This is a genomic window from Stenotrophomonas sp. MH181796, assembly GCF_009659995.1.
GTDB classification, from domain to species: Bacteria; Pseudomonadota; Gammaproteobacteria; order Xanthomonadales; family Xanthomonadaceae; genus Stenotrophomonas; species Stenotrophomonas riyadhensis.
This window is the reverse complement of sequence record NZ_RAHU01000002.1, coordinates 557,743-665,203: the sequence shown is the minus strand read 5'-3', so window position 1 is coordinate 665,203 and position 107,461 is coordinate 557,743. Positions and strand designations below refer to the sequence as shown.

Below are 107,461 nucleotides of genomic sequence, written 5' to 3'. Positions count from 1 at the left end.
CGGATCAAAAGCGGCATTGGCGGCGAAGCCTGGTGCGGCAGCGACCTGCGACTGCGCCACGGGCGCGGCCTGCGGGGAACCCGTGCGGAAGAACACCGATGAAGCTGCCGCCGCTTCTGCTTCCTTGCGCAACGCATCGTTGGGGTCGTAGCCGGGCGCGGCATAGGTGGCGGCGACAGGCTGCTGCGAGTTCACGATGGCTGGCCCCAAGTCGCCAGGCAAAGGAGGCCCCAGCTCCGGCACGTCAGGCGGCAACGCTGGCAGCTTGGAATAGTCTGTCGGCAGCGCATCCAGCCCTTCCGACTTGGACACGCGATCCACGTTGTACAGTTCGGTGGATTCGCCTGCACCGCGTTGCTGCGGTTGCAGCGACCAGATCAGCGCGCCCATCACGCCAACCGACAGGCCGCCGGCGAGGATGGCCAGCGTGCGCCGGTTCAGGCGCGTGACCGGGCGCGGTTGGGCGCGCAGCGCCACCGCCTCGGGTGCCACCTTGTCCGCCTGCGGCGTGGCAAGGTCGGGAATGTCGTCCTGGCTCATGCTCAGTTCCTCCCGGCGATGCCATCCGTGCGCTCGATGCGCACCACATCTCCCTTGTCAGCGCCCAGGCGCAGTTCGGCTGCACCGAACAGGCGATCCACGATGTAGTACGGCGAGCGGAAGCGGTAGTTCACCAATTGCCCGTCACCCTGCGCACCGATGACGAACAACGGCGGCAGCTCGCCCTGGGCGATGCCTGCCGGAAACTGGATATAGACCTTCTCGCCATCATCGAAGGCGCGCAGCGGCTTCCACGGCGGATTGCTGCCGCTGATGGCATAGCGAAAGCGGATGTTCTCCAGCGACAAGCCTGCATCGACCGGCGCGGCAGCGCTGGCAGCCTGTGCCTGGCGCTGCAAGGCCAGCATCCGATCCTTGGGGTAGTCCCAGGACACCGACGCCATCCATGCCTTGTCGGTCGAAGTCAGTTCCAGCAGGTACGTCCTGCGGCTGGTGGTGATGACCAGATTGGTCTTCAAGCTGGAACGGATAGGTTTGACCAGCACATTGACGCGAAGATCGGCCCCGCTGCCACTGGAGGTGTCGCCCACGATCCAGCGCACCGTGTCGCCGGCAGCGACCGTCACCAGTTCCTCGCCGGGCTGGAGCGCGATCACCGTCACGCGCCCCACGGACGCATAGACCTGGTACAGCGCGCCATCGGTGAAGGGCCAAACCTGAATCGCATTGACGTAGCCCTCACGGGTCGGTGCGATCCGTGCTTCGGCGTTGGCGCGCGAGACGCGCACCTTCTCATCGGCAGGCTCCGGTGCCATCGGGGCCGCATCAACGTCCGGCAGCGGCTTCAACTGCGCTGGCAATGCCAAAGGCTCGGGCACCGCCACGACTTCGATGGGCTTGGGCAGCTCGGGCAACGGCTGGGCCTGCACCGGCTCATCGAGCGAGATCACCGGCGGCGGTTTGCCCTGCGTGGCGCAGCCCGCAAACAGAACAGTCGATGCCAGCAGGATCAGCGGCAATGCGGTTTTATGGAAATGTGCATTCATGGTTTGGCTCCTTCAGAAGAATCCAGTTCACGGCTCCACGACAAGCCATTGACGTAGATGCCCAGCGGGTTGCGGCGCAGGCGTTCTTCGGTGCGCGGGGTCTGCTGCACGATGGACACCACCGCCGTCCATCGCTCCAGCCCGGCCGCCGCGCCATTGACGTAGCGGCGTTCTGTCCAGCGCACGTTGAACGACGCATCGCTGGCGCGAACCACACTGGTGATCTGCACCGTCACCGACTCCTTGCCGATGCGGGCGAACGGGTCATTCACCCGCGCGTAGTCGTTGAGCAACGCCGCGCCCCGATCGGTGGTGTAGTCGTAGGCATCGAGCCAGTTCTGGCGCACGACGATGGGGTCGATGGACAGCGAGCGCACCAGCGTCACGAAGCGCGCGATGTGGTGCGCCGTCTGCGCATCGGTGGGCCGGTACGGCGTGGCCGCTTCGCCCACGGTGCGCACCTGGCCGGACTGATCGACCTCGATGACATAGGGCGTGACGATGGACTGGGCCGAGCGCCACACCAGGCCACCGGCCATCAGCAGCGCGAGCACCAGGCAGCCGAAGGCCATCAGCCGCCAGTTCTTGGCCTGTACGCGGGCCGAGCCGATGCGCTCGTCCCAGACCTGGGCAGCGGCTTGATACGGGGTGGCAGGCTGTGGCGCATCGGCATAGCGCACCTGCGGTCGTTTGAATCGCATGGAGTTCTCCTTGAAAGTCAGCTATCGGAATCCCGCAGGCTCGGGCCTTGGCCCGAACCGCCGCCGTCGCCACCGCGCAGCGTGTGCGCGGCCGCAGTGGTGGCCTGGGTGAGTCGTTGGCGGCGTTGCAGGTTTTTGGCCCAACCGGGCTGCTCTTGCTTCTGCGCGTTGGCTGTGTTGCCAGCGGCATCGCCTGCGGCGGCTGGCCCCGCAGTGCCACCGCCTGAGCCGCCATCGGCACCAGAGCCTTGCCAGCCTGCTTTGAATGGTGCGGCGGCCTTGGCCGCTGCTGCCTTGATGCCAGCACCAGCGCGCTGGCCAGCGGCCTGTGCACCGCCCTTGGCAACACTGCCCAGCCCGGCCATCGCGCCCTTGGCTCCGCCGCCCGCAGCGGCGGAACCGGCCTGGAAAGCCGACTTCGCGCTGCCAGCCGCCGAGGTCGCGGCCCGCGCACCAGACCCGGCGAGCTTGGCGGCAGCCGGTGCCATGCGCGCACCGGCCATCACAGCACCGCCCACGCCTGTGGCGGCGGCACCTACGGCAACCGCCGCGCCTGCGGCACCAATCGCAGCACCAGCCATTGCCCCGGCACCCAACTGCGGTGCGCCGGAGACCAGCCCGGTGGCGATGCCAGGGCCGAAGATCCCCAACGCCAGCAGCGTGAGCGAGGCCAGCATAATGACCACCGCATGGTCGATGGACGGCTCGGCCGGATGCACCTGGAACTCAGCAAACAGGCCCGAGCCGATGCCGACGATGACCGCCAGCACCAGCACCTTGATGCCCGAAGACACCACGTTGCCCAACACTTTCTCGGCGAGGAAGCTGGTCTTGTTCCACAGCGCGAACGGCACCAGCACGAAGCCCGCCAGTGTGGTCAGCTTGAACTCGATCAGCGTGATGAAAAGCTGGATTGCCAGCACGAAGAAGCACAGGATCACCACCGCCCAGGCCAGGAACATGACCACGATGGGCGTCATGTTCACGAACACCTCTGGGAAGCCCGCCATGTCACTGATCTGCTCAAGGATCGGCGCTGCTGCGTCGATGCCGGTCTTGGCCAGGCGTCCCGGTTGCAGGAACTCGCCCATGCTCATCGTCGAGCCGCTGGCCGTCAGGCCCAGGCCCGCGAACGAGCGAAACACGATGCTGGCCAGCCAGTTGAAGTTGTTGATGATGTAGGCGAACGCACCGACGTAGAGCACCTTGCGCAGCAGCTTGGCGATCACGTCATCGCCCTGGCCGGTGGCGTGGCTCATCGCCCAGTACAGCCCAGCGATGGTCATGTCGATGACGATCAGCGTGGCGGTTAGGAACGCGACTTCGCCCTGCAGCAGCCCAAAGCCCGAGTCGATGTAGCGCGAGAAGGTAGCGAGAAATCGGTCGATCACTGTCACGTCATTCATGGCACGTCCCCCTCGAAAGGCATGGCGTCCTGCTCACTGGCGGGTGTGTCGAAGCTCGGCGGGATCGGCGGCAGATCGGCCAGCGTGCGGAACTCGTCAGGCCCGGTTTCACCGGCGAAGAAGCGCCGCCGGAAGGCTTCAGCCGCTGCCAGGCAAGCGTCTTCGCCTGCCGTAGCCCGGTCGGCTGCACACTGCGCACGCAAAGCCTTGAGCCGCACGGGATCGGCTGCCAGGGCAGCGGCCAGGTCTTCGGTCGGCTGCTGGCTGCAAGCGACCAGCAGCACAGGCAACAGCAAGGAAACGCATCGCATGGTCGTCTCCCGTCAGTTGCCGTAGAAATCCACGCGCTGCGGCGTGTAGGGCGTGCCATCACCCAGGAAGCGGCGCGTCACTTCACGGCCACGTTCGACAGCCGCCGCCTGGCGTGCCAGTTCCAGCGCGGCAGCGCGTTCCTGCGTGATCTGGAGCTGCTGTGCCTGGATGGACTGCTTGGCCTGCAAGGCCAGAAGCTGGTTGGTCGCCTGCATCGCTTGCAGCGCACCAGTGGCGGACTGACTCTGGCTGACCAGATCGGACAACGCGCTTTCGTCTTGCGCCAGGTTCTGCGACACCTGCGCCTGCATCCGCATCGCGGTATGCAGGCCGTTCAGCGTGTTCTTCCAGCGTTCCTGCGCGTCGCGCAGCATCTGGTCGCCGCTGACGGTCGCGGCGTACTGCTCCGGGTACAGCCGAGCGAAGGTGGCATCCATGCTCTGCACGTCGTAGGCCAAGCCGCGCGCCTCGGCGATCAAACGTTCAGTCGTCGCCAGCGTCGAGCGCAGCCGATTGACGATGTTGAAGTCCAGATTCGCCAGATTGCGTGCCTGGTTCATCAGCATCTGGGCTTCGTTCTGAAGCTGGTTGATCTGGTTGTTGATCTGCTCCAGCGTGCGCACGGCGGTCAGCGTGTTCTGCACGAAGTTGGACGGGTCGAACACCGTCAGCGCGGATGCGGGCTGAACGGCCAGCAGCGACACCGACAGCACGGCGGCAAGCGAGACGGACAGCAAACGGGGTTGGGTCTTCATGGTGAAACCTCCAGGGGTTGTGAAGCAAGGAAGGACGCTGCCGCCGGCGTGGACGGCAACAGGTCGGCAGCCCAATCGAGGCCGCGATCCCGCAACCAAGCACCGGCGAAGCCCGGTGTGCCGGCGTCCAGCAGCACGCGATCCATGTCGCGTTGGTCTTGCGGGGTGGAAGCCCCGGCAAAGGCCAGCGTGGCTGGCCCCAGGTCGAGGTCGAACAGGCGATTGCCCAGACGCGATTGGTAGTAGTAGTCACGCTTGGGCTGCGCGGTCGCCACGATCTCGATCTGGCGCGCGTTCAGCCCGAAGCCTTCGTAGATCGTGCGGATCTGCGGCTCGGTGGCCTGCGGGTTCGGCAGAAAAATCCGACTGGCGCAGCTTTCGATCACCGCCGGGGCAATGCTCGAATCCTTGATGTCGGCCAGCGATTGCGTGGCGAAGATGACACTGACGTTCTTCTTGCGCAGCGTCTTGAGCCACTGGCGGATGCGGGCGGCGAACACCGGGTCATCGAGAAACAACCAGGCTTCATCGAGGATCAGCAGCGTGGGCGCGCCGTCGAAGCGTTCATCGAAGCGGGCGAACAGGTAGCCCAGCACGGCCAGCACCGCCGCCTTGCTGTGCATCAGCTCTTCCATCTCGAAGCCCTGCACGCTGCCGGAACCCAGGCGGTCGGCATCGGCGTCCAGCAGCTTTCCGTGGGCACCGCCCAGCACATAGGGCGCAAGTGCCTGGCGCAGTGCGTTGGATTGCAGCAGCACCGACAGGCCCGTCAGCGTGCGTTGCTCCACCGGCGCACCGGCGAGGCTGCCCAGTGCCGACCAGATCACGGCCTTCTCGTCCGGGCCGATGGCGACACCTTCATGCAACAGGCGGCCTTCCACCCATTCGGCGGCCCAGGTGCGATAGCTCTCCTGGTCGATGCGGGCCAATGGCTGGAACGCAATCGCCCCGTCATTGCCCAGGTCGTAATGCTCGCCGCCCAGCCCGAGGATGGTGGCGCGCATGGAGCGGCCCATATCGAAGGCGAAGATGCGCGAGCCGGGATAGCGGCGAAACTGCATCGCCAGTGTGGCGAGTAGCACCGATTTGCCCATGCCGGTCGGCCCGGCGACCAGCGTGTGGCCCACGTCGCCGATATGCGTCACCAGCCGGAACGGCGTTGCGCCATCGGTGCGAGTGACGATCAGCGGTGGGCCATCCAGATGCGCGTTTCTCTCCGGCCCGGCCCACACGGCGGACAGCGGCATCATGTGCGCCAGATTCAGCGTCGAGACGATGGGCTGACGCACGTTGGCATAGGCGTTGCCAGGGATGGACGACAACCAGGCATCCACCGCATTGAGGGTTTCGGGGATGGTGACGAAGCCCCGGCCCTGGATGACGCGCTCCACCATCCGCAGCTTCTCGTCGGCCACGGCCGGGTCGGTGTCGAGCACTGTCACGGTAGCCGTCAGGTAGCCGAAGGCCACCTGATCGCTGCCCAGCTCCTGCAAGGCGGCGTCTGCATCGGCGGCCTTGTTGTTGGCGTCGGTATCGACCAGCGGGCTTTCCTGCTGGAAGATCGTTTCACGCAACAGCGCGACGACATTCTTGCGCTTGGCGAACCACTGGCGGCGCAGGCGGCCCAGTTCTTTTTCCGCCTCGGCTTTGTCCATGCACAGAAAGCGCGTGCTCCAGCGGTAGCCGAAGCCCAGACGGTTGAGGTCGTCCAGAATCCCCGGCCAGGTCGAAGTCGGAAAGCCCCGCACCGACACCACGCGCAGGTGCTGGTCGCCCAGCATGGGTGCGAGGCCACCGACCAGGGCGGAGTCGGCCAACAGTGCGTCTATATGGAACGGCACGTCGGGCACGCCCACGCGGTAGTGCCGCGTGGACACCGTGGCGTGCAGGTAGGTCAGTGTTTGGCTGTCATCGAGCCAGGCAATCTCCGGCATCACGCCATCGAGCAGGTCGAACACGCGATCCGTTTCCGCCACGAAGGCTTCCAGCCGACCCTGCCAGTCCACGCCGTCGCCCGGCGCGTTCTCATAGAGCATCTTGGCGGCGCGGGCGCGGGATTCCTCCGGCGGCAGGTACGCGAGCGTCAGGTGATAGGCGCTCTCGTAGTGGTGGCCGGATTCCTCGAAGGCCGAACGGCGCTCTTCTTCCACCAACCAAGATAGCGGTTCGGGAAACTCGGAACGTGGATAGCCTGCTGCCGGGCGGCGCTCGGCTTCGATGAACAAGGCCCAGCCCGATCCCAGGCGGCGCAGTGCGTTGTTGAGCCGAGCCGACGTGGCGATCAGCTCGCCTTGCGTGGCGCTGTCCAGATCCGGCCCACGAAAACGCGCCGTGCGCTGGAACGAGCCATCCTTGTTCAAGACGACGCCCGGCCCGATCAGCCCGGCCCAGGGCAGCCAGTCGGCCAGCAGCGCGGGCCGCTGGCGGTATTCGGCAAGGTTCAGCATGTCGGCTTCTCCCTATGCGTCCAGCAGCGGCTTGTGCTTGATGTGCCGGGCGAAGACCTGCATGAACTGCGGATCGACGCGCGCACCCCAGACCGCCAGCGAGTGGCCGGTGATCCACAGCACCACGCCGGGAATCCACAGTTGCAGGCCCAGCCCGACGGCGGCAGCCAGCGTGCCGTTGGCAATCGCCACGGTGCGCGGCGCACCGCCCAGCAGGATCGGCTCGGTCAGCGAGCGATGCAGCGGCACTTCAAAGCCCGGAAGATCGGTGGCCGTGCTCATACGACGGCCCCGCCGGAGAAGCTGAAGAACGACAGGAAGAAGCTGGAGGCCGCGAAGGCGATGGACAGGCCGAAGACGATCTGGATCAGCTTGCGGAAACCGCCACTGGTATCGCCGAAGGCCAGCGCCAGGCCCGTCGCAATAATGATGATGACCGCGACGATGCGGGCCACCGGCCCCTGGATGGATTCGAGAATGGATTGCAGCGGGCCTTCCCACGGCATCGAGGAACCGGCGGCCTGCGCCGTGCCCGCCAGCAACAGCATCAACACCGCGAGCAGCAACCCTTGTCCTGCGGGTCGGGCTAGGCGATGCAAACGCGCCAGCATGGTCAGCGGGGAAAGCGGATTTACAGAAAGACGGAAAGCATCAACGTGCGTCATGGCAGTTCTCCAGGTTGTTCAGGGATTGAGGAAGGCGCAGCGGCAGCGGCTGCAAGAGGAACCGGCGGCAGCTCGGGAAGCGGCGCTTCCAGCGCATCCGCCAGGCGGTAGCCCGCGCCGTCGAAACCGACGACGCGGGAAATGGTTTCGACGTGGCGCTTGCGGCCACGGCCTGCGATGTGGATGACGACATTGACCGCCTCGGCGATCAGCGCACGCGGCGGATTCACCGCCACTTCGAGGATCAGTTGTTCCAGGCGCAGCAGTGCCCCCAAGGCGGAGCCGGCATGGATGGTGGCGATGCCGCCGGGATGGCCGGTACCCCACACCTTCACCAAGTCCAGGGCTTCGCCGCCGCGCACTTCGCCGACGATCACGCGATCCGGGCGCAGCCGCATCGTGGCGCGCACCAGCTCCTGCATCGACACGACGCCCGCACGGGTGCGTAGCGGCACATGGTCACGGGCCGCGCATTGCAGCTCGATGGTGTCTTCGAGTACCAGCACGCGGTCGCCGGTCGCGGCGATCTCGGCCAGCAAGGCATTGGCCAGTGTGGTCTTGCCAGTGCTAGTGCCACCAGCGATCAGGATGTTGTGCCGTTCGCGCACGGCATGACGCAGAAAGTCGGCCTGCCCAGCGGTCAGGATGCCGTCGGCCACATAGCGATCCAGGCCGATGATGCTCACGGCACGCTTGCGCAGCGCAAAGGCCGGGCCGGGTGCGGCGGGCGGTAGGATGCCCTCGAAACGTTCGCCGGTTTCCGGCAGTTCGGCGGTCAAGAGTGGTTGGCCGCGATGCACCTCCGCACCGACATGGGCGGCGACCAGACGGATGATGCGTTCGCCATCGGCCTCGGGCAGTTCGACTCCAAGCGGCGTACGGCCAGAGGACAGCCGATCCACCCACAGGGTGCGATCGGGGTTGAGCATCACTTCCACCACGTCCGGGTCTTCCAGCGCAGCAGCTATCACCGGCCCCATCGCCGTGCGCAGCATCTGAATGCGGCGATCCTGGGACGCTGTAGCGGATGAACGCGGCTCGGGTGGGATTTGAGGAGCGGCACTCATGGCGCACGCTCCACAGTGCGCTCATGGGCGGCAGCCATCGCCGCCACCTCATCCATCCGTGCGGTGTCCGGGTGCAGTTCTTCCACCACGTCGCGCACCAGGCTGCGGCCGCGCAGCAGGTGACGGCCCAACTGTTCGACGAACTGCTCGAAACGCGCCTTGCCCTGGGCGCGGGCTGCATCCTGATGGGCCTCCGGCACCGGCGTGCTGACAGTCAGGTAGTAGCGGACGAACAGCGCCAGCGTTTCGATCTGGATGTTCTGGTCACGCTCCAGGCGCTCGGCTTGCCGCGACAGGCGATCCAGACGCTTGGCGATGGCGGCCTCGCGCTGGTCGCCGGCATCAGGCGATAGCCAGGACGCCAAAGCAGCGGCGACGATGCTGGACTTGGAAACGCCTTTCTTGGCGGCCAGCTCGTCCAAACGCTTGGCGTGTTCGTGCTGGATGAACAGGTTCAATCGGTATTGGCTCATAGGTCGATTCCGTCGTTGGGGTCGAGAGAAGCCAGCCGCGCCGTGCGTTGCAGGGCGTGGTCGAGCTGGCCGGGAAGCACCGGGGGCATGTCGTCGTCATCGAGCAGCGACAGGTCGCTGGTCGGGGCATCCATCTCGGGGGCGTAGGCGATGGCTTCGGACAGTTCGGGCTGGCGGCGTGGGCCGCCGTCGTCGGTCGATCCCAAGGTCTCCAGGTCATCGCTGGATGCAGTGGCTGGCGCCGCAGGAACTGCAGGTATTGCCAGGCAGCTCCAGTCGTCAGGTCGTGCAGGCGGCACATCGGCATAGCGGCCAGCCGTCACCGCAGGCGGCGGCAATACCCGTTGCTTGAAATTGGCGTCGGCGAAATAGCGCAGCTTCTTCGCCTTGATCGGTGCGACGCTGGACACCATCACCACCGCTTCATCGGTCGGCAGTTGCATCACTTCGCCCGGCGTCAGCAGTGGCCGCGCCGTTTCCTGCCGCGACACCATCAGGTGCCCCAGCCAGGGTGCGAGCCGGTGGCCTGCGTAGTTGCGCTGCGCGCGCAACTCAGTGGCCGTGCCCAAGGTTTCAGAAATGCGTTTGGCCGTGCGTTCGTCGTTGGTGGCGAAGGTCACGCGCACATGGCAGTTGTCCAGAATCGAATGGTTCTGGCCATACGCCTTGTCGATCTGGTTGAGCGACTGTGCGATCAGGAAGCTGCGGATGCCATAGCCCGCCATGAAGGCCAGCGCCGTCTCGAAGAAGTCAAGGCGGCCCAGCGCCGGGAACTCGTCAAGCATCAATAGCAGTTTGTGGCGGCGCTCGATGCCGTCGGAGCCATCGAGCGATTCGGTGAGCCGTCGCCCGATCTGGTTGAGGATCAGCCGGATCAGCGGCTTGGTGCGCGAGATGTCCGACGGCGGCACCACCAGGTACAGCGAGACGGGATGCTCGGCTGCGATCAGGTCAGCGATGCGCCAGTCGCAGCGCGAAGTGACTTCGGCCACGGTCGGATCACGGTACAGACCGAGGAACGACATGGCGGTGGAGAGCACGCCAGACCGCTCGTTGTCCGACTTGTTGAGCACTTCGCGGGCAGCGGATGCAACGACGGGATGCTGGGCATCGCCCAGGTGCTTGGTCGTCATCATCCGGTGCAAGGTCAGCTCGAACGGGCTGGCCGGATCGGACAGGAAGTTGGCGACGCCACGCAGCGTCTTGTCTTCCCCCGCGTACAGCACATGCAGGATCGCTCCGACCAGTAGCGCGTGACTGGTCTTCTCCCAGTGATTGCGTTTCTCCAGCGCACCTTCGGGATCAACCAGAATGTCGGCAATGTTCTGCACGTCGCGCACTTCATGCGCGCCGCGCCGCACTTCCAGCAGCGGGTTGTAGGCCGCCGAACTGGCATCGGTCGGGTTGAACAGCAAGCAATGCGAGAAGCGCGAACGCCAGCCAGCGGTGATCTGCCAGTTCTCGCCCTTGATGTCGTGGATGACGGCGGACGCGGGCCAGGACAGCAGCGTCGGCACCACCAGGCCCACGCCTTTGCCCGATCGCGTCGGCGCAAAGGTCAGGACATGCTCCGGCCCTTCGTGCCGCAGATAGTGGCCTTCATGCTGACCGAGAAAGACGCCAGCAGGCTGCGTCAGCCCGGCTTTGCGAATGTCGGCAGCATCAGCCCAGCGGGCCGAGCCATAGGTCGTCACCTTGCGCGCCTGGCGCGAGCGCCACACCGACATGGCGATGGCGACCGCCACAGCCAGCAGGCCGCTGCTTGCCGCGATCATGCCGCCGGTGTCGAACACCTGCGGCGCGTAGGCGTCGAAGAAGAACCACCACTCGAACAGCTTCCACGGGTAATAGACCGGCGTGCCGTGGAAGTCGAACCAGGGCGAGCCCAGGCGTAGCTGGTAACCCAAGGCGGCGGCTGTCCATTGCGTGGCACCCCACACACCGGCGATCACGATGCCGAACACGGCGGCGATCTGCCCGAACAACACACCCTGAGCCTGCATACCTTGGCCTCCGATTTCTCCTGCGCTGATTCCCCGTGGAAAACGCGGCACAAAGGCGTGCCGCAGGCGTCAGGATCGGTGCCGGTTCAGTGCCGGTCAAAGACCGTTATCGGCAGCAAGGTGATGCAGAAAACATCGCTCCATGCAGGGACGAAGCCAATAAAAACGCCGCAGGCGTGGGCGCACTGCGGCGTGTCGAGAAAGTAAATCAGGATATGCGGCAAGCCGCCAACGGTCAGAACTTCGGGGGTGTTTCCGATGGCGTGTAAGGCACCTTGCCGTCGCCGAAGAAGCGCTTGTTCGTCGCTTCGGCCACCCGGTTACACAGCACGTCGCCCATTGCCGGACGTTCGGTCTTGCACTGGTGGCGCAGTTCCTTCAAACGCTCGGGATCGGCGGCCAGTTCGTCCACGGTCGGCACATTGATTTCCTGCTTCGGCGGCTCGGACGGGCCGCAGGCTGCCAGCGTAGTAACCAACAGGAACGGGGTAAGCAGTTTCAAGTTCATTGATCACTATCCTCCAAGGTGCCACCCTCACAATGGGGAGACATCATTTCGCTTTTCGACCGGAGTGCTTTCACACGTTCCAAGAAACGCATCAAAACGGCGGATGATTCGCTTTCTCGATGCAGCAGATAGGTCGTTAGCTTTGCTGATCGTCCTGCCAGCGATCTAGCGATCACACCGGGCTCACGGCTGGCCGTGATGTACGGCGCGCTGGCTAAACCCAGGGCGAATCCAGCCGATACCAGTGCCATCATGAGGTCACAAGAGGCCACGCGCTCGGCAATCAGCGGCTCCGTATCTGATCGACGCAGCAGGCGTTCAACCTGGCGCGCATGCCCCTCACACACCTGCGGATCACACAACACCAAGGGATAGCGCAGCGCCTCTTCCAAGGGGATTCTTTTGTATTTGAGCAGTGGGTGCCGGGCAGGCACCGCGACCATGAATACATCCTGCCAGACAGGACTGCTGACGATGCCGTCTCCCACTTCTTCAGACAGTGAGAATCCCACGTCATAGAGGTCTTCGTGCAACCCCTTGATCTGTTGTGACAGTGGCACTTCAAACAATCGAATATCGACTTCTGGCTCTTCCTGGCGACACAAGGCCAACAACGTCGGTAAGCGCGAAGGTGTAATGCCATCGGATAGCGCTATACGCAATTGCCCATCGAAGCCACTTGCAGCAGCCTTTACGCTGTCCCGGGCCTGCTGTACGGCGGTGAAGATTCGCGGGACATGCTCCAAGAATAACTTTCCGGCCCTGGTCAGTCGGGTACTGCGACTGGTACGGACGAACAACTGTTCGCCCAAGTCCTCTTCGAGTTCCTTGATGGTGCGGGATAGCGGGGACTGCTCAATATGCAGCCGTTCTGCAGCTTTGGCGAAATGCAGTTCTTCAGCAACGGCGAGAAAACATCGCAGGTGACGGAATTCCATACATGCCCCTCTATCCCTCGATGGCTAAGCTATGGAACTCGCCCAGCCATTGGTTATTTCATCAACGTCAAGCTCCTGAAACATCCAAGTAGCGCTCTGCATCCAGCGCAGCCATGCAACCGAAGCCTGCCGAGGTGATGGCTTGGCGGTAGTGCTGGTCAGCCACATCGCCTGCGGCGAACACGCCAGCCACTGAGGTCTGCGTTGCGTTGCCGCCCAGGCCAGAATGGATCTCCAGATAGCCGTTGTTCATCGCCAACTGCCCGTCGAACAAGCTGGTGTTCGGCTGGTGGCCAATAGCGACGAAGAAGCCATGCGCCTCTATCTCACGAAGCGCTCCGTCGAGCAGCGATTTCACGCGCACTCCCGTTACACCCGACTCGTTGCCCAGCACCTCATCCACCTGATGGTGCCAGACGGTTTCGATCTTTCCGGCTTCGACCTTGGCGCGCAGCTTGTCCTGCAGGATCTTCTCTGCGCGCAGGGTGTCGCGCCGGTGAACCAGGTAGACCTTGCGTGCAATGTTGGACAGGTAAAGGGCTTCTTCGACGGCGGTGTTGCCACCGCCAACCACCACGACATCCTGATTCCTGTAGAAGAAGCCATCGCAGGTGGCGCAAGCTGACACGCCGCGCCCCTTGTAATGCTCCTCCGATTCGATACCCAGATATTTGGCGGTGGCACCCGTCGCGATAATCAGCGCATCGCAGGTATAGCTATCGCTGTCGCCCGTCAGGCGGAAGGGGCGCTGCGACAGATCCGCCGTGTGGATGTGATCAAAGATGACTTCGGTCTCAAAACGCTCGGCGTGTTCCTGCATGCGCGCCATAAGATCCGGCCCCATCAGACCGTGGGCATCCCCTGGCCAGTTGTCCACCTCTGTGGTCGTCATCAATTGCCCGCCTTGCTGCAGGCCGGTGATGACGGCTGGCTTGAGATTTGCGCGGGCAGCATATACAGCGGCAGTCCAACCTGCAGGGCCAGAGCCGAGAATGATGAGTTGACGATGTGTTGCCATGGTCAGCTCAGATGGTTGTTGATGAAGCGTGCGACGTTGGGTTTGGGTGCCGCGCCGGTCAGGCGGTCAATCACCTTCCCATCCTTGAAAAGCAGTACGGTCGGGATGCTTTGCACACCATAGCGGCCTGCCAGCTCCGGCGCCTGGTCAAGATCGACTTCACCAAACAGCACGGTGCCCTGCATGTCTTGGGCAACATCCTTGAAGATGGGGGACATCGTCCGGCACGGGGAACACCATTCGGCCCAGAAGCGCACCGCGTACAAGCCAGGTGCTTGTTCCAAGGCAGTGTCGAAGTTGTCGTTGTTCAGTTCTTGAAGCATGGAAGAAGACTCCAGAGTTGGGAGAGAAAAGTTGGCCGTGGTTCTGGATGCCTGGTCGGTGACTATTCCGATACGGTATCCGAATGCCGCGACAGGCGATGTGGGACAAGGGATGCGCCAGTGCAATTGGAAACTGGCGAGCTGTAGACCTGCCGAATCATCACGAACGTATTCTGAAAACATGAAGGTCGAATCCTTGGGAGAAGGAAAGTCGATCACTTGGGCGCGAACATCTCTTTGAGTTCTTTGTCGCGCACCTTTTTGGCCATGCCGGTCAACAGCACCTTGAACAGCAATCCGCTGACCAACGTAGAGATCGTCAGGCTGAAGAACGCCGCAACCACCCAATCCACCAACGCGAAACCGCTGTGGGTAATTTCCGGTCGATAGATGGCAATGCCCAGAAACACCACCCAATGGCTGATGCAGAAGAAGCACTGGAACAGATAGCCCGTCATGTGGCCGATCTTTTGTGCCCAGGTGCGAAGGGGGGCAAAGAGTTCGCCTTGAGTGATCGAAATCGAAATGCTACTGGCCGCCAACGCGATGACGAAGCAGACCCACAGCGAATCCCAGACGGCGGGTGACAGTGCAGTGCTCATAGTTCATAGACTCCGAAGTTGCTGATGTAATGGGCTTGGGGCGAAGTAGATCTGTGTCAATCTATCATTCAATTCTTTGCTTGAATGATAGATTGATGTTATGTTGCTGTCAATGAACCCTAATTTCCCTATCGACGCCACCAGTCGCCTTGACCCATTGGCCGAGGTCGCCAAGACCTTGGGGCATCCGCATCGCTTAGCGTTGCTGGAGCAGATCGTGCGTGGAGAAAGGTCGGTCGAGACCTTGGCCGAATTGACCGGGATATCTGTGGCGAACGCTTCGCAGCATCTGCAACACCTCAAGCGTGCAGGCTGCGTACAGGCGCGGCGTGACGGAAAACGCATGCTCTATCGCCTAGGGCCAGGGCCGCTGGCTACCGTAGTCGCTGCCCTGCATGACTATGTGGAGTTCCAACACACCCGCATCCGCCAGGCCATCACAGATAGTCGCCAACGCCCCCAAGAGATGGAGTCTGTCTCGATTGACGGCCTGCTTGACCGTCTGGAGGAAGGCGCCGTGGTGTTGCTGGACATTCGCGGTGACGACGAATTTGCTCAGGGGCATCTGCCCGGCGCGATCAACATCCCGCTGGAGCAACTGGCTGATCGAATCGGCGAGTTGTCACGGGGTGTGGAAGTCGTGGCTTACTGTCGTGGGCCGTACTGCGTGCTGTCGATGCAGGCCGTCTCCATCCTGCAGGCCCACGGGGTACAGGCCATGCCACTGGCTGGCGGAGTGCCGGAGTGGCGTGCAGCCGGTCTTGCGTTACAGGATAACGTGGCCACGTCCTCCTGAGTGCTGGGCGAGGCCAACGACCGTTAGCCTCGATCCATTTCTCCGTTATGGGTTGCTCACCTTATCCACAGATGGCTTCGTAGGACGAGCCAGCGCTAACGCCACCATGGCCAGCACCAGCGGCACGAACGACACCCATAGCACCGTGTTCCAGTCATAGGCAGCCAGCAGCCCGCCCGAGGCGAACGAGCCGACCGCCATCGTGCCGAAGACGATGAAGTCATTGAGCGACTGCACGCGGGTTTTTTCTTCCGGCCGATGGCATTCGAGCACCAGGGCGGAAGCGCCGATGAAGCCGAAGTTCCAGCCCACGCCGAGCAGGATCAGGGTCAGCCAGAAGTGGGCGACATCAATACCCATCAGCCCTACCGCAGCAGACAGGCCCGTCAGCAGCAAACCAACGATCACGACACGCCCAGCACCAAAGCGTGTGATCAAGTGGCCGGTGAAGAAGCTCGGCGCGTACATGGCAATCACATGCCATTGCAGGCCCAGGTTGGAACTCTCCTGCGAATGCCCACACATCTGCATCGCCAGCGGAGCCGCAGTCATGAGGAAGTTCATCAGCATGTACGACACCGCGCCGCAAATCACGGCGGTGATGAACAGCGGCTGGCGCGCAATCAGGCCCAACGGCCTGCCTCCCGCCACTTCCGCCGCGCTGGGCATCGGCAAGCGCACACCCAGCAACACCAGGGCCGACAGCGCAGCCACGATGGCCTGAGCCACAAAGGTGGCAGCGAACATATGCGCCGGCCACAGGTACATGGTATGCGTCACCAATTGCGGCCCGACGACACCGGCAAGTACGCCACCGCCCATGACGAAGGACAAGGCGCGGGCGCGCTTGGTTGGATCGACACCATCCGCCGCCGCAAATCGAAACGACAGCACCACAGCGGCATAGGCACCGCCGAAGAAGGTCGCCAGGCAGAACAGCCAGAACGAACCCAGCATCACCGCGACGGCTGCCAGCAAACCCGTCAGTACGCCGCACACAGTACCCGCCAGGAATGCAGCACGCCGACCGTGGCGTCGGGCAATGGCACCTGCGGGCAGGATGCAGGCGGCCATGCCCACCACGAAGATGGAAATGGGTAGCGTTGCCAGCGTCTTGTTCGGGGCCAGCATGTGGCCGATGATTGCCCCCGTGGCATAGACCACCACAGAGTTCGCTCCCGCCAGCGCTTGCGCCAAAGTGAGGCGAATGATGTTGCCGCGCTGATCGCGTTCCGACAGGGAGGCTGGAGTTTGTGGCAGCGATGCCGTTTCAGTATTTGGCAAGGGAGAACTCTGTTCTTATAAGGTTGGGGCTACCGGGATAGCCATTGAGATGGATGTGACTGTCAGCGCTGCTTGTTCATCGTCAGCACCATGCGAAACTTCACGTCGCCCGAGCGCATGCGCTGATACGCCTCATTGGCGCGCTCCAGCGGTAAGGTCTCGATCAACGGTCTGGCTCCCGTCAGCACGCTGAAATTCAGCGTTTTCTCGTTTTCGTAAGGTGAGCCGGTGATCGAGCCCAGCACGCTGCGCTCGCCACTGACCAGGAAGCCTGCCGACACAGGCAGCGGATCTTTGCCTGCCCCAAGCACCACCAGGCGGCCTTGCGGCGCCAGCCCGGCCAGGGACGCCGTGATCGCTGCCGGATCACTGATCATGGTGATGATCGCCATCGCCCCGCCCAGGCGCTTTAGCGCGCTGGCGGCGTCTTCTTGATGGGTGTCGATATAGATGTGAGCACCCAGCGCCAGCGCATCTTCGGCAATGTCCTGCCCACGTCCGATGGCAACGACCTTGAAGCCCATGCAACGGGCGTACTGCAGCGCCATGTGGCCCAAGCCGCCGATGCCGAGAATGGCAATCAAGTCACCGGCTTGCGCGCCGCATTTCTTGAGTGCATTGAAGGTCGCCAGGCCCGCACACAGGATCGGTGCAGCATCTTCCGCGTTTAGTTCGTCGGGAATGGACACCAGCCCGGTATGGCGCGCGACCATCCGTTCGGCATAGCCGCCATCGCAGGACGCGCCGACGAAGGGCTGATTGCGGCACAGTTGGAACAGTCCCTGACGGCACTGCTCACACTCGTTGCAATGACCGCCCAGCCGACCTACGCCAACCCGCTGGCCAATCGTCCAGCGGGCGGGCACACCTGCGCCCAGCTCGACAATGCGACCGACCACCTCATGACCCGGTACGCGGTGAGGCTGCAGCGCCGGGTCTGCGCCCTCGATGTCGGACGCATCCGCGCCGCAAATGCCGCAGGCCTCGACAGCGATCAGCACTTCGCCTGCGCCCGGTTCGGGAATGGGACGCTCGACCATCTCTAGGGAACCGGGCGTTGTGACCTGCATGGCGCGATAAGTGGCTGGCATTTTCTGATCTCCTGGGAAAATCGGGTGACGGATCAACGCAACAAAGCCATTGCCAACCGGTTCAGCGCGTCATCCACCAAGGCGCGTGGACACGCCAGATTGATGCGCATGAAACCTTCGCCAGCAAGGCCGAACTTGTGGCCAGGATCGAGCCACAGTTGCGCTTGTCGAAGCAGGAAGTCGTGTAGTGCGGCAGCAGGCATGTCGAGTTGGCGGAAATCCAGCCAGGCCAGATACAGCGCATCGGTCGGCGTGACAGAGATCGGCAGTCCGAGTTCGGCAACGCGAGCGGCGAAGTGACGCTGGTTTTCGCCCACATAGGCCAGCATCGCGTTCATCCACGGCTCGCCCTCGCGGTAAGCTGCCTCGCAGGCGGCGGTGCCCATGGTGTTGACCAGGAATACGCCATTACGCTCACACTGCGTCCAGAACGTCTGCCGGTGGCGCGGGTTGGGGATGAAGATGTTGGCGCAGGACAGGCCCGCGATATTGAATGTTTTGCTGGGTGCGGTGCAGACAATGGTGTTCTGCGCGATGGTCTCGTCCAGCATCGCCATCGGCACATGCCGCTGCCCCTCACCAAACACCAGATCCTGATGCACTTCGTCCGACACGATCAAGATCCCGTGGCGCGCGCAGATTTCTGCCATGGAAAGCAGTTCTTCGCGCGTCCAGACATTGCCCGTCGGATTGTGCGGATTACTCAGGATGAACAGCCGGGTGTTCGGCTGGATGGCAGCCTCGAACACCGCTGGGTCAAAACGGTAACGGCCCGCTTCCAGAGTCAGCGGAGCCAGGGCCAGCCGACGACCATTGGCGACTACATCATGCAGGAAGTGGAAATACACGGGCGTCTGCACCAGCACATGGTCACCTGGCTGGGAGAAGACCTGGATGGCCATGTTCAGCGCGCTGATGACGCCTGGCGATTGCACCAGCCATTCGGGCTGCGCCTGCCAACCAAAGTGCCGCGACTGCCATGAGGCAGCCGCCTCGCGGTAGGAGTCCGGTGTACCGCCATAGCCCAGCACCCCCAGCTCGGTCTGCTGACGCAGCGCATCCAAAATGGGCTGCGCGACACGAAAGTCCATGTCCGCCACCCACATCGGCAACGGGTCAGCCGCTCGCTGCTCAGGCGTGAGGAACTGGCGACCATGCTCCCACTTCATGGAGTTTGTATGGCGCCGGTCGATGACCACATCAAAATCGTACATGTCTGCTCTTTGTTTCAAGTCGGTGTTGAACAGGCCAAGCCCGCCTCGGGCGCAGGCAACGCCTGTACGCCCAGGCGTGCCGCCTCGATGGCACCCGCGACGTAGCCCGGAAACTGCGGCGACCACTCACTGGCGATGCCGATCAGCACGTCTTGCCAAGGGCCGGAGGCAACAGTGGCGACCGGCGCATGGGGGTGCTGGCCGCCGCTGTGCTGGTCATCGGCCACGGCGGTGAACGGATCAACTGCCCAGTCCTTGACCGCATCGGCGATCGGCGTGGCCGCCTTCGGCCCGAACAGGCGTGCGAACTGCGCCCGGCAATGCTGGCGCAGCACGTCTTCGGGCACCTGCTGACGCACCGACACCGGCAGACCGAAAAAGCCGAACAGCGCGGCCCGGCCACCCGGCATGGAGGAATCGTGGATTTCACCCAGCGGGCCGATCATGCTGCGTGCCTCGCCGGAGAGGCCTTGCTCGCGCCAGAACGGCTGCTCGTAGACCGCGATGTATTTGGCGTGCGGTGCCATCCAGGTCGCAGTCTCCTGCCATTGGGCCGCGAGCCTTTCAGGCAAGGCAGGCGAGAACGTCATGCCCTGCGTGACCAGACGCGGCGGCAACGCCAGTAGGACGTGCTGAGCGTGCCAGGTGCTGGCGTGGCCGTTGGCATCCTCGCTGTCCAGCTCGATGCCATGCGCCATGCGGCGCAGACGGCACACGCTCTGCCCGGTGACGATGCGCTCAGTCGGCAGTTGTCCGCGTATGGCGTCGATCAGCGCGCCCATGCCGCCCAGCAGGCGCATTGAGGTCGGCACATTGGCATAGCCACGCATGCGCTGAGGTGGTGCGCCTGCCGTGCGCTCGACCACCATATCCCCAGCCTCATGCTGCGCGAAGCGCGCCAAGCCGAGTTCGTGAATCAGTTGATCCAGCTCGCGCTGATAGTCCGGCCAGAACCAGGTCGGCCCCAGATCGAAACGGTCGAGCGATGAGGTGCCAGCGTCGAAGGAGGCGATACGGCCGCCCAATACATCACGCGCTTCCAGAATGACGACATCGTCGATGCCTTGGCGCTGTAACAACCAGGTGGCATACAGGCCGCTCAACCCCGCGCCGACGATGGCAATGCGTGCGTGCTGCATGCTCACACTCCCACCACGTCCAGCAGGTGGCCGGTTTTGAGATAGACCGTGACGCCCTGCGCGCCAGCACCAAGCTGTGACGCCGCGACTGCAGGCAAACGCAACCAGCTTCCAGACGGATAGGTTTTGCCTGCTTCATTCAGGCTGCCTGCGAGTACCAGCAGTTCGGCACCGTCCACCTGACCAGAGAACACCCTCTCGTGCGCCGCCAGGCGCAGCAGGCAAACCTGTTCGGCCTCGCCCGAGAACAGCGGGCACACTGCGCGACCGTTCTGCTGCTGCCAGTTGGCTGGATCGTTGGTATCGATGCGCACGCTGGGCTGCTCGTCGGGCAGCATCTGCCACAGCTTGACGAAGATGAGCGCGCCTTCGCGGCTGGCCGGCGCATGGCTGGAACCGGGCGGGTTGCGCATGTACCAGCCTGCGGGGTAGTCCTGATCGTCTTCGGAGAACGTGCCCGACAGCACCAGGATCTCCTCGCCACCGGGATGCGGATGGCGCGGGAAACACGACTCCGGTGCATAGCGCACCAGGCTGGTGGCACGGGCCTTCTCGGCGCCGATGCGATCGAGCATCACTCGCTCGACCCCTGCCTGGGGCGAAGCCACCCAGTGATAGTCGTCAGGGGTGACCTCGACGCGAAGCGAGAAATCAGCGTTGAGGCGCATGAGGGAAGCCATCCAGAATTCGCATTGAAAAAGGAATGCCGGGCGCAACGCGTGCGCCCGGCATGTGTTGTCAGCCGATCAGGCGACTTGGTAGATGCGAACGTCGGGCGCAGCATCGAGCAGCGGCTTGAGACCGCCAACCACATCGGCAGTGAACAGCTCGCTTTGCAGATAGGCTTCGGCGTTTTCCTTGGTATCGAAACCGTGCAGCACCTGCACGTCTTCATCGCGCACCAGCAGTTCCTTGGACTTGGCACCGGCGATGGTGTCGAGGAACGGCGCCTTGTACTTCTGGTACACGCCCACAGCGGCGGGACGGTTGGCTTCAGCGACCTGGAGGGTGATTTGCAAGTAAACCATTTGCATTTCTCCTTTGTTCAAGCCTTAACCCAGAGATCAATCATTTCAACATTCGCTGCCTTGACCATGCCATACGCCGGGCAACGCCGTTCGACGGCTTGCTTCAGTGCCTGGATTCGATCGTCAGACTCCGTCGTCTGCAAGACGGCCTTTACTTCCACTTTCTCAAAGTAGGTACGAATATTCAAATCGCCCATAACCCCCTGCGGATCCAGTTCTGCCGTAATTTCAAAATCAATACCTTGCAGATCAAATTCCATTTCCTGGGCAATAAGGCGGGCAGTGATATTTTCGCAAGCAGCCAATGCCGATAACACGGTTTCCATTGGATTAGGCCCCATTCCCTTGCCGCCCATCTCAGCGTCGGCATCGATCACAAGTTTGTGTTCACTAGAGGTTGCGGTCGTTACCGTCCCTTCGCATTTGGCACTTACTGCAAATGTCATCTTGTCCATCATGAGTTCCTTCAAAATTAATTCAATATGAATATCTTCAGTTCACGAAGCCGCTCAGAGCCCCAGCGCCTTCGGCATCAGTTGCGACCGGCCATCACACCGCCATCGACGTCCCAGATCGCGCCGGTGACCCAGGCCGCCTTGTCCGACAGCAGGAAGGTGGCAACTTCGGCAACGTCCTGCGCAGTGCCAATGCGACCGATGGGGTGGAGACTGTTGAACCCTTGCAGCGCGCCATGCACTTCGGCCTTCGGGATGAAGCCTTCATAGATCGGCGTCTCCACCACGGCGGGGGACACGGCATTGACGCGGATGTGCTTGGGTGCCAGCTCCATCGCCAGGTGCTGGGTTAGCGAGTGCAGGCCCGCCTTGGCCATTGAGTAGGCAGATGATGGGGTAGCGGCGATGGCCTGTTTGGCCCACATCGAGCCGATGTTGACGATGGCGCCGGGGCGATCCTTGGCGACCAGGTTGGCGGCGACCTTCTGCGTGATGAAGAAGAACGCCTTGTTCAGCTTCATGTACTGGTCGTAGTCAGCGCCCGAGTGCTCCAGAAAAGGCTTGGGAATGAACATGCCGGCGGCGTTGACCAGCAGGTCGATGTCCGCATGCTCCTCATCGATGGCCTGAAGCATCCCGGCCAGTCCTTCGTCGCTGGACAGATCGGCCGTCAGCGCCGCGACGGCCCCCAGGGCCGACAGCTCCTTGCGCGCTGCATCGGTCTTCTCCGGGCGCTTGCCCACGATCACCGCACTGCCGCCCTGGGCCAGCACCATCCGGGCAGTTTGCATGCCCATGCCGCTCGTGCCGCCGACGACCAGCAGCTTCTTGCCCTTGAATTGATTGCTCATCTGAAATTCCCTCATCTGACAATAGACAGAATCTTGACTAAAAAAGCGTGTGAACCACGTCGATACTGGGATAAGCAAATCCACAGGCATCAACTGACAACAAACTGCCCCATCATCCCGTTGTCTTCATGTTCAAGGATATGGCAGTGGTACATGAAAGGTGATGCCACGGCCGTCTGTGTGAACTTCACCAAAAGCTCGACCGGCTCCTGGGCGACAACCGTATCCCTAAGCCCCTGGTCACGAATGCCGGGAGCCGCACCGTTACGACTCAAAACTTCGAAATGGACACCGTGGATATGGAAAGGATGCGCCATCATCTCTCCGGTGACCTCCCAAATTTCTGTGTCGCCAAGGCGGATCTGTTCGTCAACCCTCCCCATGTCGAAAGCGCGGCCATTGATGCTGAGCATCCCCATTCCGCCGCGCATCATGTTTCCCATGCCCATGTTCATGACAAACCGCCGCCGCCGTACCGCCTTCGAAACGTCCGGACGCTCATGAGCAAGCAGTCTTTCCGGCACTTTGGAATCAAGCGCAGCCTTTCCCTGGGGTTCAAACTGAATGACCGCCTCGCGCCCATTCCCGCCAAGCAGGTTTGCCGCCCCCCTCATCATTCCCATCATCATTGAAAGATTGCCATCCGGCCCGGTTTCGAGCGTGGCTGGACGGCCGTCCGAAAAGTCAGCCAGGATTTCCGCTCGTTCTCCCGGTGCAAGCCGCAGGGAGCGAAGCTCGACCGGCTTTTCGAGCAAGCCGCCTTCAGACGCTATCCAGTGAAAGGGGCGATCATCCGCGAACGCGAGATCGTACTCTCTGGCATTGGAGCCATTCACCAAGCGCAGGCGAACCAGCCCGCGTGGAACACGAGCCACCGGATTGACGGTCCCATTGACCATCAGGGTGTCGCCTCGACGCCCGTGCATGGTCGACATCATGCCTTGAGGCAATATGAGGGTGCCGTTCTCGAATTGCCGATCCTGCAAGATCAAGGGCAGGTCATCGACCCCGTACTCCGACGGCAACCCAAGCGCCCGCTCATCGTCATCGCTAACGATCAGAAGGCCTGCCAGTCCGGCATAGACTTGCTCCCCAGTACGACCATGCATATGCGAGTGGTACCAGAGCGTCGCCGCAGGCTGACGAATCGGGAGCACCGGTCGCCATGTGGATCCCGGACGGATGGTTTGGTGGGGGCCGCCATCAAGCTCTCCCGGAATAAGCAGGCCGTGCCAATGGACCGTCGTGTCCTCGCCCAAAGCGTTTCTCACCGCCACTTCGACCTCGTCGCCACGGTGAACACGCAGTGTCGGGCCAAGATAGCTCCCGTTAAACCCTAGCGTCACGCTTTCGCGCCCAGGGAAAAAGGAGGTTTTACCAACCTGTGCAGTAAGCGCTATCGATTGGCCCTGATCACGGGCATCGATCAATTCGGGAATCCGCAGTTGCCTCGCCTCGGCGGCAAAGGATGGCCGCCAAAGGGATGAGGCCGCCCACAGCGAACCGCCCGCCAGCACGGCTCCAGTTAAAAACGAACGACGTGTGAGTGTCATAGGCTACCGCCTCCAAAATTGAGAACACTCCTTATCTACGCCGCTCAGATGCGGGTAGAGCGTAACGACAGATCGGAGCGAGAAGTCTGAATTTACGAGCATCGTGCCGTCAGGACCGCCCGGTTAAGAACCGCACAAACAGGACGGCCAGGGTCACGACGCCGCCAAAAAAGAGAATCATCGCAAGGGGGCCAAACACCATCATCCACCCCATGCCATGCCATATGCCTGACATCGGGTGCATCGTGTCAAACGCTGACTGCATCATGAATGCACGTCCGGGACCGTAGGTATGTAACAGAATCATTATCGCGAAACTTGAGAGCAGCGCGATGGTTGCCGTTGTGGCCAACGTGGATTTCTTCGTCATGACGTTCTCCGATAGGAATGGTGATCGACTCATTGCAGGGCTGCGGGCCGTTCAATCTGACGTCCGGCCATCCGCCGCCATCAACGTCTCGGATCGCACCGGTTCAAGCTGTATTTGAACCTTGATTCTCCTGTCTGGACAACTGAGATAAACTTCGCCTTATTGAAAGAAAAACTTTATCGCCATGAAGTCACCTAATCATCTGAACGCCCTGCGGGCATTTGAGGCCAGCGCCCGCCATCAGAGCTTTTCCGCAGCAGCAGCCGAACTGAACGTGACGCCGGCAGCCGTCGGTCAGCTTGTGCGCACGCTGGAGGACTGGCTGGGTACGCCACTGTTCGTGCGGAGCAACAGCGGAAAGGCACGATTGGTTCCGACCGAGACGGCCGAGCACGCACTACCGGACATTCGTGCCGGCTTCGACCGATTGACGCTGGGAATGGAACGGCTGCAGAAGGGTTCAACCAGCAGGGTACTCACCGTAACGGTCAGCCCTGCGTTTGCCGCCAAATGGCTGTTGCCACGTATCGACCGGTTCCAGACCGCCTGCCCGGACACCGATGTACGCCTGGATACCAACCACAAGTCGGTGGACTTCGTGGCCCAACAAGTGGACATTGGCGTGCGCTATGGCATGGGAAGCTGGCCTGGCTTGAAGGCCGACAAGCTCATGGATGAAGAAGTTTTTCCTGTGTGCTCCCCCGAACTGTCGGGCCAGCACAGGCGCCTGCGAAAGCCACGTGATCTGGTTCGCGAAACCCTGATCCATGACCTGTCGATGGACGGACATGCGGGCTTCCCGACCTGGGACGTCTGGCTGGATAAGGCGGGCGCTTCCGGCGTGACTACCGCACGCGGCATGAGGATCAACAACTCGGCGGCGGTGCTGCAAGCGGCAGCTGAGGGACACGGCATCGCACTCGCGCGCAGCGTCATGGCGCGTGATGATTTGGCGGCGGGCCGCCTGGTGCGGCTATTCCCCGAAATCAGTTTTGCATTGGAAGTGGCCTATTACGTCGTTTACCGGCCCGAATGCTCCAACCTTCCGCGATTGATGGCGTTTCGGGAGTGGCTATTCGCCGAGGTCGAAAAGAGCTTATCACAAGGAAATCTCAAACGGAGGGGCTACGTTGCTTCCCAACCTCCCACGACACACTCCCGCTGCGCACCGTCGCAGCGATCTGCTGCCCCAGCTTCTTCTCAATTACCGGCTTCCACGGCACCAGGCTGAATCCCAGGCCGTCGTCGAGTATGGCGTAGCGCCCGCTGGCGAGCATGACAGAGCGCCGGTAGATGCCGGCCACGCGCAGTCCGTCCGCCCCAGGGCGATGCTCCAGGCCGGTTTCGGCGGCAACGGTCTTCGCGGCCTGCGTCAGTTCCCGATTGCGTAGCGTGCCCAGCAGGTTTCGCGCGAGGATCACACGCTGTCCCTGCCGCTCGGCCAGCCCCTGTTCGGCCAGGAAATCGGCGCGCTGTTGCAGGGTGTTCTTTACCTCGCCGCCAAAGCCCAGGTCGCCCAGCCCTTTGCCGCCGCCGATCAACTGCTGATCCAGCCAGGTGGCCCCAATCACGCGGGCCTGCCGCTCGATGGGCAGGTGCGACTTCAGTTCCACCGCCACGCCGCCCAGCCGTTGCGCGTCGTACTGGCGGCCACGCTCGGCCAGGTCGTCCGGCACCTTCCATAGCCCCTCTGCCACGCGCGCCACGATGCCGGCCCGGCGCAGGGCTTCCAGCCGGCGAACATGGGCCGCGACGACTTCCTGCGGGTCGCGTCCGGGCTTGGCCCGGCCTTGCTCGATGGCAAGGTGGTGGTCAGCGCGGTACAGGCCATCGCTTACCAGCGCGGCGATGTTCTTGTCGGCCGCGCGCACCTCGGCGGAACCGCGTACTTCCACCACCGCGCCGGTGGGATAGTTCGCCAGTTCGTCGCGGGCATTGAGCGCGACGTAGTGGGCCTTGCCGTCCACGCCGTCGATGACCAGATAGCCGCGGTCGTGCAACTCGTCGGCCAGCCCCTTGGCCGCGACGCGGCCTACGATGGTGCGGCCGCGTTCATCGGCGTCCTGGCCCGGCGCGAACACCGCCAGTTCGCGCGGCTGGTCGTTCATGGCCCGCTGCATCGTGCGGATGATGTCGCCGCGCTCGCCCAGGGTGCGCAAGGTCTTCTCGGCATCGGCATGGACGGCCCAGGTGCCGGGCTGCGCCTCGTCGGCCAGGCCCAGACGCTGCAAGCGTTGCAGGCGGCCGATCAGCAGCAGCCGCTGGCGTTGCAGCCGGGGTTCGTTGAAGCGTTCGATCCGCACCCGGCCATCCTCGCCGACCTCGCGCTGCAATGTGCGGTCGAGGCTCGTCCACCGCTCTTGCTCCACCTCGCGCTGCAAGGTCTGCTGGATCTCCAATTCGGTGCGCGGCCCCAGCCACTCCGTCGCCAGTTCGGAAGCGCGATGGCGGAAGCCGTGGGCGATGTAGTCACCGGCGATGATGAGGTCTTTGCCCGTCTCGTCACGCCCGCGCACGATCAGGTGGGTGTGCGGGTTGTCGGTGTTCCAGTGATCGACCGCCACCCAATCCAGCCGCGTCCCCAGGTCGGCTTCCATCCGGTTCACCAGATGCCGAGTGTAGGTGCGCAACTCCTGAAGCTCGGCACCGTCTTCCGGTGAGACGATGAAGCGGAAATGGTGCCGGTCATCGGCGGCCCGCTCCTTGAAAGCATCCAGGTCGGCTTCGTCCGTCTGCGCCCCGTAGGCCCGGCCCGGTTCACCATCGCGGCCGGCTCCGTCGCGCTCGATGTAGCGCAGGTGCTTGGCGAGCGATTGCGGGCTGGCGTTGCGTTGATTGACCAGCAGCGTCTTGATGGTCACACGCCGCGACATGGGCGTCAGCTTCGCACCCGCGAAACGCCCCGCCGTATGGCCGCGCCCCAGGCGCGAACCGGGCCGCTGACCTGCGCGCTTGCCCTGGCCGCCGGACGCGGCGGAATGGCGCATTGAGGACTTGCCGCCGCTGGCCTTACCAGCCTGCTTGAGTACCTTGGAAACGAAGCTCTGTCCCTGGCCCTTGCCCCGGTTCTTCGGGGCGCTGGGGCGCACCCGGAAATCGTCGTCGCGGCGGTCGGTCATGGCTGCGCTCCTCGAAAGTTACGGCGTGTCCTGTCGTGCGAAGCACGCGGACATGCCTGCATTGGCGCAACCCTCACGCCGAACACGGCACGGCGGCGAAGCCGCTCCGTGCCGTGCCACCCCCATGTGCAGACTGGCTTTCGACGCGGCCCGGTGCTGCGTCCTTTTGTCTTGCCTTCCGCCTTTGCCTCTCGCTCCCGCTCCGGGCGTCGTCGGCCCGGCGGCACTGCGCTGCTTGCAGCCAGCCCGCCGGCGAACGCGCAGATGGACAAGCCTGGGCCGCAGGCCGAGCGCGTTCGAGGCAAGACGCCTGCACGTCGGACGGCTGCGCCGAAGGCGGCGCGAAGTGCGGTGCGAATGCACCCGCACTGCGCGCGCGACGACACAGCGAAGACCTGCAGAATGACGCGCCTGATAGCACGACAAGAGGCACGGCAACGTACAGTGAATTGGCGGCCATCATGGGCGTGTCTCCAGCCACACTGGATGCGCAACGCCGATCACGGCGGATGCGCAGACCGGCCCGAAATAGCGGCTGTCGAACGATGCCGGATTGGTCGCGCTCAACAGGAACAGCTCGCCCGGTTGGAGGCGGCGGCAAAGCTGCAAGGATGGCAACGGTCGGCCCAGCCGGTCGGTAGGCAGCGCAGCGGCTACCGGCATGCCGTCGATGCGAACCTGCCCTGCGACGATGCAGACGTGTTGCGGCGCGACCGCGCCCACACGTTTGAGCAGCGGCACGCGGGTCGGCAGGTAGCCGCGCTGCGCAGCCAGCATGGCGGCCCTGTCGGGCAGCGGCACCAGCACGATGCTGCCCACGGACAACGGACGTGGCAGCGAGGCGGTGCGCAGGTCGAACGGTTCGATGCGATACCAGCCGATCGCCACGCTGTCGGACGGGTTGTAGGTCAGGCGCGGCAGCGGCTGCACGAAAGCCGCCCAGGCCAGCGCAGCGAGGCCGACGGCGGCGAAGCCCGCCAGCACGAGGCGAGCGCGCAGGCGCGAGCGAGGAAGCGGCGCGGCTTCGGGCGTGCGTGCGGCGGTGGGATGGGCTGTCATGGCAGCACCTTCCCGGCCAGCCAGGCGGCATGCCGCTCGGCGGTGTATTCGGGCAGCGCGAGGCGAGCCGCCAGACGGTTGCCCAGCGTGCGCCAGTACGCGGGCGACACGTCAATGGCAGCGATGTCCAGCGCCTCGATGCCGTCGATGCGTTCCAGCACGGCGCGCACATTGGCGTCACCTTCGGCATGCAGCAGCAGGCATGCGCCTGGCTGCACGCCGGGGATGCGCTGCACGGCATCAAGCGGTGTAGCAGCCTGCATCACCATGAGCTGCCAGCGGATCGTGCCGTAGTCGTTGGCCTGCCAACGAACGCGGCAGAGCATTGCACCCGGCATGAACATGGCGCAGCGCCGCCAGCGATCGAGCTGGAGCGTGCGTGCCGGTTCGCCGAAACGCAGGTAGAGCTTGAAGCGCGGTTCGATGTAGGCGAGCGATACGCGCGTCAACGGCGCGCTGCTAGGCTGGCTGGAAGAGGCTTCATGGGTAGCCGTGGCCGCGATGGCGACAGGCGCGGCAGCAGACAATGCGGATGCGGTCATGGCGTGTTCTCCCTGCGGTGTTCTGGAAACTCGCGCTCCAGCAAACCGCGCAGCAGGTCGGCCACGGTCACGCCTTGCGTGAAGGCCGACACTTTGATGCGCGCCCGCATGGCGGGCGTGATGTCGAGGGTCAGGCGAGCGGTGTAGAGGTCGCCCTTGTTGAGCGCATCCGCGTCGCCTTGGCGAATCCACGCCTCGGCGTGCGGATTGGCGGGCGGACGCGCGCCGATGCCGACCCGCTTGGCCGGGCGTTTGCTGTTGGGTGGGTTGCTGTTGTCGATCATGACGGCCACCGCAGCAGCTCATCGACCAGCGCGGTGATTTCCTGCGCCGCCGCACTATCGGGGGCTGTCTCCCGCGCCAATCGACCAGCAGCCACGCTGTCGGCGAAGACGATGCGCTGGCGCACCTCGCTGCGCAGCGCTGGCAACGGCTGTTCGGCCAAGGCTTGCCGTGCTTCGCGCCCGATTACCGTGGTGCTGACGCGCCGGTTGATGACGAAGGCCGCGCGTAGCGCAGGCCGGAACACCTGGGCCTCACGGATCAGCGCCACCATCTCTGCGCTGGCCCACAGGTCGTAGGGGCTGGGCTGTACCGGGATCAGCACCCGTTCAGCCGCCAGCAGCGCAGAACGCGCCAAGGCGGCGATCCTGGGTGGCCCGTCAATGATGACGTGATCAGCCCGCCTGGCGAGTTCTGGGGCTTCCTGGTGCAGTGTTTCGCGCGCCAGGCCCACGGCGCTGAACAGCCGGGGCAAGCCCTGCTGGCTTCTGCGCTGTGTCCAGTCCAGTGAGGAACCCTGCGGGTCGGCATCCAGCAGGACGACGTGCAGGCCGCGCAGCGCCAGTTCGCCAGCGATGTGCGTGGCGAGCGTGGTCTTGCCGACGCCGCCTTTTTGGTTGAGCAAGGCGACGATCATGGCGCGGCCCTCCAGCTTGGAAGGCCGGATTGTTTTTGCCGTGCCGAACGGGGTGATTTTTGCAGCTTTTCCTGGCTGGCTTTTCGGCCTGCGGCAGTTGTCCACCGCAATGCTGTTTCTCTATCAATAGTTAGAGAATTTAAGTTAGTAATGTTAGAGGGATCGCAAACCCGCGCCGTTACTGGCTTTCCGGCGTTTTCGTACTCCTGATAGCACGATAGGCGTACTCCTGATAGCACGACACCTCTTACTCCTGATAGCACGACCCCATCCACAGCTTGTCCCGCTGTTATCCCCGTGCCGTCTGCGGCACGGGCCGGAAGGTCAGCAATTCCATGTCGTCCTCGGGAATCCGCACGATGCCCAGCTCGTATCCCGGCAGTGATTGCCGGGCGACCAGCGCCCGCAGGTCGTAGGCGAAATCCGAAAACCGCGTGCTGCTGCCCGACTTGCGGTGCAGATGCCGGAAGTCGAACTGCCAGCCGTATTCCTGCCGGCCGCCATGCTTGCGCACCAGGCGGTACAGCCAGCGCTCGATGCCACCCGTGAGTCGGAAGTACGTCGGGTCGATGGTCAGCACCAGGGCGGCGTCCAGCACGCCCGCATAGAACCAGTCCGGCAGAATCAGCTCGATGCCCAGCGGCGTGCCTCTGGCATCGGCCAGCTCCTTCCACTCGTTGATCCACGAAAAGCGGTGCAAGCGCCTTCCCGTGGTTTCGCGGATGGACGTGGCCACTGTGGTCGATTGCAGCCGGTCGAGCGCGGCCTTGAGACGCTGGTAGTCGCGCAGCGACTTGCCGCGCCCGATGAAGCGCAGGATCTCGTAAGGCGTAGCCTGCATCCGCCGGGACGGCTGGATGCCCGCGTCCTTGGCTTCCACGATCTGGCTGGCCGCCCAGATCAGAATGTCGGCATCCCAGATCGTAGCGATGCCGTGCTCCTGCGTACCTTCCACGCGAATGGTGATGTTGCCGCTGCGGAAGTCGATCGGCGCGGTGCGCCGCGACTTCGCCAGCGAGAAGAACGGATAGGCCATCAAGTCCTGGGCATCGCGCGGTGCCATGTCCTCGCCCGGCAGTGCGCGAAACAGGTCGAGCTGTTCGCGCTGCTGCAAGGCGTGCCCTGGTGGGCGGGACATGGCGATGGCCACCAGCGATGCGCCGATCAGCGCGCACGGCTATCAGCCGAGTGGTGCTCGGCATATTCAGGATCGGACGTGGTCTCGAAGCTGCGCGTTTCCGCCCAGGCATCGAGGTCGGCCACGGCGTACATGACGCGGCGACCGAACTTGCGGAACTTCGGGCCACCACCGATGACGCGCTGTTTCTCCAGCGTGCGCGGTGACAGGCGCAGGTAGTCAGCGGCTTCGTCGTTGGTGAGATAGCGTTGGGGTTGTGCGGGTGTGGCAACGGGAGCGGCGGCAGGCCGCAAGGGAGCGGGTCGCATGGGATGTACCTCCATCAAGCCCGGCCACACAGCGCAGCCGGATGGAGGCAGTCTCAAGAAACTTGAGGCTCTTGCTCAGGGACGTTCTGCTGCGGATGCGAAACGTCCCCCCTCATACGGAGTGACAGCCGGAAGCTGTGCCAGACGGCGATAACCGCCGCGCATCAGCCCATCGCCCCGGCGCACCAGCCGCCGTACGCGGGCGCGCAGAGCGCTGTCGGCGTGCCAGTCGGCGGCAACGGCATCCGCACCAAACAGCCCTTCGGCCACCTCCCGCAAGGACGCACCCGCCAGGGTCGCGTCCAGCGCCTGCAGCGTGTGCATTTCCAGCAATGCGGACAGCGGCGGGCGTGGCCGGACGGTTGCCGCAGGTACGGCACCGGCTGCTACGGCGATCTTGTTCAGTTCGCTCGCCAGGGCCGCATAGCGTTCGCAAGGCGCGGCGCAGGCTCGAATGGCATAGGCGTAAGCCATGCCATCGGCCAAGCCTGGCGCGAGCACGAAACGCAGGCAGCAGCCAGGCCAGCGCGCCACCAGCACCAGGCGCTTGCCGTCATGGATCAGGTGTTTGTGGCCCGGCAGCTTCCAGAACTCAAAGCACAGGGCATCGGGCGGTGGATCGGCATCTGGGTAGAGCTGCACCACGGCATCGTGATCGGGGAACCAGGCCGGGTGCGCGTCTCGCGCATCCAGAGCGGGATCTTCCAGCAGGCGCAGCCCCCAATGCCCGGCAGCATCCGGTTGGCGACGACGGCGGAGCCAGTCGCGCCGGTAGTCGGGATGGCGGCGCAGGTACTCCCAGGCCAGCGCCGGGCTATCCAGATGCAGAACGTAGAGATAGGCCGCCGTGGCATACCACGGCTCGGCACTGCGATCGGCCATGCGGCAACCTCCCTGTGCTGGGGGTGCGTCGCCACGGCGAAACGGCGTGCTACGGGGCCATCGTCAAAACGTCATGGGTGAAGCGTAAACTGGCAGTGTCAAGACCGATGAACTCCGATGCGTTGCTGAAATCGTCCGAGTGCGACGGCGGCAACGCACTCCAATGGCATGCCGCGTCGGTCAGCTTGCCGCAGGCCGCGCCAGGCATCATGACCGTTTCGATCTGGCACGCACCGCTTCGGTGCAACACTGCCGATTCAGACCGAACGGGTCACAAACCAGACCGAAATAGACACAGTGCGCCCCGCTTGGCGGTGGCGCTCAATCGGTGATCGAGCCGTTGTCTTCGGCCAGTCGCAGGTATTCCGACAGCCGCCGCACGGGCTGGAAGTAGCGATCCCGCATCACGGGCTGCTGGCGCGGCCCGACGATGGCGGCCAGGTCGGACAGCTTCACCGTTCCCAGTGCAGGCATGCCAATCCCCAAGTCGATCAGGCCGTGAGCAGCATCGCCATCGGCTGGGTCGAGCGAGGCTAGCAGCCAGGTGGCATGCGCATCTGGCGTGAACAGGCGCACCACGGGCAGGGGGTCGGTGTCCTGCCCGGCAGCGCGGGCCTGGCCGTTGGACAGCAGGCGCGTGCGCTCGTCGGCGGTGATGAGCGGAGTCATGGCTGTACGTCCACGGACTTGCAGAGCAGCAGAGGCGCTTTCACGCCTTCCAACGAAAGCACTAATGCGCAATCCCACGTATCCGCAGAGACGTAGAGGCACGAAGGCACATGCACGGAAGTCAGGAAAGACACGGATCAGGCTCTCCGCTTTTGAAGAAAACCGCCAATGCGGCTTTCAGTAAAAGAACAAATAAACGAAATGAACACTATAGATTGTAGTCCTATAGGGCGCAATGAGTTGTCATTCTGGATTTTGGGGAAAGTCCAGAATGACGACGCTCAAGCCATCGCTGCCCGATGCGTTGCGAAAGATCAGGAAAGCACGTGGCCTGAGCCAAGAGGCGTTCTCGGACGTGTCCAGCCGCACCTATCTAAGTTCGCTGGAGCGCGACCTGAAAAGCCCAACGCTAAACAAGCTGACCGAACTGTGCGAAGTCATGAAGGTTCATCCGCTCACGTTGCTGACGCTGGCGTATGCCGGTGATAGTGAGCAGAAGGCCGATCAATTGCTGGAGCAGGTGCGACAGGAGCTTGAGGCGCTACTAAATCAAAATGGAGATTGAGAGACGATATGGCGTATCGAAACGGGAATTACACAGCCTTTTACGTTGCAGAACCGTTCCATCCCAGTGCGCTGGGTGCCAATGCAACTAAAGATTTTCAGTACTACAACACCCTGAGAATGTGGAAAGGCGCTGATGCAGCGTTCCCCTTCGTGGATTCTCATGCAAAAACTTACAGCGTCCGCGACGGCAGCGATTGGGAGTGCACACTTAAACCCAGACTGCGTGAACGCCTTCGCAGCTCCAAAAACATCATCCTCATACTGAGTTCAATCACGACGAACTCCCGCGCCCTTCGGGAAGAAATCGACTATGGCATCAATGACCAAGGGCTCCCCATCATTGTCGTCTACCCGGAGTACGCCACCAAGGAAAGCCTTCTCGTCAGTGGATCATTGAAGGAGGGGGTCAGAAACCTCTGGGGACGCCTGCCCATTTTCCGGGATTCGATGAGCAAAGTCCCTACGCTTCATGTCCCAATGAACAAGGAACTCATCAAGAAATCTTTGCAGGATGGCGAGTTCATGGTGGGGACTAAGAAGGCCCCGGGTATCTACAGATACAACCCATAATCAATTGACACCTTGGAGCGAACGGTTTTCATCATGGCGAAGGTCAACTTTTTTGATAAGCGGGTCATCAAGAAATTTCTTGAAATCACATCTGTTGTCAGTGGCACGCTGTCAGTCGTAGTTCTTTTTGTTGACATTCCTGCCGAATGGAAACTTAAGGTCGGCTGGGCTTTTTTGGCACTACTGGCCCTCACCTACTTGATGATATGGCTCCGGTCGAACAGTTTGAACAGTATCAACATCAATGTCGAAGGCAGCGATGTTGCGATTAAGACCGGCGACATCTTCCAGCAGCCAGGGTTGAAGGCCATCGCCTTCAATGAGTACTTCGACACCTTGGTGGACAATAAGGTGATTGGTGATACGTCCCTCAATGGCATTTTTATTCAGAAGCATCTTGGCGTACCGACGTCCGAACTGGATCGCTACATCGAGGGATATGCCTTTGACGACAGAGAAGTCATAGATGAGAACGAAGCAAGGAAACAGGGGAAGAAGAAAAGGTATCAGATAGGCACGATCTGCTTGTACAAAGACTACTTGCTGACCGCACTTTCCAAATTTGACGAGAACAACAAAGCGATACTAACAATGCCGGAGTACCTTGAGTTCCTCATCAACTTTTGGGACAAGGTCAACAATGTCTACGCTCAGAAAAGCGTATCAACCACGATCTTCGGCTCAGGAATCACGCGAATCAAAGGGCACAAGAACATTTCTGACGAGGATCTTCTGAAGATAATGCTGTGGACGTTCAGGATCAGTGAGATGAGATTCAAACATCCCGCGAAGCTGACCATCGTGATCCACAAGGACAAGATCGACCAGATCAACCTTCTCGACATCAAATCCGCTAGAAACGGCGTGTAATTCGTCATAACGGCCCTGAGCAATCCAGCAACACCACGCCCCGGCGTAACCGGCGGGGCGTGGTGAGCGGCTGTCAGGCCGCCTTGGGCTTGCTGCGTGACCAGATCAGGTCGTGCGTGCCATCCTCGCCTTCGATCAGCCGGGCATAGACCGTTGCCGGGAACGAAGGATCATCCAGCGTCACGGACACATAGGGGCGTCCGGCCTCGCTGGTCTTCTTCCACGCCGCGCCGATGTCGTGGCCAGCCGCTTGCAGGCGGTAGTCGGGTGCGCTTTCGTTGTCACCCTTGTCGTTGGGAACCAGCTTGACCTTGACGTTGAGCGTCAGGGTGCGAAGCGTGCCGGTGAAGCCGTCTTTCTCTGCGGTGAGGGTGCCGATGTTAGCCATGATGATTTCTCCTTTCGGGTTGAACAAGGTCGCGCCAGTGCGTCCTTGTTGTGATCCGCCCGGCGGGGGATGGGCTGGCCGCACCGCGGAGCGGTCGCAACAACGTGGAGAACCTGGAGGCGAAAAGAATTTGCCCCGCTAGGAATGCGCGCAGCGCAGGGGAAATTGTTTTCGCCGCAAGGTTGTGGTCATAAAGCCCAAGGCGCAGCCGCGCCACCGCCAGGATTCACGACAAGCCAAGGACGCACGGGCCGCCCGCTCCCGAATGGAGACATGGCCGACTCGGCATCCTCGCATGACAACTTCACCGGCTTGTTCCCTGACGCGGCCAGGTCAATGCCCCAGCAACAAGGTACGAACGCTCCTGCCACAACTTGCGGCCACATGCTTGATGCGTGGCGTGGAAGATCCACATCGAGGCCAGGTGGTGTGTCGGTGAACCGTCCTTCATGACGCACAGGCAACGAACCGTCAGCGTCGAGCATGGCACGCTTTCGTGCAACCTGCCGCAGCAAGCCGGGGCGTAGCCCCACAAGCGCCGCCCATTGCGGCGAGGTGCTGTCGGAATGTCGGCGGCGCGTGCGCCGCTGCACTTGCATGGCTTCAATGGCTTTTGCGCACAAGGCGACTTGTGCGCGGCCCCTTTGTCGCCTGACCGAAGGCGGCAAAGGGGCGTTTTGGCTTTGAGCCTTGAAACCGGGCGCGGCCACCGCCGCGCCCGGTTTTTTGGTATTCCCCGCGCCCAAGACGGAACGGCTTGGGCGCGGGGCTGCTCCCTATTCTTTGGTTTCGATGATCCACCACACGGCACGCGGCAAGGCGCGGCCCGTGATGGGGTGTAGGTCGGTCAGGTCGGCGCGGGCTATCCAGCCGCAAGGCGGGCGGTAGCCGCGCACGTCGCCATCGCCATGCCAGCGGCGGGCGCACACCGTGCCGGGGGCGTAGGTCGCGGCCATGCGTGGGCGGTTCGTGGTGTTGTGGCTCATGGGGGAATCCTCGGCATGAAGCGCCCCGGCCGGAACCGGGGCGCTATCTGTGGTGCAAGGTCAGGCGGCCAGTGCCTCGGCCTGCGTCTGCTCATCCGCCACGGCGGCGACTTCCTCCGGGGCTTCGGCTGCCTCGTCCGTTACCACCTCCTGCACGGTCTGCTGCGTGGCTTCGGCACGGAAGATGGCAGGCATCCAGCCGGTGCCATCGGCCAGCCGTTCGGCTTCGCTGGCAATGTCGCCTTTTTTCAACTTCGCCAACCGGGTGACGTGCTCCGGTGCGAATTCGCCCACGGCGTCCAGAATCGCGGCCTTCGGCACATGCTGGAAATAGCCTTCGGCGGTCGGTTGCCACCATGCCGCCATGTCCAGCGTCACGGCCTGCGCCAGTTCAGCACCCGGCTGGTGCTGTGTGGCGCGGGGCGTCACCACATCGACCGTGGATGCCACGCATACGGCCAGCAGGCGCACCAGTTCATCCTGCGGCTTCGCCAATAGTGCGGCGAACAGTTCGGCGCTGTCCTCCGGCAAGGCTTCACCCGCTACCTGTTGCAGTTCGCGCAGTGCCACGGCGGCGGGCGATTCCGGCCAGTCCGGGGCCATGCCTTCCAGCCGATCTTGCTGGGTCAGCTTCACGCCCAGCGGCAGGTCGTGGCCGTAGTAGCTGCCGTGCAAGACGGTCTGCACCATGCCATGCACCAGTGCGGCCAGCGCCACCTGCGGATGCCGGGCGACTTCGATTTGCAGCGCGGCGGTACGGTGGGCGCTCAAGCGTTGCGCCAGCCGGTCGGACATGGCGGCGGTCTTGGGGGCGTTGTCCGCTTCCTCTCCTTCGTCGTCGTTGTCGGCTTCGCTGCCGAAACCTTGCCGCAGCCGTTCAAGCGTGCGCAGCGCCTTGGCCTCAGCTTCGCGCAGCAGGCCACGATGAATCACGGCCTCGCCGTTGCGGTCGATGGTGACGATGGCCCCGGCGGCAGCTTTGACGGCTTCCCCGTAGTCCAGCAAGCCATCTTCCAGCGCCTGCAACTGTTCGCCCAGGTGTTCGCCTTCCTCCTGCAAGGCGTCGGCCTTTTCTTCATCGTCGGCGTCCAGGGCGGCATCCACGGCCTCGGCCAGCGCCTGCATCTTGGTTTGCAGCTTCTCGATGCGTTGGGCTTCGCGCTTGTTCGGGCTGCGGCGCTGCCTCGGGGCGCGCTGGAAGGCTTGCAGGTCGGCATGGGTCGTGCCGGGGGTGGCATCCACCCATGCCCAGCCTTCGGCCTTCACCTCGGCGGCAAGGCTGGCCAGCTTGTCCTGCGCCAGCCGTTCCAGCAGCGTGGCATCGGTCAGATACACGCCGCTATCGGCTTCCGCGAACAGATCGCGGCGGGTGCCACCGCCTGCGGCCTCGTAAGCATTCAGCCCAACGAAGCGCACCAGCGGATGCCGGTGGGCATCAATCTCGCGCTCCGTCAGGCGGTCGCGCAGGTTGTGCGGGCTGCGCTGCCATGTCGGCGCATCGTAGAACGCGGCTTCCTGTGCGGTGTGGTCGTCGGTGATGGCAAGTGCCATCAACTGGTCAAGGCTCACGGCCTCGGCTCGATAGTCGGCCAGCAGGCGCGGCGACACGTTGGCGAGTTTCAAGCGGCGCTGCACCACCAGCGGCGTGACGCTGAAATCTGCGGCAATGTCCTCGATGGGTCGGCCTTCGGCCACCAGCGCGGCGAATGCCTCGAACTGGTCGGCGGGGTGCATAGCTTCACGCTGCACGTTCTCGGTCAGGCTGGCCGTGCGGGCGGTGCCATCGGCCACCAGCAGGCAAGGCACCTCCCATTCCTTGCTGATGCGGCGCTTCTTCGCCAGCAGCTTGAGGGCGGCAAGGCGACGGCCTCCGGCCACGACTTCGTAACGCTCGCCGTCAGCGGTCGCGGTCACGATCAGGTTTTGCAGCAGGCCGACACGCTGGATGCTGGCGGCGAGTTCGGGAATCGACATGCGCGGGGTCTTGCGCACGTTGCGGCCCGTGGGACGCGATACCAGCCGCGACAGCGGCACAAGAATCAGATTCTTGCTCGGGTCGGCGGCTTCCAGCAGCACGGCAGGCGCGGCGCTGGCCGTGGCGTGGATGGCTTGGGCTTCGGTGTGGTTGATGGCGTTCATGGTGAAAACTCCTTGCGATGATGGAATGCAGCAGCGAATGACGCGGCAAGGGTTGCTGCCTGCCCCTGCCGCGCAGGGAAATCAGGCTTTCAATTGGCGCAGGCCGTCGGCCAGCAGCCACAGGGCGCGATTGAGGCGCACATCGGAATCAATGCCCTGCACCGGGCGGGTCTGCTGGCGGCGTCCGTTGGCGCTGCGTCCAGACAAACCGCCTTTGGTCAGGTTTTCCTGTATGCGGTTGAAGGTCATCCACAAGTCCGGGCGGCGGTCGTCGAACCGGCGCGGCATCAGGATTTGCGATTCGGTGATTGGGGCTGGCTTGTCCGGGTCGTCGTACTTGAGCGACAGCGCGGCGCGGGCGAACACTTCGGCCTCGCCTTCGTCCAGCGTGATGGCCTGCATGGACTCGCGGGATTCCAGCGCACGGTCAAAACCGTGCAGTACCTGATAGGCACCTTCGATCACTTGCCCGGCCACGTCGCTCTTATGCGGCACGCGCACATCGGCCACGGTGTTGCCGCAAACAAGGCCATTGCTGCACACGAAACGGAACATGCCGGCCAGCATCTGGTAGCTGCTGGTGCCATCGTGCGAGTTCAGCAGAATGATTTCGTTGGCCTCGCCTCGGGCGTTGATCTGGCTGGCGTGGCGCAGCCGGATCATGTGCTTGGTGTAATCGCGCCGGTCTTCGTGGCGGGTGCGGGTCTGCGTCACCATGAAGGGCTGAAACCCTTCCTTGCGCAGTTCGGTCAGCACCGTGGCGGTGGGGATATAGGCGTAACGCTGGGAACGGCTTTCGTGGGGCGCTTCCGCAAAGATGGACGGGGCCACGCGGTGAATCTGGTCATCGGACAGCGGGGAGTCGCTGCGCAGTACCGGGGAACGGGAAGCGAAACGGGATGCAAGCATGGTCTTTCTCCTGACGAAAAGGGTTTGCTGTTCAAACCGCACACCGGATTCCTAGATTCGGAGCCCAGCCTTTCGGCTGTTCGGTGCGGTTGGCACGAGGAACCCGGTTGGCCCTGTTGCCACCGTCTTTCCTGAGTTCATCGCCCGCGACGGTCAGGAGCCCACGGACGTGGGCCGTCAAGGAAAAAAGTGTCAGGTAGGTGCGGCCCGCAGGCGCAGCCGAGGACACGGCCTGACGCGCCTTGATGGCACGCGGCCACGGGCTACAGTCGCGAGCAAGGTGATGAAGTCAGGAGAGACGGCTGGACATGGCAACGGCCGCCGCTATGTGCAAACCGCACGCAAGCGAAGCGCGCAGGCCCGAAGCTGGAAGCCGGGCCGTAGGCGTCAGGGATGTGGAAGGCTGGTGAATGCCAGTCCCGTCGGGGATGAGCGAGTAGCGAACCTGGAGCAGCGCGGTCCGCGAAGCGGAGACGCAAGGGCACTCTTCGCTTATTATTGTCTTTGCAAGAAAATGTTGCCAAAGCAAGAATGGGGAGATTCCAAAAATGATCGTCTGCATTAACCGTCTCAAGCAGTTCGGCATCTTCAACGACTTCAACGGAACAAAGATTCAGAAGTTCGGCCGGTATAACTTGGTCTATGGTTGGAATGGAACAGGCAAGTCAACCCTATCGAATCTTTTCTCTTGCTTTGAGCTTCGCTCGATGGTTCCTCGTTTTAGCGCGGGGCAGTTTTCAGTCGCTTTGGAGGACGGCTCAACGATCACCGAAGCCACACTTCACTCATCCCAATTGAATATTCATGTTTTCAACCAACGCTTCGTGCATGAAAACATTGACTGGGACAAGTCTGTAAAAAGCATCCTTCTTATTGCGAAAGAGAAGATTGATGACCTACAGAAGTTGGAGAAGCTTAAGGGCGAGCTTCAGTCGAAGAAGAAAGCTTTCGACGACAAGCAAGGCGATATCAAGAAACAGCGTGAGGCATTGGATAAGTTTCTGACCAATGCTGCTAAAAAGATGAAGCTAGGACTTCAGGCGATTGATACAAGCGATAGCTATTATTTGAATTATGACCGCCGCAAACTCTCTAGTTTTATTCAGAAAAACGGAGAGGCCATTACCAAGGCCGAGTCGGTTCTTCCGGATGACAAAGTTATTGACCTTACGAACGCCGCCAAGCCAGATCAGTTGCCAAGCATCATGTTCACCTCAACGGTTATTGAGCCAGACTATTTTAAGAAGGCGGCGGGTCGCATCAGAGATTTGATTGGGACTACGGCGGTCAATCAAGCTATCCAGCGGCTGACTGATAACCCAGACATCCGCGAATGGGTTCAAACAGGCTTGGAGATCCATAAAAGCCATGACTCGCAATCCTGCGAGTTCTGTGGCTCTCCGTTCACCCAGCTTCGTGCTGAGGCTCTTGCTGCCCATTTCAGTAAAGAGTTTACGGATTTTCAACACCGACTTCAGAGTGCCGCCACGTGGATTGAATCCCAAGGGGCTCCAGCCAATCAGTTACCCGCAGCGACCGAGTTTTATAAAGAACTATCGGCCGACGCAGAGAGGCTCCAGAAGGAATACACATCTGCTGCTGAGAAGATCGACCAGCAGATCGAAGGATGGCGGGAAGCCCTGAAAGCTAAAATTACAGACCCTGCAAAGACAGACATTTTGGTCACAGACGTTGTTGAAGATGATGTCACAAATTTCAATGAAATATTGAAGTCGATTGCTGCTCTCGTCGGAAAGCACAACAATAAGACTTCAAATTTCAAATCTGAGACCTCAAAAAGCAAGGTGGCACTGGAACTTCACTTCGCTGCGGCTGAAGTGCAAGAATTTGACTATGCTGGAAGCGAGAAGAAATGCAATGACCTTGAGTCAGAAGCAAAGAACGACTACAAGGAAATTGAAAAAATTAGTCGAGAGGTCGGCGCCATAGAAGCGCTGCTATCGAATGAAACGGTCGGGGCGAAGGAATTCAATGACATCTTGCATCGTTTCATTGGCCGCTCTGAACTTTGCCTGAGCTTCAATCAAAAGAAGAAGGGTTATGAAATCATCAGAAACGGAGTTGGTGAGCATGACGGGAATTTGAGTGAGGGTGAGAAGACTGCGATTGCATTTGTCTACTTCATCACGAAGCTCAAGGAAAATGGAAACAACATCAAGGACACGATTGTCGTCGTTGATGATCCAGTTTCAAGTTTTGATTCAAATCACTTGTTTCATGCCTATTCATTCCTGAGAACGCAATGCACGGAAGCCAAACAACTTTTTGTACTGACTCACAACTTTACGTACTTTAAGCTAGTGAGAGACTGGTTCACTGGCACCAATAGGAATCGAGTCAAAAAAGGCAATGCCGAGAATTGCTTCTTTTATCGTCTAGATGCGCCACCTGGCTCCCCTCGTCACTCCCTGCTTGTGGATGCCGACGACTCACTGAAGAACTACGGTTCCGAGTACCACTATATATTCAAGAAGCTCTACGAGTACAGGGCCCACACGACACTCAATCGAGATGAGGCGTTCTTGACCGCTAACCTCGCCCGAAAGCTTGTTGAATCGTTCTTCACCTTCAAATATCCAAGGCGGCGAAGCGACATTAGTCAATTGATGGAGGCTGGCCTTAAAGATTGCACCATCACGACACCAGAGCTTAAAGAAAAAATCTACCGCTTTATCAATAAGTATTCACATAGCGACGTTATTGAGATAACTGAGGAATCCGCAGAAAACTTAGCAGGCGAAAGCCACAGCGTCATCGGGCACATCTTCCAGTGGCTGGAAGAGGTGGACAAGAAACATTACGACGAGATGATTCAGGTTGCGACGGCCTGAGCATCAGGCCGCGAGGGCATAGCTATGCCACCAGGTGCAGCACAAAGGGGCCGAAGCCCCTTGGGCTAGATCAGCCCACGCTCGGCGAACGATGCCGTTTCGTTGCCCGCAACGATGATGTGATCGAGCACGCGCACGTCTACCAGACCCAACGCTTCCTTGAGCCGTTGGGTCAGCGCCCGGTCAGCCGCGCTCGGCTCGGGGGTTCCGCTCGGATGGTTGTGCGAAACGATGACCGCAGCCGCATTGAGCCGCAGCGCCTCCTTGACCACTTCGCGCGGATACACCGATGCACTGTCGATGGTGCCGTGGAACATCTCCCGATACTCGATCAGCCGGTGACGCGTGTCCAGAAACAGCACTGCAAAGACTTCATGCTCGAAACCTGACAGCTTGTTGCTCAGGTACTCCTTGACCAGCGCAGGCGAAGTGAACTCAGCACCACGCTGCATCTTCAGCTCGACGGCCTGGCGTGCCGCTTCAAGAATTTGATCCACCGACGCCGGCAAGTAGCGCCCCTGCGCGTCACGCACCAGCAAAACGTCATCGAACGAGGAAAAGGACAGTTGCGACATGATCGTGCTCCGGTTGCTCGGGCGGAATTGCCCGGAACCGTGGCCAGCACGGCGCAGCGTAAGCAGTCAGGGATCGAAGACGGACGACAGGCCGCAAGCGTGCTAGCACGCGCAGTCATTGACGGTGAGAACGCCGTGATACGGTGAAGGGAACAGCAAGACCGCCCACACCCACTTACTTCACACAGTCGGCTTTCGGGCAAGCGGAGCGCGCAGGCCCACGAGGGCCGAAGGCGTCAGGGGTCAAAGCCGGATGGCTGCGATTCGGCACGAAGCGCGGGGCGTAGCCCGCGAACCCGACGGCGGTACGCCAGGACGCACTGATGCTGCTGTCAGGACTTCTCGCTAGGCTCCCGCTGCTCGATCTGCAATCGCGCCCTCTCGGTCGCCTGCTGCAGCTTATCGCCCAGCACCGCTCGCGGCGGCAAGCTGGTCAGGTACTCGGCGACGTGGATGCCTGACTTGTCCAGTTCCAGTAATTCGATCTGTTCGCGCTTCTTGCCGGTGCAAAGGATGATCCCCAGCGGCGAGGCTTCTTCCGGCTCCCGCTCGTGCTTGTCCAGCCAGCGCAAGTAAAGCTCCATCTGTCCCTTGTAGGCTGCCTTGAACTCGCCGATCTTCAATTCCACCGCCACCAGCCGCCGCAGCTTGCGGTTGTAGAAAAGCAGGTCAAGGTGGAAATCCTCGTCGTCGATCTGGATGCGCTTCTGCCGGGCAACGAAGCAGAAGCCCGCGCCCAGCTCCAGCAGGAAAGCTTCCATTTCGCGGATGATGGCTGCCTCCAGGTCGCTTTCCTGCCAGCTATCCCGCAGCCCCAGGAAGTCGAGGATGTAGGGATCGCGCATGACCAGTGCTGGGGTCATGCGCTTTGCATCGCGCAGGGTCGCCAGCTCCTGCGCGATGGTTTCTTCCGGTTTTTGGGATAGCGCCGTGCGCTCGTACAACATCGAGTCGATGCGCTCGCGTAGCGTCCGCACGCTCCAGCGCTCGGTGCTCGCAATCTGAGCGTAATAGTCCCGCTGAAGGGGGTCTTTCAGCGGCAGCAAGGCCACGAAATGTGACCAGCTCAATTGTCGTGACAGCGTCACGACAATTGGCTCCTGGGGGTAAGTGGCCGCGAACTGCACCATCCGGCGCAGGTTCTTGTCCGCGAAGCTGCGCCCGTAGTCGCGGACAAGCTGCTCGGCCAGGGAAGGCAAGATCTCCTCGCCGTACTCGGCACGCTGCCCAGCCAGCACCTCCGTATGGATACGCTGGCCGATGCGCCAGAACAGCAAGGTTAGTTCGGCATTGACCGCCGAGGCGGCGCGCTGGTGCGCAGCCTCAATCAGTGCCCGAATGTCACCCAACAGTGCCTTCGGCGCTGCTGGTGAAGGGGTGGACACCTTGCGCCTGCTCATCCCGTCACCTCCGCAGGGGATTGCTTAGCGCCGGTGATCGCCTTGCGCCGGTTCGCCACCAACTCGGCGGCCTCCCGCACGGGCTTGTCTTCGGTGTGGACGTAGCGCATGAACATCGCCACGGTCTTGTGCGCCGTCAGAGCCATACCGACCTTCACTGGGATGCCAGAATTGGCAATGTCCGTCGCCGAGCGGTGACGGATGCCGTGCGTACCCACATGCGTCACGCCAGCAGCTTTGAGAGTGCGGCTCCAACCGTTGTAATACTCCCCGTCGGTCAAATGCCGATCAGGGTGGCGCGGAGACGGTAATACATGGGGCGTCGTAGCATTGCGAGCCGCCGTCGAAAGAAGCCGATAGGCTTCTTCGCTCATGGGCTTGGACATACCGCCTGTCTTGCTGTCAGGCCACACCACCCGCCGGTTTTCCAGATCAATCCAATCCCATTGGAGTGAGACGATCTCAGAAAGGCGAGCGGCAAACTCGAATTGCAGGCGGATGGCCAACGGGATCACAACATGCTCCAGCCCTTCAGCCTCTAACTGGTCAAGGTAGCGAAACAACTTGCCCATTTCCTCGTCGCTGATGAGGTGAGTCGCTTTGCCGTTCGGGTACATGGGTACATGGCGGCATGGGTTGGTGCCGTCAGGGCGATAGCCCCATACCTCTGCCAAGTTGAACATCTTGCGCATCACGCTGAACGTGCGGTTCGCATCAGCGGGCTTGTGGGCCATCTTCTTCATCATCGAAGCCACGTCAGGCCGCTTCAGATCCTGCACCTTCATGCGGCCAAGCATCGGGATGATGTTGCGATCAATGACGCTCTGATAGCCTTCCTGCGTGCTCGGCTTGTTACGCTGGCTGGAATAGTCCTCCATGAACTTGATGCAGAGTTCCTTGACCGTGGGTGCCTGACGCGCTGCAGCCTTCTCTGCAGCAGGGTCGCCACCCCGGCGCACTTGCGCCAGCCACTCCTGTGCCAGCGACCGGGCCTGTTCGACGGTCAGCTCACCGTACAGACCCAGGGCAGGTTTGCGCCGCTCTCCGGCGTTCGTGCGGTACTGGAGCATGAACACCTTGCGGCCTGCCGGGGTGATCTTGCACAGGAAGCCAGGAACCAGGGTATCGCGCAGTTCGACTGGCTGGGCTTGGGCTTGTGCCGCATCGACTGCGGACTTGGTGAGTTTGATTTTCGCCATGATGACTCCTCGGAAAACCCGATTTCCAGGAGCCTGTTGGGAGCCAAGCGGGTGGAAGCCGGGTCAAGTTTCAGAAAGCACCGGCATATGATGAATCCGCCTAAGTTATTGATAAACCTGCTGTATCAGACTATGGCGTAGTCCAGCGAAGTTCGGTGCTGGAGTCATGGTGAAATAAAAAAACGGAGGCCGAAGCCTCCGCGAGGATCAATGAAGCAATGCGACCGTTACAGCAGGCCTGACTCCGCAAAGGAGAACGGGGAACCTTGGCCTACGATGATGTGATCCAGTACCCGTACATCGATGAGCGCCAGCGCGGCCTGCAGTTGCTGGGTCAGCACACGATCCGCGCTCGACGGCTCGGAGATGCCCGAGGGGTGCTGGTGCGCGAAGATCACCGCGGCGGCGTTCAACTCCAGCACACGCTGTACGACGACACGTGGATAAACAGAAGTCGAGTTGATCGTGCCCCTGAACAATGGCTCGTAGGCCAGCACCTGGTGCATGCTATCCAGGAACACAGCGGCAAATATCTCGTTGGGTTCAGCGACCAGTTTCACGCGCAGATAGTCCCGCACGGCGGCCGGCCGGCTGAGGCATGGTCCAGCTTTGAAGATCCGTTTTTCCAGCAGCACGATGGCCTGCTGGATGATCCAGTCTTCGTGTTGGGCAGCTACGGCGGAAAGCGACTCCACACAGGAGTCATTGATGGCGAAAGACATGGCGAACCTCCAGACGGTGAGATCGGAGGGCGCGCGCCCCCGAGGGCAAGCCCTCCTGGGGATGAGAATGAAAAGATGCATCCATCACCGCGATTGGGGTGACCGTTCGCGGCCAGGATGCAAGGCGAACGAGTCGCGGTCAGCGCAGAGGACTGCGCCGTAGCCTTGAAGACCGGGGCTACCTGGGCATGTCGCCGACGACGTCGGCAGGCATTTCGGATGTGGGTGTGCTGGTCGGACCGTCAGCCGCCAGCATGTCCATGGCTGACAGCAAGGCATCGCCCTCGATCGGCCCCTGCAGCAGGATGGCCTGGCCCGTTTGGCGATCGAGCAGGCGCAGCGACGGCGTGGCGGTTACGCCGCTCTTGGTGGCTTCCGCAGCCTGGGCGCGGATAGCCGCACTGGGCCTTTCGCTTGCCATGCACTGCTCGACGGCTGGCGTCGATTCGGGGTAGCGCAAGCCATCGGGCAAGCCCTGGCCGTCGCTGCGCGTGTGGGCATAGACCCATTCGATCGCCTGCCAGAACGCGACATGCCCACCTGCTTCGGCAGCGCATTCCACTAGGCGTGCCTCGGCTGACGCGGCCGGCTCGTGCTCGGCCAGCGGCTGGTGGTGCCATTGCAGCGCCACGTCGGTGTTGTTGCCGATCCACCGCTTGAGCTGCGGGAAATATTCCCGGCAGAACGGGCACTCCAGGTCGGCATAGAGCGTCAGCGTGAAACGGCCTTTGGGGTTGCCCATTAGCCAGGGCGGCCCGGCCACCGGTGCCATGCTGACCGGCGTGGGCGGCTGCGGCGGGGATTCGCCGGGCGACCTCGACACAAGCCAGATCAGCAGCAGCGCGACCAGCACAGCAGCCAATGCCCAAGGCCAGCGGGGTCGCCCGTTGCGGCGGCGGAACGCCTGGACCTGCATCGGAATGGAAGGACGTTTCTGTTCCATGGCGTTCTCCGTCTTACGACAGTTCCAAGGCCGGCGACTCGATGCCGCGCGCCTGGTCGATCTTCTCGGCCACCTTGAAGGCCGCTTCCAGTTCGGTGCAGCCGTAGTGCTGCATGAGCTGGTAGCGCTCGGCCTTCTCTTCGGGTTCGGTCTGCGCCAACGCCAAGTACAGGCTGGGCGGCACGGCGCGGAACAGCACTTCCATGCTCTTGGAAAGGATGACGCCCTCGGTGAACTTGCCCGCTTCTTTGCGCGCCGAGAGCATCAGCGCTTTCTGCGCGGGCGAGAGTTCGCGGAAGCGTGCAATCTTCTCGACCTCATCGGGCGGCATCGACAGGCAGATCCACCACTCAATCATGTTGAGCATGGGCTCCGCGGCACGCGGCAGATCGTCGATATTTTGTGTAGCCAGCCAGAACCAGGCCCCTAGCTTGCGCCACATTTTTGTAATTTTTACAACGTAGGGCGCAAGCAGCGGGTTCTTCGTGATGATGTGGCCTTCGTCGGTCACATTGATGATCGGACGGCCCAGGTACTGGTCGCGCTCGGCGATGTTGTTCACCGTGCTGATCAGGCTGATGTAGGCGATGGAGAGCTGCGCGTTGTAGCCCTCCCGGGCATAGGTCGCGAGATCCACCAGCGTGATGTCGGCCTCGGGCCACGGCGTGCCATCGCGATCGAACATCTCGCCGTCCGTGCCTTGGCAGAACATGTCCATCGCGTCCGCCATCTCCAGCAGCCGCACGCGCCGCATCTCGGGCAGCGTCGGGTCCTGGCCGCGCGTGCGCAGCGCGTTGCGCACGTCGCGCGTGAGCACCGTGCGTTTCTCGGCCACGCAGTGCTCGGCGGCATCGAGGATGCACTGGCGGATCAGCGAGCGATCGGCCCGCGTCATCCGGGCTTCTTCCTTGTCCTCGCCGCCTGTGATCATCAGCCGTGCCGTGATCTCCAGTTCACCCAGCACGTCGCGCTGCTCGTCCTCCTCCATGACCGAGGAATCGGCTGGCAATTCTTCATCCAGTGCATCGGCATCCAGCGTCTGCACGTTGCCGGGCGTTTCGATCAGCCGGCGAGCGTCGGCGAACGGCGCTAGGCTGATGCCCGAGCCAGGAGCCAGCTTGACCCGGTTCACGGTCAGACCCAGGCGCTTTGCGAAGTCGCTGAACAAGCCGAAGCTGTTGCCGGCCTCCACGATGAACAGCCGCGGCCGGTAGATGGCCGTGACCTGGTTCAAGAGGTTGTTGAGCGTTGCGCTCTTGCCCGAGCCGGTGGGGCCGAACAGGAACAGATGGGCGTTCATCTGCCTGTCCAAGCGGTTCAGTGGATCAAACGTGATCGGCCCGCCGCCGCGGTTGAAGAACGTGTTGCCCGGATGACCCGTACCCTGGCTGCGACCCCACGCCGGCGAGAGATTCGCCACATGCTGGGCGAACATCAGTTGGGTGAACCAGTTCCGTCGATCTTGCGCAGGGTTGTAGCAGCACGGTAGCCAGCGCAGGTAGCTGTTGAGCGGCGCGACTTCATCGTCCTCGCGCACAGGCTGCAACCCCGCGTTGAGCATCACGTTGGCGAGGTCCAGACCGCGCCTGTCAAGTTCGGCTTCATCGCGTCCGCGCAGATAGAAGGCCAGCGTGCCGCGGTAGAGCTTGTGCGCGCTGCCGATGAGCGAGCGTGCCTCCTGCACATCCTTGAGCGTTTGTTCCGATGCCAGTGTTTCGCCGACAGCCTTCTTCGCCAGGTGATTCAGGTGCGATTCGAGGATGTCCTGGGGCGTCGCCACCATGGTCAGACACATCGTAGTGTCTTCGGGCATCTGATCGAAAAGCGTGTTGATAGCGTCCCCCTTGCGGGTTTCGCCGGTCAGGTGCCCCGTACCGGGCGGCATGCGTAGCCGGTCGGTGACCAGTACGCGATGCGGCATACCGTCGAAGTACCAGGTGCCGTGCTCGGCATCGGAGCGAGGCTGACCGAAGAATAGCCGTTGACTGAAGTCCCGACCACTCGCCAGCTCGATTTCACCTTCCTCCACCTCGTCGGGATAGCGGGCCAGCGCATAGAAGCGCTCTCGCTCCTCTGCGCCGGGCCCGAGCATCGTGGGGCGTGGGTTGAACCAACGCAGCAGCCAGTCGTGAACATCGGCCGCGACCATGCGCCGGGCCTGGATGCCGGCGTTCGCCAAGCCGCCGCAGAGGCGATCGCAGACGATGTTCAGCATTTGCTCGGGTGTCTGGCCGCGGCGGTTCGCCTGCCCGGCGGCCCGGCGATAGACCACCATGCGCACGCGCCGCGTCTGGCCGCGCCAGCGCAACCGCGTGACCACCGTATCCTCGAACAGTCCGCCGGGCTTGGCCACCGCGCGCAGGTGGTGGCCAAAGAAGCGGAGGTAGAACTCGGTGAAGGCCGTGCTGCGGGCGCGCGGCTGCACGTAGTCGCGTAGCGTCTGCATGTACTGGTCGAAGCTGGGCTCGTCCTGTGCATAGAGCTGGAGCACCCACGGGTTCTCATCCAGCTCATCGAACGAGTCCTGGAGCGCGTTTTCGAGCGCATCGCGGGCATGAGCGAGCCAGCCCGGCTCCCGACCTTCGGTGCCTAGCGGGACCAGTTCGTAGAAGGCCGCGACCGATTGCCCGTCCTCCAGCAGCATGGACTTCGACGGCGGCAGGAACTCCACCCACGGCAGCAGCTCCGCGAATGACTGCGCAACGTCGTACATCGCCTGCTCGTCCGCCACGGTCGCCGGCCTGCGGCCCTGGACCGTCGCTCCGGGTTCGGCAATGCCGGCCTGGCGCAACGCCTCGACGTGGCGCTGCCAGCCGTCCGGCTGCTCGTCATTGCCACCATCGGATGCAGCCAGCTTCGGCCAGGGGAGTTTCCAGCGCATCAGTAGTCCTCCACGCGCTCGCCCGGCATGGCGTACTGCACTCGCTGGTACAGGGGAAAGACCGTCGTGTAGCCCGGAACCGGCACGGGATCGGTGCCCGCCAGGTGCGGGTACACATACATGACAAGATCGGGGTTCGGCAGGCGGTGGAACTGGCGATAGACCTCGTTGCGCGCCGTGCGCGTGTAGCGCATCTGCTCGGTGGGCGCGGCCTCCACGTCGGCCTCGGTCAGCGGCCGGCGCAGGCTCTGGCGTGCATCGAGCAATTGCCTGCGCGCCACCTGGCCGGCGCCACCACCCCCGTCACCGGCGTTCTGCTGCCAGATGTCCATCATCGTGCTGTCGCCGTGGGGGAGCAGCTTTTCCTTGCTGGTGGCACAGCCGCCGAGCACCGCGACGGCGAGGGCCAGCGCCAGGGCCTTATTCAAGTTCGAGAGCATGGCTTTCTCCTGCGCGGTGATCGACCTTGCGGCCTTCGGGATCGAAGTCGATGGCGAGCGGCTTTTCGAGGTGGACGGCGACCTTCGCGCCGGGCTGGACATAGACAGCGGCGAACGCCTGGCCGTACAGCTTGTTCACCCAGTCGGCCATGTCGCGCACGCCACCGGCCAGGATGCGGCCCACGGCTTCATTGCCCGAGATACCGACGCTGCCGATGGAGCCGTCGGCGCCGACGTAGGACATCTGGCCGCTGTCGCTGTCGATCAGCGAGGCGACGCCGGCACCGGCGGCGGTAATCAGGGCTTGCGAGCCAAGGTACTGCTGGGCGTTGCTGCGCCGCTCCCCGCTGACGCAGGGAATGCCGTATGGGTCGCTGATCCAGCCCAGGCCTCCACTTTGAGAGTTCTGCTGCTGGTTGTTTTGCTGGTTGCCGTCGCGGTCTTCGGGGATGGTGCGGATCGTGCCGTCGTGGAAGACGAAGGTGATGCTGCGTACCTGGCCGCGCACGCACGAGAGCGTCCAGTCGCCCGATGCGGTGCCGCTGAACACGGCACCGGCCACGTCGGGAATGTCGATGCCATTGGCGGTCAGGTTGTCCTGTCCGACCAACACCTTGAAGGGGTACGGATCGTTGACGGTTCCGTCGATCGGCACGCGGCCGATCAGCGCCGTCATCGCCACCGACCCCATCAGTGTCGAATTGGTCGGTACGGTATAGACCGCCTTGGCGCTCTTCACGCCTGCGGCGCGTGCGCCCGCGTTCGCCACGGTTTCGGCCGTGGTTTCCAACGTGCTCTGCGCGGGGCCGAAGCTCGTCGGGAAGCTCATGCCGCTACCCGTGCCACGACTGCTGTTGCGCCCCTCGGCTTTCCTCGCATCGTCGGGTTCGACCCAGCGCACGCCGCCTTCCATGCCGGCCTCGTCGCCGTCACGCAGCCCCAGACCCACCGGCAGGTCGGCATGGCCGCCGCCACGTCCGCCGATACTGTCCAGGCGCCGTTGCAGGTCGGCCAGCAGTCCTTCGGTCTGCTGGCGCGCGCTGGCTGCCTGCTCTTGGTCGCGACGCAGGTTGGTGCGCTCGGAGTCGAGGGCCGAATTGATGCGCTGGTCAATGGAGTTCTCGCGCTGGCGCAGTCGCTGGTTTTCTTCGCGCTGGGATTTGTTGTCCGAGAGCGCGGTCTGAAGCTCGGTGCGCAACTGCTTCACTTGGGCAACGAGCGTCGCCACGGTGTCGCGCGGGGTATCGCCCTCGATGCCCAGCGCCTTCATTTCCGCTGGCGTGAGCTTGGCGCCGGCATCCGCGGTCGGTGGTGCCGAAGTGCTGCCTCCCGAGAACAGCCGGATGGCGACGAACAGCACCAGCACGGCAACCGGGATCATCAGCCACTTCAGGAGTCCATTACTGCGCATGGCGGACCTCCTTGCGGTCGGTGCCATCCTGGGAACCGGCTTCCGGTTGCGGGAGATGCACGGCCGGGTCGAAGCGGTTGACCGCTGGTAGCAGCGATTGCGCAAGGCCACGCCCGCGCGTCACCAGGTACAGGACGGTCGTGTCCTCGGGCGTCCCGCGCGGGCCAAGCGCCTCGTGTTGGAAGGTGGCGGTGAGGAAATCGCCTTGCAGCACGCGCGGGTCCAGGGTGATCCAGCCGCTGCTGCTGTTGGTCAGGCGCACGGCGGTCACCCACTGGTCTTCCAGACGCCATGACGCGAGCGCGACCGCGCGCACGGGCAGCGTCGGCATCAGCGTGCCGAGGTCGAGGCCACTGCGCAGGTTCACCCGCATGACGCTCGGCAGCGGCTCCACGGTGCGTAGCGGCGCGTAGAGGTTCTGTGCGGCGAAGCGCGTCAGGACAACCGACACCGGGGTCTCGCGTCGCGCCGCTCGCGCGCCGGCCTGGTCCTGGGCGCGCGCCGGAGCTTCGTTGTCATCGCCGGGCTGATCGCCATAGCGCGCCGGGGTGCTGTTGCCCTCGACGATGCGCACTGGTTCCAGCTCGGCTTCGCCGTCCTTGGCTGGCTCCGCCGCAATGTCCAGCAGGATCAGCGCGCCCGTGTCGGCGTCCTGCAATTGCAGCCGCGTGGGCTCGATCGGCTCGCTAGCACGCAGGTACACCGCGCCGCCCGCGCTCTGCACCCGTAGGCGCTCGCCGACGCCCGCAGGTACGCCCACGCGGACGTTGCGGTCGATGAACACGATGCGCTCGTGGCCGACCTTCAGCGGCACCGCCAACGGCATACGTTCCCAGCGCAGGATCTCCACCGCCTGGACAGCAGGAGCCGCGGCCACGGCCAACAGCCCCAGCAGCGTGAGTACAGGATGCTTCATGGGGTTTCTCCTTGGGGCGCTTGCGGAGACAGGCCACCAGACGCCGGGCGCGTCGGCTCCGGCGTGCTGATGCGCTGGGGCGCGCCCTCATAGCAGTCGAGCGCCAGGCCGAACGGGTTGCGGGCAGGATCGACGTCCACCCGCGTGACCTTCACGGGATAGCGCACCAGAGCGCGCTTGACTTGCTCGGCGCCGTAGTACTCGTCGGCGGTGATGTCCAGCGTCACTACCCAGTCGCGGTCGGAAACCACGCGTACGCGGGCCGTGGGGTCGTCGCCGTAGCCGCGGCCGGGGATTTCGTAGATGCCGCGCACGCGCTGGCGCAACTCGCCCGTGCTGCGGCGGTAGTCGTAGTCCGCGCGCAGGAAGGCCTGGCAGGATGGGGTGAGGTACGGCGAGAGCGTGTGGAGGTTGCGCGCGTAGTCCTCTTCGCCATTCGTCGGCCAGCGGTTGAGCGTCTGGAACACGTAGAACGTGAACGCATAGACCGATTCGGGCGGCACTTCCCACCACTTCCTGGTACTGCCGGAGCGCAGGTCAGGCGGAACGTGGATGGTCAGATCGCGGGGAGCGCTCCACCAGCCGCCACCCATGACCAGGGCGACGATGATCAGGGCGCCAGCACCCAGGCGAAGCGTCTTGATGTGCGCCTGCAGGTGGGTGATCTCGTTCTTGAAGCGGCTCATCGTGCGCTCCTTCGGGTGGTCCAGAAGCCGGAGCGCGAGATCAGCACATGGCCGCCTACCCAGCCCGCCATCAGCGGATGGCGTGTGGCAATGCGCCATTGCAGTTGCCGATACAGCCAGGTGTCGGGACGCCCGCGCTTGAGGCGGCGAAGAATGCCGCCGCCGATGAACACGCCGAAGGCCACGCCCAGGACGACGAACGTGGGTGCTAGCGCGATCGTGCGGAACACCCACGACAGCGGTGCGCCGACCAGCAGACCGGCGGCGCCGGACAGGCCGCAGCAGATCCACAGCTCGTCGGCGGTGAGACCGCGCACCACAACGGGATGTCGATTGAGCCGGTGCGGAAGGAACGTGACCGTCCCGTCCGCACGGACGTGCTGCTGCTCGGACATACCGGCCTCGCTTACAGGATGCCGGTGGCTTCGGTGAGCAGCCAGATGCCGATCACGAGCAGGACGGCGCCGATGGCGACCGTGAGGCCGAACTGGCCCCACGTCTTGCGGCCTGTGTGGATTTCCGCGTAGGTCCCGTAGGCGTGGTAGCACACGCCGATGAACATGGACGCCACCACCAGCAGAGCCACGAGCATGATGATGTCGTAGCCGTAGTTGCGGATCGTTTCCATGATGCCGTTGCCTGTGCCGCGGGTCGGGTTCTCCAACTGCGGCAGACCCTGCGCGAACGACAGCGCGGGCAGCGCTGCGGTGCCCAGGGCCACGGTGGCGCGCTGGGCAAGACGGGAAGTGAGGATGCGGTTTTGCATGGTCATGCCTTTCAGGTCAGGAGAGGAGGAAGAAAGTCAGGACGAGGTACATCGCGACGAATCGGATGCAGACGCCGAGGAACTGGCGCTGGTTGAGGCGGCTTTCGGACCACCCCACGTAGGCCGTTCGCATGGCCCAGACGCCCCAGACGAGCAGGACCGCGAACACGACGCCGACCAGGACGGTCGCCATCGCTGAAGGCGCGATGCCGCTGTTGGCTTGAAATGCCGAGACCTGGGCGCCGTTCATGGCTTGCCCTCCGTGGTCGTCGGCGGTGATGGCGGGACGATCCGCTCCGTGCGGTAGTCGCCGATCAGTTCGGAGGCGTCGCGCGGCTGGGCGCGCGACGGTGTGAGATGGGCCTGGATGCCGGCGCGCACGCGCGCCAGGTCAGCCAGCAGCCTCGGGTAATCGAAGTGGTAGCGCTCGCCCGGCTGGATGGGGGCATGCGTAGCGCTGTCGGCGACGGTGCGCTCCAGCGCGTCGAGCTGGCGCAGCGCTGCGACCAACTCCTGACGCTGCGCCGGGGACTCGGCCAACGCCATCGAGGACTGACCCAGTACAAGGGCCGTCACGAGAAAAGTGGGCACGCCGCGATGCGCGGCGCGCAGCCAGATCGGAGCCAACATCGCGCCATTCCTGTGTGATCAGCAATGGCTCGATCGTGGAGATCGGGGCTGTTTCAGGCCGCAAACAATAGGAACCTGCAGATGACCGGATTGATCTGCTAGAGGTACTTCTTGAAGCTGCCCGCAGTCAGGCTCACGGCCAGTCCCAGCAAGGCGGCGCTCGGCAACAGGATCAGCAATGGATGCACCGAGATCGGCAGCGCCAGGTACGTGATCCACGGCAGCACGGCCAGCGGCATGAGGCTGGCTTTCGCACGGTGGTAGATGAACCCGGATTCGCGGCCCGCGCCGAACCTGCGCACGTCGCGTCGCACCAGACCGTCAATCAGACCGACGAAAGCGGCCGTGAAGATCAGTGGCAACGTGAGCACCAGGACCAGCAGGCGCACCAGGAAGGTCAGCGTCGTGAAGGCTGCGGCGATGAGGTAGCTCTCGGCCCAGACATAGACTTGGCTGATGTAGTAGCGGAAGTTGCGCGTCTGCTCGTGGCTGGGCGCGCGGACGCGCTCGGCGGTCTGGCTCATGCGCGCCAGCAGCCCCGAGCGAACGAACACCCATTCGTAGCCTGTATCCACCAACTCGTGCGCCGTGCGCCCTGGCTCCTGCACGACCACGCTGCGCGTGAAGTGGCTGGACAGGTGCCCAAGCTCGTACTGCAACATCTGCTGGGAATGGCGCCAGCCCTGATCCTTCCAGAACAGGTGCATGCCGACGCACTCCACCACGATCGAGAACAGCAGCGAGCCAATCAATACCCCGAGCAGGCGAAATGGCAAGGTGATGGTGCCGACGATCAGACCCTGGCGCTGGTTCTGCTCCCGCTGCGCGGTCGAGGCGGCGTCCTTCATGGCGCGGCCTCGTCGGTACTGTGGTCGGTGTCGGTGGCCACCGCAGCAGGCTCGGCTGGAGCAGCATCGTCCAGCAGGTCATCGGGCAAGGCCGCATCCTGCAAGGCAGGGGAGCTAGTGAAATCCCACCACTGCGTGGCCTCGCTGTAGCTCTGGCGCATGTATCCGGCCAGTTGCTGCAGATCCGCCGGCATCACTTCATCCGGGTCTGGTGTCGGCAGCGGCATGCGAACCTTCCAAAGCTGGCCGCCTTGCAGCAGCGCGAAGCACTGGCCTTTTGGCAGGCCGACTACGTGCGATGGCTCGATCATCGGCACGCTGGACATGCTGATGCGGTCCTGGGTGTTCGACGTGAAATCCGTCGCGCCACGGATGTCCGAGCTGTCGGTCGCCCCTGAGACGATGGTGGTGGTATAGACCTCGACCTTCGGCAACTGCCGCGTCAGCAGTTCGGCGGTGGCCGTCTCGCGCACGCGCAGCATGAACAGGTTGTTGAAGTTGCCGATCACCTGGCCAGCTTTCGCGCGGTTGCCGATACGGGCCTCGATGTCCGAGAGGGTCTGCGTGTACGCGGTGACTTGCAGCCCGGCGCCGCCGCCTTTGTTGATAAGCGGCACGAATTCGTCACCCATGAGTTCATTGAATTCATCCGCATGGACGTTGATCGGCACGCGCGCGCCAGCCGAAGCGTCAGGCAGGCCATCGTCGATCCCGTGCTTGTAGATATGACCCGCGACCGAAACCAGGTCGGAGAACATGGAGTTGCCGACCGCTGCGGCAACCTCGGCGTCGGACAGCGCGTCCAGTCCCACATAGACGATGGCGCGCTTCCTGATGACTTGCATCCAATCGAAGATCGGGCGCGGGTCGGTCAGGTCGGAGTAGTTCGGGGCCAGGAGTTGGGCGATCTTGCCGCTGGTGAGCTTTTCCAGCAGCGGCAGCAACGATGCGACGATCTTGTCGAAGTAGGTCTTGTCGTACCGAACTGCCGAGCGCAGGCCGTCGAGCACCGGGTCGTAGTTGCGCGCCTGGGAGAGGTACTGCTCCAGCGCGACCACGCGCTTCTCGCGCCCGATCATGTTGCGCGGGATGTTCTTCTCGTTGAGCTTGGCCTCGATCTGGACGATCACCTCCCAGGCCTTGGGCTCGGTCTTGGCGAAGTAGTGCTGGGCGTACTCGATAAACAGTGCGTCGATGTTGATGACGTGCCGCTGGATCAGCATGTAGTCCGGGCGCTGCCCCAGTTCCACCAAAGCGCGGGCAATGATGTTGACGAAGCGCCACGCGAACTCCCGGAAGGCCGCGCTGTTGCCTTCACCGGAGAGTTGCCCTGCGATACGGGTGGCGACTTCCGAGATGCGACCGAAGCGTCCTACCGCGTTGTAGCGGGCGCTGATTTCCGGCCAACCGAGATGGAAGATGTAGAACTCGCCTTCACGGCCTGTGCGCTGGGCTTCGACGTACATCCGCTTCAGGAGATCCGCGTCGCCCTTGGGATCGATAACGATCACGACCTCGTGCTCGCCGGCAGCGTTCTTGCGACGGATGTCCTGAGTCACAAACAGCTCGGCCAGCCGCGTCTTGCCCACGCGCGTCGTGCCCAGCACCAGCGAATGTCCGACGCGCTCACCCAGCGGCAGGCTGACGTCCACCTCGTCGGGTTCGATGCCATGCAGCCGCGGCAGGCCACCTACAGGTGGCAGCGGGCGCACAGGGTTGAAAGGAACGTCCCAGCCCGTGAGAGCGGAGAGCCGGGACAGCGGGAACGGCGCGAATTCCAGCCGTTCCTCCAGCCGACGCGCCAGGCGATAGGCCGGTGTCGGCTCCGCGTAGCGGCGAAACTCCGGCCGGTATGTCTGCATGAGCCTATGGGTGTGCTTCTGCTCCCACAGGAATCCGCGCCCGATGAAAAGCCGCTGCTGGCTGACGGGCACATCCTTGCTTGTCATCACGTAGCGCGGCAGGCGGCGGATGTTGCGCCTGTAACGCAGGATGACGCGAGCGTCGCGGTAGCGGATCGCGCCGTAGGCGCCGAACGCCAGGGCGCTGCCGACGCCCATGGCAGGGCTCAGCGCGAGCGACCACGGGGCCACCAGGGACAGAAACGCGGCGCCTGCACACGCTGCGACGGTGTATAGCTCCACCGCTGGGCGTAGCAGAACCTCGATCGGCTGTTTCCCCGACATGGCTTCATTGCTCGATGCCGGTGGCCGTGATCAGCGCCGGGTAGTGCCGCAGGCCCAGGCGATCGGCCAGGTCGTCTCCGGCTACGGGCGCGAGCGGCACGCCCGGCACCAGGGCACGCAGCCGTGCCAGGCCCTGCGCGGTCTCGACATTGACCACCAAGCCGACCGCGCCGCGTTCGCGCAAAGCAATGCCGCGGCGCTGCAACCAGGCCCGGGAGGCGTCGTCGTCGCCGATGACCACGAACGGCCGCAGGCCGGGCGCTTCGATCACGCGCCGCGCGACGGTGCCAGGCGTGAGTTTGGCGCTGCGCACCGGCAGCATCGCTGCCTCGTCCGCGGGTGTGGCGGGAACCTGTGGCGTCGGAATGGGCGGCCGGGCCGGGACATCGGCGCGCGGCTGGAGGTTGAGGGCCTCGTAGTACGGCAGCGCCGACGTGCCACCGCGATCTTCGACCACGATCAGCGGATCGCCGGCACGCGATGCCAGCGGCAGACCCGCCAGCAGCACAAGCAGGCCCCGCAGGGCCAGATGGGATTTCGTCATGGGGAAGTCTCCTGGCGCGTGGCGAGCACCGCGGCGTTTGGGCGTGCGCCCTGCACACGCGCGAGATGGCGCGACACGCTGCGCCGGTAGCGGGCGGCGGGCTCGCCGCCCGCAGGACGGTGGTAGCGGCCGATCGCCAACAGCCAGTCTTCGCCGGACGTGTGCTGCTCCTTCAGGATCTCAGCGGCGATGGCGAGGTTGCGATAAGGGTCCAGCAGGTCGCACGCGCTGGTGAAGCGGTGCTTGTGGTAACCGAGGTTGATCTGGCCCAGGCCTGCATCGATGCGCGTGTGGGGCGTGGCGCGCATTGCCTGTTGCAAGCCCGAGCAGGCGTCGGCGCGCGTGGCGAAGCGGCGCGACTGGCCGGCGACATTGAGGGACCACGGCCACGGGACGATGCGCCCGTTGCGCCGAACACCGCTCTCCTGCAAGGCCACGGCGTAGAGTACGGTCGAGGGGATGCCCGCCCGCTGTGCGGCGAGCTGGTAGGCCGGTGGTGGAACCTCCTGGGCATGGACGGCGCAGGCGCACAGGCCGGTAGCAAGCAGCAGTGCGCGCAAGAGCTGCGAGACGGAGGTCGCTACGGTTGACGCTGCCATTGGCCGTTCACCTCGCGCACAGCCGCGGGCAAGTCACCGGGCAGGCCCAGCGACAGCCAGCGGCCGCCGTCGTGGTTGAGGGTAATGCTGCCGCTGCGCACGCGCGCCGGGTCGATCTGCGCGCGCTTGGCCCAGTCGCGGATGCGTGCATCGTCCTGGCGGCTGCCCACCATATACAGGTCGAACTCGGCACCCGAGGATTGCAGGCGCTGCACGAGCTGCCCACAGGCCGCGCAGCCGTCCTTGACGAACACCGCCATTCGGCCGCTGCCGCGCGCGGTGCCGGCGCCCGGCCCGTCGTCGGGCAGGTTCACGCGCTGCATGCCGGGGTTCAGGCGCTGCCAGGCTTCGTCGTAGGCGCGTTGGTAGGCGAGCAACTTCTCGACGCGGCGTGCCTCGATTTGCACCTGCAGCTCTGCATAGCGCCGCCGTTCTTCGTCGGTGCGTGCCTCGATGCCTAGGGCAGACAGCGGGTCCAGGTTGGGCGAGTAGATGCCCAGCGGCCCATCCATCAGCTCGCGGTAACGCACCCATTCCTGGGGTTGGAGGCCCCAGTTGCTTGCTACTCGGTCGTCCAGGACGCGGGCGGCCAGCGGGCGCTCCTGGCTCTGCGCATTGCGGGCGGGAGCCGTGGCTGACTGCTGCGCCCACGCGGGCCACTGGACTGAAGCCAGTAGGAGTGCGGAAAGGATGATCGACGGCTTCATGTGGTGTGCTCCGATCAGGGAATCGCCACGCGACGGGTCTGGTCGCCGGCTTGGAACACCGCGGCGCTGCCATCGATTGCCTGCAAGCGCCATGGGCCGACCGCATCACCGGGCAGCAGCACCTGAAGCTGGTCGGGCGTGAAGTCCCCACTGCTCGGCGCGACGGACACGCTGCGCTGGCCTGCGCGCAGTTCGGCGCCGACGATGCGGAACGGCAATGGCGGCGGTTCAGACTTGGCTGCGGGCTTGCTCGATGTGCGCGGCTGGACGGGGGCTGCTGCACGCGCGGCGGTCTGGCGCGTCTTGATCTGCTCGATCTCCGCGCGCAGCGCCTGAAGGTCGTCGGCGGCTGCGTAGCCGCTTAGTGTTTTCTCAACCTGGGAAGCGCGTGCTTCCAGGATTTGGCGGGTGTCTTTGAGGTCCGCCGCCGTTGCGACGGCCGGACGCTGCTGGATGGTCTCGATGGCCTCGGCCAGGGCCACCGCCTGCGCTTCGAGGCGTTGCAGACGGGAATCGAGCCGTTCCTGGTCGGCCTGGTCGCTCATCGCCTGGTAGCCGAGGGCCACGATGACGCTTAGACCGAGCAGCCAGAGCCAGAGCAGGCTTTGCACCACCACGGCGGCGGTCGGGCGACGCGAAGATTGCGGAGCGTTCATGGCTGGCCTCCTGGAGTGGAAGGCATCAGCGGGAAGGTCTGCACCGCATCGGCGGCGGTCGGTTCGGGCATGGGTTCGGCGGCCACGCTGTCGCCGGGCCGCTCGAAGCAAATCTGTCGTGCGCGGTCATCCGCGTGCAGTTCCCAGGCCGGACCAGCCAGGGTGAGCAGCGCATCGCGCAAGGTCATGGGACCGAGATGCAGGTGCGCCGCCGGGAGTGGCAGCTTATACAGCTCGATCACGGCATGCGCCGTTTGGCACAGGCTGTAGCCGCTGCGCTTGAGCACATGCCGCAGCCCATCGCCGACCGTGGCGCGGGCATCCTCGGGCATCGACACGTCGATGGTCTGCAACAGCAGGTCGCGCTGCGCCGCTGTAGGGGCCAGTTCGACCAGCGTGTAGCGGGCGTAGCGCACGACCGGGATGTACTCGGGCGCTTCGGGTTCGGGCGCGGCCGAGACTTCCTCGATGGTGTCGGGCGCGACCGGCGCAGTCGTCGTCGCGCAGCCACCGGCCAGCACCGACCAAAGCAGGCCGAGAAATCCCGCCAGCAGGCGGCGTTCGGGATGGTGAAACCAGGGTGGAGAGGGGCACATAGCTCGGCGTCCTGAAACATCGAGCCCTCACCATCGCCGCTCGGGCTACGAGCGGCAGCAAACAATGCGAACCAGACAGCGCCCGATTTGCCGGCAGCGCCTTCACCAAAGAAAGGCCCCAAGTTGGGGCCTGTGAAAATGGGTCTCTTATTTCTCGTCGTCGATGCCCATGCGCTCACGCATTTCGGCGAGGAACGCCTCGGGGGCCATCAGACCATAGCGTGCCAGGCGCACAGGGATGTCCTCCGCATCGAGGTTCCCATCTTCGATGCGCTGTCGCAGGAAATCCGCAATCTCGGCTTCCAGCTTCCGTTGGGTGTCGATGGCTTCGGACGGTTGGGTGTTGGTATTCATGGAAATCTCCTTGGGATGAAAAAAGCGCAGCCACCTCCACGGAGAACGTGGGCGTGGCTGCAAGGTGGGAACAACAGAAATGCCGGCGGCGCTAGGCCGGCTTGTGGCGTGGGAATCAGGCGGCGACCAGTTGCCGGGCCAGTGCGACCTCGACGGAATCACCATCCTGGTTCAGGACATCCAGCCCCGATTCGGGTACATCGCCCGAGGTGGACTGCGAGACCATGATCTTCTTGGCCATCAGTTCGAGGCATGTCATCTGCGAGGAACCGGCGTAGCCGAGATAGATCACGCGCACGGGGTGCTTCTGCCCGATGCGCCAGGAGCGGCGTGCCGCCTGCTGGAGCGAGTACACGTTGTAGCCCGACTGCATGAACACGATCGTCGGGAACTCCAACAGATCCAGCCCCGTCTTGACCAGCTCGGGGTTGGTGATGAGCACGTCGATGCCACGGTCCAGTTGCTCGGCGATCCAGTCTTCGCGGCGGCTGGCGTCCACGCTCGCGCGCAGCACCGCCACCTTGAAGCCCTCCTGCTCCAGCAGCACCTTCAGGCGCGACGTGGTGTCGCGCGTGCCGGTATAGACCGTGTAGGCCAGAACCTTGCGGCCTTGCGCCTTCTCCTCTTTGCAGATGTCGATCAGCTCGCGCTCTTTCGGTGTCACCTCGAACTCGTTGAACTGAGCCGGGACGAACGCCAAGGTGTTGCGCGTGCGCGGATGCACCACGGTCTCCGACCGGAAGCAGCAATCCGGCCAGGCCAGCAGCACGTTGAGGACCACACCCAGCAAGGTCGTATCGCGTCGCGCCAGAGCCTGTTTCAGCTCCGCGGTCAGCCGACCCGCCAGATCGCGGTAGGCCGCGGCTTGCGCCGTGTCCATCGCGACTTCGCGGAACTCCTCGTCATACGGCGGCAGGACGTTGCCGCCGATGTCCTTGAGCTTGAGGAAGATCGTGAACGGCAGGATGCAGCGCAAGACGCCCTTGGGGCCGAAGCCCGGAGCCTTGACCGTGCGCACCGATACCTTGGTGCCCTTGGCCGTCTTGTGCGCCGTGCCGGTGCTCTCGGAGTAGATGTCCTTCAAGACCCCGTGATCGCGCATGAACGCCATCGCAGCCGAGGTCATGCTGCCGCTCGTGGTCGGGCGGTAGCCGTCTTCGATCATCCGCCCAGGCAGGGCTCGGAACAGCAGATAGAACAGGTCGTCCCCATAGCCGCCCATCAGCGTGCCAGTCAGCAGCAAGGTCTTGCGAGCCTTCGCCGCCAGCACGCCCATGGCCTGGCCTTGGGCACTGCCGCCGTTCTTGTACTCATGGGCCTCGTCGGCGATGAGCAGGTCGAACGTGCCTTGCGGCAGGTACCTCTTGATGAACTCGGACGGTTGGTAGCCGCCCTCGCCGAAGCCGAACTCCATGTTGGCCATCGCGCGTTCCATGCGCGTGGCCTGACGGTCGGAAAAGACCAGTTCGCCGTTGCCGTCCATGAGGTTGATGAACTCATGCACGTTGTCCCCCAACATCGAGGCAAGGAAACCATCACCGAAGCGCTTCATGAGCTTCTGCGCGGTGATTTCCCCGATGGTCGGGATGCGCTTCAAGGCTTTGAGGACGGCCGAGGACTGATCGCTGCCGGACAGGCTGCGCGGGCGGATCAGCGTCCACAAGGGCGCGGCGCAATGGCTGCACTTCCTGCGGTACTCCTCGGCTTCAAGCGCGACCGGGTTGACCGGCTCGCCGTCGAGGTCGGTGATGACCGTGCCGCAGTCCGGGCATGCGGCGACGTCGCCGTGGCGGGTGCGTCGCTGGGTGAAGACAGGCTTCCAGTGGAAGCCCATCCGCATCCTCACGCGGCCCAGGACGAAGAACTCCTGACCCGTGGGCTGCACACCCAACTGCTCACGCAGCTTGATGAGCTTGACGAGCGTATCCGGCCCGTTAAGCACCCACACTTTGGCGCCCGCTACCGTCTCCTGGATCTCGCGCCGCCACTTGTAAACAAGGTGCGGCGGCGAAAGAACCAAGGTGCGGCGGTAGCCTTCGGCGTTGAGCACGGCGGCCGTGGCGATGCCGACGGTCGTCTTGCCGCAGCCCATTTCGCCATTGACGATCGCGGCATGTTCGCCACGGTCAATCAGCAGCTCGGCGGCGGCATGGACGACTTCGGCCTGGGCCTGGAACAGCTTGCGCTTGAGGCTGGCGACGATGAGCTGGCGATGTGCCTGCGGTTGGCCGGTATAGACCGGCGGATTAGCGCTGTTGAGGGCGTCGAGCAGTTCGTCGCCGAACTCGCCGACGAAATCCTGAAGGCTCAGGGTCAGAGGGGAAGATTCCGCATCGAGCAGTTCGCCCTGTACGGGCGCGGCTTCAGCGGCATTGGTTTCGAGATCGAGGGACATGGTGATGCTCCAAAGAAAATGGGGCATGCACCACCCCCAGCGGGGCAGTGGCATGCCCCGTGGTGGGAAGTAAATCGGCGCGTGGCCGAAGGTGGTTGAAGGTGCTGGCCTGGATGGCCAGCGGGTGAACCGTGCTCAGTCCTCGGACGGCAGAACGATGACGGTGGCGCGGCGCTCCGCGTCGGTAACGATGCGAATGGCCAGCCCCGGGTGGATCACGTAGTGCGATGCCAGCGAAGCACCTGATTGAAGTGCGGTGCTGTTGGCCTGCCATTGCTGGACGTTGACGTCGCCCCAGTCACCACGGGTGTGGCGCCTGAAGTACGGGATCGGGTCGAGGCGACCCGAGCGGACCAGGCGGTCAATGCCTTTGCTGAAGATAAGCGCCCCGATGGGGAACGCCAGCCTCTGGCAGTAGGTTTCGATGCGATGTGATGCCATGGGCTCCTCCTTGAAAGGTTATTGAGCCACGACACCCCTGGCGGAGTGAAGTGGCTCCGTCAGGTGGATGGGATGACGAGGTGGTGCCTTCAGATCAGGTCGCGCTCTTCGGGAAGCTGGACCACCGTGGTCTGGTGGTCTTCGCTGGTCTTCACGATCAGCACCAACTCCGGCGTGATGCGGTACTGGGAGATCATCAGGTTGTCCTGATCGAGTGCGACATCGTTGGCCTGGCGGGTGGCCTCGTCGATCTCGCCCCAGTCGCCGCGCACGTGGCGCTGTACATAGGACAAGGGATCGATGAGACCTCGGCGGGCCAGCCAGTGCACCTTTTCGCTCAACTGCAACGAGGCCGGTGCGAACAAGGGTTGCTTGTGCGGCGCGGGCCGCTGGAACAGACGTGAGAGCATGGTGTTTCTCCTTCGATGAAGTGCAGCAGGACGTCAGGCGTCCGGGGGATTAGCGGATGGTCAGCACCTCGCCCCGTGTCGGGGAGCCAGGCGTCATGTCCCACGCGCGGATGACGGGCACGAACTTGTCGGTGAGGATGCGGGTCTCGGCGATGGAGCCGTCGTCGCGTTCGGTGAATTCCCGCTGGAGCGTCTTGTCCTTGTGGGTGTCACCCTTGACGACGAGCACGCGCCCGGTCTGGGAGCGCACGACGCCGGAAATCGCACCCGCGGCCAAAGCCAGGGCGAGATGCCAGTGGGACAAGGCTCGCGCCGGTGGACGCAGCGATTGCTGCGCGGCCCCTAGGTGCGTGTCCAGAGACGGCCAGAGACCTTGCAGCCTGCCAACCTCGTCGGTGAACTGTTCGGGCTCCATCGTCACGCGGAAGAAGTGCTCCGGCTCGGCCGGACTGGCGGGGACGATGTACGGCAGGAACGGCCAGTCGCTCGGCAGTTCCTCGGGTTCGACTTCGCCAAGCCCAACCTGCAGCAGCAGATTGCGCACGGCCTTAATCGAATCCGACGCCAGCTCGCGCTGACGCACCCGACGGCCGAAGATCACCACCTGCTTGAACTGCGTCTCCACCGCTCGGTAGATGCGCAGGTCCGTGTAGTGGCGTGTCAGCCAGCCGACCAGCTCCGCGTCGAGCACGTAGCCGGGGACGATGAAGACCAGCACGCCGCCGTATTGCAGCAACGACAGACTGCGCTGATAGAACAGCTTTTCGAGACGGGCGCGGCCTTGGCCCTGATAGCCGATGTTGCCGTTGATGTCCTTGGACAGGTCGCCATACGGCGGATTCAGCCAGAGCAGCCCGAAGGACTGCTTGGAGACCATCGTGTCCATCAGGTCCGCGTGTAGGCAGTGATCGACCAGGCCGCGGGCATGGCGTGCCCGCTCCGCGTCGAACTCGACCGCGAACGCCTTGGCCTGCTCGCGCCCGAGGGCGTGGGCGGCTTCGGCGATCGCCACGCCTTCGCCGGCGCAGGGATCAAGGATGCACATCGGCCCGTCGCTGGGCATCAGTGCGTTGAGGGCTCTTTCGAGCGTGGGTTCGTCGGTTGGGTAGTAACCGTTCTTGGCGAAATTGCGGGCGAGCCGCGGGAACATGAGGGCCATGGAAGTCTCCTGGTTGGCGGGGGATGAATGGCGGAAGCACGCCAAGGCGTGCCTCCGTGGGTGGGTCAGGCCGCTACCGCTTCCGGCGTCCAGATCTTGGCCGGATACGGATAGGCCGTGAGCACGTCACTGCGGATCAGGGAACCCAGCGCCAGGGTCAGCGCCGGCACGTCGATGGCGAGCCGATGGCCTTCCAACGGCCCGAGGGCGAACGGAAGGCGGGCCAGCATCTCGCGGGTTTGCAGCAGTTCCAGCACGGTCTCGCGCCAGTGGTCGAGCAGCGGCAACGGGCAGGTGTCCCGCACCAGCATCCACAGGCGGTCAAGCCGGTGGGCGCTGCCCTGTGGCAGCAGTGCCAGTGCGCTGGCGTTGGCCTTGTCGGGCTTGACGCAGCGCCGGTCGAACAGCCACACGTTGGAGAGCGATCCGAACAGCGTTCGCCGGTAAGCGCGCGTGATGCGCTTTTCCAGGCGATCGACGTTGCCGATGAACACCGGGACGCTGCCGCCCTGGTCGGTGATGACGTGGAACTGGTCCAGTCCCTGCTCGTCGCGCCCGAGGGTCAGGCGAGCGAGGAACTGCTGGACGGCGGTGTCGCGCGCCCAGATGGACAGGAAGATCAGGTTGCCCTGGTCATCGCCGACGCAGGCGTCGGCCATCACGTCCGGGCATTCGTCGATGCGGTACAGCGTGGAAGAAGTATTGGTGGGCATGGTGGTGTCCTCGGATGAACGGGAACAGCATCGCCCGCTGGGGCAAGTACTGCCCCGGGGGGTGGAAGAAAATCGCTCAGTCCGGCTCGAACTGCCGGGTGTGCGGGTTGAAGTGAAGCGCCTCGTCCACCGCGGTGATCGGCGTGAAGCCGTCCAGGTAGATGTTGTTGAGGTACTGGTCGCGGTAGGTCAGTGCCTGCCGTGCCTGCTCCTCGGTGAGGCCGTTGTCGATGAAGTACCCCAGCATTTCTTCGTCGGAGGAAAGTTCGTCGTTGGACAAACTGCCTTCAACGAGCTTCAACAGCGAGGCGGGGAGCGCAGCCAGGATCGGGTCCATGTCGGTTCCTCCTGACTCAGGCCAACAGCGCCGCGGCGGGTGCCGTGGATGCCGTGGGGGTGCGACGCCGCGCGTGGTAGGCGCGAACGCCTGCACGCCAGTCGGCGGACTGCTCCGGCGCCATGTCGAGGTAGCTCAACGGGCACGAGTAGTAGTACGGGTGCATGGACTCGTCCAGCGGCTTGTAGCCCCACTGGTTGCCGCTGCGTTCCAGAAGATCGCAGCGGATGTAGCGCAGGGACTGGCCCGGTGCGAGATCACGATGCACGCCTTCGGCCTTGGCCGTCACTTCCGCGACGGACCAGAGGACGTTGCCGCGCAGCGTGTGGGCGATGACCTTCACGCTGGCGCGCTCGGTCTCCTGCTGTGCGATCAGTTCCGCGATCAGTTCAGACCGCGATTGAGGTGAGAAATACCAGCCCATGAGAGGCCTCCTGAAGAAGTAAAGCCGGAGGCCTCCCCGTGGGGAAGAACCCCCAGCGGGTGATGGAAATGCCGCGTGTGCGGCGAAGGAACCTATGCTTTGCCCTCAGTCCCAGTCGTCATCGTCGCGATCACAACCGGCCGGGCAGTAGCCGAACTCGATCCCATGCGAGCAGTAGCCATGCTCCGCATTCCAGTCCTGGGTTTCCTGCCGTTCGGCAGGTGTTGCGTAGTCCCATTCCCGGGTCGCGATTTCCAGCGCTTGAGTGCGCTGGTCATGCGGCAACCGACTGGCTTGCGCGTCGATCTCCGAGCTGAAAAGCGTGACCCAGTGATCCCAGGACAGGCCGCAACCACGTTGGGCATGCTCGGCGGCCGTCTTGCAAACGGCGCGCCACGCGGTTTCGTCCAGCGCGGAACGGGGTGTATCGCAAGCGATGGTGGACATGATGGAGACCTCCAGAAGAAAGCCGAGGCCTCCCCCCGCATGGGGAAGGAACCCCGGCGGGTGGATGAAGAACACCGCGGATGCGGCGTCCGCAATCACGCAGGTTGCAGTTCGGCCTGGCGGCTCCACTCCTGCGTCTTGAAGTCCAGCGCGTAGCCCAGTTCGCCCAGGCGGGCGATCTGCGCGCGCAGGGCGCGGCGGTCGATGGTCGAATCCAGCTTCACGGACTCGCCCAGCGGCCACAACAGGCCGAACAGCGCGGCGTCGCCATCCTCGGTGCTGCCGGCGGCAGCAGCCGCAGCAGGCGGCGCGTCCACGCCGAAGGGCGTGGTATCGACCAGCGGGTCCGCGGACGCCTGCACGGGTGCAGGTTTGGCGGACCTGGATGCCTTGGCGGGCTTGGCCGGCGTTGCCACAGGCTGCGTCCCTTGCTCTTCATCGAGCGGATCGACTTCCTGCGGGGCGAAGCTATGTGCTTCGGCCTTGCTCAGCTTGTCGATGCCGAAAAGTGTCATACCGTCCAGGTTGGCGCGCATCTCGAAACGCATGCTGCCGTCGCTGATCGGATAGCCTTTGAGGAAGATGTAGCGAAGAACGAACTCCCCTTGGTACTTGCCCTCGGGGTATTGCTCCAACTCCGCGTCTTTAATCGTGAATTTTCCGAGTTGGCATTCGAGCTTGCCAACATTGAACTTTCCGTTGCGGCCGTGAATGGTGCGCAGCGCGAGCTGGCCCGGGACGATGATGGGCGTGGCCGATTTCTCGGGTGCCGATGTGACTGCCATGATGCTTCTCCTTGAGGAATAGGAAAAAGGCAAGGCCCCGTGAGGGGCCATGCCGGATCAGAACGAAGCAGCCAATGCCGGCTCCTGCTCTTCGACTTCACCTGCGGGCTCGCGCTCGGCGGGCTTGACAGGCTGGTCGGCAGCGGTGTCGGCGGCGTCCTCGGCTTCGGGCGCGGGTGCGTCCTCGGCCTGCGCCTGGTTCGTCGGATAGACCTGCGTGCCGTCGATCTTGATCAGACCGATGTGGATCAGCGTCGATTCCAGGCTCGCTCCCGGCTCCCCGGCGCGCTCACCCTTGGTGCGGATGTACGGATCGATCTTCATGTCGTTCAACTTGAAGGCGATCAGCACCTTGCGGTCCCCTTCGATGGCCTGCACGCACCGGCGAACCAGGTGCTCGGCTTCAGGGGTGGCGACGATGGTGTCGAAGTACCGATAGTCCGGTTCACCGACAGGCCCGGCCAGAGCCGCGACGCAGCACGACAGGAACGGATCGCCATCCTTGGGGGTGACGTCCTTCGGACGGCTAAGGTAGCCGATGCCGCGGGTGATCAGCTCGTGCTGCTTGATGGAAGCCAGTTCGGCCCGGTCAAGCGGCTCGGCCTTGAGCAGTCGCGCCTTGAGAGACGCGGCGGCTTCACCCTTGCGCTCGCCCTTGTCGCGGATGTACGCATCGCCCCACAGGTCGCCGAGGCGGAAGCGCACCAGCGGGCGCTGCTTGGGATCGTCAACGCCGATGTAGCGCTGGACGAGGTTCTTGGCCTCGGCACCCGAGACCTTGACGTCGAAGTAGCGGTAGCTGGGGTCCCTGGCGGGGCCGACCAGCGCGGCAACGGTGCATGCCAGGAAAGGCTGCGCACGGCGGCCGCCCCGGACAGGCACTTCACGGACACGCTGGATATAGCCGATGCCCGAGGTGTGGAGGTCGAAATACGATTTCTCGTTGGACGTGGTGTTCATGGTGAATCTCCATAGGGAAGAAGCGGAGACACACCAGCCCCACGCATGCGGGGAAAGGTGCGTAACCCCGCGGTGGGTCGATAAGGCGAAAGCATCCGCCACCAGAGACTGGTGGCCGCTCGCGGATGGATGCGGTGCGAGCTGGCTCGGTCACGCAGTGGGAACTGCGACGCAACCTCGAAGACCGATGGTTGCCCGGCATGTCGCTGACAACGTCAGCAGGCATGGGGTCAGCATGGCCGGGCCTCGCGCGCGCGACAGCAATCAATCGGCATCCGGGCGCTTCCCATTTTTTCCAGGCTGCCCAGTTCCGCCCAAAAGAAAGCCCCCGAAATGGGGGCTTCAAGGGGTATGCGGACATTTTTGGACTACGCCGATTCCACCGCCGCCAGTGACAGATACGTAGCGGTGGCGGACAGCTCCAGATCATCTGAGCTTTGCAGAATGCGAGTGAAAACGCTGTCTTTCGGGTCGAAGAACTCGCCGAAGTCGTCGCCGCCAAGCTCGGCGCGTGCCAGTTCCCACCAGTCATCGAACGGGTCGGTATCCGGGTTGCAGCCGACGGCATAGGCCAGCAGCTTCACGCGGCCATCGGGGCGGCGCTCTCCGCGCTCGGCGAGGAAGTACACGCCCTGGTCCTTGGCCAGGGCGACGCGGCATTGGTTGGCGATGGCCTCGGCAAGCACGGGGCGCAGGTCGGAGCCTCTGAATCGCAGTGACATGGTTGAAATCTCCTGTATGGATGAAGAAAAAAAGCCCTCCACCGAAACGGATGGAAGGCTTGTGGGGCAGTCGCCGATAGGCTGTGGACTGATCAGTCGTGCCGCTAGGCTTCCTGTCTGGCACGTCAGGCTGGAATCGCCTGACGTTGCCGAGAGGCTTTGGCGTCGATCATGCTCACGTCGATCAGGCGCCAGCGCCCGTCGTCGATGAGCCGCTCCAGCACTTCACCGAGCATGTCGAAATACACCCCGTCGTGCCTATCGATCAACTCACCGTCGCGGTGCAGCTCCACCACGTAGGTGTCGCCGCCACGGTCGTAGAGGATCGTCACCTGACCCTCGAACTTGGTGGTTGAGACCGTGAAGCTGATCGCCGGCGGGGTCTCGATGATCTTGGAGGGCTTGGGATCGACCCAGGCGAAGTCGCGGGCACCTGCATCGACCAGCATGTGGGTGATGCACCGGAACCCGTCGGGCGCGGGCATCTCCTCCAACTGCTCGATGAGTTGGCCCAGCTCCATGCACTGCGGCTCGGGAATGGGCAGCTTGGCGGGTGCTTTGCCAAGGATATGCCTCGTGATGGTGTAAGGCGTGCCATCCGAAGTCTTCTCGGTGACGACTTCCGGGGTGTCCGCGCGCAGCCCGTCGAAACGTCGCCGGGCGTAGGGTTGGACATGGACCTTGGCGCCCTCGCTGGGAACGGTGGTCACCAGGTTGGGATCGAGCACGGCGAACTCGGAAGGCTTGAGCTTGACGACGATGGCATCGTCGGTCGCGGAGACTACCTTGCCGTTGAAGGGCTGAGGGTCGATGGCGAAGCCCAACGTCGAGGACTGCGGCTGATCATCGAATACGCGGTATTTGAACGAACGCACGTTACGAGGGACATGGCCCGCGACAAGCGAAGGCATCATGGATTTGATGAGGGAACGGTCCATGGGAATCTCCTTGAGGAAGAACAAGGGATTCCCCGCCCGCAAGGGAGAGGTCCCTTGTGGGTGGCGTGAACGGACGGGGTACGTCCATAGAAAGAAACGACCAGCACGGTTTCCCGCACTTGCAGCCTTGAAGGTCTCGGCTGCCAGGGCATGTGTCGGCAACGCCGACGAACATGGAGCAAGGATGGCTCTGGAATGGGCGGCCTGCTTGCAAGAAATCGCACAGCGTCGCACCCGCTTTCCTGCGCTGCGGACAAGAAAAAGCCCCTCGAAAGGGGCTTGGTTGGGTCAGGCTTCGTACACGAAGTAGTGCTCGCGCTGATGTGGGAAGAAGACATGCTTCCATGTATCGCCGCTGGTGTTGCCACCGTCGAAGACGACCATTTCGTAGTCGTCAATGTCGGTGTCCACCAGGTCGGCGCTGGCGATATGGCGCATGTGCAGCGTGCCGCTCATGCGCTCGAATACCAGGATCTGGCCGATGGCGTCGTCCTGGCCCATGGCATTGACGCAGGCGCCGAGCTGGTGCTCGAAGTCTGGCGTGCGCGAGATGAGGTCGGGGAACATGAGGTTGCTCCTATGAAAATGGACCAGCCCGGCTCCGGGAGGGAGACGGGCCGGTATGGGGGAGAACAAAGAGGAAGGATGTTGCGTCGAGCGGCTGCTAGGATTCGGCCAACGGCAGGCCCAACAGCACGGGTGCGTCGGCGTCGAGAATCAGGATGCGCACGTCGGCCTGGCCAGCCAGTTCAATGACGTTCGCCAGGTCATCCGGCATACCCTTGCTTCGGTGCTCCTGGCGAAGCTGCTCCGCACTGATGCCCTCGGCGTGGTCCAGGTTCTTGTCCGTCCAGGGGGTGGAGATCAGCTTGATGCCGATCGCCGGGCTGTACGGAACCCGGAACGCGATGAACAGGAATGCCTCCGGCGTAGCGAGGTCTGCCAGGTTGGCGAGGTATTGGCCGGTTTCTTGGCTGATGTGTGCGCTGCTGATTTCCCAGCACCGGCTGTAGTAGCCGGTCTCGAAACTCAGGCGCTGTACGACTTCCCGCGCTGCCTCTGCCGAATAGGCGTCGCCGACGTGGATGGGGCGACCGTCGAAGTCGTCGCCATGGATGGCATAGACCACGGCACCGATTACACCTTCGCCGCTGACACCTTCTGCGGTATCGCATTCGGCCAGCACCTCGGCACTCACGGGTTCGGGACCATTCCTGACCACGGCGAAATCGCTGGTGACGATGCACGAGGATGAAATCAGTTCCTCGTCGGAAAAGTGCTTTTGACTCGCGTGGATGATTCGCCAGACATGCGGGCTTCCGTCGTCGTAGCCGATGCACAGCGTGCGGACGATTTTTAGATTCCAGTAGCCGCGGAGAAAGGGATTGGGTTTCTGGGACATGGGAACTCTCCAGATTTGAATAATGGGGCCAATCCCCGCCACCGGGAATTGGACCCGGTGGGTTGAAAGTGGAAAATGCGTCAGTCGGCGCTGATCGTTGGCGTCTGAACCAGCCGTTCGGCGATGCGATGGCGCACATTTAGGCGAAATTGCTCATCGGTGATGCCGGCAAGCAGGTTGGCGGCCTCCAGCGCGATCAACGCTGAGGCCTCTTCGATGTCGGCGGCCAGGATGGTGTTGCGCAGTTGATCGCCGAGTTGAAGCGCCTGCGAGGACGTTCTGAAGACCTGGACCTCGCGGCTCAGGTAGCAGCCGTTGCCGCCGAACTCGAATAGCCTTGGCTTGCTGCAATACCAGCAGCCCTCAAACTGGATGGCGGTCAGGTTATGGCCGTCATCGAAGCGGGTAGCGATCAGAAGCAGGGCTTCCAGGTCGGCGCTGTCCTCGAATTGGTGGTGCTCGATCAGGTTCTCCCGCTCCCCGTCCTGGTCAGCACGGAAGTGCGCGGCCAGCCGTTCAAGCAGAGGCGGAATCGACAACTCAGCACATCTGTCCAGCGTGGATCATTGGTTTCGGCGATCTGGGCGATGTAGGCCTGCCCATTGCCGGGATGGTTTTCGTCGAGCGCGAAAGCACCGAACAGTGCCTTGATGACGGGAGTAACGCGGTTGAGCACGAGAACGCCCGTGCCTTCGTAGTAGTTGTTTGCCATGCTGGCTCCTTTCGAGAAGAGCGGAGCCAGCCCATGCGGACGATGGCATCCGCAGGGAATAGCCCAAGGCCGTTGGCGTCGGGCGATGGGGAAGAAAAATTGAGGGACATGGCCTTATGGGCGCATGTCCCTCACGGGGGGGCGAGAGGACAGTGGCGTGCCGGAGACCGGCTCACCAACCGCTGTAGTTCACCAGCAGGTCGGCGATGACCTTGCGGCGTTCCAGATCGAGACCGTCGAAGTCCGACAGCCCGTGGAAGCGGCAGCGCTTGAGCATGGCACCGCCCTCGCGCGCGTTGTAGAAGCTGACCATGGCGGACAGGAACATGCGTTCGCCGCTGCTCAGGACGCCGAGGGCATCGTTGAGCCGCAGCATGTCGGGACGCAAATCCCACTTGGTGTTGGCCTGGTTCAGGCCTTCACGGGTGCCGTCGCCGAACCACTCGGGACCAGCAATCTCGACACCGCGCTTCCAGGCCTCGAAGAAGGCTTGGGGCGCGGCAGCGAAATGCTGCTCTTCCCGCATGATCTGATCGACGACTTCCCGCGGCAGTAGCTGGTTCATGACGTGATTTCTCCAGTTGGATCAGGGAATGGCGAGCTGGGACCAGCCGCCTCTTTCGAGGGCGCGTTGAGCCGCGGCATAGCTGCGGAAGTACTCGCGGGATTCCCGCGAAACGGGACCTTCGGTATCGCGCGTGCCGATGTAGTGGCCGGCGGCGCTTTGCAAGACTTCGAGCGGCAGGAACTTGCCGCAGTAGGTCAGGGCCAACTGGCCGAAAGAGGCTTGCTGGGACATGGACGGGCTCCTTGGAAAAGCGGGGCCTTGTCCCTCACGGGATGGCAGCTCCCGCACGCGGTTGATAAAAAGCATCAGCGTCACGGGGACGCTCATCCGCAGAATTGATGCGATGCGGACTGGTGGGTGACGCGGGAGAGACCCGCGGCAGCCTGGAACCCTGGCTGCTGGCATGTGCTGACGAATCAGCGAACATGCAGGCAGCTTCGTGCGAGGGCTGCGTCGCGTCAGTTGGAAAACGGCATTCGGCCCAGCCCCGATTGATGAGCACCGGAAAAGAAAAGCCCCGCATCGAGTACGGGGCTGTCAGGAGGGTGCGGTGGCGCTGGGTCAATCGGGCTTGTCGCCCAGGACATGCTGCTTCCACAGGTCGAATGCCCGCTCGGGCGGAAGCTCGGCGAGGATGACGATGGGCTGGGCCTGCCTGGTGCGCAGCGACGCGAAGTACGCCTTGCGGTCGGCGATAGCCTTGAGCTTGATGCCTTTGATGAACAGCAGTTTGCCGTCCTTGATGAACAGCACCTTGTTGCCGATGTCGCGGTTGAAGGCGGCTCGCACCTTGCGCTCCGCGTGCATGGCATCGGCCAGTTCATCGACCAGGAAGTCGAGCGTCATGTCGATGTAATGAGGGTCTTCACCCTCCTGACCTAGATCGAGCGGCGCAGGCGGCAAGCCCTTGGCAAAGGCTTCGGCCTGAGCCAGCAGCGTCGTCTTGCCATTGAGCGCGCGGAGGAATGTCGAGCCGCCATGCCCGTCGTTGCGGGCCTCGGCGATGGGAGTGCCGTCGAACACGATGGTCGCGGTGAAGCACAGCGTTTCCTCGCTGGCGAAGTCGGCGACCTTGAGGTTCTTCAGCGTGATGCGGTCTTGCTTGGTGATGGTGTCCATGGGAAGTCCTGAAATCGACCGGGTGGCGACATGCCCCTGACGGGACGTGGCGACCATCCCGTGGGTTGGAGAAAGGAGGCATCGGTGCCCCGGTGGGCAGCGTTCGCCGGTGAGATGCCGAAGCGAACTGGTGGGTGGCGTGGGCGGAACCCACGGCAGCCTTGACACCCTGGCTGCGGGCTGCTGCCGATACATCGGCAATGCAGGGGGAGAATGGCGCGGCCGGCAGGCTGCGTCGTCGATCAATCCGAAGCGGTCGAGTCCGTCTTGTGCAGGCACTGCACCAGCCGGTTGCCCAGCCAAGCCATGCACGGGACGGCCATGGAGTTGCCAATCGCCTTGTAGCGCGGAGCGTCTGCGGCAGGCTTGCCGCGATAGGGGATCAGCGTGTAGTCGTCGGGCATGCCCTGCAGCCGCTCGCACTCCATGGGCATCAGCCGCCGCACCCGCCATTGCGACCAGTCCGCTGCACCGGATTCATTCCAGTCGTAGCGGAAATGTGCCTCGAAGTCGGGGGCCAGGACATGGGGCTTGTCTGCGCCGCCGCCGCTGGTACGCAACGCCGCCGCAACGCTTCCGCCCAGTTCGGCGGCAAGACCCTGCGTCCGTCCCCGCAGGGCAACGCAGGCCACCATCGGCACACCGTAGCCCGGCTTGCCGTTGGACAGGACGGTGCAAGACACCTGTCCATGGCCCGACTCGAAGCGCACTTCGCCGCGATTGTTCTGCGCGAAGGCGATGGCGGGCACGACGCCTGCGTTCGCATGGCTGTTGCGATGCCCGCCGGCACGCAGCGTCGGCGTCAGTTCGATCGTGGCGTCCGCGCCGCTGCCCTGGGCGGTGAAGGCGATGATCGGCACGCCCTTTCCCGTACCGTCCTCGCTGCTGCCCTTGCCGTTGTTGGCGGTGTCGAGGGTGTGGGCGATGCTGCCGGCGATGGACTGCACCATGAACGTCTCGGTGCGGATGTCGTGCTTGGGACCCGCGGCCATCAGGCATGCCGCAACATCGACGGGGCCAATGCCGCCGCTGAATCCGAACGTCGTCGTGACCTTGCCGTAGGGCTGGTTCAGTCCAGCGAATCCTGCGTATCCGCCTGCTGCTGCAGCACCCGGTCCAGCAGCGCGGGCAGCTTCTTGCCACGGCGCACGGCCCGCAGAAGAATCCCCGCGCAGGCCTGTGCGCTCAAAAAGTACTTCGGAGGGATCGAGGTCATCACCACCACATGCCACAAGAAACACGCGCTTGCGGCGTTGGGCGACACCGAAATATTGAGCGTCGAGCACGCGCCAGGCGATGCGGCGGCGGGGTCCAGACACACAACCAGCGTGCGCCCATTTTTCCCCTGGCGGCTGGAGCGCACGGCTTTCTCCGGCCAGTGCTCCCAGGAAATGCCCGAAGGCATTGCTGCGGTCGTTGAGGACGCCGGGGACGTTTTCCCAGACGAGCGTTGCCGGCGGGCGGCGGTCTTGGTGGCGGGTTTGGTCGATGGCATTTGCAAGCTCCACATAGGCAAGGGTCAAGGCGCCGCGCGGGTCGTTCAGCCCCTGGCGCGCGCCGGCAACGCTGAACGACTGGCACGGCGTGCCGCCGACCAGGATGTCGGGCGCCGGCACGGTGCCGGCGCGCACCTGACGGGCGATCGCGGTCATGTCGCCCAGGTTGGGCACATGGGGGTAACGGTGGGCGAGCACGGCGCTCGGGAACGGCTCGATCTCGGCGAACCACGCGGCTTTGAGGCCGAGGGGTTGCCATGCGAGGCTCACGGCCTCGATGCCGCTGCACACGCTGCCGTACAGCAGTGGCGCGGCCTGGGGTGCACCGCGAAGGGTGCAAGGTTGCGGGTTCATGTCGGGTCTCCTGTTCGTGTGGCCCGGGGCGGGCCGGGACGTTGATAGGCAGGAGAAAGGCGCCGAAGGCCCTGCGGCCTTCGGCTCGGGAGGACAGAACCACCCGTGGGCTGGTGCAGGCCCGGTCGTCGCTAGAACCGTCTGCTCATCAGCAATCACACCCGGCGCATGTCGTGGTTCGCGCCGGCATCGTCTGGCGCACATCCGCGCACAAAGGGAGCCCGTTTTTGCGCCGGCGGGCACCGGCACCGAATACCGCTGACCACGAAGGGTCTCCGGGTGGCTCGCGCAGCTTGGCAAGCCACCGGGGGACCCTTCGCAGAGGCGGGAGAAATGCAGATCAGCAGAACGCGCAGGAGGCGGTTCGCGGAGAAGCTACCTTCAGGTCCCGCGGCCGGGGATGACCAAGCGGGACGCGCACACGGACAAGAAGGCGTTGCGCGCTGGGCGTCCCGCAGGGCGTGCGGAACACAGGCCGCGCCGCCGATGGCGGGCACGGCTCACGGGGAACGGGGTCGGTCAGGAGCCTTTGCGGCCGCTGCGGCGCGGGCGCGAGGCACCACGCTTGGACGTGCCGGATTCGACCGGCAGCGTGCCTTTGCAGTCGGGGTAGCGACTGCACGACCAGAATGGGCCGCTCTTGCCGGTGCGCTGGCGCGTCGGTGCGCCGCACTGTGGGCAAGGCGGTCCGTGGGGAACCTTGATGGACAGGGACGTGCTGCCGTACTGCGCGATCAACTGTGAGATCCATGCAGCCTGCTTGCCGATGAATACGTCCAGCGTGAGCTGTCCAGCTTCGATCATGTCCAGCGCCTGTTCCCAGACGGCGGTTGTCCCTGGGTCGGCAATCGCTGTGGGCACCGCGTCGATCAGGGTGAAGGCCGCATCCGAGGCGCGGATGGCGCGGCCCTTCTTCATGAGGTAGCCCCGCGTCAGCAGGCCACTGATGATGTTGGCCCGCGTCGCTTCGGTGCCGATGCCGACCGTATCCTTGAGCTTCTGTTTCAGGCGCGGGTCCGAGACCAGTTTGGCGACGCCCTTCATGGACTTGACCAACTCGCCCTGCGTATAGGGCCGAGGGGGCAGCGTCTTGAGCGCCTTCAGATCGACGTCGGCCACCTGACATGCCAGGCCCTCGCGCAGCGCGGGCAGTACCTGGCTGCGCGCCGCAGGGTCGCCATCCTCCTCGGATTGCGGTTCGGCCAGCACCAGGCGCCACCCCTTGACGACGACCTGCTTGCCGGTGGCCGCCAGCGTCTGCTGGCCGCAGGAGAGGTTCGCCACAGTGCGGTCGAACTCGTGGTGAGGAAGGAATTGCGCCAGGTAATGCGCCCGGATCAGCCGATACACTGCCAGTTCCTTCTCACTCATGGTCGAGAGGTTCGCCGGTTCGAGCGTCGGGATGATGCCGTGGTGAGCAGACACCTTCGCGTCGTTCCAGGCGCGTGAGCGTTGAGTGCGGTCGAGCTGGTCCATGATCGGTCGCAGCAAGGGATCGGTCTTGACCAGGCTGTCGAGGACCGTTGGCACCTCGGCGAACATGCTTTCGGGCAGGTAGCCCGAATCGGAGCGCGGGTACGTCGTGGCTTTGTGCGTCTCGTATAGGGCCTGAGCAATGTCTAAGGTCTCCTGCACATCGAGCCCAAGCTGCCTGGAACACACCTCCTGCAAGGTCCCCAGGTCGAACGGCAGCGGCGGGCCTTCCCGCACGCGCTCGGTTTCGACCGCCACCACCTGGGCGCTGTCCGCGGCGCGGATCTGCTGCGCGGCGTGCTGCGCGATGGGCTGCTGCAGGCAGCGGCCGGCGTCGTCGGTGCATGCTTTCGGGGGAACCCACTGCGCGGTGAAAGCCTGGCTGCCAGCGGACAGGGACACGTCGATGGCCCAGTACGGCACGGACACGAAGGCTGCGATCTCGCGATCCCGGTCCACGACCAGTTTGAGCGTCGGGGTCTGGACGCGACCGACCGACAGCACGCCGTCGTAGCCGGCCTGCCGCCCCAGCACCGTGAACAACCGGCTGAGGTTCATGCCGACGAGCCAGTCCGCCCGAGAGCGCGCCAGCGCCGAGTAGTACATCGGCAAGGTCTCGGCCGATGGCCGGAGCTTGCCGAGTGCGGCGCGAATGGATGCGTCGTTGAGCGCCGACAGCCACAGCCGCTCGATGGGGCCGCGGTAGCCGCACAGGTCGATGATCTCGCGCGCGATCAACTCGCCCTCGCGGTCGGCATCGGTAGCGATGACAAGCTGGGTCGCCTTCGCCAGAAGCGCCTTGACGACCTTGAACTGCGTGGCGGTTTTCGGTTTGACCTCGACCCGCCAATGCTGGGGAATGATGGGCAACTGCTCGATGGACCAGCGCTTCAACTGCTCGTCGTAGGCTTCGGGCGCTGCGGCTTCCACGAGATGGCCGATGCACCAGGTGACGGTGACGCCGGAACCGTTGAGGCAGCCTTCACCGCGCTGCGTGGCACCGAGAATCCGGCCAATGTCTTTGCCCTGGGAGGGCTTCTCGCACAAGAACAGCCGCATGTCCGTCCATCCCGATTCCCGTTGTTCATGGAGTTGCTGGAATCGAGGATGCCGAGCGCCACCTGGGGCAGCAGCAAACAAGCCGCATGCAGCGGCGACCGCTTTCACGGAATGGAATGGCTTGGGCGGGGTGGCGCGTGGCCGCAGGTGTGCGGACCGGAAGCCGCGATTTGCGGGAGCGCGTGGAAGTCGGTGGACGTTGGTGGAGCTATCCCCTGGGGATAGCTCGCGAGCGCATGGAGGGCGGCGAAGCATTGCGGCCGCCGCCCTCCATGCCGGTTCACTTCCTGCGCTTCGCCTCCTTCGGCGCGGTCGATTCTTGAGCGGCCTGGGGCTTCGGTTCTGCCTCCTGCGGCTTCGGACTGAGGGCCACGGACTCGATGCGGTACGGCAGGATGCCGACGCTGCGCGCATTGATTTGCCAGGTTTCGCGCGGCTGATCCTCGTTGTCCGTCCAAGGTTCGCGCTCCATGCGGCCGACGACCAGCACGCGCATGCCTTTCTGGTACAGGTCCTTCCAGTGCTCGGCGTCGCGGTGCCAGATTTCCACCGGCGCCCAGAAGCCGCCCCGGTCCTCGAACGTGCCATCCTTCTTCGGCACAGGGTTGTCGAAATAGACGTTCAGGCGTAGCAGGCGGCTGGGTTCGTCGTTGCCGTTGGGGAATTCGCGGTACTCCGGTGGCGAACCGATGTTGCCTTCGCCGGAAAAATGCGTGCTCATGGTGTGATCTCCGTGGTGGTTGAAATACCCGTGCCTCGTCGGCGCCGGGAGCGTGCTGGATGCCCGGCGCAATCACCGATCGCGCATTGCGGCGGGAATGGGCGTGAGCCGGCGCAGGTAGGCGTCGTCCGCCTCGGCCGCCTTGCTGGCGCATTCCTGCGCCTGCCTGCCCAGGGTGTGCAGCAGGCTGATCTGCATGTTCAACGTGATGCGCTGCAGCTCGATCGCGTGCAGGTCGGCCAGCAGGTTGACGGGTGTGCTGCTGCTGGCGACCAGCTCCCGCCACAGCGCCACGCCCATGGCCGATCTGTCGTGTCTGCGCCAGCGCAAGAAGACGGTTCCTGCGCCAGTGGTCTGTTGGGCCAGTTCGATGGGCAGCAGGTGGAAGGGGTGCCCGCATGCCTGCTCCAGCACCTGTCGCTGTGCCAGGGCAATCAACTCGTCGCGCATGGCGAAGCACTGGCTGGCCCAGGCCTCGAAGTCCCCTTTACCCTTAAAAGGCTTTAAAAGGCCTTTTAGATAGGCCGCGTGTTCCAGCCGCATGAAGGCACCCTGTTGCAGGCCTCGGAAGTAGCGGGTCGGTGGGTTCGGATCGCTCATGCCGGCTCGTCCTCGCCGGCTGCGGCTTCGGGCGACTCTGCGGTGGTGGTTTCATCGCCGGGCAGTGATGCTTCGGCAGGACCGTCGCCGCGCTGCTGCAGGCCACGGCGCACGATGGGCGGCGCAAACTTCGACCGGCGCGTGCCTTCCAGCACGTCCTGCGGCAGTTCGCCATACTTCTCCAGCGCTGCCCGCGCTGCGGCATTCTTCGACGCGAAGTCATCGCGTGTGCAGCCCGAATAGCGATACTGCTGGGCCAGCGAGAACAGGCTGCGCAGTGAATGTGCGCCCTCGTTGAGCCAGCGTTCCAAGGTGATGCGGTCAATGAGCGCGGTGTGATGGGCGAGGATCAGCTTGCGGGCGATGTCGTCGTAGTCGGCCAGGAGATAGACCGCGGCAAAGCCGAGCTGCGCGTTGACGAAGAGCGGGAGCTTGACCGGCTGCACGTTCAGGTTTTCGCCCAGGCTGAGCGCCGGCGGCACACTCGCCAGCGCCTGGTCCACCTGCTCGCGCAGCGATTGCAGCGTGACCTTGGTGTGGTCGAGCTTGTCCTCGATGCGCAGCATCCACCAGTCCGAGTACGGATCGTCCTGCTCCGAGCCCCGCCGCATCTTGTTCATCTGGGCGATATAGCCATTCAGGCCGACGATGCCCGGTCGCCCCTCGGCGGCGGCGCGACCATGCCAGATGCGGGAAGCGTGATGGGTGTGCAGGGTCAGCGACATCGCACTGCGCAGGGAGCCGAGATTCAGTTGCAGAGGTTCATTGGTTGCCATGGTGTCCGCTCGTTGTTGGAAAAGGAGCGGCCAGCTTCGACAGGAAGCGGAAGGCAGTCAGTCAAGAATCCGAATCCCGGCGGGCCCCGGTTTAGGGCGTGGCGGTTGCATGCGGCGCGAGCTATCCCCAGGGGATAGCTCCATGGAGCGCCAACGAACGCTGCACGCCGGGATCAGGGGGGGCAACGCCGATGCTGCGGCAGATGGTCGATCCCAGGCCTGCGACAGCTTGGCGTTGTGCCCAGCAGCGGAACTATCCCCAGGGGATAGCTCTACTGGCGGCCATGGGCATCTAGTTTCACCGCCTTGCATGCCGACTCACTTGCTGGCGAGCAGATTGCGTAGCCGCTCGATGTGCTGCTTGGCGACTTCTGGCGGCACTGGCTTACCCTGCGGCTGAGGTGGCGGTGCTGGTGGTGGTCGCTCGTTTGGCGGGACGGATGCCGATGGCGCGTCTTTCTTGGCCCAGGCATTGAACTCGCCATGGATGGCGCGCTGAATGATGCCGAACAGATACCCCGCAGGATTGCGGATGCCATGACTGCTGCATCGTGTGGCCCATTCGTCCAGCACGGCCTGTCTCAGCGCGGCATCAACCTGCTGCAATGCCACCCTGGCACCTGTCTGCTGCTCTGCCTTCAGTTCCGTGAAGCGCTTGGGCCATTGCAGATCGCCCAGCGCGCGCGCCTGCGCGGTAGTACGTACTTCATTAATACGACTACTACGTACTATACGGGCCATCTTCGGATTCCGAAGAGAGGCGTTTAGCACGGGTTTCGCCCCTGCTTCGGATTCCGAAGATGGGTCATCCGCATTCCGAAGAAGGCTCGATGCTCCTTCTTCGGAATCGTGGGCGGCGTCCTCCTGTGGATAACTTGCGGCGGCCGTGATGCCTTGGCTGGCGAGGCGTTCTGCCAGAACCTGCAGCCGCGACGGCAATGTGCGCCCGGAGAGCAGCGGATCTTCCGCGATCTCCTTAAGGGTGTTCAGGCCGACCATCTGGACGGCCTTGGCCGAATGGCCGAGGGACTGGCTGACCAGTGCCAGGTAGTCGGCGTCGAGCTGCATGGCCTCGAAGGGCGTCAGCGGTTCATCGTGCAGAACGTAGAGGTTGCCGAGGATGCGGCCGGTCTTGGGGTCACGCCGTCGCCGCACCAGGCTCAACCATCGGGTGAGGCGCAACAGCGTCAACGCTCGGGCCACGGTTTCATGCGAGGCCTGCCCGGCGCATGGCATCGATGCCAGCCAGGGTCGAAGCTGCTCATACGTCGGGAAGGCTGTCACGCCATCGTCGTTGAGCATCAGCCGGAACACCTGCCAGGCGTTGCGCTCCAGCGGCGTCAGGCGACGGTCGAGGAACAGTCGCCGCGGCACGGTCTCATGCCGGTTGCCGCTGAAGAGGAAGGCATCGCCGGACGTGGCGGGCGTCGGCGCAGGCATAGGTGCTGGCGCACTGGGCTTGGGCACGAGGTCTTTCAAGGCGGCGTCGAACAGGTCCGCGAGTGCGACGGGGCCACGGCGTGGTGCGGTGTCGTCCACGGCCATGGCTCAACCCAATCCTTGATCGACCCAGCTCTTGATCGAGGCCCAGACCACCGACAGAGGCAGCGACATGGCTTCGGCCAAGTCCATGGCGGCGTCGAGAATGGAGGTTTCGTCTTCGAGATCGACATTCCTGCTGCCGGTCACGGCCTTCCATTGCCGCCACAGATCCGTGTCCTGTTTCTCGTCCAGCACGGGGTGGCGGCCCTTGCGCTTGGGCAGGCCGAGGATTTCGCGGCGAAGCGCCACCTCCTGGTGGGTCAGGCCATAGAACCGACTGACCATCTCGGTGCTCGCACCCAGCCTGAGCATGCGATCGACCGTGGCGATTTCCTTCTCCACGTCCTGCGCCTGCTTGAGTAGTCGCCGGAGCACTTCGCGGTTCACCGTCACCGAGCACCAGGAGACGTTGGCGTTGGCGAGCACGCTGATCAGCGCGGGATGCTTGAGGGCGTCCAGTTCTTCCTCACCAAACCCCATCAGTTTGCACCGGCGCAGTTGCCCATTGCGCAGGTCATAGAGGGCCTGGGCGATGACGGCCTGGTTGAGTGGGTGTGGTGCGGACATGCTGGCCTCCCTCGCTCACGTTCCAAGGTCCGCAGCGCCGGCTTCAAGATCGAGCAGGCGCCGGGCCAGCCGCAGCAGCCGGAACAGCTTGACCAGCGCGGTGTCGCTCAATCGCTGGGCCGCATCACCCTGGCCGTGCAGCAACGCCGGCAGGTCGATGACGATTTGCCCGTCGTGCAGACCGACGTCGGCGGGCCGCTGACCGGCCAGGCACGCCAACAATGCGAGGACGGAACGGCCCAGCGGCGCCGGACTTTGGGTGCGGGCCCGGCAGGCGAAACCGATACCCTCTGCACGGTCATCAATGCACTCGTCCAGGTCTGCCTCGCTCGCGATTTCGCGGGCGAACTGTGCGATGTGGATGCGCAAGCGCTCGGCAGTATCCAAGCCGGGATCGATGTACCAGACATCGGAGATCGGATAGAGCCCGCCAGCCTGCACGGGGATGGACTGCAAGACGCTCGCCGAGAAGTCGGGAGGCAGCGCATCGCCCAACTGATCGGCGACCATGCGCTGGATGGACTGGAGCCGTTCGGTCGTCGGTGCTGGCGAGACGATGTGTTCCCGAAGCAGATCGCTCCCCGCCGCAGGGCTGGCCGGACCCGCCTGACTGGTATCCGTGTCGCTCTCGCGCGTCGAAGGCGTTGCCGCAGGTTGGCCTGCAGGCGGCGCTGCCGATGCAGCCCCTGCGGTGGGTGGCGCGGTGTTGGCAGGTGGGCGCGCGATGGTTTCCGACTCAGGCTCCGGCAACGCAGGCGGCGTCGAGGGCGGCGTTGGGTCGCTGATCAAGGCGCGCTGCCGGCTCTCGGATTCGGTCATGTCCAGGGCGAGCACGTCGTAATTGACACCCAGCAACTCGGCCATCTGGCCGATCAGCTCGTCCTGTACGCGCTGCGCGGAGAACTCGTCGGCCTGGACGTCGAATTGCGACAGCGCTTCCTGGAAAAATTCGTGGAAGTCCTGAACCAGGGAGCGGCCCTTGGCGTAGCGCTCCCACGCGAGCATGCAGGCTTTGCGCATGACCGACAGGCGTTCGACCTGATGGCGACCGAGGCCGCCATAGAGCACGGTGGGGATCGCGGGCAGGAGATACTGCACCGCGTCGTTCATGCGGCTGATGTGCGACTGTTGTACCGGGAAGCCATCGGCAGCGAGGCGGCGGGCCAGCTCGGACTGGCTCAAGGTAGTGCCACTTTCTTGCTCGTAGAACTCGCGTGCCTTCTCGACGCCGAGGGCGCGCTCGATGAACGTGAGGCCCCCGCGTAATTCGTTCTCGGCCAGGTGGCCGGTCAGCATGACGACTTCGCCGCGGCTGGGCCACGGCCGGAACAGGCACGATATACGGAAAAACCGCTCGTCCTTGGTCTCTGACCATAGTTCGCGCAGGATCGCCAGCCGCGTATTTCCGCCGTTGCGGATGATGTAGTGATCCTCACCTGGTCGGCGAGTGATGGCCGGCGCCGCGTCCAGACCTCGCTCGCGGATGGACGCCTTGATTTCCTCGTAGGCCGGGTTGCGTTTTTTCCTGGGATCGTGGTCGTAGGGGCGCAACTGATCTAGGGTCACGACCATGGGTGTGTCGGCGATCGGGTCGCTCAAGGTCGAGGCTGACGGGCCGCTGCGCTCGAACCCGGCCGCGAGCAGCTTGCCAGCCATCTGCTGGGAGGTGACCTCAGCCATGGCCGCCTCCCTGCGCTTGGTATCGGGCCTCGCGCTCGGCGCGGCGGATTTGCGCACGGGCATTCAGGGTCGCCCGGTGGTCGCTGGCCGTCGAGCTGGTGTAGATCGCGGCGCAGCCAGGCTTGGTGAACTTGAGGTGGCCGCCAGGCGTGCGTTTGACGTGCCAACCTTCGCCAACCGCGAACTCGATCAGGGCGCGAAGCCGCTTGTGGCCTCGGGCAAGCTCATGTGCGTTCGCCATGGGACCTCCCGGCATCAAGAGGGTGTGGCGGACGGCCGGACACCATGGCAAATCGGTGCCGCCATTGCGGAAATAGTTCGTCTGCGAGGCCGCGCATGGTGTCGAGCGCGGCGGGGGCGACTCTGCTCGGCGGCTGGCGGTATTCGACCCGATGCACTGGCAATCCGCGCGTAGCTGCACGCGGATACGCCTCGATGGCCGGCACGTCGGTGGCCAGCACGCGGATGCCGGCATGGTCCTGGAAAAGATCGCGCAGGGCCTGCTGGATCAGCCGTGCATTGGCTGACACAGGGTGGACGCGATTGATGAGCAGATGCAGAGGTGGAGGCTCGATGCCCAGGTGCCGGTAGGGCGCAATGTCTTCGAGCAACTGCATGGTGCCGCGCCGCAGCTCGCGCGCCGCGAGGATTTCCGGGGTCACGGGCGACAGCGCGAGGTTGGAGGCGAGTACCGCCATCTCCAGCAGCACCGATCGCGCGCCTTGGGTGTCGATCAGTACCAGGTCATAGAGAGGCGCCAGGACCGGCAAGAGATGGCGCAACCGCAGGCGCCCATCCGGCGCGTGCAGCAGCAAGGTGTTCAGCTCGCCTCGGTGGTCGTTGGAGAGCACCAAGTCCAGGCCCGCGACGATCGTGCGGGACACAAGCAACCCGAGGTCGCGCTCGTTGAAGGCCAGCAACTCGTAGATGCCACCAGGTGCGCGGTGGCCTAGCTCGTAGTACGAGGACAAGGTGGGCTGCACGTCGAGGTCGAGCAGTAGCACACGCAGCCCCGCGTCGGCGGCAAGCCCGCCGAGGTTCGCGGCCGTGGTGGTCTTGCCGACGCCACCTTTTGTTGAAATGATGGATACGACCTGCATGGCGTTCTCCGTGTGAGGATGGGAAGTCCGCTGGAGAACGGGTCAGGCCCGGTTGTTGACGCGCTCGGCGATCCACTGATCGATCTCGATGGAGTCCCAGCCGACCGCGCGCACGCCCAGGCGCAGCGCCTTCGGGAACAGGCCTTTGCGCATCAGGTTGTAGATGTGGGCGCGTTTGAAACCCGACTTGGTTTCGACTTCATCAAGCCGCAGGATGCGGCGCTCGCTTGCGGGCAGTGCAGGTGTTTGCGACATGGCGGTCACTCCTGAACGCTCAGTGGCGTTTGTTGGCGTGACCTCCATTCAATAGACATGGATGGGAAAAGACATTGCAAATGCAATCTCCGCGATTGCACATACAAGATGGAAAACCTCAGACTGTCGCGCTACGCAGCCGGCGTCTGGCCGTGGCGAACTTGCCGTTTAGCGTCCGCTCCGCGATCCCCATTGCGCCGCTGTGATGGGCGACCAATGCACTAACCACCGCCTCCTGAGTCTTGAAGCTGGAGTACGGCACGCCCGAAGGCGACTGGCCGAGCATCAGGTCCAGCATGCTGCCGATAATGTTCAGGTAGGTGGCTTCGGCGCGATCACTGATCAGGCACTGTGCGCCAGCAGAGGGCGCCATCTGCTTGAGAAGCGCCCCGTGCTTTTCCTGCAACTCATGCAGTTGGCGTTTGTACTGGTCCAAGGTGGACTTCAGGGCCAGGCGCTCGACTAGCATCGCCTGCCCAGTTTCCAGCGAGATGAAGGGATGGGCGATGCGCTCGCTTCGGGAGAAGAGGAAGCCCGGTCGTTGCTCGGGATAGTGTTGTCGCATCCAGCGCTTCAGATCGACGTGACGCACCGTCAGATCAGGGGAGTCGATCAGCGTGGAATCGCGCGTCGTGATGCCGTTCTGCCCGAAGGGCAGTTCTCCATTGAGGATGCCGTCGAAGATACGTTCGGTGCAAAGCCTCAGCTCGGCACAACGTGGGCAGTCCAACGACTGCGGCAGGCGCCTTGGCGACGAAATCGAAGCCAGGATCACCTGCTCGTATCGCAGCAGCCCGGCCCAGCGGATGGACGCTTCGATCGGGCGATAGAACACCTTTGATGTTGGTGCATCATTCTTGTTCTCGTGCATGCTCCGTCTCCTTCCAGGAGAAGAACTACATGACCGACTCCTTTGTCACCGACCTCATGGTCGGCCTGTCGTCTGTGCAGGAAGTGGGCACCTAAGGCCGCTTCGTCATGTGGTTTGAATACTTCTCACCAGTTCGCGCAACTGGTAGTCGTCGTGTGCTCGATGTGCAAAAATTCATCGATTAGAAGGTCGAGCATCGGGACGTAGGCTCGACAGTGACGCTCACGCTATCAGGGTCGTGAGAAGTTACGGTTTCTGCAAAACCGTCTAGGTATGACCTGATATGCCAGCGGTCTCAGGAGGCGTGAGGGGGCCGCAATCGTCGTCGAATGTCCAGCCGGACGCAGCAAACCCGCATCTGTCATGCTTGCCCCGTCATCCTGATATATCGACAAAGAATCGTGTGCGGAAACGCGGTGGCCAGCGTGCGCGTTCTTTCAAAGGAGCTTGAGCAGAAGGTCGCCTGTGAGTTGTGGTGCAGGCGTTCCCAGGTGGAATCCGACCTGTGCCATCACCAGAACCATCTGCCTGATCGTCTTCGCGATGATGGATGCGGGGCAGACAACCGGGCGTGGATGATGAGTTCGAGGCAGTCGCCTACGACGATGTACCGATCGTGGGTCTGGTGTACTGAGTGCAGCTCTTTGGACGTCTGTGGAACTCTTTGGACGAATTTGTTGCCGAGGACGAAAAACAAGGCTACAATTGAGGTCTTCGCTGGCCAGCCCAACGAAGAAAGTGTTTGGGAAACAACGACTTACTGTCCTAGTACACGTCTCGTTTCCCGCTCCAGATTCAAGAAGAACGCTCCCGCAAGGGGGCGTTTTTCGTTTGTCATGAAGTTGGCCGGCAGGGCCGCTACAGTCGCGCCACGGCATCTTCATGGCGGGCGTGATATCAGTGGCCCGGCGTGACGAATCCGACGTCAGTGTCGCAATCGGAATGGCGGGTCGTATCGGTCGTGGGGACGACCGCAGGCGCGGGGCTCGGCGAAGACGGCAACAAGACGCAATGGCCTGGATGTTGCATCAGCGTTCCGTGCGTCGCATGCGGTGAAAGGCTGGCGAAAGGCCAACGCCAGCGTTGCCTGAACCGCACGCGTGCTGTGACCTTTTTCGGACGATTTCTCCATGTTCGCTCCACAATCGCACGGTAGCCTTCATGCTCCTTCTACACGTTGGCGGGCTGGTGGTCAGGCGTATCACTTCAGTGGCAGTGCCCAAGGCCGGGCACGGACTCTCCCTGCATGCAGTGCTGCGCCCTGGTGCGTTGTTGGCAAGCCTGGCCCTGGCCGGTTGCATGTCGGTGCCTGTTCCGGACCTGCCTGACCGCACGCCCAGCACCTGGACCCAGGTGCCGCAGGGCCAGGGCGTGGCAGTGGATGCCAGACAGTGGTGGAAAGTGCTGTCCGACCCGGCACTGGATGGCCTGGTCGACCAGGCCATCGCTGGCAATCTGGACCTGCAGCAGGCTACGCTGCGCCTGCAGGCCGTTCGGATCGTTGCCGGCACTTCCGACTCGCGTTTCCTGCCGGAAATCTCGGCCAGCGCCAAGCAGGTGCAGGACGCCGCCGCCGTCGATACCTACTTCCATGCCGGCATCGAAGCGATCTGGGACCTGGGCCTGTTCGGCGCCGCCGAGAGCGCGCAGCTGAGCGCGCAGGCTTCGGCCGGCAATGCCGAGGCGCTGCGCAATGCCGCACAGGTGGCGGTGATTGCCGACGTGGTGCGCAGCTATCTGGACCTGACCGTGGCGCAGGCCCAGCAGGACCTGCTGGCCCGTCAGCAGGCGGTGGATGATCGCGGCGAACAACTGGCGCTGATCCGCCAGCGTCTGCGCCTGGATGAGCCCGGCGAACTTGATCGTCTGGGTGCACGCCAGGCAGCGACCCGCGCGGCGACGGCGCAGGCCCGCGAGAATGCAGACAACGCTGCCCGCGCGCTGGCCCTGTTGCTGGGCCGTGATGGCCCGGACCCGGCCTGGCGCACCTATCGCACGCCGCCGAAGCTGGGCGCGTTCTCGCTGCAGCAGGTGCCGGCCGATCTGCTGCGCCACCGCCCGCAGATCCTGCTGGCCGAATCGGACGTGATGCAGGCCGCGGCGAGCAAGGGCTCCGCACGTGCCGCGATGTATCCGCGGGTCAGTCTCGGCGGCTCGATCCTGTACGCCTACAACCTCACCCAGAACGCCCGCTCCAACTCCGACTCCAGTCCGTCGATCGGCCCGTACATCGATATTCCGCTGTGGGACTGGGGCCAGCGCCGCGCGCGTTTCCATGCCGATGAAAAGCAGCTGGATGCCGCGCTGCTCGGCTACCGCAAGGCGGTGCTGGAAGGTGTGAGCGAAGTGGAAGGTGCACTGGGCAGTTTGGCGCGCCAGGACAGCAGCATCCAGTCGCTGCGCGCGGCCGATGATGCCGCCGGCCAGCAGGTCAAGCGCCAGGCGCGGCAGGTGCAGTTGGGCCTGTCCAGCGAATTCGACGGTCTCGATACGCAGCGCGCCGCACTGGCCTCGCAGGCCGATCTGATCGGTGCGCAGGGCGCGCGCGTGCTCGCGTTCGCCTCGCTGTACCGCGCCCTGGGCGGCGCGCCGCTGCCGGTCGAGGCTGAGGGCGAGGCGCAATGATCGCACTGGCTCGCAAGACCCTGGCCTATGAGTGGCGCCGGTTCCTGCCGGTGGTGCTGGCGATGTGTTTCGCCGGCGTGCTGCTGATCGTGCAGGCGGCGCTGGTGCTGGGCATCTTCGGTACCGCCGCGATCTACGTGAAGGCATCGTCGGCTGATATCTGGGCCGGTTTCCCCGGCACCCAGAGTGTCAACTACGGCCATGCGATCAGCGCGGATGTCGAAAGCCACCTGCGCATGGACCCGGATGTCACCCGCGTCGAGCCCTACGAGTGGGTCGATGGCGAATGGCGGTCCGGCGCGCAGGGCACCGGCAACGTGTCGGTGTACCTGTCCGGCATCTCCACCCAGGATGACGCGATGATGTTCGCGCGCATCCTCCCTGCCGACCTGCGCGCACAGCTGCGTGAGCCGGGTGCGGTGATCGTCGACAGCGCCGATCTGGATACGCTGGGCGTGGACCTGCAGAACAACCGTGCGTGGATCAACGGCAAGGCGGTGCGTGTGGTCGCCGCACAACCCGGCCTGCGTGGCCTCGGTGGCGTCAACGTGCTGGCGTCGCTGGATACCGCGCGCGCCATTGCTGGCACCGACCCGCACGAGGGCAGTACCTATTTCGTGGCGGGCCTGCGCGCGCCAGACCTGGCCGACCGCGTGCGCGACCGCCTGGCCGCGTCGATGGGGCAGGCCACGCCGGTCGAGTTCTGGACCGCACCGGAGTTCGCCAGCCGCTCGCAGCAATACTGGCTGTTCGATACCGGCGCCGGCATCGCGGTGCTGTTCATGGCCGTCATCGTCTGCTTCGTCGGCGCGGTGATCACCAACCAGTCGTTCGCTTCGGTGGTGGCTGGTTCGGTACGCGAGTACGCCACGCTCAACGCACTCGGTGCCGGACGCTATGCGCTGGCGCGGGTGGTGTTCGAGCAGGCATTGCTGATCGGTGGCGTGGGCATGTTGCTGGCGGCGGCGTTCAGCACCGTCGTGCTGTTGATCGCACAGACCCAGCGCGTGCCGGTGCAGCTGACGCCGATGGTCATCATCGGCTGCGTGGCACTGGTCGCGGTGATGGCCATGCTGTCGAGCATCATGGCGGTACGCAGTGTCGTCCGCTCCGATCCATCGTTGCTGCTGCGTTGAGGACCGGCCGATGACTTCCATACGCGCCGTCGCCCCGACCCTGCAGGCCGATGCACTGGAAAAGGGCTTCATGTCCGGCGATGTGCAGGTGCCGGTGCTGCGCGGCCTGTCGCTGGACATCTATCCCGGTGAACTGACGCTGGTGTCGGGCCCCTCCGGCTGCGGCAAGAGCACGCTGCTGTCGCTGCTGTCCGGCTTGTCATCGCCCGATGGCGGTCGCGTGCACGCGCTGGGCCAGGACGTGGGCCACATGACCCGCAGTGAAGTGGAGCGCTTCCGCCTGCACCATGTCGGCTTCGTGTTCCAGGGTTTCAATCTGTTCCCGGCGCTGACCGCGCTGGAACAGGTGCAGCTGCCGCTGGGCTACCGCGGCATGAGCAATCGCGAAAGCGAACCGCTGGCCCGCAAGGCACTTGAAGAGGTCGGACTCAGCCACCGCAGCCACATGCGCCCGGCGCAGCTGTCCGGCGGCGAGAAGCAGCGTGTGGCCGTTGCCCGCGCCTTCGCCAAGTCGCCGACGCTGATCTTCGCCGACGAACCCACCAGCGCGCTGGACGCCGAGAATGGCCAGCGCGTGATCGACATCCTGCACCGCTACGCACGTGCGCATGGCGCCACCGTGCTGTGCGTGAGCCACGATCCACGCTTGATCCGGCATGCCGATCGGGTGATCGCCATGGAAGACGGCATGGTCCGTGATGACCGCCGCCAGAACGAAACTGTAGAGTCCGCCCCATGACCAAGACGTCGCACCTGCTCCCCCTCAGCCTGGCCCTGTCCGCGGCATTGCTGCTCGGCGCCTGTTCCAAGGACGCGCCTGCCCAAGCACCTGCAGGTAAAGCCAGCACAGCTACCGCCGACAAGGTCGCGGTGGCGCGCGGCATCATCGACGTCGAGGGTGGCCTGATCGCGCTGGCGCCGCCGGTGGATGGTTCGATCACCGCCGCGCCGGTGAAGGAGGGCGCCACGGTGAAGAAGGGACAGTTGCTGCTGTCGCTGGATGGAGCCCTGCTGCAGCAGGAGGTGGCGATGGCCACCGCCGATCTCGCCCTGGCCAATGACCGCCTGAAGGGCAGCCAGGCGCAGCTGCGCGAACTGGAGCGCAACGCCACCCGCCTGTCCACCGGCGCCAGCGAAGGCGTGTCGTCCAACCAGCAGGCCGATGCGGCCAAGCAGCAGCTGGTAGGTGTGCGCGCCGATGTCGATGTGGCCGGTGCGCAGGTCGACATGGCCCAGCACAAGCTGGAGCACGCCAGACTGAAACTGCAGCAGATGTCGCTGAGCGCGCCGGAAGCCGGCACCGTGGTCGGACAGGTGCCGGGCCTCGGCGCCTTCGTGCAGGCTGGCAAGCCGGCGATCTCGCTGCTGCCGGCGCGTCCGCTGCAGGTGCGTGCAGAACTGAGCGCTGCCTATGCCGATGCCGTGCAGGTGGGCATGAAGGCCACCGTCGTGCCGGACAGCGACGGTGCCGAGAACACCGGCACGCTGCCGTCCGCACGCGTGGTGCGCATCAGCCCCGTGTTCGCGCAGGCACGCCTGCCTGAAGATGCCGGGCGGGGCGTGGCCAAGGTGGTGGAGTGCGTGCTGGAGTTCGATGGCGAGGCTAAGGCGCGCTTCGGCCAGCATGTGCGGGTGGAGTTCCGGAAGTAGGCCTAGTGTTGTGGCGGGGCCGCCACTGGGGCCCCTCGACGCTTGAAGGCTCCCCATGCACTCACTGCAGACACCACGCACAGCGCCAGCAGCAGCCCCACGTCCAGCAACAGCAACCACAGCAGATGCGTGCCGTGCACCGGCGGCTGGTGCATCGCCGACAGCATCCACGGTACCGACCACACCACCAGCAACGCGAACGCGATCAGCAGGCGCAGCCACAGGCGCTTCAGTTTCCAGGGCTGCACGATCAGTGCGGCCACCACCAGCTCGACGGCTCCCAGCAGCGCGAACACGATGACGCTGCTGGTCGGGTAGGGCAGCTCGGCGCCTTCCAGGTGGTGCAGCAGCCAGTAGTCCGGGGTGAAGCCGGCATTGACCAGTGCGGCGATCAGCGCCAGCCAGGTCAGTGCGACCAGCAGCCAGAACAGGCGAACGTAGCGCTTAGGCATGAGTGGAGTCCGTCGTGGTGAGCGCGCAGTGGAGCGACCGATAGCGCAGGCTTGCCACGATTGCAGCCAGCGCCAGCAGGCCGGGCCCCACGGTGAAGTACACCAGGCGCAGCGGATGGTTGTGCATCAGCGTCCAGGTCGCGAACGCCAACGGGATCGCCAGCACCAGCAACTTGGCGAACAGTGGCCGCAGTACCGCGATCAACGGCTGGGCGCCAATGAACATCCAGAACAGATGGAACTGGGCGATGCCCAGGCCGATGTCGCGATGGGAGGTGAAGCCGAAATAGTCGCGATACGCGTTCATTCCCCGCGGAATCAGTGCCCAGTACAGCAGCGCCACCAGCAGATGCAGCAGCAGGGCGATCAACAGGGGCGTGCCGCGAAGGAGCATGGGCGAACGGGACCGGGCGGGGCAGCGTACCCCAGTGCGGACGCCCGTGACCGCATGATGTGAAGACTGTTGACGGCGTGAAGGAATTTGGACACAATAGCGCTCCTTCGACGCAGGTCGAACGGAATCTGCGGGAATAGCTCAGTTGGTAGAGCGCAACCTTGCCAAGGTTGAGGTCGCGAGTTCGAGTCTCGTTTCCCGCTCCAGATTCTACAGGGCCCCGGTAGGGGCCTTGTTTTTCTCCCGCCACGGCAAGGCGGGGCACGTTGGGCCACAAGGCTTTACGCGCAGTCAGAAAGGTGAAATCGCTGGTGTGTGTTCCGGATTTCCGGTACCATGGCGGCTTACGCGGGAATAGCTCAGTTGGTAGAGCGCAACCTTGCCAAGGTTGAGGTCGCGAGTTCGAGTCTCGTTTCCCGCTCCATGTTCCGACAGGCCCCATCATGGGGTTTTGTCTTGTCAGGGCCCTGTTCCTGGCGCGCAGTACGTTGGCCTCATGGCAGAGTGGCTATGCACCGGATTGCAAATCCGTTTACAGCGGTTCGATTCCGCTTGAGGCCTCCAATTGAAAAGCCCTGACTCCGGTCAGGGCTTTTTGTTTGTCTGGATACCGGCACGTGCCCGGATCGATACTCGCTACAGCCGGGCCAGCGCCTGCACCGTGGCCTGCGTCAGCGGCTGGGGCAGTGAATCCTCGGCAAACCAGCCTAGCCCGGTCTGCACACCCGGCTCCTGGATGGAGGCCTCGGTGCAGGTAGTTGCCCGTGCCTCGTAGATCGGCGCAACCCAGTGCTGCGCAAGCGCCGGCTCGAAATGATCGGCCACGCATAGCAGGCGCAGCAGCTGCACTTCCAAGGCGGTCTCCTCGCGGACTTCGCGGACCACGGCAGCCTCTACCGTTTCCATCCAGTCGACTTTGCCGCCGGGCAGGCCCCAATGCCCGCGCTCCGGATCGCGTCCGCGCTGGATCAGCAGGATGCGGCCGTCGGCATCACGGACGACGGCGCCGCATCCAACGCGGGGAATCTGCAGTTCAGTCATGGCGGTGAATGAAGAAGGGACGATTTTCATTCTTGCATGCACGCCGCATCAGGCGAACCCGCGCTAGGCTGGGCACCTGTGCATCAGCAACCTCACAGGTGTGTCGCATGCTTCTCCGGCAACTCAGCGCTGACGACGCCGATATTCTCTGGCAAGCACGGTTGCAGGCCCTTCGCGAGTCGCCCGCGGCGTTCCTGTCCACGCTGGCCGAGGCGCAGGATGACGCGGCGGACGTGATGCGCGCCCAGCTTGCCGATCCTGGTACCCGCTACTTCGGCACGTTCGTTGACGGCATGCTGGCGGGCTTCCTGCGCTATGTGCGCCCGGTGCGGTTGGCGCGGCGGCATACGGCGGAGGTCCACAGCGTCCATGTTGGCGCAGCCCATCGTGGACACGGCATCGCCCGTCAACTGTTCCTTGCGGCATTCGCGGCGGCACGCGCGGATGGCATCGAGTCGCTCACGCTCACGGTGCTGGCAGACAACGCTGCCGCGCGTGGACTGTACGAATCGTTGGGATTCACCGAATCCGGCGTCGAGCCGCGCGCGGTGAAGCGCGAAGGCCGCTATGTGGACATGGTGTCGTACTGGATTTCAGTGAGCAGCCACCCACCCTCGCCGGCACCTTGAATCACCGCCTCTATGCCGGGTCATGTGCCGGCGTCTGCGCGCGGAAGTTGCGCCCGACCGGTTCACCCACGCCCAGGTAGTGGCGGAACAGATAGATCAACGGTTTCCAGCGAGCGACATTGATGTGCTGGCTGCCTGCATGGGTGATCGCCTCATGCGCATGCACGCAGCGGATGCGGCCTTCGACGATCACGAAGTGCTGGCCATCGTCATCACTGGGTGCGTGCATCGCCATCACCGTGACTTCCACCTGCAGTGGGCATTCGGCAATCGTAGCGGGTGCCACCTGTGCTGACGGTACGGCGGTAAAGCCGCCCAGCGCGAACTTGTCGCGCACATGCACGTAGCCCATCGCCTGCTTGGCATCGGGAACCGGATCGCGGCCGGTCGCAGGCGCGATGGCCTCGACCTGGGGCGCCTGCGCAGAGGAGGGAAAGTTCAGCACGCACTCGTTGCGCAGCTGCAGGTTGCGATAGCCCTGGCCCTGCGTGCCGAGCCCCAGCACCACCCGGTTGCCCAGCGCCCAGAACGAAGAGAGCGGGCTGATGTTGCTGCTGCCGTCGGGATTGAGCGTGGTCATCAGCAGCACCGGCGTGCCCGGATACAGGACCGAAGGGGTGATGCGCCGACGCTGGATCGAAGGGTTCGTCACTGGGGTTCTCGGAAGAGCGGGGCGGTGACTGTGCGCCGAGGCGGGCCGGCAACGCTTCGGTCTGCATCGAACTGTCGGCCGGCGCCTGCATGCCACAATGCCGGCATGGTCCACACCTCCGGTTCCCTTGTCAGTGTCGGTGCCCTGGTCGGCGACCAGGCACGTGCCACGATGTTGCTGCAGCTGATGGACGGCCGTGCGTATACCGCGATGGAGCTGGCGCGGGTGGCCGGGGTGACGCCGCAGACGGCGAGCACGCACCTGCGGCGCTTGATCGAGGGTGATCTGCTGGTGGTCGTTCCACAGGGCCGTCACCGCTACCATCGACTGGCCTCGACCGAGGTCGCGGACATGCTGGAGGGTATCCTGCGTGTGGCCGAGCGCACGCCGTCATGCACCGCTGCGGCGTCACGCAACCTGCCGGCGCTGCGCGAGGCCCGCTCGTGCTACCGCCACCTGGCCGGCGTGCATGCGGTGGCCATCACCGATCACCTGCTGCAGTCCGGATACGTCTTGCCGCGCGACGGCTATTGGCAGGTGAGCGTGGAGGGCGCGGCGTTCCTGCGGGAGCTCGGCCAGCCACTGGCCGAGGTGCTGCAGCAGCCGGTGACGGCCAGGCCCGCGCGCTATTGCCGGGGATGCCTGGACTGCACCGAGCGGCGCCCGCATCTGGCCGGGCTGGTCGGCGAGGCGATGCTGGACAGCTTCGTGAACAACGATTGGCTGCGGCGCGTAGAAGGCCGCCGCGAACTGCGGCTGACCCCGCCAGGGCGCGAAGCGTTGTGGAAGCGGTTCGGCCTGGCGACCTGAGCGCCCGGCCAGTCTCATTCACCCGCGACATGCGGAGGCGCTATGGTCAGGTTCCAAGTCTTAGGGAGCTGCAATGGCGAGCAAGGACATGATGGACCGCAGTACGCAGCCGGAATGCCACCGATGAGCAAATCCGCTGCGGAAGTACGCTGGTTGACGTTCCGGCTGATGAACGGCCAATCGATCGGGCCGGACCGGTTGAAGGATGGTTGGGTGGTCGCCTCGGAGACCCGCCACTGTGGCGTGCGGCGCGAGGCCATCGAAGGCGCCGGCGTGGTCTACGCGCTGTATGCACCGGCCAACCTGGCCTCACCGCGTCGCGCGGAAATGCGCATGCGCGAATTCCTGATGAGTTCCGGCTACACCTTCACCATGGGCACGCTGGGCGGCTGACGCCGCCCGTTGCGTTTACGGGCGCACCGTCAGCGCCTGGCCGAGTGTTCCGATCGGGCCGCGCGCATCATGCAGCACTGTGCTGGTCAGGCCGAGGCCCTGGCGGCCGAACGACACCGACGTGTCGAACCCCAGCCACTCGCCTTCGGGCATGCCGAACAGGTGAGCGGTGAGGTCCAGGTTCGGGAAGGCGACCTCCTTCGGATCGGCGCGTACTGCCATGCCGTTGGACAGGTCGAACAGCGTGGCGGCACGGGCCAAGGGGCTGACCGCCTCACCGTCCAGCAGCGACTGCGTTGCGCGCGCCCAGTAGGTTGCGCGGCCGGGGCCCTGGTCGTGGCGACGGATCTCGATGCTCTGGATGAAACCACCGGGCCAGACCGTACCCGGGTCCCATGCCGGCATCGATTCCGGCGGCGCAATGCCGGTGATCGGCGTGCCGGCGATGGCCCTGGTGTCGTTCGGGCGCATCAACCAGGCGCGCACACGCAGCGCTGGACGGTCACTGTGCCGAAGTGTGGCCTCCACCAGTTCGATGGTGCGACCGCCGCGCAGCACCTCTACCTCGGCGTCCATCGCTTCGATCGGGATGGTGCCGAGGATGTCGTAGGACAGGCGCGCGATCAGGAAGCCGTGGCCACGCGCAGCGGCGTCGCGTTCCAGGTGGTGCGCCAGAAGCCCGATCGCCGGTGCGATGTGCTGCTCGCGGATGTTCCAGGCGCCGCCGGTATGTTCGGTCGGCAGGTAGCGGGTGTCGCTCAGTCGTTCGAAGAAGGCCATCGGATGCGTTGCTTCAGCGGGAAAAGAGGCGGCAGGACGGTTGCCGGCCTCTGCATCCTAAGCGGTCGGCAATGGCATGCGCTGCGCCAATGCGGTCAATTGTGCCTGCGCGCGGGCCATGCCCTGCTCGATGCCATGTGGACGGATGTCCATGCCTTCGGCGTAGACGAAATCAACCTCGGTGATGCCGATCAGGCCCAGCACCGATTGCAGGTAGGGCGTCACCGTGTCGGTGCCCTGGCCGACATGCACGCCGCCGCGCGGGCTGAACACCACCGCTTCCACGCCCTGGACCAGGCCCTGCGGCCAGGTGTCGGTGTAGCGGAAGGTCACGCGCGCGCGCGCCACCAGGTCGAACCAGTTCTTCAGCGGCGTCGGCACGTTGAGGTTGTACATCGGCGCGGCGATCAGCAGCAGGTCGCTGTCCATCAGCTCGCCGATCAGCGCATCGGACAGCGCGATGGCCTGTCGTGCGCGCGGCCCCGGGTTCTCTGCACCGCGCAGGGCGTGGAAGATCTCCTCATCCAGCACCGGCAGGTCGAGCGTGGTCAGGTCGCGCACGATGACGTCGTCGTCGAGGCCCAGCGCGGCGCGCTCGGCCAGGAAGTGCTCGATCAGGCCGGCGCTGCGTGAGGCGGCGCCGTGGAGGCTGGAGTGGAGGACAAGCACCTTGCTCATGGCGGGAAGTCGATCTGCGTGGAAGGGAGGGCGTCCACTCTAGACTTTAAAAATTTCGCCAGTGGCTCTATTTTGTCCATCCATTGGTTCCGGAATGGATACATCGTGGCCCTGTCCGATCTCAACGGTATCGACGTGTTCGTGGCCACGGTGCAGGCTGGCAACTTCGCGCAGGCCGCTGATGCGCTGCAGGTCACCCGTTCGGCAGTGGCCAAGAGCATTGCGCGGCTGGAAGCACGGCTGGGCACGCAGTTGTTCCAGCGCACCACCCGCAGCCAGCAACTGACCGAGGCGGGGGCGCTCTACTACCAGCATTGCCTGCGCGCGCTGGAGGAAATCCGTGCAGGCGAGGCCGCGCTCGAGGGCGGGCGCACCCAGGTTGCCGGTCGTCTGCGCGTGTCCCTGCCGGTACTGTTCGGCCACCTGTGCATCGCACCGATCCTGCTTGAGCTGGCGCGGCAGCATCCGGCGCTGGCGCTGGATCTGCAGTTCAGCGATCGCGCCGTGGACCTGCGCGAGGAGGGCATCGACCTTGCGATCCGCATTGGCGCATTGCCGGACAGCAGCGATCTGGTGGCGCGACCGCTGGGCGAACACCGCATGGCGATCTGCGCCTCGCCGGCGTTCATGGCCGGGCGCGAGCTGCCGTACACCGTCGACGCACTGCGTGGGCTGGAGGCGGTGGCTTACAGCCGGCGCGGCCAGGTGATGGAATGGAAGATGCGGGTGGAGGGCGAGCCGCAGGTGTTGAAGCCGGATGCACGCGTGCAGATGGACGATCTACAGGGCGTGGCTGATGCGGCCGTGGCAGGGCTGGGCGTGGCCTGGCTGCCGTACTGGCTGGTGCGCGATGCCCTGCAGCAGGGGCGGTTGCTGGAAGTTTTTCCGGCCGCCTCCAGTGCGATCTATCCGATCCATGCGGTGTGGCCGCGGGTGCCGCACCTGCCGTTGAAGACGCGGGTAGCGGTGGACGCATTGCTGCAGCAGTTGCCGGCACGCCTGCTGGAGGTGGAAGCCGGACGCACCGGTGGGCGCTGAGCCGGCTCCCGCAGGAGCCGGCCGGATGCCGGTCAGGGAGACGGGCAATCCATTTCACGGCACAGGCGGTACTCGGCGTCGCATTGTTCGGAGGTCTTGCCCAACGGTCCATGTGTCGCGCGCAGGCACTGCTCGTATTTCAGCGTGCAGAAGTCGCAGGAATCTGCGGCGAAGGCCAGGCCAGTCACGGCCATGCCAAGGAGCATCACGGTCTTCAAGGTCGTCTTGATCATCACGTCAGTCCTTTGTCTGCCCTTCAATGGGCGGGGCTACCATAGCAGTCCTTCCATCGCGGCCTTGACGCACCGCGACACGCGTTGTGCTCACCGCCGTGCAGCCTTCAACGCCTCGACCACGTCGGCTTCAGAGAAACCGCAATGCCCTTCGCCCGCCGCAGGCAGCACCTTCGGCAACGGCCGTGCGCCGGCATGTGCCGCCAGCTGCGGATACACCGCCTGCATATGCGGCACGATGGTGGGGTCGTTGTTGTTGAACTGGATCACCAGCGGTCGCTTCAACGCGCCGCTCAGTGCCAGCTTCGCGCGGACATCGGCCTGCGCCGCAGGCATGGCGTCGAGACGCTGCACGCCGGCATTGAACGCCGTGTCGTCACCGAAGCCACGGTAGACCACGCCCCTGTTGCCCACCGGCATGCCGCCGCTACGTGTCGCCAGTTCGTGCAGGACCAGTGCGTGCAGGCTGATCGTGCCGGCAAGTGCATCCGGAGCGACCTGTAGTTGCTTGGCAAGCACGTCGGCATGCTGGGGGTTCTGCTGCAGCGCGCCGGCGATGCCTTGATAGAGCGCTCCCTGCGGCAACGCGGCAGCTTCATGCGACGCCAGTCCACTGGCCGGCAGGCCTTCCGCGTTGGGGAAGAAGTAATCGAAGGCGACCAGCGTGGTCAGCAGATCCGCGGCGATCTGTTCGCCATTGAGGTTGGCACCGCACAGCGAGACGCCACCGGCGTAGTGCTGCGGGTAGCGCTCGAGGCTGGCGAGTGTCACCGCACCGCCCATCGAGAATCCGAGCAGCCAGGTGTGGCGCACACGCTTGAGTTCGCCCAGCGCGTGCTGGCGCAGACGCTCCATGTCGGTGATCGCATCGGCCACGGCCCAGCCCTGGCTGGCATAGGCGCTCTGCGCGACGGCGTAGCCTGCGGCCAGCAGCGTTGCAGTGCTGTCATTGGCGGTCATCGGCGTAGTGCGCGGCACGCCCACCGGCTCGTAGCCGTGCGCCAGCATCACCAGGTCGCCGTTCCAGTCAGCCGGCACGTCCAGGCGCCAGGGTGCCCCCTGCAGTTCACCGCTGAGCATGCGCGGTGCAGGCGGTGACGCAGCCAGCAGCGATGCCGAAAGCAGCAGCAGGCCGAGGGCGAGGGCGCAACGAAGCAAGGGGCGCATGGTGGTCATTCCATCCGGGAATGGCGCCGAGCATAGATGCCTGCGAATTGTTGCGCGCGCTGCACTGCCGCAGGGGATTGCCGGTCGGCCGTGCTGCGTTCTACGCTGATGGCATGGCCCTTCACACCATCGCGTCGATTATCCGCATTCCCCACGGGAAGGCGGGATAGCGCGCGGTCGTCACGGCCATGCAACCCGCCCGGGAAGGCGGGTTGCATGCGGCGCTCTCCCGGGTACTGGAATCCACCGAGGAGAACGCAGATGCACCCGCTTTCATCGAACGGCGACGCCCCGACCCTGCACCTGGTATGCGGCAAGATCGGCGCCGGAAAATCCACCCTGTCGCACCAGCTGGCGGCGCAGCCACGTCACGTGCTGATCAGCGAGGACGCTTGGCTGGCCGCGCTGTATCCCGACCAGATCCATTCCATCGCCGATTACCTGCAGCGCGCGGCCGCGTTGCGCGGCGCGCTGACGCAGCATGTATGCGCGATCCTGCAGGCCGGCGTTCCGGTCGTGCTCGACGTTCCGTTCAACACGCCCGCCGCCCGCGCCTGGGGCCGCGAACTGTTCGAGTCGGCCGGCGTTGCCCATCAACTGCATTTTCTCGATGTTCCCGATGCCATCTGCAAGGCGCGTCTGCGCGCCCGCAATGCGTGCGGCGAGCACCCGTTCCAGGCCAGCGATGAAGCCTTCGAGCAGATCACCCGTCACTTCGTGGCACCTGTGCCGGAGGAGGGCTTCGTGGTGATCCGTCATATGCAGGACGGGTGAGGGCTCGGGAAGGGCCGTGCTCAGTTGTTCACCGTGGCGGCGATTCCGATACGATTTGACGTATTGAACCCAACCCGCTTGATCTGGAGTCCCGCCGTGGTCGACCGTCTTGCCATCCTGCTCGAACGCTTCGCGGTCACCGCCTCGGTGTTCCATGCCGGCGCGCTGTGCGGCATCAACACCCTGCAGGGGGAGGATGAGGCCGGCCAGCTGCATCTGGTGCGGCGCGGCCCGCTGCAGGTCAGCCACGGCCAGCAGACTGTGCAGGTCGAGGTGCCCAGCCTGCTGCTGTACCCGCGGCCGATGCCGCACCGCTTCAGTACCGACCCGCAGCACGGCGCCGACATGGCCTGCGCAAACCTGCATTTCGAAGGTGGCCCGCTCAATCCGATCAGCGCGGCACTGCCGGATTTCATCTGCCTGCCGCTGGCGGATCTGTATGGCGGCCACGCGGCGCTGGAACTGCTGTTCGAAGAGGCCTTCGAGCAGCGTTGTGGCCGTGCGGCGATGGTCAACCGGCTGTTCGAGGTGGTGATGATCCAGGTGCTGCGTCAGCTGATGGAAGGGGGCGAGATGCGCGGCGGCCTGTTCGCCGGGCTCGGTCATCCGCGGCTGCGTCTGGCGCTGGTGGCGATGCACGAAGCGCCGGCTCAGGCGTGGACGCTGGAAGACCTGGCCGATGTCGCCGGCATGTCGCGCAGCGTGTTCGCGGCCAGCTTCCGTGAGGCGATGGGCACCACCCCGGGCCAGTACCTGCAGGGCTGGCGGGTGGGCTTGGCGCAGCAGGCGCTGCGGCAGGGGCGCCCCTTGAAGCGGATCGCCGACGATGTCGGCTATGGCAGCGAAGCGGCGCTGTCGCGCGCGTTCAAGGCGCACACCGGGCAGTCGCCGCGGGAGTGGCGCGGACAGGCACGCGCGGGTGCGGCCTGAGCCTCAGCCTCAGCCTCAGCCCAGCACCAGCCGGGCCAGCTTCATGCCACCGAACAGACCGGCCAGGCCCAGCGCCACCGAGCCACCGGCATACAGTGCCGCCAACCCATGCTGGCCACGCTGCAGCAGCAGACCGATCTCCAGCGCGTAGGTGGAAAACGTGGTGTAGCCGCCGAGGATGCCGGTGGCCAGCAACAGGCGCAGCTGCGGCGAGGCGCCATTGCGCATGGCGAAGACCTCGACCACCACGCCCATCAGCAGCGCACCGCTGATGTTGATCAGGAAGGTCGACCAGGGCCAGGGACTGCCGACCGCCACCCGCGCGCCGATCAGGTTGCAGGCGTGGCGCAGGCAGGCGCCGATGCCGCCGCCGACGAAGACCAGGAAATAGTTGTTCAATGCTTGCATGGCGTGCCTCGAATGCGGGTTCGCAGGGTCAGTGGCGAACGCCGAGGGCAGGCACGACCTGCCGTCGACGAACACCGGGTTCGTCCTGGCAGGAGCCATCAGCCTTCTCAGGCGGTTATCGGGGGAGCCCCATCCCCATCGCGGTCCATGCTACCAGCGGCGGTGCATTCACGTCATCGAGGTCGTCAGAACGCGAGCCACCTTGCTGCGGCTGAAGCCATCCATCAGCAGTTCGAACGCGAGCAGATCCAGCGCCGCATGGCGGCGGTGGTCGATCTCCAGCCCGTTCTCGGCCACCAGATGGCTGACCAGCTCATAGGCGTCCTGCCAGACATCCAGATGGGCCTGGCTGGGGATGTAGGCATTGCCCCGTTCGCCTACGCCCAGCCCGCTCATCCCGTACAGCAGCTCGCGCGCGTCCAGCTTGGCCGCATCGGCGATGCGGAACAGCTGTTCGGCCTTCACATGGGAGGGGCTGACGTGGTCGTTCAACCAGTTGCTGATGGTTGCCGTGGTGGAGTGCGCGGCGCGGGCCAGATCGGCCGGGCGAGGGTGCCCGGCTTTCTTCATGGCGGCGGCGAGTCGTTGGCCGAGAGTATTCATCTATGCAAGCCAGCTTAACGCGTGGATTGCGAAGAAGCCTTGTCGCAAGAATCAGTCTGGTTAACAGAAGGACCGACCGTGACCGAATTCTGGAGCAAGCGGCAGGTGCGTACCCGGCTGGGATTCCAGACCGATGCCGAACTGGCGCGCTTCTTTGGCATAAGCCGATCTGCCGTGTCGCAATGGCCCAAGGAGTTCCCGATTCCTGCCCTGAGGCAGTACATCCTGCATCAGCGTTATCCGAACCTGTTCCCCGCGACTGAAGCGAAGGGCAGCGAATCCATCTGAACTGCGCCGTCTTTTGTCGCATACAGCACACTTAGCACTATTTGCTAAGTACACTTAGCAAAATAGGTAGATTCGATGGATCGGGGAGATCCGATCAATCTCTTCAACCGGAAGTGGGAGCCTGGGATCCGAGGGGCATGTCGGGTTCGACCCATCCGGGACGGCCGGGGCCCCGTATGTAGTTTCGTGAACGATTAATAATTTCGATCACGAAAGTCGCTGCATGTAATTGACCTGTCGTGAAATCTATGACTAATTGGCATCAACCGGGCGTGAAGCCCGGGAGTCTTTCAGTAGCACGCAAGTGAGTCGGTAGACCGTCAACGATGCAGAACAAGTCCAACGGAGGTCGTATGGAATACGGCATGCATGGCTTGGCTGAACGGGTACGCCGCGAACTGGAAGCCAGCTATCACAAACACGGATGCGGTCCGGCGTTCTGGGATACCTACCAGCAGGTGCTGGACCGCCTGGTCCCGCAGGGGACCGAGCGTACCGAAGTCACCAACGAAATGGCGCTGATCATCGAGCAGCTGGGCATCGTCCGACGTGCGCAGCTGGTTCCGCCGCACGCCAGCGGGCCGCGTTGATTCAGAGCAGGCGCCAGGCGCCGCAGGCAAGCAGCGCCAGCAACATCGACAGCAGGGCCAGGGTTCGCGGTCGCCACCAGCGCCGCGCTTGTCCGGCCATCGCCTGCGGACTGCAGTAGCGCACCAGCCCCGGACCGAAACCGGCCCGGTGCTGTTGCCCTGCGCAGGCTTCCAGGCAGGCGCCGCAGGCCAGGCAATCGGCCTGCGGCCCCTGGCGGATGTCCAGTTGCATCGGACAGGCGCTGACACAGGCGGCGCAGTCCGTGCAGTCACCGAGACGATCGGCACTGAAGGTCGGCATCGGTCCGGCCAGCAGCGGATGCGCGGCGCGGAACACGTAATCCTGCGCGGTGGTCGGGTCGAGCAGGCCACGCCCCCGTCCCAGCACGCCGCCGAGGCCGGAGGGACGCGGCCCTCGCGGCTCGCCGCGGCGAGCGTCGTACAGCATGCGTGGCGTATGCGGATCGGTCAGCAGCGGCTGCATGCGTGCGAACGGGCACAACGAACGGCAGACCTGCTCGCGCAGGAAACCGGCATTGCCCCAGGTGGCGGCCGCATAGAACAGCACCCAGAAGGTTTCCCAGCCACTCCAGCCAGCCCGCGGCGCAGCGGCCACCAGTTCGGCGATCGGGCTGAACAGACCGACGAAGGTGACGCCGGTCCACAGTGACAACAGTCCCCAGGCCAGCTGCGTCGCCAGGCGCGCCAGCGAGGCGGGAAGCAGGCGGGACACGGCGCGGGCGATCCCGTCGAAGGCGCGGCGCCACAGGGTCTGCGGGCAGGCATGGCCGCACCAGACGCGCCCGGCAAGATGGGTGAGCAGCGCAAAGCCCACCGCAAGCACCGCCAGCAGTCCGATCAGCACACCGACGTCGCCGGGCCACAGGGTCCAGCCGAACAGGTCGAAGCGCCGGGCATTGATGTCCAGCAGCAACGCCTGGCGTCCGTCCCAGCGCAGCCACGGCAGCGCGTAGAACAGGGCCAGCAAGGCGGCATTCAGCGCCCCGCGCCAGCGCCAGGGGCGTGGTGGGGTTGTGCAGGGTGTGCTCATCCCAGCGGCAGCTCGTCGTCGTCGTCGCTCGGCATCGGTCGTTGCAGGTACCAGGTGACCGCGCTGGACAGCGCCGTCACCGTCCAGAACATGAAGAAGCCTGCGGTATAGCCCAGCTCGCGGCTGATGGCCGTGCCCGGGAAGCTGATCGCCTGAAGGCGCAACGGGTCGACGAAGGCGAAGAACACCACGCTGGCCACGCCGGCGGCGATGAAGCTGGGCCAGAGGATGGCGCCCCAATGCTGGATCAGCCGCTGGCGGCGACTGGGGGAGGGTCTGTTCATGCTGTCCCGGATCGAAAAGTGGGCGGCGCGTATACTCCGCCAAGGCTGGCGCAGCTTCCGCAGGGCATGCTTCCTGCAAGCGTGCCAGCCTAGGTGCAGCGGACTGCGCCGACATTGATCTGGATCAACGGCGGTGCCGCCTGCGTGCTGCACACTGCCGGCACGCTTTGGGTACCCTGATGAACGCAACACCGCCGCCTGTTCTTCCCGTTGCCTCGCCCGAGTTGTGCACCGAGCAGGAAGTGACCCGCCTGGTCCACGACTTCTATGCGCGCGTGCGCGAGGAAGAGCGGCTGGGGCCGGTGTTCGAGGCGCACGTGCATGACTGGCCGGAACACCTGGCACAGCTGGTCGACTTCTGGTCGGCGATGCTGCGCGGTACCCGCCGCTTCAAGGGTTCGCCAATGTCCAAGCACATGGCGATCGAGCTGGACAAGGACCTGTTCGACCGCTGGCTGGTGCTGTTCCGGATCACCACCGCCGAATGCAGCAACCCGCCGATGCAGGAACTGGCCAACGATGTGGCCGCGCGCATCGGTGACACCTTCTGGAAGCGCTACCAGATGCTGCGCTGGCCACAGGTCGGCCTGCCGGTGCTGGGCATCCCTGCCAAGGATTGATCTGGGTCAAGGCGGCGCAGGCTGTCCGGCGCGATGCTGGCGGCATGGACACGTTCTCTCCCGCCGCTGGCGGCCTGGCCTGGACCTTCGACCCCGACCTGCTGCGCCGGCACGACCGGCCGGGCCCTCGTTACACCTCGTATCCGACCGCGCCGCATTTCCATGATGGTTTCGACGCGCCGGCGCTGCGCCAGGCGATCGCCGACAGCAACCAGCTGGCGCGTGCGCTGTCGCTGTACGTGCACGTGCCGTTCTGTTCCAGTCCCTGCTTCTACTGTGGCTGCAACCGGGTGATCAGCCGCGATCGCGGCCGCGGCCACAGCTACGTCGCGCGGGTGCTGGCCGAGGCTGATCTGCTGGCACCGCAGTTCGAGGATGGCCGCGAGGTCATCCAGCTGCATCTGGGTGGCGGCACGCCGAATTTCCTTGATGCCGAGGCGATGACCACGCTGGTGGAGGGGCTGCGCCGGCGCTTCGATTTCAGCGATTCGGCGCAACGCGATTTCTCGATCGAGCTCGATCCGCGCTTCATCGATACCCGCGACGTCGCCATGCTGGCGCGACTGGGCTTCAACCGGGCCAGCCTGGGCGTGCAGGATTTCGATCCGCAGGTGCAGGAATCGATCAACCGCGTGCAGGGCGTGCAACAGACGCTGGACATCCTGCGCGCTTGCCGCGACAGCGGCA

General features: G+C 64.0%; 124 protein-coding genes, 3 tRNA genes, 1 pseudogene and 1 riboswitch (2 of these 129 running past the window's edge). Of the genes and pseudogenes, 24 read left to right on the top strand and 104 right to left on the bottom strand.

The window, feature by feature from the left end:
• From D5301_RS07155 to D5301_RS07075, 17 genes are all read right to left on the bottom strand, one after another.
• Positions 1-540: the 5' portion of a TrbI/VirB10 family protein gene (locus D5301_RS07155; protein ID WP_034394991.1), read on the bottom strand. Its footprint begins 738 nt before the window's first position; only the first 540 of its 1,278 coding nucleotides appear in the window; its start codon is at positions 538-540; its stop codon lies beyond the left edge, outside the window.
• A 2-nt stretch (positions 541-542) separates the two neighbouring features.
• Positions 543-1,547 carry a P-type conjugative transfer protein TrbG gene (trbG, locus tag D5301_RS07150; RefSeq protein WP_034394993.1) on the bottom strand — a complete coding sequence of 335 codons (1,005 nt, stop codon included), beginning with the start codon at positions 1,545-1,547 and terminating at the stop codon, positions 543-545.
• The gene (trbF, locus tag D5301_RS07145) at positions 1,544-2,248 is read right to left on the bottom strand and encodes a conjugal transfer protein TrbF (protein WP_153855202.1); all 705 of its coding nucleotides are present in this window, start codon (positions 2,246-2,248) and stop codon (positions 1,544-1,546) included. Before trbF ends, trbG begins: the two co-directional genes overlap by 4 nt.
• Positions 2,249-2,265: 17 nt before the next feature.
• The gene (trbL, locus tag D5301_RS07140) at positions 2,266-3,654 is read right to left on the bottom strand and encodes a P-type conjugative transfer protein TrbL (RefSeq protein ID WP_034395001.1); all 1,389 of its coding nucleotides are present in this window, start codon (positions 3,652-3,654) and stop codon (positions 2,266-2,268) included.
• Entirely contained in the window at positions 3,651-3,965 is a 315-nt protein-coding gene (locus tag D5301_RS07135; RefSeq protein WP_034395002.1) for a lipoprotein, read from the bottom strand. Before D5301_RS07135 ends, trbL begins: the two co-directional genes overlap by 4 nt.
• 12 nt (positions 3,966-3,977) lie before the next feature.
• Positions 3,978-4,721: a P-type conjugative transfer protein TrbJ gene (gene trbJ / locus D5301_RS07130; RefSeq protein ID WP_034395004.1), complete on the bottom strand. Its 744-nt coding sequence runs from the start codon at positions 4,719-4,721 to the stop codon at positions 3,978-3,980.
• Entirely contained in the window at positions 4,718-7,168 is a 2,451-nt protein-coding gene (trbE, locus tag D5301_RS07125) for a conjugal transfer protein TrbE (RefSeq protein WP_153855201.1), read from the bottom strand. The genes trbJ and trbE overlap by 4 nt, the downstream gene beginning before the upstream one ends.
• Positions 7,169-7,180: 12 nt before the next feature.
• A complete protein-coding gene (locus tag D5301_RS07120; protein ID WP_034395010.1) occupies positions 7,181-7,450 on the bottom strand; it encodes a VirB3 family type IV secretion system protein in 270 nt (89 codons plus the stop codon).
• Positions 7,447-7,833 (bottom strand): TrbC/VirB2 family protein, encoded by a 387-nt coding sequence (locus D5301_RS07115; RefSeq protein WP_034395013.1) that lies wholly within the window; start codon positions 7,831-7,833, stop codon positions 7,447-7,449. The genes D5301_RS07120 and D5301_RS07115 overlap by 4 nt, the downstream gene beginning before the upstream one ends.
• Positions 7,830-8,900: a P-type conjugative transfer ATPase TrbB gene (gene trbB / locus D5301_RS07110; protein WP_034395016.1), complete on the bottom strand. Its 1,071-nt coding sequence runs from the start codon at positions 8,898-8,900 to the stop codon at positions 7,830-7,832. Before trbB ends, D5301_RS07115 begins: the two co-directional genes overlap by 4 nt.
• Positions 8,897-9,373 carry a ribbon-helix-helix protein, CopG family gene (locus tag D5301_RS07105; protein WP_034395019.1) on the bottom strand — a complete coding sequence of 159 codons (477 nt, stop codon included), beginning with the start codon at positions 9,371-9,373 and terminating at the stop codon, positions 8,897-8,899. The genes trbB and D5301_RS07105 overlap by 4 nt, the downstream gene beginning before the upstream one ends.
• Positions 9,370-11,376 (bottom strand): conjugal transfer protein TraG, encoded by a 2,007-nt coding sequence (locus D5301_RS07100; RefSeq protein ID WP_034395023.1) that lies wholly within the window; start codon positions 11,374-11,376, stop codon positions 9,370-9,372. The genes D5301_RS07105 and D5301_RS07100 overlap by 4 nt, the downstream gene beginning before the upstream one ends.
• 235 nt (positions 11,377-11,611) lie before the next feature.
• Complete coding sequence (locus D5301_RS07095) at positions 11,612-11,884, bottom strand: EexN family lipoprotein (protein WP_034395025.1); 273 nt, start codon at positions 11,882-11,884, stop codon at positions 11,612-11,614.
• Entirely contained in the window at positions 11,881-12,822 is a 942-nt protein-coding gene (locus tag D5301_RS07090; RefSeq protein WP_034395028.1) for a LysR substrate-binding domain-containing protein, read from the bottom strand. Before D5301_RS07090 ends, D5301_RS07095 begins: the two co-directional genes overlap by 4 nt.
• Positions 12,823-12,889: 67 nt before the next feature.
• Positions 12,890-13,840 carry a thioredoxin-disulfide reductase gene (gene trxB / locus D5301_RS07085; RefSeq protein WP_034395031.1) on the bottom strand — a complete coding sequence of 317 codons (951 nt, stop codon included), beginning with the start codon at positions 13,838-13,840 and terminating at the stop codon, positions 12,890-12,892.
• 2 nt (positions 13,841-13,842) lie between these two features.
• Positions 13,843-14,382, bottom strand: a complete 540-nt coding sequence (gene trxA, locus D5301_RS24445; protein ID WP_230694101.1) for a thioredoxin — start codon at positions 14,380-14,382, stop codon at positions 13,843-13,845.
• Positions 14,379-14,765, bottom strand: coding sequence for a DUF1360 domain-containing protein (locus tag D5301_RS07075; RefSeq protein ID WP_034395037.1), 387 nt, complete (start codon positions 14,763-14,765; stop codon positions 14,379-14,381). The genes trxA and D5301_RS07075 overlap by 4 nt, the downstream gene beginning before the upstream one ends.
• 112 nt (positions 14,766-14,877) lie before the next feature.
• Here D5301_RS07075 and D5301_RS07070 point away from each other — a divergent pair, with 112 nt between their 5' ends.
• Positions 14,878-15,561, top strand: coding sequence for a metalloregulator ArsR/SmtB family transcription factor (locus tag D5301_RS07070; RefSeq protein WP_034395062.1), 684 nt, complete (start codon positions 14,878-14,880; stop codon positions 15,559-15,561).
• A 45-nt stretch (positions 15,562-15,606) separates the two neighbouring features.
• Here D5301_RS07070 and D5301_RS07065 read toward each other — a convergent pair whose 3' ends face one another.
• From D5301_RS07065 to D5301_RS07020, 10 genes are all read right to left on the bottom strand, one after another.
• On the bottom strand, positions 15,607-16,845 hold the full coding sequence (locus tag D5301_RS07065) for an MFS transporter (RefSeq protein ID WP_052052837.1): 1,239 nt from the start codon (positions 16,843-16,845) through the stop codon (positions 15,607-15,609).
• A 62-nt stretch (positions 16,846-16,907) separates the two neighbouring features.
• On the bottom strand, positions 16,908-17,936 hold the full coding sequence (locus D5301_RS07060; protein ID WP_034395040.1) for an alcohol dehydrogenase: 1,029 nt from the start codon (positions 17,934-17,936) through the stop codon (positions 16,908-16,910).
• 32 nt (positions 17,937-17,968) lie between these two features.
• Positions 17,969-19,150: a MalY/PatB family protein gene (locus D5301_RS07055; RefSeq protein ID WP_034395043.1), complete on the bottom strand. Its 1,182-nt coding sequence runs from the start codon at positions 19,148-19,150 to the stop codon at positions 17,969-17,971.
• A 14-nt stretch (positions 19,151-19,164) separates the two neighbouring features.
• Entirely contained in the window at positions 19,165-20,289 is a 1,125-nt protein-coding gene (locus tag D5301_RS07050; protein ID WP_153855200.1) for an FAD-dependent oxidoreductase, read from the bottom strand.
• 2 nt (positions 20,290-20,291) lie between these two features.
• Positions 20,292-20,957 carry a cupin domain-containing protein gene (locus D5301_RS07045; RefSeq protein WP_034395070.1) on the bottom strand — a complete coding sequence of 222 codons (666 nt, stop codon included), beginning with the start codon at positions 20,955-20,957 and terminating at the stop codon, positions 20,292-20,294.
• 78 nt (positions 20,958-21,035) lie between these two features.
• The gene (locus tag D5301_RS07040; RefSeq protein WP_034395072.1) at positions 21,036-21,317 is read right to left on the bottom strand and encodes a hypothetical protein; all 282 of its coding nucleotides are present in this window, start codon (positions 21,315-21,317) and stop codon (positions 21,036-21,038) included.
• Positions 21,318-21,334: 17 nt separating this feature from the next.
• On the bottom strand, positions 21,335-21,772 hold the full coding sequence (locus D5301_RS07035) for an OsmC family protein (RefSeq protein WP_034395075.1): 438 nt from the start codon (positions 21,770-21,772) through the stop codon (positions 21,335-21,337).
• Positions 21,773-21,849: 77 nt separating this feature from the next.
• Positions 21,850-22,623: an SDR family oxidoreductase gene (locus D5301_RS07030; protein ID WP_034395046.1), complete on the bottom strand. Its 774-nt coding sequence runs from the start codon at positions 22,621-22,623 to the stop codon at positions 21,850-21,852.
• 89 nt (positions 22,624-22,712) lie between these two features.
• Positions 22,713-24,176, bottom strand: a complete 1,464-nt coding sequence (locus tag D5301_RS07025; protein WP_034395049.1) for a multicopper oxidase domain-containing protein — start codon at positions 24,174-24,176, stop codon at positions 22,713-22,715.
• A 109-nt stretch (positions 24,177-24,285) separates the two neighbouring features.
• A complete protein-coding gene (locus tag D5301_RS07020) occupies positions 24,286-24,546 on the bottom strand; it encodes a hypothetical protein (RefSeq protein ID WP_034395053.1) in 261 nt (86 codons plus the stop codon).
• Positions 24,547-24,730: 184 nt separating this feature from the next.
• Between D5301_RS07020 and gcvA the strand changes: the two genes are divergently transcribed.
• Positions 24,731-25,777: a transcriptional regulator GcvA gene (gcvA, locus tag D5301_RS07015; RefSeq protein ID WP_080747440.1), complete on the top strand. Its 1,047-nt coding sequence runs from the start codon at positions 24,731-24,733 to the stop codon at positions 25,775-25,777.
• Here the strand turns inward: gcvA and D5301_RS07010 are convergent.
• From D5301_RS07010 to parA, 5 genes are all read right to left on the bottom strand, one after another.
• The gene (locus D5301_RS07010; RefSeq protein WP_034395056.1) at positions 25,659-27,665 is read right to left on the bottom strand and encodes a relaxase/mobilization nuclease and DUF3363 domain-containing protein; all 2,007 of its coding nucleotides are present in this window, start codon (positions 27,663-27,665) and stop codon (positions 25,659-25,661) included. The genes gcvA and D5301_RS07010 overlap by 119 nt on opposite strands.
• 459 nt (positions 27,666-28,124) lie before the next feature.
• A complete protein-coding gene (locus D5301_RS07005) occupies positions 28,125-28,724 on the bottom strand; it encodes a S26 family signal peptidase (protein ID WP_153855199.1) in 600 nt (199 codons plus the stop codon).
• Positions 28,721-29,266, bottom strand: coding sequence for a DUF2840 domain-containing protein (locus tag D5301_RS07000; protein WP_153855198.1), 546 nt, complete (start codon positions 29,264-29,266; stop codon positions 28,721-28,723). Before D5301_RS07000 ends, D5301_RS07005 begins: the two co-directional genes overlap by 4 nt.
• Positions 29,263-29,550, bottom strand: a complete 288-nt coding sequence (locus tag D5301_RS06995; protein WP_153855197.1) for a chromosome partitioning protein ParB — start codon at positions 29,548-29,550, stop codon at positions 29,263-29,265. Before D5301_RS06995 ends, D5301_RS07000 begins: the two co-directional genes overlap by 4 nt.
• Positions 29,547-30,185 carry a ParA family partition ATPase gene (gene parA, locus D5301_RS06990; RefSeq protein WP_023081401.1) on the bottom strand — a complete coding sequence of 213 codons (639 nt, stop codon included), beginning with the start codon at positions 30,183-30,185 and terminating at the stop codon, positions 29,547-29,549. Before parA ends, D5301_RS06995 begins: the two co-directional genes overlap by 4 nt.
• Here parA and D5301_RS24355 point away from each other — a divergent pair.
• A complete protein-coding gene (locus D5301_RS24355) occupies positions 30,184-30,315 on the top strand; it encodes a hypothetical protein (RefSeq protein WP_255695983.1) in 132 nt (43 codons plus the stop codon). The genes parA and D5301_RS24355 overlap by 2 nt on opposite strands.
• 159 nt (positions 30,316-30,474) lie before the next feature.
• Here the strand turns inward: D5301_RS24355 and D5301_RS06980 are convergent, their stop codons facing one another.
• The 4 genes from D5301_RS06980 to D5301_RS06965 all read right to left on the bottom strand — a co-directional run bounded on the left by D5301_RS06980 (position 30,475) and on the right by D5301_RS06965 (position 33,182).
• Complete coding sequence (locus D5301_RS06980) at positions 30,475-31,323, bottom strand: replication initiator protein A (RefSeq protein ID WP_153855261.1); 849 nt, start codon at positions 31,321-31,323, stop codon at positions 30,475-30,477.
• A 26-nt stretch (positions 31,324-31,349) separates the two neighbouring features.
• The gene (locus D5301_RS06975; protein ID WP_014995090.1) at positions 31,350-31,631 is read right to left on the bottom strand and encodes a helix-turn-helix domain-containing protein; all 282 of its coding nucleotides are present in this window, start codon (positions 31,629-31,631) and stop codon (positions 31,350-31,352) included.
• A gap of 75 nt (positions 31,632-31,706) precedes the next feature.
• The gene (locus tag D5301_RS06970; protein ID WP_153855196.1) at positions 31,707-32,513 is read right to left on the bottom strand and encodes a DUF2285 domain-containing protein; all 807 of its coding nucleotides are present in this window, start codon (positions 32,511-32,513) and stop codon (positions 31,707-31,709) included.
• 321 nt (positions 32,514-32,834) lie between these two features.
• Positions 32,835-33,182, bottom strand: a complete 348-nt coding sequence (locus tag D5301_RS06965) for a DUF2958 domain-containing protein (RefSeq protein WP_153855195.1) — start codon at positions 33,180-33,182, stop codon at positions 32,835-32,837.
• A gap of 271 nt (positions 33,183-33,453) precedes the next feature.
• Between D5301_RS06965 and D5301_RS06960 the strand changes: the two genes are divergently transcribed.
• Genes D5301_RS06960 through D5301_RS06950 form a run of 3 tightly spaced genes read left to right on the top strand, consistent with a single transcriptional unit; the run spans position 33,454 to position 35,189 of the window.
• The gene (locus tag D5301_RS06960) at positions 33,454-33,747 is read left to right on the top strand and encodes a helix-turn-helix transcriptional regulator (protein ID WP_153855194.1); all 294 of its coding nucleotides are present in this window, start codon (positions 33,454-33,456) and stop codon (positions 33,745-33,747) included.
• An 8-nt stretch (positions 33,748-33,755) separates the two neighbouring features.
• A complete protein-coding gene (locus tag D5301_RS06955; RefSeq protein WP_153855193.1) occupies positions 33,756-34,319 on the top strand; it encodes a hypothetical protein in 564 nt (187 codons plus the stop codon).
• A 33-nt stretch (positions 34,320-34,352) separates the two neighbouring features.
• Positions 34,353-35,189, top strand: a complete 837-nt coding sequence (locus D5301_RS06950) for a macro domain-containing protein (RefSeq protein ID WP_153855192.1) — start codon at positions 34,353-34,355, stop codon at positions 35,187-35,189.
• 73 nt (positions 35,190-35,262) lie between these two features.
• On the opposite strand, the gene D5301_RS06945 is transcribed toward D5301_RS06950, so the two are convergent.
• From D5301_RS06945 to D5301_RS06930, 4 genes are all read right to left on the bottom strand, one after another.
• Positions 35,263-35,577 carry a DUF736 domain-containing protein gene (locus D5301_RS06945; RefSeq protein ID WP_153855191.1) on the bottom strand — a complete coding sequence of 105 codons (315 nt, stop codon included), beginning with the start codon at positions 35,575-35,577 and terminating at the stop codon, positions 35,263-35,265.
• A 776-nt stretch (positions 35,578-36,353) separates the two neighbouring features.
• Positions 36,354-36,563: a hypothetical protein gene (locus D5301_RS06940; protein WP_153855190.1), complete on the bottom strand. Its 210-nt coding sequence runs from the start codon at positions 36,561-36,563 to the stop codon at positions 36,354-36,356.
• A 60-nt stretch (positions 36,564-36,623) separates the two neighbouring features.
• Positions 36,624-38,702, bottom strand: a complete 2,079-nt coding sequence (locus D5301_RS06935; RefSeq protein WP_153855189.1) for a ParB/RepB/Spo0J family partition protein — start codon at positions 38,700-38,702, stop codon at positions 36,624-36,626.
• A gap of 81 nt (positions 38,703-38,783) precedes the next feature.
• Positions 38,784-39,611, bottom strand: a complete 828-nt coding sequence (locus tag D5301_RS06930; RefSeq protein ID WP_153855260.1) for a DUF932 domain-containing protein — start codon at positions 39,609-39,611, stop codon at positions 38,784-38,786.
• Between the two features lie 548 nt (positions 39,612-40,159).
• Here D5301_RS06930 and D5301_RS06925 point away from each other — a divergent pair.
• Complete coding sequence (locus tag D5301_RS06925; RefSeq protein ID WP_153855188.1) at positions 40,160-42,463, top strand: AAA family ATPase; 2,304 nt, start codon at positions 40,160-40,162, stop codon at positions 42,461-42,463.
• 65 nt (positions 42,464-42,528) lie between these two features.
• Here D5301_RS06925 and radC (D5301_RS06920) read toward each other — a convergent pair whose 3' ends face one another.
• The 52 genes and pseudogenes from radC (D5301_RS06920) to D5301_RS06660 form a co-directional block, all read right to left on the bottom strand.
• Positions 42,529-43,038 carry a DNA repair protein RadC gene (gene radC / locus D5301_RS06920; RefSeq protein WP_153855187.1) on the bottom strand — a complete coding sequence of 170 codons (510 nt, stop codon included), beginning with the start codon at positions 43,036-43,038 and terminating at the stop codon, positions 42,529-42,531.
• A 332-nt stretch (positions 43,039-43,370) separates the two neighbouring features.
• Positions 43,371-44,438: a PDDEXK nuclease domain-containing protein gene (locus D5301_RS06915; protein ID WP_153855186.1), complete on the bottom strand. Its 1,068-nt coding sequence runs from the start codon at positions 44,436-44,438 to the stop codon at positions 43,371-43,373.
• On the bottom strand, positions 44,435-45,637 hold the full coding sequence (locus D5301_RS06910; protein ID WP_153855185.1) for a site-specific integrase: 1,203 nt from the start codon (positions 45,635-45,637) through the stop codon (positions 44,435-44,437). The genes D5301_RS06915 and D5301_RS06910 overlap by 4 nt, the downstream gene beginning before the upstream one ends.
• Positions 45,638-45,864: 227 nt before the next feature.
• On the bottom strand, positions 45,865-46,359 hold the full coding sequence (gene radC / locus D5301_RS06905; protein WP_024007868.1) for a DNA repair protein RadC: 495 nt from the start codon (positions 46,357-46,359) through the stop codon (positions 45,865-45,867).
• 178 nt (positions 46,360-46,537) lie between these two features.
• Positions 46,538-47,302, bottom strand: a complete 765-nt coding sequence (locus tag D5301_RS06900) for a DsbA family protein (protein ID WP_029885963.1) — start codon at positions 47,300-47,302, stop codon at positions 46,538-46,540.
• A 13-nt stretch (positions 47,303-47,315) separates the two neighbouring features.
• Positions 47,316-50,183: a conjugative transfer ATPase gene (locus D5301_RS06895; RefSeq protein ID WP_029885962.1), complete on the bottom strand. Its 2,868-nt coding sequence runs from the start codon at positions 50,181-50,183 to the stop codon at positions 47,316-47,318.
• Entirely contained in the window at positions 50,183-50,623 is a 441-nt protein-coding gene (locus D5301_RS06890) for a TIGR03751 family conjugal transfer lipoprotein (protein WP_029885961.1), read from the bottom strand. The genes D5301_RS06895 and D5301_RS06890 overlap by 1 nt, the downstream gene beginning before the upstream one ends.
• Complete coding sequence (locus D5301_RS06885) at positions 50,604-52,034, bottom strand: TIGR03752 family integrating conjugative element protein (RefSeq protein WP_023464783.1); 1,431 nt, start codon at positions 52,032-52,034, stop codon at positions 50,604-50,606. Before D5301_RS06885 ends, D5301_RS06890 begins: the two co-directional genes overlap by 20 nt.
• Positions 52,024-52,950 (bottom strand): TIGR03749 family integrating conjugative element protein, encoded by a 927-nt coding sequence (locus D5301_RS06880; protein WP_033972374.1) that lies wholly within the window; start codon positions 52,948-52,950, stop codon positions 52,024-52,026. Before D5301_RS06880 ends, D5301_RS06885 begins: the two co-directional genes overlap by 11 nt.
• Positions 52,947-53,636, bottom strand: a complete 690-nt coding sequence (locus tag D5301_RS06875) for a PFL_4703 family integrating conjugative element protein (RefSeq protein ID WP_009459666.1) — start codon at positions 53,634-53,636, stop codon at positions 52,947-52,949. The genes D5301_RS06880 and D5301_RS06875 overlap by 4 nt, the downstream gene beginning before the upstream one ends.
• Entirely contained in the window at positions 53,633-54,031 is a 399-nt protein-coding gene (locus tag D5301_RS06870) for a TIGR03750 family conjugal transfer protein (protein WP_009459668.1), read from the bottom strand. The genes D5301_RS06875 and D5301_RS06870 overlap by 4 nt, the downstream gene beginning before the upstream one ends.
• Before the next feature lie 11 nt (positions 54,032-54,042).
• Entirely contained in the window at positions 54,043-54,402 is a 360-nt protein-coding gene (locus D5301_RS06865; RefSeq protein ID WP_024308620.1) for a TIGR03745 family integrating conjugative element membrane protein, read from the bottom strand.
• 16 nt (positions 54,403-54,418) lie between these two features.
• A complete protein-coding gene (locus tag D5301_RS06860; RefSeq protein WP_009459672.1) occupies positions 54,419-54,652 on the bottom strand; it encodes a TIGR03758 family integrating conjugative element protein in 234 nt (77 codons plus the stop codon).
• On the bottom strand, positions 54,649-55,032 hold the full coding sequence (locus tag D5301_RS06855) for an RAQPRD family integrative conjugative element protein (RefSeq protein WP_033972373.1): 384 nt from the start codon (positions 55,030-55,032) through the stop codon (positions 54,649-54,651). The genes D5301_RS06860 and D5301_RS06855 overlap by 4 nt, the downstream gene beginning before the upstream one ends.
• 98 nt (positions 55,033-55,130) lie before the next feature.
• Positions 55,131-55,880: a TIGR03747 family integrating conjugative element membrane protein gene (locus tag D5301_RS06850; RefSeq protein ID WP_033972371.1), complete on the bottom strand. Its 750-nt coding sequence runs from the start codon at positions 55,878-55,880 to the stop codon at positions 55,131-55,133.
• The gene (gene traD / locus D5301_RS06845) at positions 55,877-58,066 is read right to left on the bottom strand and encodes a type IV conjugative transfer system coupling protein TraD (protein WP_033972370.1); all 2,190 of its coding nucleotides are present in this window, start codon (positions 58,064-58,066) and stop codon (positions 55,877-55,879) included. The genes D5301_RS06850 and traD overlap by 4 nt, the downstream gene beginning before the upstream one ends.
• A gap of 4 nt (positions 58,067-58,070) precedes the next feature.
• Positions 58,071-58,610 carry an integrating conjugative element protein gene (locus D5301_RS06840; protein ID WP_029886384.1) on the bottom strand — a complete coding sequence of 180 codons (540 nt, stop codon included), beginning with the start codon at positions 58,608-58,610 and terminating at the stop codon, positions 58,071-58,073.
• A complete protein-coding gene (locus D5301_RS06835) occupies positions 58,607-59,209 on the bottom strand; it encodes a transglycosylase SLT domain-containing protein (protein ID WP_029886383.1) in 603 nt (200 codons plus the stop codon). Before D5301_RS06835 ends, D5301_RS06840 begins: the two co-directional genes overlap by 4 nt.
• Positions 59,191-59,916 carry a TIGR03759 family integrating conjugative element protein gene (locus D5301_RS06830; protein ID WP_009459680.1) on the bottom strand — a complete coding sequence of 242 codons (726 nt, stop codon included), beginning with the start codon at positions 59,914-59,916 and terminating at the stop codon, positions 59,191-59,193. Before D5301_RS06830 ends, D5301_RS06835 begins: the two co-directional genes overlap by 19 nt.
• Before the next feature lie 14 nt (positions 59,917-59,930).
• A complete protein-coding gene (locus D5301_RS06825; protein ID WP_029886382.1) occupies positions 59,931-60,572 on the bottom strand; it encodes a hypothetical protein in 642 nt (213 codons plus the stop codon).
• Positions 60,569-61,168, bottom strand: a complete 600-nt coding sequence (locus tag D5301_RS06820; RefSeq protein WP_029886381.1) for a PilL N-terminal domain-containing protein — start codon at positions 61,166-61,168, stop codon at positions 60,569-60,571. Before D5301_RS06820 ends, D5301_RS06825 begins: the two co-directional genes overlap by 4 nt.
• Positions 61,169-61,315: 147 nt before the next feature.
• Positions 61,316-61,522: a hypothetical protein gene (locus tag D5301_RS06815; RefSeq protein ID WP_009459683.1), complete on the bottom strand. Its 207-nt coding sequence runs from the start codon at positions 61,520-61,522 to the stop codon at positions 61,316-61,318.
• Positions 61,523-61,637: 115 nt separating this feature from the next.
• The gene (locus tag D5301_RS06810) at positions 61,638-63,917 is read right to left on the bottom strand and encodes a helicase-related protein (RefSeq protein ID WP_033972367.1); all 2,280 of its coding nucleotides are present in this window, start codon (positions 63,915-63,917) and stop codon (positions 61,638-61,640) included.
• Positions 63,918-64,052: 135 nt separating this feature from the next.
• Complete coding sequence (locus D5301_RS06805) at positions 64,053-64,358, bottom strand: hypothetical protein (protein ID WP_009459685.1); 306 nt, start codon at positions 64,356-64,358, stop codon at positions 64,053-64,055.
• 89 nt (positions 64,359-64,447) lie between these two features.
• Positions 64,448-64,768: a hypothetical protein gene (locus D5301_RS06800; RefSeq protein WP_033972366.1), complete on the bottom strand. Its 321-nt coding sequence runs from the start codon at positions 64,766-64,768 to the stop codon at positions 64,448-64,450.
• A 49-nt stretch (positions 64,769-64,817) separates the two neighbouring features.
• Positions 64,818-65,972 carry a DUF6094 domain-containing protein gene (locus D5301_RS06795; RefSeq protein ID WP_219795426.1) on the bottom strand — a complete coding sequence of 385 codons (1,155 nt, stop codon included), beginning with the start codon at positions 65,970-65,972 and terminating at the stop codon, positions 64,818-64,820.
• Between the two features lie 20 nt (positions 65,973-65,992).
• Positions 65,993-66,640: a hypothetical protein gene (locus D5301_RS06790; RefSeq protein ID WP_033972364.1), complete on the bottom strand. Its 648-nt coding sequence runs from the start codon at positions 66,638-66,640 to the stop codon at positions 65,993-65,995.
• A gap of 76 nt (positions 66,641-66,716) precedes the next feature.
• Positions 66,717-66,977: a hypothetical protein gene (locus D5301_RS06785; RefSeq protein ID WP_033972363.1), complete on the bottom strand. Its 261-nt coding sequence runs from the start codon at positions 66,975-66,977 to the stop codon at positions 66,717-66,719.
• 16 nt (positions 66,978-66,993) lie between these two features.
• Positions 66,994-67,401, bottom strand: coding sequence for a hypothetical protein (locus D5301_RS06780; RefSeq protein ID WP_033972362.1), 408 nt, complete (start codon positions 67,399-67,401; stop codon positions 66,994-66,996).
• Between the two features lie 105 nt (positions 67,402-67,506).
• Complete coding sequence (locus D5301_RS06775) at positions 67,507-67,848, bottom strand: hypothetical protein (RefSeq protein WP_033972400.1); 342 nt, start codon at positions 67,846-67,848, stop codon at positions 67,507-67,509.
• Positions 67,849-67,943: 95 nt separating this feature from the next.
• Positions 67,944-68,633, bottom strand: a complete 690-nt coding sequence (locus D5301_RS06770) for a DUF3275 family protein (protein WP_033972360.1) — start codon at positions 68,631-68,633, stop codon at positions 67,944-67,946.
• A gap of 57 nt (positions 68,634-68,690) precedes the next feature.
• Complete coding sequence (locus D5301_RS06765) at positions 68,691-69,593, bottom strand: DUF3577 domain-containing protein (protein WP_033972358.1); 903 nt, start codon at positions 69,591-69,593, stop codon at positions 68,691-68,693.
• 368 nt (positions 69,594-69,961) lie between these two features.
• Positions 69,962-70,315, bottom strand: a complete 354-nt coding sequence (locus tag D5301_RS06755) for a DUF3085 domain-containing protein (protein WP_009459699.1) — start codon at positions 70,313-70,315, stop codon at positions 69,962-69,964.
• Between the two features lie 125 nt (positions 70,316-70,440).
• Positions 70,441-71,253 carry a hypothetical protein gene (locus tag D5301_RS06750; protein WP_033972355.1) on the bottom strand — a complete coding sequence of 271 codons (813 nt, stop codon included), beginning with the start codon at positions 71,251-71,253 and terminating at the stop codon, positions 70,441-70,443.
• A gap of 288 nt (positions 71,254-71,541) precedes the next feature.
• Entirely contained in the window at positions 71,542-71,820 is a 279-nt protein-coding gene (locus D5301_RS06745) for a hypothetical protein (protein ID WP_033972353.1), read from the bottom strand.
• A gap of 97 nt (positions 71,821-71,917) precedes the next feature.
• A complete protein-coding gene (locus D5301_RS06740) occupies positions 71,918-72,655 on the bottom strand; it encodes a hypothetical protein (protein ID WP_017512403.1) in 738 nt (245 codons plus the stop codon).
• Positions 72,656-72,735: 80 nt separating this feature from the next.
• Positions 72,736-73,367: pseudogene (locus D5301_RS06735) on the bottom strand (hypothetical protein).
• Positions 73,368-73,539: 172 nt separating this feature from the next.
• Positions 73,540-73,932 carry a hypothetical protein gene (locus tag D5301_RS06730; RefSeq protein ID WP_023103928.1) on the bottom strand — a complete coding sequence of 131 codons (393 nt, stop codon included), beginning with the start codon at positions 73,930-73,932 and terminating at the stop codon, positions 73,540-73,542.
• Positions 73,933-73,953: 21 nt separating this feature from the next.
• A complete protein-coding gene (locus D5301_RS06725) occupies positions 73,954-74,166 on the bottom strand; it encodes a hypothetical protein (RefSeq protein WP_003290186.1) in 213 nt (70 codons plus the stop codon).
• Between the two features lie 330 nt (positions 74,167-74,496).
• Entirely contained in the window at positions 74,497-75,054 is a 558-nt protein-coding gene (locus tag D5301_RS06720) for a hypothetical protein (RefSeq protein ID WP_023103929.1), read from the bottom strand.
• A 242-nt stretch (positions 75,055-75,296) separates the two neighbouring features.
• Entirely contained in the window at positions 75,297-76,904 is a 1,608-nt protein-coding gene (locus D5301_RS06715; protein ID WP_033972351.1) for a DNA cytosine methyltransferase, read from the bottom strand.
• A gap of 519 nt (positions 76,905-77,423) precedes the next feature.
• On the bottom strand, positions 77,424-79,436 hold the full coding sequence (locus tag D5301_RS06710) for a DNA topoisomerase III (protein WP_033972349.1): 2,013 nt from the start codon (positions 79,434-79,436) through the stop codon (positions 77,424-77,426).
• Positions 79,437-79,716: 280 nt separating this feature from the next.
• Positions 79,717-80,157 carry a single-stranded DNA-binding protein gene (locus tag D5301_RS06705; RefSeq protein ID WP_024008204.1) on the bottom strand — a complete coding sequence of 147 codons (441 nt, stop codon included), beginning with the start codon at positions 80,155-80,157 and terminating at the stop codon, positions 79,717-79,719.
• A 72-nt stretch (positions 80,158-80,229) separates the two neighbouring features.
• Complete coding sequence (locus D5301_RS06700) at positions 80,230-80,757, bottom strand: DUF3158 family protein (RefSeq protein ID WP_009459718.1); 528 nt, start codon at positions 80,755-80,757, stop codon at positions 80,230-80,232.
• Positions 80,754-81,533: a PFL_4669 family integrating conjugative element protein gene (locus tag D5301_RS06695; protein ID WP_033972347.1), complete on the bottom strand. Its 780-nt coding sequence runs from the start codon at positions 81,531-81,533 to the stop codon at positions 80,754-80,756. Before D5301_RS06695 ends, D5301_RS06700 begins: the two co-directional genes overlap by 4 nt.
• Positions 81,534-81,851: 318 nt before the next feature.
• Positions 81,852-83,078 carry an STY4528 family pathogenicity island replication protein gene (locus tag D5301_RS06690; RefSeq protein WP_033972345.1) on the bottom strand — a complete coding sequence of 409 codons (1,227 nt, stop codon included), beginning with the start codon at positions 83,076-83,078 and terminating at the stop codon, positions 81,852-81,854.
• A gap of 3 nt (positions 83,079-83,081) precedes the next feature.
• Positions 83,082-83,642 (bottom strand): DUF2857 domain-containing protein, encoded by a 561-nt coding sequence (locus tag D5301_RS06685; RefSeq protein WP_033972344.1) that lies wholly within the window; start codon positions 83,640-83,642, stop codon positions 83,082-83,084.
• Positions 83,643-83,657: 15 nt separating this feature from the next.
• The gene (locus D5301_RS06680) at positions 83,658-85,322 is read right to left on the bottom strand and encodes a ParB family protein (RefSeq protein ID WP_033972343.1); all 1,665 of its coding nucleotides are present in this window, start codon (positions 85,320-85,322) and stop codon (positions 83,658-83,660) included.
• Entirely contained in the window at positions 85,315-85,563 is a 249-nt protein-coding gene (locus D5301_RS06675; RefSeq protein WP_019726333.1) for a hypothetical protein, read from the bottom strand. The genes D5301_RS06680 and D5301_RS06675 overlap by 8 nt, the downstream gene beginning before the upstream one ends.
• Positions 85,547-86,422, bottom strand: coding sequence for a ParA family protein (locus D5301_RS06670; protein ID WP_033972342.1), 876 nt, complete (start codon positions 86,420-86,422; stop codon positions 85,547-85,549). Before D5301_RS06670 ends, D5301_RS06675 begins: the two co-directional genes overlap by 17 nt.
• 42 nt (positions 86,423-86,464) lie before the next feature.
• Complete coding sequence (locus D5301_RS06665; RefSeq protein WP_009459729.1) at positions 86,465-86,677, bottom strand: AlpA family transcriptional regulator; 213 nt, start codon at positions 86,675-86,677, stop codon at positions 86,465-86,467.
• Positions 86,678-86,795: 118 nt separating this feature from the next.
• Complete coding sequence (locus D5301_RS06660; RefSeq protein WP_033972340.1) at positions 86,796-87,548, bottom strand: hypothetical protein; 753 nt, start codon at positions 87,546-87,548, stop codon at positions 86,796-86,798.
• A gap of 1,161 nt (positions 87,549-88,709) precedes the next feature.
• Here D5301_RS06660 and D5301_RS06655 point away from each other — a divergent pair.
• From D5301_RS06655 to D5301_RS06640, 4 genes are read left to right on the top strand one after another with little or no spacing between them, the layout of a single operon-like run.
• On the top strand, positions 88,710-90,173 hold the full coding sequence (locus D5301_RS06655) for a TolC family protein (RefSeq protein ID WP_153855184.1): 1,464 nt from the start codon (positions 88,710-88,712) through the stop codon (positions 90,171-90,173).
• Positions 90,170-91,309: an ABC transporter permease gene (locus D5301_RS06650; RefSeq protein ID WP_153855183.1), complete on the top strand. Its 1,140-nt coding sequence runs from the start codon at positions 90,170-90,172 to the stop codon at positions 91,307-91,309. Before D5301_RS06655 ends, D5301_RS06650 begins: the two co-directional genes overlap by 4 nt.
• Before the next feature lie 10 nt (positions 91,310-91,319).
• Positions 91,320-92,048 carry an ABC transporter ATP-binding protein gene (locus tag D5301_RS06645; RefSeq protein WP_088025564.1) on the top strand — a complete coding sequence of 243 codons (729 nt, stop codon included), beginning with the start codon at positions 91,320-91,322 and terminating at the stop codon, positions 92,046-92,048.
• The gene (locus D5301_RS06640) at positions 92,045-92,959 is read left to right on the top strand and encodes an HlyD family efflux transporter periplasmic adaptor subunit (RefSeq protein WP_153855182.1); all 915 of its coding nucleotides are present in this window, start codon (positions 92,045-92,047) and stop codon (positions 92,957-92,959) included. Before D5301_RS06645 ends, D5301_RS06640 begins: the two co-directional genes overlap by 4 nt.
• Before the next feature lie 2 nt (positions 92,960-92,961).
• Here the strand turns inward: D5301_RS06640 and D5301_RS06635 are convergent, their stop codons facing one another.
• Both D5301_RS06635 and D5301_RS06630 read right to left on the bottom strand, forming a co-directional pair.
• Positions 92,962-93,411, bottom strand: coding sequence for a hypothetical protein (locus D5301_RS06635; RefSeq protein ID WP_153855181.1), 450 nt, complete (start codon positions 93,409-93,411; stop codon positions 92,962-92,964).
• The gene (locus tag D5301_RS06630) at positions 93,404-93,805 is read right to left on the bottom strand and encodes a hypothetical protein (protein WP_153855180.1); all 402 of its coding nucleotides are present in this window, start codon (positions 93,803-93,805) and stop codon (positions 93,404-93,406) included. Before D5301_RS06630 ends, D5301_RS06635 begins: the two co-directional genes overlap by 8 nt.
• A 130-nt stretch (positions 93,806-93,935) precedes the next feature.
• Between D5301_RS06630 and D5301_RS06625 the strand changes: the two genes are divergently transcribed.
• The 3 genes from D5301_RS06625 to D5301_RS06615 all read left to right on the top strand — a co-directional run bounded on the left by D5301_RS06625 (position 93,936) and on the right by D5301_RS06615 (position 94,369).
• Positions 93,936-94,011: transfer RNA gene (locus D5301_RS06625), tRNA-Gly, on the top strand.
• A 142-nt stretch (positions 94,012-94,153) separates the two neighbouring features.
• A tRNA-Gly gene (locus tag D5301_RS06620) sits at positions 94,154-94,229 on the top strand.
• A gap of 66 nt (positions 94,230-94,295) precedes the next feature.
• Positions 94,296-94,369, top strand: a tRNA-Cys gene (locus D5301_RS06615).
• A gap of 72 nt (positions 94,370-94,441) precedes the next feature.
• Here the strand turns inward: D5301_RS06615 and D5301_RS06610 are convergent.
• The gene (locus D5301_RS06610) at positions 94,442-94,846 is read right to left on the bottom strand and encodes an NUDIX domain-containing protein (RefSeq protein WP_153855179.1); all 405 of its coding nucleotides are present in this window, start codon (positions 94,844-94,846) and stop codon (positions 94,442-94,444) included.
• A gap of 107 nt (positions 94,847-94,953) precedes the next feature.
• Between D5301_RS06610 and D5301_RS06605 the strand changes: the two genes are divergently transcribed.
• Complete coding sequence (locus D5301_RS06605; protein WP_153855178.1) at positions 94,954-95,475, top strand: GNAT family N-acetyltransferase; 522 nt, start codon at positions 94,954-94,956, stop codon at positions 95,473-95,475.
• Positions 95,476-95,485: 10 nt separating this feature from the next.
• On the opposite strand, the gene D5301_RS06600 is transcribed toward D5301_RS06605, so the two are convergent.
• The gene (locus D5301_RS06600) at positions 95,486-96,127 is read right to left on the bottom strand and encodes a flavin reductase (RefSeq protein ID WP_324187282.1); all 642 of its coding nucleotides are present in this window, start codon (positions 96,125-96,127) and stop codon (positions 95,486-95,488) included.
• 105 nt (positions 96,128-96,232) lie between these two features.
• Between D5301_RS06600 and D5301_RS06595 the strand changes: the two genes are divergently transcribed.
• On the top strand, positions 96,233-96,937 hold the full coding sequence (locus D5301_RS06595; protein ID WP_110711810.1) for a winged helix-turn-helix domain-containing protein: 705 nt from the start codon (positions 96,233-96,235) through the stop codon (positions 96,935-96,937).
• Positions 96,938-97,060: 123 nt separating this feature from the next.
• Entirely contained in the window at positions 97,061-97,330 is a 270-nt protein-coding gene (locus D5301_RS06590; protein ID WP_110711811.1) for a hypothetical protein, read from the top strand.
• A gap of 15 nt (positions 97,331-97,345) precedes the next feature.
• Here D5301_RS06590 and D5301_RS06585 read toward each other — a convergent pair whose 3' ends face one another.
• Positions 97,346-98,110 (bottom strand): thioesterase family protein, encoded by a 765-nt coding sequence (locus tag D5301_RS06585; RefSeq protein ID WP_153855177.1) that lies wholly within the window; start codon positions 98,108-98,110, stop codon positions 97,346-97,348.
• Between the two features lie 57 nt (positions 98,111-98,167).
• Positions 98,168-98,788, bottom strand: coding sequence for an NAD(P)H-dependent oxidoreductase (locus D5301_RS06580; protein WP_153855176.1), 621 nt, complete (start codon positions 98,786-98,788; stop codon positions 98,168-98,170).
• 105 nt (positions 98,789-98,893) lie between these two features.
• Here D5301_RS06580 and D5301_RS06575 point away from each other — a divergent pair, with 105 nt between their 5' ends.
• The gene (locus tag D5301_RS06575) at positions 98,894-99,826 is read left to right on the top strand and encodes a LysR family transcriptional regulator (RefSeq protein WP_324187281.1); all 933 of its coding nucleotides are present in this window, start codon (positions 98,894-98,896) and stop codon (positions 99,824-99,826) included.
• 32 nt (positions 99,827-99,858) lie between these two features.
• On the opposite strand, the gene D5301_RS06570 is transcribed toward D5301_RS06575, so the two are convergent.
• Both D5301_RS06570 and D5301_RS06565 read right to left on the bottom strand, forming a co-directional pair.
• A complete protein-coding gene (locus D5301_RS06570) occupies positions 99,859-100,059 on the bottom strand; it encodes a hypothetical protein (protein ID WP_110711815.1) in 201 nt (66 codons plus the stop codon).
• Positions 100,060-100,149: 90 nt separating this feature from the next.
• On the bottom strand, positions 100,150-101,226 hold the full coding sequence (locus D5301_RS06565) for a hypothetical protein (RefSeq protein WP_153855175.1): 1,077 nt from the start codon (positions 101,224-101,226) through the stop codon (positions 100,150-100,152).
• A gap of 261 nt (positions 101,227-101,487) precedes the next feature.
• Here D5301_RS06565 and D5301_RS06560 point away from each other — a divergent pair, with 261 nt between their 5' ends.
• Together D5301_RS06560 and D5301_RS06555 are read left to right on the top strand one after the other, a co-directional pair.
• The gene (locus D5301_RS06560; RefSeq protein WP_153855174.1) at positions 101,488-102,000 is read left to right on the top strand and encodes an ATP-binding protein; all 513 of its coding nucleotides are present in this window, start codon (positions 101,488-101,490) and stop codon (positions 101,998-102,000) included.
• A 96-nt stretch (positions 102,001-102,096) separates the two neighbouring features.
• Positions 102,097-102,930: an AraC family transcriptional regulator gene (locus D5301_RS06555; protein ID WP_110711818.1), complete on the top strand. Its 834-nt coding sequence runs from the start codon at positions 102,097-102,099 to the stop codon at positions 102,928-102,930.
• Positions 102,931-102,945: 15 nt separating this feature from the next.
• On the opposite strand, the gene crcB is transcribed toward D5301_RS06555, so the two are convergent.
• The gene (gene crcB / locus D5301_RS06550; protein WP_005412844.1) at positions 102,946-103,338 is read right to left on the bottom strand and encodes a fluoride efflux transporter CrcB; all 393 of its coding nucleotides are present in this window, start codon (positions 103,336-103,338) and stop codon (positions 102,946-102,948) included.
• 82 nt (positions 103,339-103,420) lie between these two features.
• A riboswitch (Fluoride riboswitch) is annotated at positions 103,421-103,484 on the bottom strand.
• A gap of 22 nt (positions 103,485-103,506) precedes the next feature.
• Complete coding sequence (locus D5301_RS06545) at positions 103,507-103,908, bottom strand: helix-turn-helix transcriptional regulator (protein WP_110711819.1); 402 nt, start codon at positions 103,906-103,908, stop codon at positions 103,507-103,509.
• A 111-nt stretch (positions 103,909-104,019) separates the two neighbouring features.
• On the opposite strand from D5301_RS06545, the gene D5301_RS06540 reads away from it, so the two are divergent.
• The gene (locus tag D5301_RS06540) at positions 104,020-104,229 is read left to right on the top strand and encodes a hypothetical protein (RefSeq protein WP_110711820.1); all 210 of its coding nucleotides are present in this window, start codon (positions 104,020-104,022) and stop codon (positions 104,227-104,229) included.
• Between the two features lie 353 nt (positions 104,230-104,582).
• Positions 104,583-104,819: a hypothetical protein gene (locus tag D5301_RS06535; RefSeq protein ID WP_088025582.1), complete on the top strand. Its 237-nt coding sequence runs from the start codon at positions 104,583-104,585 to the stop codon at positions 104,817-104,819.
• 1 nt (position 104,820) lies between these two features.
• Here the strand turns inward: D5301_RS06535 and D5301_RS06530 are convergent, their stop codons facing one another.
• Positions 104,821-105,870 (bottom strand): 4Fe-4S dicluster domain-containing protein, encoded by a 1,050-nt coding sequence (locus D5301_RS06530; RefSeq protein ID WP_110711821.1) that lies wholly within the window; start codon positions 105,868-105,870, stop codon positions 104,821-104,823.
• Positions 105,867-106,154 (bottom strand): hypothetical protein, encoded by a 288-nt coding sequence (locus tag D5301_RS06525; RefSeq protein WP_110711822.1) that lies wholly within the window; start codon positions 106,152-106,154, stop codon positions 105,867-105,869. The genes D5301_RS06530 and D5301_RS06525 overlap by 4 nt, the downstream gene beginning before the upstream one ends.
• A gap of 179 nt (positions 106,155-106,333) precedes the next feature.
• Between D5301_RS06525 and D5301_RS06520 the strand changes: the two genes are divergently transcribed.
• Together D5301_RS06520 and hemN are read left to right on the top strand one after the other, a co-directional pair.
• Positions 106,334-106,774 carry a group III truncated hemoglobin gene (locus D5301_RS06520; RefSeq protein ID WP_110711823.1) on the top strand — a complete coding sequence of 147 codons (441 nt, stop codon included), beginning with the start codon at positions 106,334-106,336 and terminating at the stop codon, positions 106,772-106,774.
• Positions 106,775-106,818: 44 nt separating this feature from the next.
• A protein-coding gene (hemN, locus tag D5301_RS06515; RefSeq protein WP_110714290.1) for an oxygen-independent coproporphyrinogen III oxidase crosses the window boundary here: on the top strand, positions 106,819-107,461 show its 5' end (the start). The gene runs 767 nt beyond the window's last position; the window shows 643 of its 1,410 coding nt (coding positions 1-643); its start codon is at positions 106,819-106,821; its stop codon lies beyond the right edge, outside the window.

What these genes read in the sequence shown, in the direction of transcription:
- trbG (WP_034394993.1), bottom strand. Translation starts at nt 1,547, where the DNA reads ATGAATGCACATTTCCATAAAACCGCATTGCCGCTGATCCTGCTGGCA.
- trbF (WP_153855202.1), bottom strand. Translation starts at nt 2,248, where the DNA reads ATGCGATTCAAACGACCGCAGGTGCGCTATGCCGATGCGCCACAGCCT.
- trbL (WP_034395001.1), bottom strand. Translation starts at nt 3,654, where the DNA reads ATGAATGACGTGACAGTGATCGACCGATTTCTCGCTACCTTCTCGCGC.
- D5301_RS07135 (WP_034395002.1), bottom strand. Translation starts at nt 3,965, where the DNA reads ATGCGATGCGTTTCCTTGCTGTTGCCTGTGCTGCTGGTCGCTTGCAGC.
- trbJ (WP_034395004.1), bottom strand. Translation starts at nt 4,721, where the DNA reads ATGAAGACCCAACCCCGTTTGCTGTCCGTCTCGCTTGCCGCCGTGCTG.
- trbE (WP_153855201.1), bottom strand. Translation starts at nt 7,168, where the DNA reads ATGCTGAACCTTGCCGAATACCGCCAGCGGCCCGCGCTGCTGGCCGAC.
- D5301_RS07120 (WP_034395010.1), bottom strand. Translation starts at nt 7,450, where the DNA reads ATGAGCACGGCCACCGATCTTCCGGGCTTTGAAGTGCCGCTGCATCGC.
- D5301_RS07115 (WP_034395013.1), bottom strand. Translation starts at nt 7,833, where the DNA reads ATGACGCACGTTGATGCTTTCCGTCTTTCTGTAAATCCGCTTTCCCCG.
- trbB (WP_034395016.1), bottom strand. Translation starts at nt 8,900, where the DNA reads ATGAGTGCCGCTCCTCAAATCCCACCCGAGCCGCGTTCATCCGCTACA.
- D5301_RS07105 (WP_034395019.1), bottom strand. Translation starts at nt 9,373, where the DNA reads ATGAGCCAATACCGATTGAACCTGTTCATCCAGCACGAACACGCCAAG.
- D5301_RS07100 (WP_034395023.1), bottom strand. Translation starts at nt 11,376, where the DNA reads ATGCAGGCTCAGGGTGTGTTGTTCGGGCAGATCGCCGCCGTGTTCGGC.
- D5301_RS07095 (WP_034395025.1), bottom strand. Translation starts at nt 11,884, where the DNA reads ATGAACTTGAAACTGCTTACCCCGTTCCTGTTGGTTACTACGCTGGCA.
- D5301_RS07090 (WP_034395028.1), bottom strand. Translation starts at nt 12,822, where the DNA reads ATGGAATTCCGTCACCTGCGATGTTTTCTCGCCGTTGCTGAAGAACTG.
- trxB (WP_034395031.1), bottom strand. Translation starts at nt 13,840, where the DNA reads ATGGCAACACATCGTCAACTCATCATTCTCGGCTCTGGCCCTGCAGGT.
- D5301_RS07075 (WP_034395037.1), bottom strand. Translation starts at nt 14,765, where the DNA reads ATGAGCACTGCACTGTCACCCGCCGTCTGGGATTCGCTGTGGGTCTGC.
- D5301_RS07070 (WP_034395062.1), top strand. Translation starts at nt 14,878, where the DNA reads ATGAACCCTAATTTCCCTATCGACGCCACCAGTCGCCTTGACCCATTG.
- D5301_RS07060 (WP_034395040.1), bottom strand. Translation starts at nt 17,936, where the DNA reads ATGCCAGCCACTTATCGCGCCATGCAGGTCACAACGCCCGGTTCCCTA.
- D5301_RS07055 (WP_034395043.1), bottom strand. Translation starts at nt 19,150, where the DNA reads ATGTACGATTTTGATGTGGTCATCGACCGGCGCCATACAAACTCCATG.
- D5301_RS07050 (WP_153855200.1), bottom strand. Translation starts at nt 20,289, where the DNA reads ATGCAGCACGCACGCATTGCCATCGTCGGCGCGGGGTTGAGCGGCCTG.
- D5301_RS07045 (WP_034395070.1), bottom strand. Translation starts at nt 20,957, where the DNA reads ATGCGCCTCAACGCTGATTTCTCGCTTCGCGTCGAGGTCACCCCTGAC.
- D5301_RS07040 (WP_034395072.1), bottom strand. Translation starts at nt 21,317, where the DNA reads ATGGTTTACTTGCAAATCACCCTCCAGGTCGCTGAAGCCAACCGTCCC.
- D5301_RS07035 (WP_034395075.1), bottom strand. Translation starts at nt 21,772, where the DNA reads ATGGACAAGATGACATTTGCAGTAAGTGCCAAATGCGAAGGGACGGTA.
- D5301_RS07030 (WP_034395046.1), bottom strand. Translation starts at nt 22,623, where the DNA reads ATGAGCAATCAATTCAAGGGCAAGAAGCTGCTGGTCGTCGGCGGCACG.
- D5301_RS07025 (WP_034395049.1), bottom strand. Translation starts at nt 24,176, where the DNA reads ATGACACTCACACGTCGTTCGTTTTTAACTGGAGCCGTGCTGGCGGGC.
- D5301_RS07020 (WP_034395053.1), bottom strand. Translation starts at nt 24,546, where the DNA reads ATGACGAAGAAATCCACGTTGGCCACAACGGCAACCATCGCGCTGCTC.
- gcvA (WP_080747440.1), top strand. Translation starts at nt 24,731, where the DNA reads ATGAAGTCACCTAATCATCTGAACGCCCTGCGGGCATTTGAGGCCAGC.
- D5301_RS07010 (WP_034395056.1), bottom strand. Translation starts at nt 27,665, where the DNA reads ATGACCGACCGCCGCGACGACGATTTCCGGGTGCGCCCCAGCGCCCCG.
- D5301_RS07005 (WP_153855199.1), bottom strand. Translation starts at nt 28,724, where the DNA reads ATGACAGCCCATCCCACCGCCGCACGCACGCCCGAAGCCGCGCCGCTT.
- D5301_RS07000 (WP_153855198.1), bottom strand. Translation starts at nt 29,266, where the DNA reads ATGACCGCATCCGCATTGTCTGCTGCCGCGCCTGTCGCCATCGCGGCC.
- D5301_RS06995 (WP_153855197.1), bottom strand. Translation starts at nt 29,550, where the DNA reads ATGATCGACAACAGCAACCCACCCAACAGCAAACGCCCGGCCAAGCGG.
- D5301_RS24355 (WP_255695983.1), top strand. Translation starts at nt 30,184, where the DNA reads ATGGCGCGGCCCTCCAGCTTGGAAGGCCGGATTGTTTTTGCCGTGCCG.
- parA (WP_023081401.1), bottom strand. Translation starts at nt 30,185, where the DNA reads ATGATCGTCGCCTTGCTCAACCAAAAAGGCGGCGTCGGCAAGACCACG.
- D5301_RS06980 (WP_153855261.1), bottom strand. Translation starts at nt 31,323, where the DNA reads ATGTCCCGCCCACCAGGGCACGCCTTGCAGCAGCGCGAACAGCTCGAC.
- D5301_RS06975 (WP_014995090.1), bottom strand. Translation starts at nt 31,631, where the DNA reads ATGCGACCCGCTCCCTTGCGGCCTGCCGCCGCTCCCGTTGCCACACCC.
- D5301_RS06970 (WP_153855196.1), bottom strand. Translation starts at nt 32,513, where the DNA reads ATGGCCGATCGCAGTGCCGAGCCGTGGTATGCCACGGCGGCCTATCTC.
- D5301_RS06965 (WP_153855195.1), bottom strand. Translation starts at nt 33,182, where the DNA reads ATGACTCCGCTCATCACCGCCGACGAGCGCACGCGCCTGCTGTCCAAC.
- D5301_RS06960 (WP_153855194.1), top strand. Translation starts at nt 33,454, where the DNA reads ATGACGACGCTCAAGCCATCGCTGCCCGATGCGTTGCGAAAGATCAGG.
- D5301_RS06955 (WP_153855193.1), top strand. Translation starts at nt 33,756, where the DNA reads ATGGCGTATCGAAACGGGAATTACACAGCCTTTTACGTTGCAGAACCG.
- D5301_RS06950 (WP_153855192.1), top strand. Translation starts at nt 34,353, where the DNA reads ATGGCGAAGGTCAACTTTTTTGATAAGCGGGTCATCAAGAAATTTCTT.
- D5301_RS06945 (WP_153855191.1), bottom strand. Translation starts at nt 35,577, where the DNA reads ATGGCTAACATCGGCACCCTCACCGCAGAGAAAGACGGCTTCACCGGC.
- D5301_RS06940 (WP_153855190.1), bottom strand. Translation starts at nt 36,563, where the DNA reads ATGAGCCACAACACCACGAACCGCCCACGCATGGCCGCGACCTACGCC.
- D5301_RS06935 (WP_153855189.1), bottom strand. Translation starts at nt 38,702, where the DNA reads ATGAACGCCATCAACCACACCGAAGCCCAAGCCATCCACGCCACGGCC.
- D5301_RS06930 (WP_153855260.1), bottom strand. Translation starts at nt 39,611, where the DNA reads ATGCTTGCATCCCGTTTCGCTTCCCGTTCCCCGGTACTGCGCAGCGAC.
- D5301_RS06925 (WP_153855188.1), top strand. Translation starts at nt 40,160, where the DNA reads ATGATCGTCTGCATTAACCGTCTCAAGCAGTTCGGCATCTTCAACGAC.
- radC (WP_153855187.1), bottom strand. Translation starts at nt 43,038, where the DNA reads ATGTCGCAACTGTCCTTTTCCTCGTTCGATGACGTTTTGCTGGTGCGT.
- D5301_RS06915 (WP_153855186.1), bottom strand. Translation starts at nt 44,438, where the DNA reads ATGAGCAGGCGCAAGGTGTCCACCCCTTCACCAGCAGCGCCGAAGGCA.
- D5301_RS06910 (WP_153855185.1), bottom strand. Translation starts at nt 45,637, where the DNA reads ATGGCGAAAATCAAACTCACCAAGTCCGCAGTCGATGCGGCACAAGCC.
- radC (WP_024007868.1), bottom strand. Translation starts at nt 46,359, where the DNA reads ATGTCTTTCGCCATCAATGACTCCTGTGTGGAGTCGCTTTCCGCCGTA.
- D5301_RS06900 (WP_029885963.1), bottom strand. Translation starts at nt 47,302, where the DNA reads ATGGAACAGAAACGTCCTTCCATTCCGATGCAGGTCCAGGCGTTCCGC.
- D5301_RS06895 (WP_029885962.1), bottom strand. Translation starts at nt 50,183, where the DNA reads ATGCGCTGGAAACTCCCCTGGCCGAAGCTGGCTGCATCCGATGGTGGC.
- D5301_RS06890 (WP_029885961.1), bottom strand. Translation starts at nt 50,623, where the DNA reads ATGCTCTCGAACTTGAATAAGGCCCTGGCGCTGGCCCTCGCCGTCGCG.
- D5301_RS06885 (WP_023464783.1), bottom strand. Translation starts at nt 52,034, where the DNA reads ATGCGCAGTAATGGACTCCTGAAGTGGCTGATGATCCCGGTTGCCGTG.
- D5301_RS06880 (WP_033972374.1), bottom strand. Translation starts at nt 52,950, where the DNA reads ATGAAGCATCCTGTACTCACGCTGCTGGGGCTGTTGGCCGTGGCCGCG.
- D5301_RS06875 (WP_009459666.1), bottom strand. Translation starts at nt 53,636, where the DNA reads ATGAGCCGCTTCAAGAACGAGATCACCCACCTGCAGGCGCACATCAAG.
- D5301_RS06870 (WP_009459668.1), bottom strand. Translation starts at nt 54,031, where the DNA reads ATGTCCGAGCAGCAGCACGTCCGTGCGGACGGGACGGTCACGTTCCTT.
- D5301_RS06865 (WP_024308620.1), bottom strand. Translation starts at nt 54,402, where the DNA reads ATGCAAAACCGCATCCTCACTTCCCGTCTTGCCCAGCGCGCCACCGTG.
- D5301_RS06860 (WP_009459672.1), bottom strand. Translation starts at nt 54,652, where the DNA reads ATGAACGGCGCCCAGGTCTCGGCATTTCAAGCCAACAGCGGCATCGCG.
- D5301_RS06855 (WP_033972373.1), bottom strand. Translation starts at nt 55,032, where the DNA reads ATGTTGGCTCCGATCTGGCTGCGCGCCGCGCATCGCGGCGTGCCCACT.
- D5301_RS06850 (WP_033972371.1), bottom strand. Translation starts at nt 55,880, where the DNA reads ATGAAGGACGCCGCCTCGACCGCGCAGCGGGAGCAGAACCAGCGCCAG.
- traD (WP_033972370.1), bottom strand. Translation starts at nt 58,066, where the DNA reads ATGTCGGGGAAACAGCCGATCGAGGTTCTGCTACGCCCAGCGGTGGAG.
- D5301_RS06840 (WP_029886384.1), bottom strand. Translation starts at nt 58,610, where the DNA reads ATGACGAAATCCCATCTGGCCCTGCGGGGCCTGCTTGTGCTGCTGGCG.
- D5301_RS06835 (WP_029886383.1), bottom strand. Translation starts at nt 59,209, where the DNA reads ATGGCAGCGTCAACCGTAGCGACCTCCGTCTCGCAGCTCTTGCGCGCA.
- D5301_RS06830 (WP_009459680.1), bottom strand. Translation starts at nt 59,916, where the DNA reads ATGAAGCCGTCGATCATCCTTTCCGCACTCCTACTGGCTTCAGTCCAG.
- D5301_RS06825 (WP_029886382.1), bottom strand. Translation starts at nt 60,572, where the DNA reads ATGAACGCTCCGCAATCTTCGCGTCGCCCGACCGCCGCCGTGGTGGTG.
- D5301_RS06820 (WP_029886381.1), bottom strand. Translation starts at nt 61,168, where the DNA reads ATGTGCCCCTCTCCACCCTGGTTTCACCATCCCGAACGCCGCCTGCTG.
- D5301_RS06815 (WP_009459683.1), bottom strand. Translation starts at nt 61,522, where the DNA reads ATGAATACCAACACCCAACCGTCCGAAGCCATCGACACCCAACGGAAG.
- D5301_RS06810 (WP_033972367.1), bottom strand. Translation starts at nt 63,917, where the DNA reads ATGTCCCTCGATCTCGAAACCAATGCCGCTGAAGCCGCGCCCGTACAG.
- D5301_RS06805 (WP_009459685.1), bottom strand. Translation starts at nt 64,358, where the DNA reads ATGGCATCACATCGCATCGAAACCTACTGCCAGAGGCTGGCGTTCCCC.
- D5301_RS06800 (WP_033972366.1), bottom strand. Translation starts at nt 64,768, where the DNA reads ATGCTCTCACGTCTGTTCCAGCGGCCCGCGCCGCACAAGCAACCCTTG.
- D5301_RS06790 (WP_033972364.1), bottom strand. Translation starts at nt 66,640, where the DNA reads ATGCCCACCAATACTTCTTCCACGCTGTACCGCATCGACGAATGCCCG.
- D5301_RS06785 (WP_033972363.1), bottom strand. Translation starts at nt 66,977, where the DNA reads ATGGACCCGATCCTGGCTGCGCTCCCCGCCTCGCTGTTGAAGCTCGTT.
- D5301_RS06780 (WP_033972362.1), bottom strand. Translation starts at nt 67,401, where the DNA reads ATGGGCTGGTATTTCTCACCTCAATCGCGGTCTGAACTGATCGCGGAA.
- D5301_RS06775 (WP_033972400.1), bottom strand. Translation starts at nt 67,848, where the DNA reads ATGTCCACCATCGCTTGCGATACACCCCGTTCCGCGCTGGACGAAACC.
- D5301_RS06770 (WP_033972360.1), bottom strand. Translation starts at nt 68,633, where the DNA reads ATGGCAGTCACATCGGCACCCGAGAAATCGGCCACGCCCATCATCGTC.
- D5301_RS06765 (WP_033972358.1), bottom strand. Translation starts at nt 69,593, where the DNA reads ATGAACACCACGTCCAACGAGAAATCGTATTTCGACCTCCACACCTCG.
- D5301_RS06755 (WP_009459699.1), bottom strand. Translation starts at nt 70,315, where the DNA reads ATGTCACTGCGATTCAGAGGCTCCGACCTGCGCCCCGTGCTTGCCGAG.
- D5301_RS06750 (WP_033972355.1), bottom strand. Translation starts at nt 71,253, where the DNA reads ATGGACCGTTCCCTCATCAAATCCATGATGCCTTCGCTTGTCGCGGGC.
- D5301_RS06745 (WP_033972353.1), bottom strand. Translation starts at nt 71,820, where the DNA reads ATGTTCCCCGACCTCATCTCGCGCACGCCAGACTTCGAGCACCAGCTC.
- D5301_RS06740 (WP_017512403.1), bottom strand. Translation starts at nt 72,655, where the DNA reads ATGTCCCAGAAACCCAATCCCTTTCTCCGCGGCTACTGGAATCTAAAA.
- D5301_RS06730 (WP_023103928.1), bottom strand. Translation starts at nt 73,932, where the DNA reads ATGAACCAGCTACTGCCGCGGGAAGTCGTCGATCAGATCATGCGGGAA.
- D5301_RS06725 (WP_003290186.1), bottom strand. Translation starts at nt 74,166, where the DNA reads ATGTCCCAGCAAGCCTCTTTCGGCCAGTTGGCCCTGACCTACTGCGGC.
- D5301_RS06720 (WP_023103929.1), bottom strand. Translation starts at nt 75,054, where the DNA reads ATGGACACCATCACCAAGCAAGACCGCATCACGCTGAAGAACCTCAAG.
- D5301_RS06715 (WP_033972351.1), bottom strand. Translation starts at nt 76,904, where the DNA reads ATGAACCCGCAACCTTGCACCCTTCGCGGTGCACCCCAGGCCGCGCCA.
- D5301_RS06710 (WP_033972349.1), bottom strand. Translation starts at nt 79,436, where the DNA reads ATGCGGCTGTTCTTGTGCGAGAAGCCCTCCCAGGGCAAAGACATTGGC.
- D5301_RS06705 (WP_024008204.1), bottom strand. Translation starts at nt 80,157, where the DNA reads ATGAGCACGCATTTTTCCGGCGAAGGCAACATCGGTTCGCCACCGGAG.
- D5301_RS06700 (WP_009459718.1), bottom strand. Translation starts at nt 80,757, where the DNA reads ATGAGCGATCCGAACCCACCGACCCGCTACTTCCGAGGCCTGCAACAG.
- D5301_RS06695 (WP_033972347.1), bottom strand. Translation starts at nt 81,533, where the DNA reads ATGGCAACCAATGAACCTCTGCAACTGAATCTCGGCTCCCTGCGCAGT.
- D5301_RS06690 (WP_033972345.1), bottom strand. Translation starts at nt 83,078, where the DNA reads ATGGCCGTGGACGACACCGCACCACGCCGTGGCCCCGTCGCACTCGCG.
- D5301_RS06685 (WP_033972344.1), bottom strand. Translation starts at nt 83,642, where the DNA reads ATGTCCGCACCACACCCACTCAACCAGGCCGTCATCGCCCAGGCCCTC.
- D5301_RS06680 (WP_033972343.1), bottom strand. Translation starts at nt 85,322, where the DNA reads ATGGCTGAGGTCACCTCCCAGCAGATGGCTGGCAAGCTGCTCGCGGCC.
- D5301_RS06675 (WP_019726333.1), bottom strand. Translation starts at nt 85,563, where the DNA reads ATGGCGAACGCACATGAGCTTGCCCGAGGCCACAAGCGGCTTCGCGCC.
- D5301_RS06670 (WP_033972342.1), bottom strand. Translation starts at nt 86,422, where the DNA reads ATGCAGGTCGTATCCATCATTTCAACAAAAGGTGGCGTCGGCAAGACC.
- D5301_RS06665 (WP_009459729.1), bottom strand. Translation starts at nt 86,677, where the DNA reads ATGTCGCAAACACCTGCACTGCCCGCAAGCGAGCGCCGCATCCTGCGG.
- D5301_RS06660 (WP_033972340.1), bottom strand. Translation starts at nt 87,548, where the DNA reads ATGCACGAGAACAAGAATGATGCACCAACATCAAAGGTGTTCTATCGC.
- D5301_RS06655 (WP_153855184.1), top strand. Translation starts at nt 88,710, where the DNA reads ATGCTCCTTCTACACGTTGGCGGGCTGGTGGTCAGGCGTATCACTTCA.
- D5301_RS06650 (WP_153855183.1), top strand. Translation starts at nt 90,170, where the DNA reads ATGATCGCACTGGCTCGCAAGACCCTGGCCTATGAGTGGCGCCGGTTC.
- D5301_RS06645 (WP_088025564.1), top strand. Translation starts at nt 91,320, where the DNA reads ATGACTTCCATACGCGCCGTCGCCCCGACCCTGCAGGCCGATGCACTG.
- D5301_RS06640 (WP_153855182.1), top strand. Translation starts at nt 92,045, where the DNA reads ATGACCAAGACGTCGCACCTGCTCCCCCTCAGCCTGGCCCTGTCCGCG.
- D5301_RS06635 (WP_153855181.1), bottom strand. Translation starts at nt 93,411, where the DNA reads ATGCCTAAGCGCTACGTTCGCCTGTTCTGGCTGCTGGTCGCACTGACC.
- D5301_RS06630 (WP_153855180.1), bottom strand. Translation starts at nt 93,805, where the DNA reads ATGCTCCTTCGCGGCACGCCCCTGTTGATCGCCCTGCTGCTGCATCTG.
- D5301_RS06610 (WP_153855179.1), bottom strand. Translation starts at nt 94,846, where the DNA reads ATGACTGAACTGCAGATTCCCCGCGTTGGATGCGGCGCCGTCGTCCGT.
- D5301_RS06605 (WP_153855178.1), top strand. Translation starts at nt 94,954, where the DNA reads ATGCTTCTCCGGCAACTCAGCGCTGACGACGCCGATATTCTCTGGCAA.
- D5301_RS06595 (WP_110711810.1), top strand. Translation starts at nt 96,233, where the DNA reads ATGGTCCACACCTCCGGTTCCCTTGTCAGTGTCGGTGCCCTGGTCGGC.
- D5301_RS06590 (WP_110711811.1), top strand. Translation starts at nt 97,061, where the DNA reads ATGAGCAAATCCGCTGCGGAAGTACGCTGGTTGACGTTCCGGCTGATG.
- D5301_RS06585 (WP_153855177.1), bottom strand. Translation starts at nt 98,110, where the DNA reads ATGGCCTTCTTCGAACGACTGAGCGACACCCGCTACCTGCCGACCGAA.
- D5301_RS06580 (WP_153855176.1), bottom strand. Translation starts at nt 98,788, where the DNA reads ATGAGCAAGGTGCTTGTCCTCCACTCCAGCCTCCACGGCGCCGCCTCA.
- D5301_RS06570 (WP_110711815.1), bottom strand. Translation starts at nt 100,059, where the DNA reads ATGATCAAGACGACCTTGAAGACCGTGATGCTCCTTGGCATGGCCGTG.
- D5301_RS06565 (WP_153855175.1), bottom strand. Translation starts at nt 101,226, where the DNA reads ATGCGCCCCTTGCTTCGTTGCGCCCTCGCCCTCGGCCTGCTGCTGCTT.
- D5301_RS06560 (WP_153855174.1), top strand. Translation starts at nt 101,488, where the DNA reads ATGCACCCGCTTTCATCGAACGGCGACGCCCCGACCCTGCACCTGGTA.
- crcB (WP_005412844.1), bottom strand. Translation starts at nt 103,338, where the DNA reads ATGCAAGCATTGAACAACTATTTCCTGGTCTTCGTCGGCGGCGGCATC.
- D5301_RS06545 (WP_110711819.1), bottom strand. Translation starts at nt 103,908, where the DNA reads ATGAAGAAAGCCGGGCACCCTCGCCCGGCCGATCTGGCCCGCGCCGCG.
- D5301_RS06535 (WP_088025582.1), top strand. Translation starts at nt 104,583, where the DNA reads ATGGAATACGGCATGCATGGCTTGGCTGAACGGGTACGCCGCGAACTG.
- D5301_RS06530 (WP_110711821.1), bottom strand. Translation starts at nt 105,870, where the DNA reads ATGAGCACACCCTGCACAACCCCACCACGCCCCTGGCGCTGGCGCGGG.
- D5301_RS06525 (WP_110711822.1), bottom strand. Translation starts at nt 106,154, where the DNA reads ATGAACAGACCCTCCCCCAGTCGCCGCCAGCGGCTGATCCAGCATTGG.
- D5301_RS06520 (WP_110711823.1), top strand. Translation starts at nt 106,334, where the DNA reads ATGAACGCAACACCGCCGCCTGTTCTTCCCGTTGCCTCGCCCGAGTTG.